Genomic DNA, 115,343 nt, shown 5'->3' on the forward strand with positions numbered 1-115,343 from the left:
TATTGATCCCTTAGACATGACGGGGGAGGAGTACATTCAAACTCTAGGTCATGAATGCTATCAAGGGGATGTTGAAAGAGCAAGTAGGCAATTATTGAATGATTTCCGCAAAGGACTTATGGGGTGTGTTCCTTTAGAATTACCACCGATGAAGTAGTCAATAATATTAACACTTACTTTTGAATACAATGGCTTTTTTAAACAAAAAAGGAACATGAACGGGAGTATCGATTAATGAGTAGTTATAAAATAAACTTCAACTTTTAACTAAGTTACCAACTACATTTTATCTATTAATCATTTAATTTGGAGGTGAGTAAACATGTTAAAAACTTGATCATTTTTGTTTATCTACTACTTGATAAAAACTGAAAGTTAAGAAAATCAGGCTAATCTCCCTAGCTTTAATTATTAGGGTTTTTGATTAGCTTGTTTAAATGAAGAACCACTGGTAAATCATGAATAACTACAAACATAGATAATAAATAGCTAATTCGGAATTAACAGTAAAAGGCAATTGATTATCAGGATAGACTATGGTAAATTTGTCTAAACTAAAATGCAAATTTTCAAAAAGTAATAATTAACCAATTTTTTGTTCATATACTATTGTTTATAGTAATCCAACAATAAACAATAGTATATATAGCTTTATTTCCTATTCCTAATTGGGCGGCTGCAGGATAGGAACCTGGAAAAACGATAATAATGAGTGCAGAAATAATTGCGATCAGATGAAATCTTCTATTTTAATCTTCTGACTAAGATAAATAAAAGACGGTATCTCAATTGGTCGCCTCTAGAATTTTTCGTAATTCGTAATTATTTAAAAATAAATAAGCAAGCCAGATAATTACTGATTGCCAAACCTAGAGTCAGCAACAAAAAGTAAGTTCCTATTTTGTAAGCAAAACTTACTTGACCGACGAGCAATCAGCTATTTTGACTTTTAGCCATAACGAATCAAATAGTTTAAAGGTTGAAATTGTGACTAGCTAGTAAGTAAACTTAAATAGCTTTCTATGCTTAATTCCCTTACAATTGCTTGATTACGGGAGTTGGGCAATAAACTAGCTGATAATAACATACGTTTATCCCCAAAAAACTCATAATTGACCAGTTAATTGAGTTATAAACAAAGGACGTCAAAATAATATCTTCCGTTGTTCCTAGGAAGGATAAAGGCTAAGGCGATCACTCGATAATCATTGAATTACTATGAAATCTTTCATTAGCCTTTAGTTGAACCAGAACAAATTAAAGGTTAATACTGGTGGTTCAAATTTTACCCGTTTACCAATGAAATTTTCACCAAAATAAGCATTAATATAAAAGGATATAAAGTGTTTTCTAATACTTATCAGGAGATATATTCGATGATGAGTGATGAGGTCCCTCTATGGTTTGCAATCTACTGTCTAGGGTTAAATTAAGAAGGCTAACCAATGAGGATCAGTATTTTGCAGCAACGGGATATACTTAAAAAAGTTGGTCAGCTTGAGTTTTATGGTGAACCTATTGCCAATAGCGTGGAAGTGATTCAATGGATAAACTGTAGGGAGAATCATGAGTAACATATCAAAATCTCAAACAGCCACAACTATGATGACTAGAAGGCCCCCATGGGGAACTGTAACTGTTTTAGAAAAGGGGAATGGTTACTGCATCAATCGCATTGTAGTTCAACCTGGAGAGCATATCAGCACTCAAATGCACTATCATCGTAGTGAACATTGGATTGTTGTTTCAGGAACTGCTAGGGTTATTTGTAATGAACAAGAAAAACTTCTCAAACAAAAAGAATCTACCTATGTTCCCATGAATACTCGTCACCGTATTGAAAATCCTGGAGTGATTCCGTTGGTGATGATTGAAGTGCAAAATGGAGAATATTTGGAAGACGATGATATTATTCGTTTTTCAGGTTCTACTGAACTTATGGTGTAGGATTAACCAGTGAAATACAAAGTTCATAAACTTCGGAGCTAGAAATTAACAAAATTTTTAGAGCCATAGGTTATCCTTTGAATCAACTTAACTTAAATTGATTATTAATACTTTTTTCAATCCAATACCCAATTATTTCATAAATTTTTGAGGACAATAGACAAGCTTTTTAACACCAAATTAATTAATTAATTCTAATAATTTTAATGGCCCGTCTTATTTTTTATCAAAAATATTTCGTCAATCTATTTTTATAATTATTTTTTTAAAAAGGCTTTCATGTTTTCTTGTTTCTATAATTTTATGATATCAATCTCGAGAGAGACGGCTTTCTCTACCCAAAACGAATCTCTCATATTTAATTCATTAAATTCATAAAGTTTTCTGATAGCTCAACTATAATAATCACAAGTTGCTGTTTGGTCTTAAGATCTTATTCATTGAATTTAGTTGAGTATTTAATGCTATTGATCTAAGCTAAGTAAAGCTGCCGATTCTAGCATGATTTGATTAAAATATAAAACCTGCTATGATGCTAACCATTAAGCTTAGCGAAAGCTAAGCTTAATGGTTAGCAATAATACTTGGTATTGATATTTTTATATTATAAATTCGAAATTATTATTATTCAGAATAAATAGATAAATCCACTACTATGAGCTAGTACTATTCCCAACCTTCTCTTAAAAAAGTACTCAGCTATGATATAAAATTTTATAGATTATAAAGTTGGTAAATTAATTTTATTTAAATTTAAATCTTTTTAACTAAACCGCAAAGTTAAATTAGAGAAATCAACAATTAACAGTACTCAAAACTATTTCTAGATGATTACTAAATCATACAAAAATTAAACAACAATTCTGATAATAAAGATTGTGTCCTAATTCTATCAGATTTATCTAAATGTTAAACGTTGGTATTATTTTAACGAATATGAATTTATTTTTTCTGAATATCAATTAACTATTCAAAAATAGTTAATTGATATTCAGAAAAAATAGTTGGTGGTACAATAATAACTTATCTTTAGGGATTGCTTTGAATTAACTATTTTTGATTAAAATCAGGGAATCCAGAAATATATTTAGAGTTAAAATAATGTTCCAAGTTTGTAAAAAAGGTTCGATGTTAACTTAAGGTAAAAAACAAATATATTGTTTATATTAAAAACAAACAAACTTTAAATAAGTTAATGTTAAAAAATTTTCAACATCAACTTGATTTGATATCTCAAATACAATATCTTTAGATATAATAATTAATTATCACATGTAATTTCTTAAAAAACCATTTTTTTAAAAAAATCTTTAAAGAACAATGTCTACGGAACTATCAGATTGGATACGCTTAGATAAATCTCTCTCAATTGAAGCAGAAAGCGGTTACACTGACCTTCAAGGAAATCAATATCGTTTTAGTAAATTTTTATGCCTTAATTTTGGTAAAACTCCTCCTCCAGGGACTTCTCTTAGCAATCGTAGTCACTGGCAGAATTTTGCAGTTAAATATGCTCAATATCCTAAATTATCTCTTTCTCAACGTCAGAATTTAATCAGCAAAACTCGACAGTTTTTATATGAACTTAAACTTTCGTTAGAAACTGCTGCTGAACCACCTCCTCCTAAATTACCGCAAATTGTTTCTGTGGCATATAAGCAAGCTTATCCCCACAAAGTTACTTTAGAGCAATCCCTTAGTACTTTAGCGGAAGTAGGACACAAAAAAGGCGAATTACTAAAAAGACTAGGATTGTTTACTGTTAAAGATATACTGTTTTATTATCCTCGTGATCATATTGACTATGCCCGTCAAGTAAGCATTTCTCATCTTAATCCAGGGGAAACAGTAACAGTAGTAGGAAGTGTGAGAGGATGTAATTGTTTTACCAGTCCCAAAAATAAAAAATTGAGTATTTTTGAGTTAATTGTACGAGATAATACCGGAAAAATTAAACTCAATCGCTTTTTTGTAGGAACCAATTTTACTAATCGTAGTTGGCAAGAAAAACAAAAACTACTCTATCCTTTAGGCTCTATCATTGCTGCTTCAGGATTAGTCAAAAAGAATAAATATGGCGTTACTTTAGACAACCCAGAAATTGAAGTTTTAGATAGTTTTGGGGCAAGCATAGAATCGTTAAAAATTGGGCGTATTTTACCATTATATACCTTAAAAGAAGGTATTTCTGCTGACTTAATTAGACGGGTTCTTGTTAGTTGTTTAGGAGCAATCAAACAAATTAGAGATCCCCTTCCCGTAGCCTTAATAAATCAATACGGATTAATTAAATTAAAAGAGGCGATCACTAATATTCATTTTCCTCAAACTACTGATCTTTTGACTCATGCCAGAAGACGGTTAGTTTTTGATGAATTCTTCTACTTACAAGTAGGATTTTTACAACGTCGCCAAGAACAAAAAAAAATGAAAACCAGAATAGTTTTTGTTCCAAAAGGGAAATTAATAGAAGACTTTAATAAAATATTACATTTTACTTTAACCAGCTCACAAAAACGAGTAATTAATGAAATTTTAGATGATTTAAACTTATCAACTCCAATGAACCGCTTAGTACAAGGAGATGTAGGATCAGGAAAAACAATTGTTGCTGTTTTTGCTATATTAGCAGCTATTCAGTCTGGTTATCAAGTTGCTTTGATGGCTCCCACAGAAGTATTAGCAAAACAACATTATCTAAAATTAGTATCTTGGTTTAACCTTTTATATTTACCTGTTGAATTACTAACTGGCTCAACAAGAATAGCTAAAAGAAGAGAAATTTATAGTCAATTGATAACTGGAGAATTACCTTTATTAGTGGGAACTCACGCTCTTATTCAAGACAAAGTAATCTTCAAAAGATTAGGGTTAGTAGTAATTGATGAACAGCATCGATTTGGGGTAAATCAACGGGCTAAATTATTAGCTAAAGGTGAATTTCCTCATGTTTTAACTATGACAGCTACTCCCATTCCTCGGACCTTATCATTGACTTTACATGGAGATTTATATGTTAGTCAAATTGATGAATTACCTCCAGGAAGGCAGCCTGTTCAAACTATGGTATTAATTGGTAAAGAACGCACAAAAGCTTATGATTTAATTCGGCGAGAAGTCGCTCAAGGAAGACAAGCTTATATTATTCTTCCCATGATTGAAGAATCAGAAAACTTAGATATTCGTGCTGCAGTAGAAGAACATAAAAGATTATCAGAAACTATTTTTTCTACGTTCAATATTGGATTACTACATGGCCGTATGAATTCAGTAGAAAAAGATCAAGTTTTAACTAATTTTCGAGATAATAAAAACAAAATTATTATTTCAACGACGGTAATTGAAGTGGGTGTTGATGTACCTAATGCAACGGTAATGTTAATTGAAAATGCGGAACGGTTTGGACTGTCCCAACTACATCAATTAAGAGGAAGAGTAGGACGGGGTTCTCATAAATCCTATTGTTTTTTAATGAGTAATAGCAAAACTACTAATGCACGGCAACGGTTAAGTGTGTTAGAACAGTCCCAAGATGGTTTTTTTATCTCAGAAATGGATTTAAGATTTCGTGGACCAGGAAGTGTTTTGGGAACCCGTCAATCAGGATTACCTGATTTTGCTTTAGCAAGTTTAGTTGAAGATCAAGAGATTTTGGTATTAGCCAGAACTGCTGCGGAAAAGATTGTTATAGCCGATAGTTATTTAGAAGAAATGCCATCTTTGAAAAAGGAATTAGAACAACGCTATAAAAAATTAATGGGAGCAAGTATATTAACATAATGATTGTCGTATTAAAACATTTAATAATTTAATGATACAGTTCTTTAATTTAACCAACTGTTGAGGAGCATGTTCAGCCTTATTAGCAGCTTTGTTGTTATTAACAATTGTTATAGGAGTCAATTTATTGCCAGACATTGGATTGCTAATAACAAGACTATCATGGCTAAGCAGTATTATAAGTATTACGATTGAGTAGAGTATTTATTTTACTACTTTAAAACTTTTTGGGTACCTAGATAAGCTTTACTAATATAAATTTTTGCTTTGCTAATATTTGCATAAAGTAAGAAGGTATTAGAAGTTGTTAAACTCCTATTGGGGAGAGAGAAGTTAGGCGAAAACTATCAAAGTTACTGCTAGATTTAACTCCATTCCTAAAGTTATAATTTCCTTAGTGGATATACCAGAAAAACAAGGGATTATATCATAATATTTTACTGCGATTATATAAGAAGTGATAAAAATCAAACTAACAATCATTTCTGAGATTGTTCCTTATCGCTTAGTTTATTGATTAAATTATCTTAAGAGAATAACTAAGAATAACCCCAATAGATACGGTCAAAAAAATTTTTAAAAATCCTCTGTACATTACTAAAGTAGTGATTTAAGTACCTAATTTAGCGACTTATGGAGTAGATATAATAATATTGCGGTCGATACTAATCTTACTTTTGTTATCGGGAGTTAACTAAATATAATATAACTAAATTAGTCCATTACTATTTTTAGTTTTAAATTCTAATATTTTTTATAATTTGTAGAATATATAAAAAAATAAATAATATTTAAATTTAAAATATTTAATTGCACAAAAATTTTAAATATTTTTTAAAAAGGTAAATTAATTTGGGAAATATAACAATCATAAATAAGTGCAGTAGTTAGTATTAACTACTAGCTTGGTACAGGTAATTAGTTTATTTAAAGTCAACCTAAAAATAGTTTAAAAAATATAATCAAAAGGTAGTAAAATCGAGTAAAAACTATCATATTACTAGAAATATAGTAAAATATAAATATAAATATAAATATAAATATAAATATAAATATAAATATAAATATAAATATAAATATAAATATAAATATAAATATAAATATAAATATAAATATAAATATAAATATAATTTCACTAAGCTAATTTAGATAAAATATTAATAATATTAATATTTTCAATTGATGTTGTCAGTATAATATATTTTTTACTCTCATTTTCTAAATATAAAATGATTGTTTTTTTAGGTTTATTTGGAAAGACTTAATACTCAAAAGTGTTAGTGACTATAGCATCACTATTTAAAGTTATAATTATAAGTTTGATACTTTGTTTGACGTCTTTATGTTGTTTGAAAACTTTAATCAACATTCCATGAAAATATGGATAATGCATAACTATAAACAGTAGATACATCATAAGAAGAATTTAGATCAATTTACTTAACGCATCTAAAATATAAAAGTAGTTTTCATAAAATCCTGAAAAAGTCTAAAAAGATATGACTATACAAAGTTAGCTCAAAAAGTTTTACAAAAATTTATTTCGAGCAAAGAGTTTTTTAGATATTTATTAATTCTAGATAATTATACTTAACCGGAAAAAGTGGATTAAACTCCCTGTCAAAATGACTTAAAATCAAGGTATATAATATTATAGGTTTGCCTAACAATTTTTTAATCAAAAATTAATGAACAAAATTCAATGTGCGATTGCTTTAGGGAGTAATTTAGGCAATTCTCTCAATATTTTAGAAAAAACTATCCAAATTTTTAACCAATTATCAGAAGTACATCTTAAATCCTATTCCCATTGGTATAAAAATATCCCCTTCGGACCTCCTCAACCAAATTATCTAAATGGTTGTGCTATTCTAGAAACCTACCTAGTTCCTGATAAGTTGTTAGAAACTTTACTCAAGATTGAACGACAATGGGGACGAGTACACCAAGAAAGATGGGGACCAAGAACCCTAGACTTAGATTTACTATTGTATGGAGATTTAATTCTAAAAACTGATACGCTCCAAATTCCTCATCCCCGTATGATACAACGGGGATTTGTCCTAATTCCTTTAGCAGAAATTTCTCCTGATTGGGTGCATCCTCTGAGTAAAAAGAAAATCGTCCAGCTTCTTGACGAGGTAGACTGTTCTGGAGTTAGTCTTTACCAACCCAATTAACTGATATATAAATTCATGTTTGTCTTCAATGAATATCCTACCTATCTACGGTAACGTCTATTTTATCATAGGTGCAAATTTAATTTTGATGTTCATTTCTTTCCCTAGGTTTACATAATGGGGTTGAGGGGGATGGGGAATGTATTCGTCATCCAGGAGGAGCGTTGGCTGTTTCTGTTACATTAAAGAGTAAACTGGTCTTGGTTGAGTAGTACCGTTTTGTTGTAGAAGGACAATTATTAGAATTGATCGCTGAAATCTTAGAACTAGATGAAAAAGTATTAGAAACTATTAAACGTAAAATTCAAGGAGAGACGGTGTATCGTACTAATACCTAGTATTTATGAGGTAAATTTCTTTTAACTCCTGGTTATTCTGATGAGTATATTTATATTTTTTAGACACAGGATTTAGAAAAGTTAAAACACCTTCCAGAACAAGATGAAGAGGAATATACTGAAGTGGTGTTAATGACGTTTTCGGAATTTGAAATAGCTATCTTAAAAGGAGAACCTATTGAGGCTCAATCCATTAGCATTTTTTAAAAACCACAACTATTCTTAGATAAGATCAATGGCTAATTTGATTATTTTTTGGCACCGTAAAGACTTACGAATCTCTGACAACATTGGCTTATCCAAAGCCCGTCAGCAAAGCTCTAAAGTGATTGGAGTATTTTGTTTTGATACTGACATCTTAGAACGGGATGACATTGCCCCTGTAAGGATAACTTATATGATAGGTTGTTTAAAAGAATTAGAACAAAAATACCGAAAATTAGGTAGTAAACTACTATTTATTCAAGGCAAACCCAATCAAGTTATTCCGCATTTAGCAGAAAGTATTCAAGCTGAATCAGTATTCTGGAATTGGGATGTTGAACCTTATAGCAGAAAACGAGATAAACAAGTTATTGAAGCTCTAGAAGAAAAAGGGATTAAATCTCAAAGTTATTGGGATCAACTGTTACATCTTCCTGAACAAATAATGACTAAATCAGGATATCCTTATAAAGTTTATACTCCTTTTTGGAACAAATTATCACAACAAGAAAAATATTCTATTCCTGATCCTTTAGATAGCTTGGAAGGATTAACTGAGATAGAAATAGAACAAGCCCAAAAAGTCGGTACGATTGAGTTACCATCGGCGACAGAATTAGGGTTTAACTGGGGTAATTATTTACTACTATCACCAGGAGAAACAGCAGCTAAAGAAAGATTAGAATTTTTTTGCAATTACGCAATTAATTCTTATCAAGAAAATCGAAATTTCCCATTTATTGAAGGAACTTCCCAACTGAGTGCAGCCCTTAAATTTGGCGCAATTGGTATTAGAACTGTTTGGCAAGCAACAGTTAGTGTTTATGAAAATAGTTGTAGTGATGAAGCAAGAAAAAATATTGAAACCTGGCAAAAAGAATTAGCTTGGAGAGAATTTTATCAACACTGTTTATATTTTTTTCCTGACTTATCAGAAAGACCTTATAGAAAAAAATTTGAAGCATTTACTTGGGATAATAATGAAGATGATTTTCAATGTTGGTGTGAAGGAAGAACAGGATATCCTATTGTAGATGCGGCAATGAGACAGTTAAATGAAACAGGATGGATGCATAATCGTTGCAGAATGATTGTTGCTAGTTTTTTAACTAAAGACTTAATTATTAATTGGCAATGGGGAGAAAAATACTTTATGCAAAAATTAATTGATGGTGACTTAGCTGCTAATAATGGTGGATGGCAATGGAGTGCATCGACTGGAATGGATTCTAAACCATTGCGAATTTTTAATCCTGCAAGTCAAGCACAGAAATATGATCCTAATGGAGAATATATTCGTCAATGGTTACCTGAATTAAATTTTCTTGATACAGAATGTTTAGTAACAGGAAAAATTTCTCCCCTGGATTGTTGTAGTTGTGGTTATCCTCAACCAATTAAGAATCATGAACAACAACAAAGAGAATTTAAACAACGATATAATAAAGTTAAATAATTATAACAAAGTATTTCTACAATGAAGAAAAAAGTGGCTAATGAATTGTATTTAGGTGAATTTTATCGATAATCTTAATTTATAATTAAGAACGTAAACGTAAAGCGATCCAACCATTCAAATTTCCTCTTAGTCTATTAATATACCCTTTAAATAGTTTTTGAGAACCATCAAACCCTAAATTTTGTTGTCTCCTAAAATTTTATCAATAGCGAGCTCCGTTGTTTTATCAAGGTTAATAGCTAATATTCTCGTCTGAATAAAATTTTTAAATTAATCAATTATAATATAATAGTTTTATCTTATAATTGAGCTCATTAGTAGTTGATTGATCGCTCTCCTAAATATTTTTAAAAAATGGGCAACATTTATCCACCTGAGAGTTATACATTTACAAATTACATCTATATTGTCTGGGCTAGATAAAGTGATGGCTATATATAAAACAAATTTAAAATTGCTCAATAATGAGAATAAACAAATGTTTTTATAAATAAAAAGACTAAAATTTAGTCTTTTTATTTTCAAATTAAATATCGTAGTCTGAATATTTTAACTCAGCGATTAAATATTAAGTATAGATTTCTAAATCATATTCAGATCTTAGTTTGCTATGATAGTTTTAATACTATTTTTTATTTTGACAATTTTATACATTGCTTGACTTTTAATAGCCTATAAATTAGGAATTTAAAATAATTAATCGTCATATCAAGAAATCTGACCCTTATTTTTTTATATAATTTATACTTAAAACTGGTACTAAAGACAATAGTAGTTTCAGTACTTAAGATAGTAAATAGTTGAGAAACGGCATAAATAGTGACCTTATTTGGTAAATAATAAACTTTTTATTAAAGTTAATTAAATCTGTTAATAAAAGAGCATTTTTTATAGATGTTACATTGTTATCAATTAGTATAAATTTATTATCACAATTTTAAAAAAATTTATAATTAATACACAACTAATATTATAAGTAATTCATCAAACTATCTTTAGAGAGAACTAAATTAAAACTACCAATAATACCTGAACTAAAATTAAACTCTCTAAACACAGTGAGGTAGATCAACTTGAATAAGTCTAGAATAGAAAAGTTGCTAAAAAAGAGCGATTACCGAATACTAGTATTCTTGAAAATTTGGCTACAGTTGACTTACGAGCTAACAATTTCTTTCAGAACGAGAATAAAAGAGAAAATTTTATGTTTAGATTTAATAGGATGAAAAGTTAAATAAATTACAGACTAGGTGAAATTGTTAAAAAATACGATACAAAAAACAACTTTTAGGTGGATTAGTCAAAGAAGAGAATAAGTAAGAAAGGAGAAGATATAAAGTATCTTAAAGAACCTTGATAAAAAGATAAATTAACTGATAACAATACTTTTTTAAATAAAAGGTTTTCTGTATGATTTTTATTATCAAGTTTACAGGAAAAATGGTTCTTTTTCGTACTGAAATTGATGTCTTATTCATTAGTTAAATATATCCATCGCAAAAGTATTAGTAATAGAAACAATAGAAAAAATAGGCTCTATTGTCGTGAAATAAATAGGGAAGTATATTTATTTGATAAACCTAAAGTAGTTAGTTTTACTAGCTATTCAACTAATTTTAAATACTTATTAGGCTCGATATAATACTTTATTCCTAAACGTTTTTTAGATTAATTAATATCAAAATATGTCATTGAAAGATGTAATTTTTTTTTACTTTAACTAGTGCGTTTCCTAAAATGAAAGTACTTCTTAAAGAAGGTAAGCATCCTTAATTTAAATCGTGAGATAATAGAGAGAGATGTAGCTAACTAGATATTGATTAAAGAGATTATTTTAGTTAATTCAATAGGTTGTACGAATTCTAATCATGATTTTAATAGTATTAGCAAAGGGAAAATACTGATTTTTAAATATAAAGCAGAACAATAATTGATTAAATTAGGTATTGATTATACAATTAACGATTTAGAAGTACTATTTGATAAGCTCGATAGAAAAAGAAAATTATTAGTTGGTTGCAATAATTAATTATCAATTTAACTACCTAATAGTATTCCAACTTGTATCTTCGTTCAAACTATAGAGGGATTATAAAATCCTAGCTTATTAGTTATTTTGGTTGAGTTGGGAGTGGCAAAAATTTTCGATCACCTCAATTTCATAAAGAACCCCACTAAACCACTTTTTAAAAATTTTGCTCAAGTTACCATCTGTAATCACAGAATTAACAAATTCTTGCCATTGAGAGTCATTATTGGGCAGTATTAGTCCATATTTTTTACAATTAAAAGGCATTTCAGGAACCAGAATGTACTCTTTTCCTAAGTCTAATTCTTGTAAAATAACTTCACCGATTAACAGAATGCTATCACTAGCAAAAGCATCAATTTTTTCTCCCTGTAAAGCTTGTATTCCTCGAAATCTTCCTGTAATCCCTTGAAATTTTACAATATTAGCTGCTGGATACTTTGCTTCTATTAACTGTTGACTACCTGTATTATCGAGGACTCCAATATTAACTCCTACTAAGCTATCATTGAAATTAATATCATTCTGTTTTTTTTTATTAATTAGAAGTTGAGTGCCTGTTGAGAGAAAAGGGTTAGAAAACATAGCATTTAATCCATAAATTTTACGGATTACATTTGGTCCACATTCTAAATGAATTATACCATCACTAACTAGTTCAAATCGATTCAAAAAAGTTGATTTATATAATCTCACTAAGATAACTTCTTTATTTAATTTTTCTTTTAACTTTTCTCTCAGAATGTAGATCAAATCTAAACAAACTCCAGCGAGATTATTATTTGAATATCTATACCCGAAAGGAACTGCATCTTCCCTTATTCCAATTTTAAGTAACCCTGTACGAACAATTTCGTTGAGAATGGATTTAGATTGTGCCTTTACTGGTGTAGAACAAGATAGAAGTAAGGTTAAAATACTCAGAAATAGCAAGCTTTTTGAATTCATTTTTTTATTTTATGAGAAAAACAACCCCACAATTTATCATACCCAAGAATCTAAAATATCTTTAAATAAAACTTCATCAATCCAGGTTTTGGCAACAACAGTTAGGGGAAGAGCTAATAATAACCCCAATAAGCCAAAAGATTGAGCAAAGAAAATCTGTGCCATTAAAGTAACAGCAGGTAATAGAGAAACTTGTTTAGCCATAATCGTTGGTGTTAGCCAGTAACTCTCAATATTTTGAATGATAAAATACCAGATTAAAATTGCCCAAATTTTCCAAGGATCGTCTAAGAGAGCAACCATGACAGGGAAAATAACGCTAGAAGCTGGTCCAATATTGGGAATAAAATTAAGTAATCCAGCCAACAATGCATGTACTAATACTAGCTTAACCTGTAAAATCAATAAACCAACTCCACTCAGAATACCAATAAATAGACAATTAATAGTAATGCCCATTAGCCAATTCCCCAGAGCAATCTCTGATAGATTTAAAATTTCATCCACTCGACGGCGATAAAAAGATGGAAAAATTTTTAACAAAAAATTTCGATATTCTTGAGGATTAATTGTTATCATAATTGTTAATACTAATACAAAGAATAATTGAAATATGGCTGCTACTGAATTAGAAAAAAAAGCAAAAAAATTACTGAATATTTTGGTGAATAAAGGTTGTAATTGTTCAATAAAATCTCTCATGAAAGAAGGAGGAAGAATCCAACCTGACCGAAACTGTTTTTGTCCTAATAAAATAAAATTTTCTCGAAGTTTTTCCCAAACTATGGGGCTCAATTCCAGAAATTTATCAAATTGTCCAATAAAAGGTGGAACAATTAATAATAAAAATAGACTAGTTAATAAAGAAATGACTAAAAGGATAATCACAACAGCCATATTTCGTTCTATAACCATTCTTTTGATCTTTAATTTTATTAACCATTTAATAAGTCGGTTAAGTGCAGTAGCAAATACAACTGCTGTAAATACCAATAATAAAAGTTGACGTATTTCCCAGAGAATATAACCGGAAATTACTAAGCTAGAGAGTCCAAGCCATTGACCAAGTTTCACGAGTTTATTAGACTAATAAATCTACATTATTGATTATTTTAATCATAAAATTTAACTCAAGTTTTAGCAATACCAAAAATATAGTAATGTAGGCAATCACCATAAATCTTACCTTATATAAAAAATAAAAATAGAGAATTTTTCATTTAATATCAATCTTTTTAGGAGTAATTTATTCCTTAATTTTTTCCAGGATTATTTTACATAGTTCAATACAACTTAACATTTAATTATTTTTCATAAATCCCTAAAAAATAAGTTATGTTTAAAATTAGTCGATCTAAATAGAGGCTAATAACTAGCATAAGGTACAAAAAATACTGAATATATTCTTGGTTTATATCGTTTTATTTTTATGTATATAAAAATATATTAAAGCAATTTTTTAAAAGTCTCCGGCATCTAACCCATGCTAACAATTAACTCAAGGACTATAAAATATAGGGAATTACTCTTATCAGCAAGTCCTTGAGAACTTGCTGATAAGAGTAGTGGACTAAAAGTTGATGTCTAGACAAGCTTTAACCTGGCTAATATCGAGCTAAAAAGCCTGATATTACAGTGTTATTTAATTAAATATTAATAGCAAAAAGCCTATCTATATAAATCAAGAAATTAATGAATATAGACCAGGTAATTATGATAAAGCACTAGGTCAGCATCAAGAATTTATTTAACGATATAAATACAATTGTCTACCTAGTTTTTAATAAAAAACGGATTGGTTTTACTTTAAAATATAGATTTTTTAAAATAGATTATGAGAAGGCTTTAGAAGTAAATTATTTACTATCTAGTACAGAAAAAGCTACTATTTAATAGTGCCTTAGTTCGTGTAAAATTAAATAATCTTTAAAGACATAACTGCTAATCTAACCTAGTCTATCGCCTCAGAAAAAGTTAATGAAATAAGCTATTATAGTAGTGGTTGTTTCTATAAAATGGGAATTCTCAAGTTACTCTGAACTATTTCACTGAAATCAAGAAATAATTGCTTTAACTCCTAGTCAACCCTATACCTAGTCTTAATCGGGGAAAAGTTTACTATGAATGTAAACTCATACAAACTGCTTTCTACAATTTACGGGCTGTCCTTAGCCGTTTGAAAAGGCTACATGGAATGGTGACTTATCGTTAAACTTTAGTTTTAATCCATTAGTTGTAAGAAATCGTTAAACAATTTGGCTGCAATCTGATTTTGCAAACTACTCCTAAACCCAGAACTTTCATACAAATAAAGAGTTTGCTATAGTTTGAACAGCACATAATAACTAAAGAGAAAACTACCGTGAAAAAAACATTACTATTACTTGCTGTATCTTTGGGCGTATTAGGAACACCAGCGAAAACCTTAGCCCATGCAATGCAGACTAATTATGTGTTTTTAGAAGAATTAGAATTTCAGTCATTTTATAGTGATGGAGAACCGGCCAAAAATGCTAAGGTTTTAGTTTATGCCCCGAATAATCCCGATCAACCTTGGATAGTAGGGAAAACTGATAAACAGGGCCGCTTTTCCTTTCTACCTGACAATTCTATTCCTGGCCAGTGGGAAGTGGAATTTGAACAGGAAGGACATGGGGATATTTTAACAGTTCCAGTCAGCGAAAAGGGAGTCGATATTGACAAAATTAGTCAATCTAAAAAAAAGGACATTCATTATATTTCTCTCAATCCTTGGCAATCTCTTTTCATTACTAGTGGGGTTGGAGCTATTTGGTTTCTTGCCTTAAAAAAATTTTAAATCTTGCTAGATTTTTTTCTATTATTGATGTGAAACTAGCCACCCTTAATAATTCTCAAAAGAGATAACCCAGCCATTTACTTATGATAGAAGCATAATCAATCATCACCCTATCCACTAAGTGTAGGTGTTAAATCCCTCTCAGCTGCCATTAACTATGAGTTGGAGTCAACCTTTAAATTAACTTCCACATGATGGGCAGCTTCTGTTTGATAAACAATCGTCTCATGATCATCCTCAAGCTTGATTTCAGGATTTTTTCCGGGTGTAGTGATTAAACGCGCACCCTTGCTATCCGTGAAATAACTCCACGCCCACTGAATCATGACAATTATTTTATTGTCAAATTCGAGTAAGTAGAATACATGGATAAATAGCCATACAAACCAAGCGAGAAACCCAGATAATTTAATCCAACCCATATCAACAACAGCCCGGTGTTTTCCAATCACTGCCAAGTTTCCCCAGTCAGTATATTTGAAAGGAGATAAAGGACGGTTTTGAAGACCATTGCGGATAAAACGCGCTACATATTCTCCTTCTTGCATGGCAACAGGGGCAACACCAGGTAAAATTCCGCCTTTTCCATCAGAATAATGAACCAAATCCCCAATGACAAAGATATTGGGATACTTGGATAAGTTGAAGTTAGGTTCAACCATAACCCGTCCGACTTTATCTAGTTGAGCCCCAGCACAATCAGCTAAGGTCTGGGCCATAGCAGACGCTTTCATCCCTGCTGTCCAAATGACCGTGCGAGTGTGAATGCGGTCGATGGTTTCGCCCTGACTGTAAGTGACTAATTGACCCTGAATATCAATGACTCTTGCACCAGTTTTGACTGTTACCCCTAATTGTTCTAAAGATTTCTGAGCTTGAAGGGAGAGATCAGAAGGATAGGCGGGTAAAATATACTGAGGACTTTGTAATAGTATGATTTTAGCTTGAGAAGTATCAATGTTGCGGAAATCCTCTTTTAGGGTTCCATGGGCTAGTTCGGCTAAAGATCCTGCCAATTCTACTCCAGCCGGACCCCCACCCACTAAAACAAAAGTTAACCAATCTTTTCTTCTTTCAGGGTTAGGTTCTTTTTCAGCTGACTCAAAGGCGATAAATACCCGCTGACGAATTTCTAGGGCGTCTTCAATAGTTTTCAGTCCAGGAGCCTTTTCTTGCCAGTCATTGCCAAAGTATTGATGGGTTACTCCTGTAGCCACAATCAGAGAATCATATTCAATTTTTCCGTAACGGAGTTGCACCGTTTGCCTTTCGGGATCAATACTGGATACCTCTCCCATTAGCACCTCTGTATTTTTGTTCTTACTCAACAAAGCCCGTAAAGGAGAAGAAATATCAGCTGGGGATAATCCTCCCGTAGCTACTTGATACAGTAATGGTTGAAAAACATGAAAATTACGTTTATCAATCAGGGTGACTTTAACGGGAGTTTTGGCAAGTTTTTGAGCAGCATATAGTCCACCAAAACCACCACCAATAATCACAACACGATGAAGGTTAGTTTGATTTCTTTTTTGATTAACCATAGGTTTTCGTCTCTTCTTTTATTAGGTTAGTCTGGAAATATTTTCATTGATATTTAAACAAAACTGGTAAATCTTTAGACAAATTTTGATTTAAGATGTGCTTAGAGATTAAATGGCATATTCAAGTGATTCTTGAGAGTATTAGGTAAGTCTAAGTTTATATATAACTATAACATAATAGGCTAATTAATTTGTAAAAATTTTAAAGTAAATGTTAATATTATTTGATTCTTAGAAAGATGATTGATTACCAAATGTGGTTAAAATCCGAGTTAATCTATGTAATTAGATTAATAATTTTTTTTAAAAAACCGTGTTGCTAGCAATAATAGAAGCGATATCAACGTAGTATTTTTATAGGTTTTATTAAGGTAGAATTGATGAAGATAACAAATGTAATTTGTAAATAATATTGAATCAAAAGATAATTAGATTTTTAGGTTTTAAATTCACTCTATATTTAGAGGATTTAGTACCCTTACTTCTTAAAGTTTAAAGTATTTAGTTATTCTTTGAACAACTTTGAGTTGTTCAAAATAAATATACAGTATTTTTTAGGCAATGCATATGCAACACAATCTGTCAACACAACAGAAAAAATCAAATAATGACAATATAAAATTTTGACTGTGCTTTGTATAAGTCTGAAGAAGATTTAGATTATACTATTTTTGTGTTCATTTGAAAGTAATAAAAGATACAAATATTTTTTGATACATCTCTTATACTCCGTTATTGAACAACTTCAGAAATGTACTGACAGGTGAAGAGCTGCCAAAAGAGTATCTATGTTTAAATATCTTCCACCTTTAAATGACCATAATCTACCCTATCCCGATACTATTCATCCCATCGTTGTACATTTCGTTATTGCAATGGTCTTGTTTGCCTTTTTATGCGACATAATCGGTCACTTTACTCGTAATACTCGTTTATACGAGGTAAGCTGGTGGAATATGTTAATAGCTACCGTTTCTATCTTTGTAGCTATTATTTTCGGTCAATTTGAGGCAGGTTTAGCCCAACCTTACGAAGTAGTACAGCCCGTATTGCATCTTCATACGCTGATTGGTTGGTCATTATCGGCAATTATTGCGGCAATTACAGGATGGCGTTATGTAATTCGCTCAACAACCCCTGACAAGCTTCCGGTTCCATATTTAGGATTGGTATTAGTTTTAGTGGCAATTGTTGGTATTCAAGTATATCTCGGAGACAAATTAGTCTGGGTGTATGGACTCCACACTGTCCCTGTTGTTGAAGCCATTAAGAAGGGAGTTTTACAATAATGAATTCTGAAGTAATTGATAAATTCATAGCTGATTTAGGCGCAAATGGACTACCTTATTCAATCCCTATTCACCCCAATCTAGTTCATCTGACTATAGGATTGTTTATAGTTGCTATTACTTTTGATATCCTAGGGGCAATGTTTCGGCTCCAGAAACCTGTTTTTAAATTCCTTGCCATTTCCACTACTCGTAGCAACTTCTTTGATGTCGGTTGGTATAATCTGTTAGCAGCCTCGATCATCACTATTTTTACTGTTGCAGCCGGATTTTACGAGATGATGTTGGCCAACCCCATCGCTGATGTTAAAAGTGCTTGGGGACTTGGGGCAATGAATACCCTGTTGTGGCACGGTGTAGGGGGAGTATTTCTTCTTGCTTTCATGATTGGAATGACTGTATGGAGAGGATTCCAACGGTTTCTATGGCGTAAAGAAAGAACCATCCAAGTGCAGTGGACTTATTTAGGGGTAGGTATTTTTATGTTATTTCTGCTGTTTCTTCATGGAACCTTAGGGGCGCATATTGGCGCAGAATTTGGGGTACACAATACAGCTGATCAATTGTTACAATCAGGACAAGAATCTCAGTTATTGACCTCAGAATTCAACTTTCTCAAAGATGATAAGTCAAAATTATGACATTTTTGAGTAAAACTCCTATTGATTAAGGATTACTTTTGTTGTTCTGGTATTTATTAATTATGAGAGTTCGCAATATCTTATTTTTGATTGTTTATGCAATTGTCTTAACATTGATTAGTCTTGGCATGGGGAAAGTTTCTTATTCTTGGTTCCCCCCCCAAGCTTCGGCAGAATCTCTATTAATTGATGAATTGTTTGCTTTTCTTGTTACTTTAGGAACTTTTATTTTCTTAGGAATTACCGGAGTAATTATCTACTCCGTTATTTTTCAAAGAGCAGATAAGTATGATTATAGTGATGGTCCTCATATTGAAGGAAACGTTCCCCTAGAAATTGTTTGGACATCTATCCCCATCCTTTTGGTATTTTGGTTAGCGGGATATAGTTATCAGGTTTACGACCAAATGGCTATTCGCGGTTCAATAGAGCTGAACTCCTTACCAATGATTTCTGGACAAACTGCTATTGTTATTCCAGAACCTAGTCAAGCCATTGAAGTGGTTGCACAACAGTGGTCTTGGGTATTTCATTATCCTGAAAGGGATGTGACCAGTACGGAATTGCATCTCCCTGCAAACCAGAGAGTACGTTTGAAATTAAAATCAAAAGATGTACTGCATGGCTTATATATTCCAGCTTTTCGAGTTAAGCAAGATATTGTTCCTAACAAAACCACTGACTTTGAATTTACTCCCATTAAGGAAGGGAAATATCGCTTAAGAGACTCTCAATTTAGTGGAACTTATTTTGCTACAATGCAAACAGATGTGGTGGTAGAATCTCCTGAAGCCTACGAAAATTGGTTATTTGAAGCAGCAAGACGCGAACCGTCTCCCGCAAATAATGTTGCAGCTTCAGAATATATCCAAGAAACAGAAAAAAAATTTCAGAGTGGCTGGCCAACAATTATTCCAGCAGAACCGCCAGTAGTCAACTATCCTACCTAATCTGGGTTAGTGGTTCACAGCCCAAAATATACCCTCGATGATTTTCTCCTCTTATCGAGCATTTGTATTTGTAACCAGCATCCGATGATGATAATTAGCCGAATTTAATGTCAGGAAAAAATGTATGACAGATTGTCAAAATAAAGACACAAACATTATTGTAGAAAGTTGCCCAGACCTATCTGCCAGGAATTGGCGAAGATATTTCAGTTTTAGTACAGATCATAAAGTCATTGGAATTCAATACCTAGTTACTTCTTTTGTTTTCTTTCTCATTGGTGGAATCTTCGCCATGATCATTAGGGGGGAATTAATTACCCCGGAATCAGATTTAGTTGATCGCACTTTTTACAATGGAATGTTCACTATGCATGGCACTATCATGCTGTTTTTGTGGACATTTCCCTCATTGGTCGGGTTAGCTAACTATTTGGTTCCTATTATGATAGGAGCAAAAGACATGGCTTTTCCTCGTCTTAATGCGGCTGCCTTTTGGATGGTTCCCGTGGTGGGAATATTGATGTTAGCCAGCTTTTTTGTCCCCAGTGGATCAGCCCAAGCTGGTTGGTGGTCTTATCCTCCGGTTAGTATTCAAAACCCTACGGGACAGTTGATTACAGGGCAAGTTCTCTGGTTATTGGCAGTGGCTATTTCTGGAATCTCCTCGATTATGGGGGCGGTCAATTTTGTGACTACTGTGGTCAAAATGCGTGCCCCTGGAATGACCTTTTTTCGGATGCCAATTTTTGTTTGGGCAGTTTTTAGCGCACAAATTATTCAATTATTTGGCTTGCCGGCTCTCACCGCAGGGGCAGTGATGTTACTATTTGATGTCACCGCAGGGACCAGCTTTTTTGACTCCTCTCGAGGAGGAAACCCGATCTTATTTCAACACTTTTTCTGGTTTTATTCTCACCCTGCGGTCTATGTAATTATTCTGCCAATTTTTGGTATTTTCTCAGAAATTTTCCCTGTTTATTCCCGTAAACCTTTGTTTGGGTATAAAATTGTTGCAATTTCTTCGTTACTCATTGCTGGGGTTAGTGCCTTAGTTTGGGTACACCATATGTATGCTAGTGAAACCCCAGGTTGGATGCGGATGGTGTTTATGCTGTCTACGATGTTTGTGTCAGTTCCCACCGGAATTAAAGTGTTTGCTTGGGTGGGTACTATGTGGGGAGGAAAATTACGCCTAAGCACCCCTATGTTATTCGCTTTGGGGGCATTAATCATGTTTATTTTTGCTGGCGTAACGGGTATTATGTTGTCAGTAGTCCCCGTGGATATTCATGTAAATAACACCTATTTTGTTGTAGGACATTTCCATTATGTCCTTTATGGAACAGTAACAATGGGAATGTATGCCGCTATTTATCATTGGTTTCCTAAAATGACAGGGCGAACATATCGTGAGAGTTGGGGTCAGCTCCACTTCTGGTTAGCTTTTATTGGTACGAATTTAAACTTTTTACCTATGCACCTTTTGGGGTTACAAGGAATGCTGCGTCGGGTAGCTTCTTATGACCCTGAATACACCTTTTGGAACGTGGTAGCGAGTCTTGGAGGGTTTTTATTAGGAGTGTCTACATTGCCTTTTATCGTTAATATGGTTAGTTCTTGGATACAAGGACCGATCGCCTCAAATAACCCTTGGCGTGCTATTGGGTTAGAGTGGATCATTTCCTCTCCTCCTAGTATAGAAAATTTTGAAGATTTTCCTGTGATTATTTCTGGTCCCTATGGTTATGGTAAACCAGATCAATTAGTTGCTAATGAGGAAGCAATGCTAGGACATAGTAAATAGTGAACAGTTAATAGTTTTTAATTGTTTATATTAGTTTTTTATTCCCTGATTTGAGAATTTGGAGAGTATAATGGACAGTTCAGTTTCTTCAGGACAATTGCATGGGGCAATAGGAGAACATGAACACGATGCGGAGGGCAATAGTCTCTTTGGCTTTGTCGTGTTTCTTCTATCAGAGAGTATTATTTTCCTCAGCTTTTTCGTCGGATATTGTGTTTACAAAACTACTGTGGTTGACTGGCTACCGCCAGGCGTGACAGGACTAGAAATAAGAGAACCTGCTATTAATACAGTGGTTTTGGTGTCTAGTAGTTTCGTTATCTATATTGCTGAAAAGTGTTTAGAAAGCAGTAGATTTTGGGCTTTTCGTTTTTTCCTATTAATGACTATGGTTATGGGAACCTACTTTTTGGTTGGACAAGCGCTTGAATGGAGTAATCTGGAATTCCGCTTTAATTCTGGCGTATTTGGGGGAATGTTTTATCTCCTAACAGGGTTTCATGGGTTGCACGTTCTCACAGGTGTTATTTTACAAACTTTGATGTTAGGTCGTTCCTTTTTACCAAATAATTACCAGGGGGGACATTTTGGCGTGATGGCAACCTCTTTATTCTGGCACTTTGTTGATGTTATTTGGATTATTTTATTTATCTTAATTTATCTATGGCAATAGGTAATAGTTAATAATTAATAGTTAATAGGTAAGTATAGAGGCAATTATGATTATTGATGATCAACATTATGATGTAATTATTGTTGGTACGGGGGCAGGAGGAGGAACTTTAGCTCATAAACTAGCTCCTACAGGTAAAAGAATTTTGATTCTGGAAAGGGGAGACTTTATGCCTCTGGAAGAACAAAATATAGCTAACGTTGATGTTTTTAAGAAAGAACGTTATCGAGCGCCAGAACGCTGGTATAGCAAAGATGGAGAAGCATTTTCTCCTCAAACAAATTATGCTGTTGGTGGAAATACAAAAATCTACGGCGCGGCATTAGTTAGAATGCGGGAAAAAGACTTTGAAAATGTGGAACATCAAGAAGGAATTTCACCCGCTTGGGGGCTAAAATATAGTGATTTTGAACCCTATTATACCGAAGCGGAAAAACTTTACATGGTTCATGGACGAATAGGAGATGATCCTACTGAACCTTTTCGTAGTTCGGATTATCCTTTACCCCCGATGGAGAACGAACCCCAAATTCAAACGATTGTTGATGAGATCACTCAACAGGGGTTACATCCCACGGCACTGCCTCTGAGTTTAACTCGCGCAAAAGATGATCCTACGGGAGACTCGGAAGTCTTTGGTATTGTGCCGGCATTGAAACATTCCAATGTGACACTTAAAACCTCAGCCAAGGTAGTCTGTTTACTTACTAATTCTTCAGGAGAAGCAGTTAGAGCAGTAGAAGCCAAAGTTTGCGGTGAATCTTACCTATTTTTTGGCGATATAATCATATTAGCGTGCGGTGCTATCAATTCATCAGCCTTACTGTTACGTTCTGCTAATCCTAAACATCCTAACGGATTGGGGAATAGTTCTGATCAGGTAGGGCGTAATTTTATGAAACATCATCAAACCGCGATGGTAGAATTGAGTGTCAAGTCAAATTCGGGACAATTTCTCAGAACAGTTAGTATCAATGACTTTTACTGGGGTGACGAAAATTTCCCTTACCCAATGGGTCATATTGAGAATACAGGGGGACTGCTTCAAGATATCATTTTTGCCGAATCCCCTCCTATTTTATCGGTTTTAGCCAAAGGTATGCCTGGGTTTGGACTTGAACAGTTAGCGAAACGATCTATCGGTTGGTGGGTGTATACAGAAACCTTGCCGGATCCCAATAATCGTGTAAGAATCAGCGGGGATAAGCTATATGTTGAATACACCCCGAACAATATTGAGGCACATGATCGCCTCATTTATCGCTGGATAGATGTGTTAAAAAAGGGAGAAAATAAGCTAGGAAATTCTGTTTTTGAAAAGCTAGCAGTTTACCCCCGTGGGGAAGTGCCTATACAGGCGGTTGCTAACCAATGTGGGACTTGTCGCTTTGGGGAAGATCCGGCTAATTCTGTTCTTAACTTCAATTGTCGTACTCATGATCTTGAAAATCTTTATATTGTTGATAGTAGTTTCTTTCCATCAAGTTCAGGGGTTCCCCCAGCATTAACAATTATTGCTAATGCATTGCGAGTGGGCGATCATTTGATAGAGAGGTTTTAGTGAAAACCCGGAAATTCAAAGTCAATATTGCCCATAAAGTGGTTTTAAAGTGGGGATGAAGACAAATCTTCTTTTAATCCCCATCTGGAAAAGCAAAAAATATGACTTCAGCCTTTGTTATTATTTTGATTCATACACAAGTAGCAAAAGACTCTTTCTAAAATAGAAATTACAAACCAGTTAAATATAAACATAAAACATTAGACTTTTAGAGGACTTGGGAAAATTATTATACGGGCTGATGGTATTACTATAAAGAACTTCTACGTTTTTTTTAAGTGACTTTATTTTTTCTGAATCTTCTAAACTTTTTCTGAATATTCTAAACTGAGTATGATTGGTTGACATCTAATAATTTCTAAAACCTTTATTCTGAGTGTATTCTATAACTAGAAAAAATTTAATCTCCATAAAGATCAAGTTTTTTTGATATTAGAAGTATTATGGAGTAATGTTTTCAGCTTTTATTTATTATGATGTTGTAACAGTTAGTATAAAAGAGTCTTAATTATTTTAGCTATCTTAATGTATTTCAAAGTCCAAGCTGCTCTATTACATAAGCTCTTTAACTAAAAACTAAAGAGCTTAAAAACATATAATTCATTATTTATATAAATAAATTAATACTAAATAATAACTTGCCTGTATTTTTACTATATCAATCTTATCAATCACTAATCGGTTTAATTTATGTATATTTTGATCTACAATTCTTGAATTGAATCTTTGATAATTGTTTCTATTTATTGTTCACTCAATTTTTTATACAAGTTAAACTATTTTTATCTTCTATAAAAGCTGATAATGAGTAATGGTAAATTCTTTTAAATTTAAACACAGTTAAATATTAAAATAAGCCTAATCTAATCCACGAACAAAATTTACTAGAATACTGTCTGTATGATAATCATGGCTTTTAATCAGCTTACTTTTGACAATTAAAGTGTATTCATGTCTTTAATTTATACATGGTAGGTTTAGCAGAACTATTCAATTATTTTATTTTCTCCTACTGACCTGTCGGAAGTTTCAACAAATTTATAATCAGAAAATATGGGGCGATCTTGACCACCTTTTTTAATTCTATACGAGCTTCTATTAAATTAGAGTTAATGAGAGCTAAATATTTAAATAATGTTTGCTATCAAATATAGAGAGGATTAGATATTAAGGTTAATAATAACTTTATTTCAAAATATTAAACTAAAATTTAGAAACTTTATCTCTTCAGAGATTTAGCTATTATTGAACAATCTAGAATTAGTCCAATATTATAGTAATTGCTTTATTTATTCTAGATAAAATCTATTTTTTGACAAAATTAATCAATGAGTAACTCTTGATTACGACTTTAACCATAATTATTGATTATCAATTGATTATTGGATAATCAACTTTAATATTGGGTCCGGAAATTTTCCCTTGATTAATCTAGCCAGTTTAAGTAAAGCTATGATTAAGTCAATCAGATTAAGTAAATTTTAGGTCAACAACTATGAACTATATAGTTCAAGCTTTCTATAAATGGTATCGAAATGCCATGAAACGTCCTAAGTATCGCTGGCTTGTGATTCTCGGAACTCTTATTTATCTATTAAGTCCTATTGACATTTCACCAGATTTAATCCCTATTGTAGGATGGATTGACGATGGCTTGTTGATATTTTTATTAGTGAGTGAACTTTCTAGCTTATTTTGGAGATACAGTCCAAAACGTCATAATGATAAAACTGTTGATGACAATTCTTCCTGCGTTACTACCATCGATGTTGAAGTTATTCAGTGAGTTATCTAACTTTATATAAAAATAAGGAGACCATATCAGGTTTTTAGCTTCTTAGTTTAATCCTTCTGTACTATTATCGATGGTGTCTTAAACGTAATTTAATAAGGAAAAAGGGTGAAAGTTTTAGTTGTTGGTGATGGCGGGCGCGAACATGCCTTAGCATGGAAATTGTTACAGTCTCTTCGAGTTCAACGGTGTTGGTGTGTTCCAGGAAATGGGGGCACCGCCTTATTAGAAAGGTGCGAAAATATCCCCTTAGCGGTAGAGGATATCGACGGTATTGCCCAAGTTGCTTTTAAAAATCAAATTGATCTGGTGATAGTTGGACCAGAAGTCCCCCTATCGTTAGGAATTGGCGATCTCCTTCAAAAAAAAGGTATCCCTGTTTTTGGTCCTACCCGACTCGGGGCAAAAATTGAATCAAGTAAGTCCTGGGCGAAAACTCTCATGCTTGAAGCGGGAGTTCCTGTCGCCCAAGGAAAAACTTTTACTAATGCAACCGCGGCTAAAGCTTATATTAATCAACAAGGAACCCCCATTGTCGTTAAAGCTGATGGATTGGCGGCTGGAAAAGGAGTTATTGTCACCCAAACAATCCCAGAAGCCTATGCTGCAGTTGATGACCTCTTTAAAATGGGATTTTTTCGGATTTTGGTAGAGGAATGTTTAATCGGAGAAGAAGTCTCTATATTAGCCATAACTGATGGAATTACAGTTCGTTCCCTGCTACCCGCCCAGGACCACAAGCGCATTGGAGAAGGAGATATAGGACTTAACACAGGAGGAATGGGGGCTTATTGTCCAGCCCCAATCGCCACACCAGACTTATTACAACGGGTCGATGAGGAGATTTTAAAACCCACTGTAGCCGCTTTACGCGACCGTGGAATAGACTATCGAGGTGTCTTGTATGCAGGGTTAATGGTATCGCCTCAAGGAGAACTCAAAGTATTAGAGTACAATTGTCGTTTTGGTGATCCTGAAACCCAGGCGGTGTTACCTTTGTTGGAAACTCCTTTAGACCAAGTGATTTTAGCTTGTGTACAACAGCGTTTAGAAGAGCTACCCCCCCTGCGTTGGCACTTAGGAACGGCGGTATGTGTAGTTGCAGTTTCTGCGGGGTATCCTGGAAAGTATGAGAAAGGGAAACTAATTACAGGTATTCAAGAAGCAGAGGCGATGGGAGTGACAGTGTTTCAAGCAGGAACGGCATTAGAAGGAGATCGCCTAGTCACAGATGGAGGAAGAGTTTTGGGGGTAACAGCAATCAGACAAAATCTTAGTGAGGCTATTATTGAAGTGTATAAAGGGGTTAATTCTATTGACTTTGAAGGAAAATATTATCGTCGAGATATTGGATATCGGGCGCGATCTAGAAAAGGTTAGAATTGATACAACTTTAAAATGGGAATTTTGTACTATGGGGTAAATATAGAAATACAGCTTAAGAGAAGATTAGCTAAAAGTCTTATGGGTTGTGGCTTAGAGTTATCTGGTTACCTATAACCCCAGGTGCACCTTACACAGTAACGGTTTCGGTAGTTTGAACCAGTGTACACTATAAAGATTGCGCTCCAGGAATGTGGAAGGGGCGTAATTTAACATTAGAACCCCTATACTATAGGTCCTCTGAATCTCCGCAATTTCAATCACTATTCATTCCCATTAGGGATTGATAAAGAGTCTGAGTATATAGTATCTCTTTGTCGGTCGATAGGGACGGTGGATAGATTGGATCGTCTTATTTAGCTCCAATTTAACCCAACTGGGTTGATGGTTAAAGATACAGTTTCCTAACATAATTCTTGCCACTGCTGTTAACAATAAATTATCTTTCAATATAGGTTGATCTCTCCTCACTCTTTTTTTCAGAGGTTGAGGGGCTTCTTTTCCAACAAAAGGTAATAAAACAAACTCTGTAATTCTAGCAGGATAACTCTTTTCAATAGCTATTTTTGGAAGGTTTCTTAAATGAATTAAATGTTGTATTTGTTGTTGCGGGGTTTCAATATGACCAGATAACATGGTACTCGTAGTAGGGATTCCTAAACGATGGGCAACGAGATTGCAGTGGGGCAAGAATAAAACAGTTTTGGCATAGGCTTTTATTTCGCCTGTCTATCCATTGATAAATTTATAAACCGAAAATGCTTAAATGTTGAGTTTTGGAAGAAAAGCATTTAACATTTAAGGAATTAATAATGATAGGTGATTGCATAATCAAGTTATCTACAAAAGGACATAAGAAGGCACAATGTATTTTTGAGATATGGCCAACACTCTTTTGATTGTATGAAAATTAAAGAAAAATTCGATCAATATCCTCCTGAGATGCAGCAATGGATGATTCAACAGGAAAAAAATAAATTAACTCGTATTAAACAGGCCTTGGAGAAAGGCACAACAGTTTACACTCAATCAAAACAAGAAAATAAAGGGAAATGGTTAGAAGAAACTATTCAATTATTAGAACAATACTTAAGCCTTCTTCCTCCAAGTGACTATTCTTTAGAAGAAGTTTCCGATAACTATATCTTACAAGTGTGGGAGAGGCTAGAAAATGATTCCAGTTTACACGAATTAATTTCTCAAGTGGAAACACGATATGAAGAATTACTAAAAATAAAACTCTAATCAGGCTTATCCAAACGCAATTTTTTAAGTAAACTGTACACAAGAGGAGAGAGAACAACCCCCATCGCTAAAACAAAAATTAACCCGCTAAACAGTGCATAAAGTGACGCAAAAAACTTGGCACTATTAGTTAATAGTGGACTAACAGGACCCATTCCACTGAGAATCATAGACGCTTCCACCATAGCATCGATCCAACTTAAATGGGCAGTCCAATGATAGCCAATAATACCGACTAAAAGTCCCAATAAGATAAAAAGAGTAGACAAACTCAGATAACTCACAAAATCACGAATAAATGTGTTGTTTGTGTAAATTCTTTTGTCCAAGAGTGATTCTACTTGTTTCCAGTCTTCCATGGATTGTGATGGGGGCTTTTGTTTGGAAAATAGATGGACATTATCCGAGTTTCTCGTCAGTTGTGGTTGGGTTATTGTTATACTCTTGAGTGGTTGTCTCATCTTTACCCTTAATAGTAAACATTCAACCCTAATAATAAACCCCCAAATCGGATTAGCCTAGTGGGGGATAGATAAATGTTACAGATTAAGAACATAAACTTTTTGGTAAAAATTAATACAGTCATTTAACAAAAAAATATCTTCCAAAGCAAAAGCGATCATAAATATTTAATAAAATTTAAAGATATGGCAATATAGAAAGTAAGTATTTAGAGATTTAGGTAGAAATTTAGGTCATCTTAGTATTGGAACAAGCTTTTTTAATGTCTGTACGAGATGATTCACATTTCTCCCTACGCCGCACACTCGAAAAAGATGGATATATGATCACATAAGATTATCTTATCTTAACTATAGAACAAACGCTTTAAAAAAAAGATTTAAGCTAGGGAAGTTGATTTTATAAAAAAAAACAAGTTTTAGCGCTCGCTTTATATCTCCGTACAAATTATATTTAAGTTCATCCATCAATGCTTAAGTCCCACTAATAACAATCAACTTAAATTGACCTAATTTAAGTATTTTAGACATCTCTATTAGCTCCGAATTCAATAATAATTTTGACAACTAAAGGATTGTCATTTTTAATTTTTTCTAATTCTTAGCAAGGAGATTTATGGACAAAGTGTTATTGATAGATACTTCTCTTAGTAAATTCAACTTTCAATTCTTCTTTCAGCATTATATTCACAAGATTTAACTAACTACAACACTCTGATTTTTTAAAAGAGGAAAAGCAACTACATCGCGAATACTGACTGAATCAGTTAATAGCATTACTAAGCGATCTATGCCAATTCCTAATCCACCTGTGGGGGGCATTCCGTATTCTAAAGCAGTCAAGAAATCTTCATCAACTCCTTGCGCTTCTAAGTTTCCTGTGGCCTTTTGGGCGGCTTGTTCTTCTAATCTTTGTCTTTGATCAATGGGATCAGTTAGTTCAGAAAAACTATTAGCTAATTCTCGTCCCACAATATAAAGTTCAAACCGTTCTACTAACCCTTTCTGAGATCGATGAGGCTTAGCCAAAGGAGAAATTTCTACTGGAAAATCCAGAACAAAAGTGGGTTGAGTCAGGGTTTCTTCCACGGTTTGCTCAAAGGCTTCATTGAGTAATTTGCCTAAAGAAAGACAATTATCAGAAACTTCAATTCCAGCTTTTTTAACAGCTTTTTTAGCTTCTTCAAAAGTTGTAAATTGATTAAAATCTAGACCGCTTTTTTCCTTAACAATTTCATGCATTGTTACTCTTCTCCACGGAGTAGATAAGTCGATTTCTTCCCCTTGGTAGCTAATTTTTAAAGTTCCTAAAGTATCTTGTGCTGCGGCGGTAATAAGATTTACAGTTAGTTCCATCATATCGAAGTAGTCAGCATAAGCTTGATACACTTCAATGGAAGTAAATTCAGGATTATGTTTAGTTGAAATCCCTTCATTGCGGAAAATTCTTCCTAATTCAAAAACCTTTTCAAACCCTCCTATAATCAACCTTTTGAGGTGTAATTCAGTAGCAATTCTCAGGTATAAATCCATCTCCAAGGTATTATGATAAGTGACAAAAGGACGAGCTTCCGCCCCCCCTGCTTCTCCTTGTAACACAGGAGTTTCTATTTCAATAAATCCTTTTTTATCTAAATAGCGACGAATCGAAGCGGTAATTTGGGCACGACGGCGAAAAGTCTGTCTTACCTGGGGATTAATAATCAAATCAATATAGCGTTGACGATAGCGTTTTTCTGTATCTGTTAATCCATGCCATTTATCGGGCAAAGGTAACAGGGATTTTGTCAAAATTGTATAAGTACTAACATTAATAGATAGTTCTCCCTTTTCAGTTCTTTTTAAATTTCCTGTTACCCCTAAAATATCACCAGTATCTGTTAACTTTTTGAGGTTATTAAACGCATCAGGAAAATCACCCATAGAGGATTGAATATGCTCCTTATCTAAGTATAATTGAATAGTTCCTGTTTCATCTTGTAACTTAAAAAAAGCTAGTTTTCCAAATACCCGACGGGCAATAATTCTCCCTGCGATAGCCACTTCTAGGTCAATTTCTTCCCCATCTTTAAGATCAATATATTTATCCTGTAAATCAGCCGCAGTATTAGTAGATTTCCATTTATAAGCGTAGGGAACTAAATTTAATCGTTTTAACTGCTCAACTTTCTCAAGACGTGTTGTGCGAATTTCTTCTAAAGTAGAAGTGGATTTGGATGCTTTTGAGGGCTGATTGGGAGACATTGTAATTTATAATTAAAATAGTATAAAACTATAAACGAAAATCTCTGTTTGGGATTACCTCCAAACAGGAACTTAAACGGAACTTCATTATAGCTTGTTACCTTTAAATATCTCGCAATTTAACCAAAATGTTATGCTTAAAAAATTAGGTAATGAAGCATAACTTTGATTTACAGTAGTTATTAAATGTTTAATCTGAAATTTTCTATACCAATAGGCTCTGGTCTCTACTGAAATCCACGTTCACTATACAGACGTCATGGTTTGTAAGTTAGTTCTTAGTAGTTTCGAGTCTAGTCTAATTAATTCGAGCAAACGTGAGATTATAACCGCATATATTACCTAAGCCTTTGCAAGGTTGGCTTCACGTAAATTCGCTTCCGTTAAATTAACATAACTGAAATGGGCTTCCCTAAGATTCACATTTCCTAATATTTACCTAACTTGAATTAGCTTGCCAAAAATCCGCACAAGACAATTAATTGTGCCTCTTCTTAGTGGAGTTAATTCCTGTTGATGTTTCTAAGCCATAGTTAAAGCTTTCACGTTCTTTGGGTCGTTCCATAAATAACACTTTGTCCAAAACTAGCTGCGGTTATCTGTACGTTGATGTACATCCACTTTACTTAATGTTTCGCCTTTATGTTTAGGCTTTGCGCTCAAATAATTGCTTAGCCATTTTGAAAACATTGGGATTGTCTGTATCAGGACACAATTGCTTTACTACATAAATGGAAATTACTGAAACAAATAAATCGGCAGACCCAAAGGCTACCCCAAAAATTTTTTTGTCTCAAATAAATTCCTAAAGGTTAACACCGGTTTTTACATTAAAGTGAAGTCCTATTGACTAATTTTAATACAGTAGTTCATGAAACCTCATCTACATCATGTTTTTGGGCTTTGACTAATTGAATTCAAATAAGGGTCAATACGAATTAATTAGAGTAGTCCAATTTCAATATTCTCTGAAGAACATAATCAAAATTTTCCAAGTTGACCATTTTTTCTTTAGATCATGTATCAGCAAGTCTCTCAATGTAGCCTTGCTGATTCTATAGAAGTTAATCGATGGAAATTGATTGGGGACCACTTCCAATAACGGAAGTGCTATCTGCATGGGTAAAATCTGTCAATCCTTGTTTTTTTAACCAGGTTTTTAAGGGATCTTCGGATAATTCTAGTTTTAGACTTCCAGATATAAACCCCCCAGTAAATGCTAATGGATGCTGTAAAAATTCTTGAAAAATAGGCTGTAATTCGTCGATAAACATCACAAATCTCCTTGTGTTTGATGGAATTAATAACTAGGGTTTTTTAAAAATTATTCTCTTCAATTGTCCCTTTCTTAAAGGTTAAGTCAATCCAAGTAAATGGGACAAACTTATAGAATAATTTGGTTACCTCTACAACCGCTGAATTATCAAGAAGGATAAATCCAGTTCTACTCATAATTGTTGTTCTGTTAGGAGCTTGTTTCTTAGGATCACTGTTTGAGTAGTTGCCTCTGATACTGTAACCATTTTGCCAGAAAACAACCTGATAATTTGGGTGTAAGCGAGCAAAGACTGACGGTTTATCTAAGTAGTCCCAACTGTATCAGTTCTTAAAGTTCTAACTTCGGACATTATCATTGATTCCATCACTCATCAGTGTAGAATATCGTCAGCAATGGCTACTCGTCAAGAGATTATTAAAAATCAAGAACACGCTCAAATTGTCAAAGAAGCTAATAGTTATCTCTATGCTTAATTTACTGGTTGTTAGATGAGGTTCATTGATGATATAGAATTTTTTGTCAATAAACTTAAAGGGGTGATTAATGTGCGATTAGTTTATCCTTCGGGAAGACTTATTTAAGAGTTAATCGTAAACGGATTGAGTAAATTTGACAGGCATTCAATAGTTAATATTTCTAGTATGCTAGACTAGCTTAGTGTACCTAAGTTACCTAATAATCTTAGTGTATTTTTTCTGAAGATTATGCAATTTATTATTGAAGCTATTGAACAATCCCCCCAGCAAAAAATCACTTTTGCTGACTATATGAGTCTAGCCCTTTATTACCCTCAAGGAGGATATTATTCTTCTGGACGAGCAAAAATTGGAACTCAGGGAGATTTTTTTACAGCCTCTTCTTTGGGATCATATTTTGGAGAATTGCTAGCTGAGCAGTTTTTGGAAATGTGGAAATTGTTAGGCTCTCCCAAAGCTTTTAATTTAGTGGAAGTAGGTGCGGGAAGTGGTTGGTGTGCTGCTGATATTTTAAAGTATTTACATGATAATTATCCAGATTTCTATGAAGTAACCCACTATATTATTGTTGAAGAAGCACAAAGATTAATTGAAAAGCAAGAAAGTATTATTAGTATAACTGGCAAGAAAAATAAAGTTATTTGGAAATCGTGGGATGAAATTGAAGACTTGTCTTTAACTGGTTGTATTTTTAGCAATGAATTAATTGATGCTTTTCCAGTTCATATAATAACTACTAAGAATAAAAAAATAACAGAAATATATGTAACGCAGTCGGAAGGAAAAATCAAAGAAGTCATCTCAGAATTGTCAACCACCAAAATTATTAATTATTTTAAATTAATTAATATAAACTTAAATGCCAATCAATATCCTGAAAACTACCGTACAGAAGTTAATTTGAAGGCTTTAGATTGGTTAAAAAAGATATGTAGTAAGTTAAAACGGGGTTATCTGCTAACAATAGATTATGGACATGTAGCTAGTAAATATTATCACCCTCAACGCCATAAAGGAACGTTAAAATGTTATTACAAACACCGTCATCATGATAATCCTTATATTAACATTGGACAGCAAGATATAACATCTCATGTTAACTTTACTGCTCTGGAAAAACAAGGAAAATTATTGAATTTAGAAACTATAAAATTTACTCAACAAGGATTATTTTTAATGGGATTAGGATTGGGCAGTCGCCTGTTGGAATTGTCCACAGGCAAGTATGATTTTCTTGACGTGATTAAACGTCGGGATAGCCTTCACCAACTAATTGATCCCATGGGGTTAGGAGGATTTGGAGTATTGTTACAAAGTAAAGGACTGACAAAAGAAGAAAAAAGGCAACCGCTTAAAGGTTTTTCAGGAGAAATTAAGCATGTATGTTAAGTATTTCAACTACCAATAATTACAATAATATCTCATAATCTATAAAAACTGATTCACCTGTAAACTTTGTATTAAAATTAACACCATATAAATGGTTGAATTGATTGGGATATGCCCAACTAAAAAAGTCTATAATAGAAAAGTAGTTAAAAAATAACAATGATTAAATGCCAGCTTACTTGAAAGTTCAGCTAATAGAATTAACGATTTTGTCATTTTTATTAAAAATCGCCTATTGACGATCACCCCCACCACGTGAAAGCAGCACTTGCGAAAATTGCTGCTTGAGATGTGAATATTTTATCTAGGGATTTAATTAAGATAGACAATAATATCACTTAGATAAGTATAACTATTTAGAGTTAACATCAACATCAACTCCAGCAGATTCAAGTAGTTCGATAAATTCAGTTTCTGAGAGTTGACAAATACCAAATTTTTGAGCTTTTTTTAGTTTATCACCAGGAGTTTCTCCCACGACAATATAATGTGTTTTAAAACTAAGAGAGCTGCTTAAAGTTCCTCCTGCTTGTTGAATATACGACTTAGCCTCATCTCGATTCATTTGGGATAAACTTCCTAATAAAACTATTTTTTTCCCTCAAATAAACTCTCTGGTTTTAAGCTTTTTTTATTTTCTTGTGTATTTCCTATAGCTAATTTTTCCTTGACTTCCTGAGTATCTTCTAATATAAATTGTGGTTGAGATCTAATCTCATAAGGTTGAGAAACACTATCTTTACTGCTCGATTGTTGCGTTTCTAACTCTTTGATTTTTTCTTGTAAATTAGACAGTTGTTCACGTTCTTTCGTTATAGTTTCTTCACAATTTTTTTTCTCTTGAGTTAAACTCTCTATTTTTTGTTGTAGTGTAGCTTCTAAAGCTTCTTTTTCTTTTGCTTGCTCTTGTAAATTAGACAGCTGTTTACGTTCTTTCGTTATAGTTTCTTCACAATTTTTTTTCTCTTGAGTTAAACTCTCTATTTTTTGTTGTAGTGTAGCTTCTAAAGCTTCTTTTTCTTTCGCTGATACCTGAAGTTGTTTTTCTAAAGACACTACTCGTTGATTTCCTTGCTCGAGAATCTCTTCAAATTTTTTCTTTTCTTGAGTTAAACTATCTATTCTTTGTTGTAAAGTAGCAATTTTCTCTAATTCTTTTTGTAATGTATTGACTGTGTGCTCCTTTTCTCGACGTAAACTCCCAAGTTGCTGTTGAAGGGAAGAAACTTGCTCTTGTTGCTTAATTTCTAATTGGCATTTTAATCTTTCTGATTCTTTGATGTCCTTTTCCAAGGATATAAGTTTTTCTTTATTTTTATCTAAATCTTTGGTTAAAGTGGTTATTTCTTGCTGTTTCTTCTCTAAATTATTAGCTAAATTACTCTTATCGAATTCTATTTTATTTACAGTCTCTCTGAGATTAGTAAGTTGATAAGAGACTTCATCAAGTTGATGCTGGATTTGCTCTTGATCATGAGTTAACGTTTTATTAGACACAACAACACGAGTTAGCTCCTCATGTAGAGTTTCTTTCTCTTGGTTGATCTGTTTCTGTTTGTCAACGAATTCTAATTCCCGTTTCCTGCTACTACGACGTAATTGCCAATAGTTAACCCAAGAAGCTCCTAAAACAAGTATCAATGCGGCAATTTCGTAAACCATTTGATTTTTCATATTACTTCTCCTAAATAAAAGCAGCCGCAGGCTAATCGTTAATGTAGAGCGTATTCCTCAGTCAAGCTGATGTGACCTATCTATATCCTTACTATATATATCAGGCTGTCATACTGGAAATAGGGTAAACAGATTAAATCTTACAAATCTTAATAGAAGAAGAGGTGGAGAAGTCGAGGAGTGTGAAAACGGTAAGATATACAAGAGAGTTATATTCAACATAATTTAAGGAATTTGATACCATCTATTAATAATTTAATTTTCTTAAAAAGATTACTAAATTAGCCTTTAACAAAGATTAATTTTACCAGCTTGTACCTTAAGAATTTGGGAGGATTGTAACCATTGAGTATCAAAAGAATGTAAATGAGTAGTCGTAATTAAAGTTTGACATCGTCCTTGAATTGCTTCTAATAGTTGGTTTTGGCGATTGGGATCAAGTTCAGCTAATACATCATCGAGTAATAATAATGGCGGTTCTCCTATCACCTTTTCAATCAATTGGAGCTCTGACAGTTTTAAGGATAATACAAGAGTCCGTTGTTGTCCTTGGGAGCCAGAAGATTTAGCAGGAGTTTTGTTAATTGTAAATTTCACATCATCTCGATGAGGTCCTACTAAGCTTGTCCCTAATTGTTGTTCTGCAATGCGACACTGTTCCATCTTATCAAGAAATGCTTCTTTCACTTGAGTTGGATCATCTGAATCACAGAAAATATTAGGTAGATAGGTAATTTCTAAGATTTCTTGTCCTCCACTAATATTTTTATGCCAAGTTTGAGCTAAAGAGGTTAATCTTTCTACTACTCTAGCCCTTCGCCTTGTTACCCGTGAACCAGTCTCTACTAACTGCCGATCCCAAAGGTGCAATTGAGATATCTGGAACTCTAAATCAGCAGATGTTGCTTGTTCAGCGACTTTTTTTCGTAATTTTTTTAGTAGGGCATTACGTTGACGTAAAACCTGATAGTATTCGTGTAATATGTAAGTATAAACCGGTTCTAGTTGAACTAATAGAGTATCTAGCCAACTTCGACGAGTATCAGGTGAACCCCTAACTAGGTCTAAGTCTAAGGACGAAAACCCTACCGCGTTAAGACTTCCCAAAAATTCCAGATGGCGGCGTATATTTTCCTGGTTCAGAGTTAAAGTTCGTCTTCCTGGGGAACGCAGGATAATGCTGAGGTCTGATTTCCCGTAGGTTCGTTCAACATTACCCAAAATTTTCCCTATCTTCTTTCCTTCAAAAATTAAATCATGATCGCGGTTTGTTCGATGACTTTTGAGAGTAGCTAATAATTCCACTGCTTCAAGGATATTGGACTTTCCTTGGGCATTATTTCCTAACAAAATAGTTTTTTGCCGATCAAATTTAACTGATTGTTCAAAATAATTCCGAAAATTATGTAAACGTAAGGTTTTGAGATACATTTTTTAGGCAGAGGGAAAAGAAGGGGATAGATAGTAGGGGATAAATCGAATGTATTGTAACCCTTCTCTTCTGCTTCCAACGTAAATTCCAATTATAAAGAAAATACAAGTATAAATACTTTAATCGACTCAATTGAAGTATTAGCTTAGACAAAAATATGTAGTATTTCCTTAAAAGTTTAATATTTTTTCAATAAAGCTAAATTTTCTATGAAAATAATAATGGGCTTTTTCTCTTAAATTAATTTAATTTCTCGAAGAACAATATCGTATATGATGAACTGATGTGTTTAAAGTCGGGGTAGAAAAAGATTTTATTTGAGTCAAGGAGATAAACTTAAATAAATTTAAAATAAAAAAGTAATAAAAAGAACGATTACTATATTCCAGCTTACCTAAAGATTCAGCTAGTAGAGTTAGAATAACAAAAACTATCAAAGTTGACTAGCGATCCGAAAATTTACTTCAGAACAAGAACAATAGCAGAAATATTATATTTAAACCCATTAAACCTAAGAGGATCGAAAGTTAAAGAAATTGCAGACTAGGTGAAATTATTATAAAGTGCAATTTCTAGAAAAATTAGTCTAATCAATAATATAAACTATAGGAATATATAGACTAGTTTTACATATCTTCCAAAGAGAACAAATAGCAAGAAATAAAAAATCAAAGAAAATAAATGAGTCGAGAGAATGTTTAAAATAAATATAAGTTGAACTCATAAAACCAAGAAAGTTAACTAACTAAACACTAAATAAAATAGTCTAAACCCTATTCAATAGGTTAAAATTAGTGTTAAATTTACGCCAGCCAATCAATATCTCTATGAATTTTGAGATTTGTTTGAGTTTCTTCTGCTAGGGTATTCTTCGGTTCTATTAGTATGAGTTAACAGTCCACTTAACAGCCGAATAGTTCTTGACAGAGTGTCGTTTATTCTATGTAGGACTACTTTATTGAAGCTTACACAGCTTAATTTAAATAAGTTTTATTGAATCGCTTCTTCAAGAATTAAGATCCGTTACCTGATTTCACAATTTTTTGAGCAGGTATTAGAGATTATTTCTTGGACCTTATTGAGACTTTTAGATTCAGACATAGAATAGACATAATAGTTTATGGTTTATCCTGCAGAGGATAAGCCATCTCTTCAGGACTAACGAAAAAATCAAATTCTTCAGCAGACAGAAAACCCAAACTAACACAGGCTTCCTTTAAAGTTATCTGTTCAACATAAGCTTTCTTTGCGACTTTTGCTGCATTATCATAACCAATATGAGGATTTAGCGAAGTTACTAACATTAGAGAGTTGTTTAAATAATCTTCAATTTTTTCCCTGTTAGGTTCAATACCTAAAACTAAATGGTCTGTAAAAGAGGAACAAGCATCGGCTAATAATCGAATAGAATTTAGAATATTAAAAATCAATATAGGTTTAAAAACATTTAGTTCAAAATTTCCCTGACTTCCTGCTATTCCTATAGCTGAATCATTACCTATTACTTGTACACAAACCATGGTCATTGCTTCACATTGCGTGGGGTTAACTTTCCCTGGCATAATTGAAGACCCCGGTTCATTTTCCGGCAATATTAATTCTCCTAAACCACAACGAGGACCCGATGCTAACCAGCGAATATCATTCGCAATTTTCATCAGGGAACCTGCTAAGGTTTTAATGGTTCCACTAGTCATCACTATAGCATCATGGGCGGCTAAAGCGGCAAATTTATTAGGAGAGGAAACAAAAGGTAAATTGGTTAACTGAGCGATTTCATCCGCTACCCGTTGGGCAAAATCTGGGTGAGTATTCAACCCAGTCCCAACTGCCGTTCCCCCAATTGCTAATTCATAGAGGTCAGGTAAAATTCGTTGAAGGCGATCAATATTTTTATCAAGTTGAGAAATATAGCCTGAAAATTCCTGTCCTAAACTTAAAGGAACCGCATCCATAAGATGGGTTCTACCAATTTTTATAATGTCATGAAATTTTTTTTCTTTTATTGCTAAAGCATCCCGTAATTTCATCACCATTGGCAATAAATTATACTGAATTTTTTCTACCGTAGCAATGTGCATCGCCGTAGGAAAAGTATCATTAGAAGACTGAGACATATTAACATGATCATTGGGATGAATAGGGTCTTTACTCCCTAAAACACCTCCCGCTAATTCAATCCCTCGGTTTGCGATTACTTCATTTGCATTCATGTTGGTTTGCGTGCCACTTCCTGTTTGCCAAATACTCAAAGGAAAGTGAGAACAAAGATCTCCCGCAATGACTTCATCTGCGGCTTGTGTAATTAATACAACTTTCTCAGAGGGCAATTTTCCTAAGTCATAATTAACTTTAGCCGCCGCCTTTTTTAAAATACCAAAAGCCCTAATCATTTCTGGAGGCATGATATCATTACCAATAGCAAAATAATGGAGTGAGCGCTGAGTTTGCGCTCCCCAGTAGCAGTCATCTGGGACATCAATAGCTCCTATACTGTCGGTTTCAGTTCGCATGCCATCTCTTCATAAGGTACTATAACTATATGTCATAATTATACTCCATAGTTTCCCGGACTTCTTGTGGTAAAATCCAAAACTATCCCTCGTAATAGACTTCTAAAATAATTAGACTGAATCCTATTTTTTATTTAAAAATCTATGAGGTTCAGAACTATTTATTAATTAAAGTAACCGGGTATATTTTAGTATCTCTTGGGGAAGATTAACTAGTTTTTATTTTATGGAAGTTTTAGGTTTTGAAAAACCAAGAAGTCTATAGTTCGTAATTTTTTATTATGCTAAACGTAAGTTTTAAAATTAAAAAGATAAAAATTAAAACGATGCGTATAATTGATAACGACTTAATTTTGAACTTAAAAGATATACAACTATTTACCTATAACTCAATCTGAACGTGCCCTAATTATAGGCATCACTGGCTAAGATGGCTCTTATCTAAGTAAATTTTTATTAAAACAGAGATACAAAGTTGACGGGATTATTCGACAAATTTTAACGTTTAATACTAATCTGGTAGCTCATTCCTCCATTATAGAGATTTAACTGCTAGTGTCACCTTCTGTTGAATTTTAGAATAAGTAAAACTTGTTGAGATTTATAATTTAGGAGCATAATCTCACGTTATGGTCAGTTTTAATTCTCCAGAATATACTGTAGACTGAGTGGAAATCGGAACTTTTCGATTTCTAGAAGCCATTTGAGACTACTCACACTGCACAGGAATTGAAGTACGCTTTTATCAAGCAGGATCATCAGAAATGTTTGGGAAGGTTCAAGAGATTACCCAAAAAGAAACTATCCCCTTTTATCCTTGTAGTCCCTACGCATGTACCAAAGTTAACGCTCATTGACAAACGGTAAATTATTGAGAATCTTACAATTTATTTGCTTGTCATGGGATTTTGTTCAACCATGAATCCCCGACTTACAGGTTCTGAAAAATTGTTAACATGTAGCTAATAAATCCGATATTGTTATTATTTATTTGGCTGCCCATGTGGGAGGAATTGGCTTAAATCGAGAATCCCCCGCCGAATTATATGACGATAATTTTATAATGAGAACTCAGTTAATTCACGCTGCTTATGAATCAGGAATAGAAAAGTTTATCTGTATGATAACAATTTATGCTTGCCTGAAGTTCACATATATTACTTTTTAAAAAGATGATTTTTAGAATATATATCCATAATAAACTAACGCTTTTTATAATTTTGTCAAGAAGGCTTTATTAGTTCAACTTAAATTTTATTACTTGCAATATATATTTAATATAATTAATATTTTTAAATTAATTTATATGAATATAAATATTGTTTTAATTACCATATTTTTTATGCCATTTCTATTTTAATTTTAAAAAGATATAAAGCCTGATTACGAGTATATGAAACCCTTTATATTTAGGATAATGGTTCTTTTAGGAGATATTTTTTATACTTAATAAATACAGAAAAATAAATGATAATTAAAATTTAATTGCATAGTTATTTACCCCTTGCTAACTTAGCAATAAATAATGAAATTTTTATTTAAAATCTAGAAAAATAGTCTATAAATTTATATTTTTAATAAAATATTATGCAATAAAAATATAAATTAAATCATAAATATAATCGTTAATCAAGTATAAATCATGTACTAAAAATTGTAATCGTAAAATACAAGCCGAATTAAAATAATAGTTCAATAATACTATCCATTTTTAGAGTAAGGATAGCAATAAAATAACTGCCTTAATCTTGATTATTTTTGAAAAAAATCGGAAATATTTTTAAGGTTTCCGCTAATAAATTTTACTGTTTAAGATTAATTTTGATAGAGCGATAAAAATAATGGACCTTCTATACTGGTTTTTATAAATTGGTAGCTAATAAATTTAAATATTTTTATTATTTAAATATTCTACGAGTCTAAAGCCTTGATTTTTATAAAAATAAGTATTGTTTTATTAAGAACTTAAAAGGGTAATACTTTTAGCTTTGATTTACTAAAATTGTTGTTACAGTAATTTTGGAAGAGCTGAAACAATCATATGTAAATTAAATTAATATGATTTAATAAATGAAAAATAAAAATATAATAAAACTCGATAGATTGAAATGAATTATAATAACTTATCCATTAAGCAAAAAATTATGTATTATTTAGATAGATCACACCCGTTATTAAGATTTGGTGAGGAGTAGGCGTGTTTAATCAGTTAGGGTCAAAGTTTAGGGAGACAATAGATAAAATTCTGCACTCAAAATCAGAAAACTTTGAAGGAAAAAATAAAAATCTAGGTAATAACTCTGATGACATCGAGTCTTGCCAAGATAAAAATCAACCTGAAATCAGTTTCTCAGTAAAAATTTCTAAGACTTTGCCTCAACTGGTTAGCTTATGTAAAGATGTGTCGCAAACCTCTATTAATTCTGTTAAACGAATTATCTCCATAAGCTATAACCCAAAATTTTTTCTGTTGTTTGGAATAAGACTAGGAGCCATTGGTGGTATGATTGCCCTAGGATATGGCATCTATCAACTTGAAAGTAGCATCACGGAACCAGTTGAAGAAGTCCTCACCTATGCTCCTCCTAAAACCTTAATCATTAAATCGTCTGATGGAACTGTTCTTAAAGAAGTAGGGCCAGTTACCCATGAAAAACTAAAAATTTGGCAGATTCCTGACCTCGTTATTCAAGCATTTATTGCTAGTGAAGATCATCGCTTTAAGAACCATCGAGGGGTTGATATACATGGAGTTGTTCGTGCAGCTTTTTCTAACTTATTGGCAGGAGAAGTAGTGGAAGGGGGAAGCACAATCACCCAACAACTAGCACGCATTGTTTTCTTAAACCAGGAAATTAATATAATCCGAAAAATCAAGGAAATGCGCTTGGCTCAGAAAATAGAAATAAAATTGACTAAAGACCAGATCTTAGAACGTTATCTTAATTTAGTTTATCTAGGATCGGGAGCCTATGGGGTTGCCGATGCAGCTTGGGTCTATTTTAGTAAACCTATCGATCAACTAACTGTAGCTGAAGCGGCGACCCTAGCGGGAATTGTACCCGCTCCCAGTGTTTATTCTCCCATCCAGAATAAGGCAGCCACTATCGAACGCCGAAATCTCGTACTACAAAGAATGAAAATTAAAGGCTTTATTAGTGCTTCTCAAGTAAAAGAAGCAATTGCTGACCCTATTGTCCTAAAACCTAGTAAACCCAAACGGCTACAAGGAAAAGCTCCTTATTTTACAGATTATATTCAACTTCAACTGCCGAAATATCTCTCTAAAGAGGTGTTGCAACAGGGGGGAATTGTGGTAGAAACCACCCTCAATAATCAATGGCAAGAAGCTGCCGAAGCCGTTATTGAAAAGGCCGTGATAGAATATGGTCGATGGCAAGGGTTTAAACAAGCAGCATTGACGGCGATTGATCCGCGTAACGGACAAATTAAAGCGATGGTTGGGGGAAAAGACTACAAAAATCATCAATATAATCGGGTGACTCAAGCTCAACGTCAACCAGGGTCTACCTTTAAAACTTTTGTTTATGCTACCGCGATCGCTGCCGGACTTTCGCCTGAACAAACTTTCCAAAACTCTCCCTACGTGGTAGATGGTTATAGACCAGAAAATTATGGTGATCGCTATAGCGGCGTTCCCGTTTCCATCCGCAAAGCCCTCGCCTCTTCATTAAACGTAGTAGCGGTTCAAACATTGGTGAAAGTGGGATGGCACCCCATCATTGAAGTTGCAAAAAAAATGGGTATTGAATCGGAGTTAAAACCGACCTATTCTTTAGCATTGGGAGCATGGGAAGTTAATTTACTTGAATTAACCAGTGCTTATGGAACGTTAGCCAACTTCGGTATTCATCAACGCGCCCACGGCATTGATCGCGTTCTTGATCGCCACGGGCAGATTCTATATCAAGCTACATTTCCTTCTAAAGAAGTGATCGACTTCGATACCACTGCCATTATGACTTCTATGCTACAGGGGGTAGTGACTGGGGGAACCGGAACCTCTGCTCAATTAGGAAAGCGACCGGTAGCAGGAAAAACAGGAACCTCTGATAAAGCCAGGGATTTATGGTTTATTGGCTATATTCCCCAGTTAACAGCGGGGGTATGGTTAGGGAACGATAATAACCGTCCCACCAGGGGATCAAGTACCACGGCTGCGGCTATTTGGAAAGAATTTATGGAGGAAGCTGTCAAGGGTACCCCCATTGAGTCTTTTCCGCTTGTTCCCAATATCAAAGGACGTAAACCAACCATTAAAGCAGAACCCATCAGTCCGCAAAAAAAATCATATGCAGTGGCTACACGGTCTGGATCATCGCGTTCAAGATCTATGTTCAGTACCCGTCAGAAAAAACAAGCCGTAACTCGCCATCGACGCGTCTACACTCGTTCTCAACAAGTAGATCCAACTCAGACAAGAAAACAGTCAGTTACTCCATCAAATCCTCCCCCACAAACAGCAGTTACGTCCCAAACTAAACCTCCTGTTTCTAATCCTCTTGCTGCCCCTAGTTCTACTATAATGTCTAGCCCTATTCCTAAGGCTGAATTTGCACTTCCAGCTCCCCCTGTATCACGTAAAGCTAATTAACTACCTGGGTGAGGAATCAGGATACTTAACCTAAGCAAAACATTAAATAGATAAAGTTAAGCAAAATACAGTTTTTTGGGCAATTTACCTCCTTTTTTTGGGGCTATAACGCACTCAAATAGTTTTTTAGTATATGGCGTTATGTTAATATACCCTACAATTTTATGAGTTCGGAGTTCTACGTTGAATGTACTTTTCGTGTATGCCTTTTAAGTATAAAAATTTATCAAAAGAACAAACCCACCTCGAAAGGTGGGCAAAATGAATCAATCAAATCCGAAGGTAGGTTTAAGTCCTTATTGAGGTCCTAAACCTACCTTCGGCGCATAAAGAGCGCAATCACCTAACTCTTCTTCAATCCGTAACAATCGATTATACTTAGCAACACGTTCACTGCGACACAAAGAACCGGTTTTAATCTGTCCAGCGCGAGTAGCTACAGCTAAGTCAGCAATAGTAGTGTCTGAGGTTTCTCCTGAACGATGACTAATCACTGAACTATACTGTTTGCGAGTTGCTAAAGCAATAGTTTCCATGGTTTCGGTGAGGGTTCCAATTTGATTGAGTTTAATCAAAATAGAATTAGCAACTCCCATATCAATTCCCTTCTGTAAACGAGTTGGGTTAGTGACAAATAAATCATCCCCCACTAATTGAATGCGAGAACCCAAAGACTCAGTATGAAGTTTCCAGTTATCCCAGTCCTCTTCTTGCAAGCCATCTTCAATGGATATAATAGGATATTGATCCACTAATTTAGCTAAATACTTAATGAATTCTTGGGAAGAATGGGCTGAACCATCATAGACATATTGTCCATCTTTGTAGAATTCACTTGAAGCCACATCCATGGCCAAAGCCATTTGTTTTCCAGGTTTATACCCTGCCCGTTCGATGGCTTCAATTAGTAAATCTAAGGCTTCTTGATTAGACTGAAGATTGGGAGCATAGCCCCCTTCATCCCCCACGCCAGACAACAAGTTACGTTCTTTGAGAACTTTACTCAGAGTCGCGAAGACTTCAGCCCCCCAACGCAACCCCTCCTTGAAGGAGTCGGACCCAATGGGCATCACCATAAATTCTTGGAAGTCAACATTATTATCCGCATGGGAGCCCCCGTTAAGGACATTAATCATAGGGATAGGGATAACATTGGCTAAAGGACCTCCTAAATAACGATAAAGAGGGAGCTGTAGTTCAGCCGCTGCTGCTTTAGCCGTCGCTAAAGAAACTGAGAGAATAGCATTAGCTCCCAATTCTTTTTTATTAGAAGACCCATCACAATCAATCATTTTCTGGTCAACAGAAATTTGATCAAAGGCGTTGGTATTCAACAATTGGGGCGCAATTTTTTCTTTAACATTACAGACAGCGTTGAGTACCCCTTTACCACCATAGCGGTTAGGGTCATCATCCCGTAATTCGTGAGCTTCAAAACTACCTGTTGATGCCCCACTAGGAACTTGGGCAATACCAAATGCACCTGTTTCGAGAAACACTTCTGCTTCAATGGTAGGGCGACCACGGGAGTCTAAAATCTCTCTAGCGGTGATGGCTTCAATGAGAACTTCAGGTTTGTTTAGCATGGATTAGGTCTGTCCAATAATAGAGAAATATGATTATTAAGTGAGATGTATACTGACAATACAGCTATTTTCATCAACAATGAAGAAAAATCATTTATTCACTTTCTGGAATTGTGTTTCCACAATCACCACATTTACCTTATCAAGACTCGACTCTGATCGTACTTCACAATCTGTCAAAACAAACAATTTACCTTCTGAATTTGTTGCTAATCGATTTGAAGTATTCTAGGTATAATCTCAGTTTTCAGAGTATAACTAAAGTATTCCCGACAGAAACAAAATCGTTAGCAGCCACTACATTGATAGTAATTTGAGTAAGCTCTTTAATGACTTCAGTATTGGGAAAATCTACTTCGACAAGTTCTCTTTTTCTGTTAAAATTGACAATAAATTTATTAATCTCGCTTTAAAATTCCGTTTTAATCACCACTAAGTCTGTACCGATACTGAAGACCATACGAAAACCTAATTTTTTTTTAACTTGTCTGTTGAGCTCAATTAAATAAATTTTTACTAACTTCTTCAGTTCTCTAAGCAATGAGTTCAATCGACAGAATACAGCTAATCATTTTTTTATCTCGCTTCTTTGTATTTTCTTAACTCAATAGGTTGATTAAATCGACAACTTTCTTTGATTGTGCCATTTATTCTTACGGGGAGTGGAAAGGTTAACTGTTGTACTTTAGCAAGCAACGCTGTAATCATTCTTGACGGATGTTAATGCGACCTTATTCGCATTAGTTTGTTTGAATAGCTATAAAAAATAATTTATCAATGCTTTTCACTCCTCAACAATGAGATGAACATATTTGTTTATTCTAAATTATTTTTGTTTACTTTAATAAAGGAGAAACTCGAATAGTTATATTTATGCTCGATAAATTATCGAAATTAATATATAATTCTCAAATCTAGAGGAGCTATCTCTTAGTTAAAATGAATCTAATATTAGGATATTGAGTCTAGTCAACTTCTCAGATTGGACTATGAATTAGGGTTTATAACATTCATTAGTTAACAATAGCACTCAATTTTTATCATTAAAATACTCATCTCCGAAAAAATGAATTTCATCTTTAAATCCACGTAGAGGTTTTCCTAAAGTAGCTCCAATCTTAGTAATTTTTTTAGGACCAAAAATTAATAAAGCAACGCCGATAATAACCACTACTTCCGTCCATCCTAATCCGAATATATGAACTTCAGATACTACAATGATGAATTCGGTTTAATCAATAAACTACTAGCAATATTCTATGCTAAAAAAATACCGAAGTTTAAAAGATAACACTGAATTAATGTCTTGACATAATGTTAGAATAGCCAAGGCTACAACAATTGAGTTGGATGCTGGTGGAGAATTGCTTGGACAAATCTTTCCTTGTGTAGCAATCATCGCTAATTATTCGAAAATCGTAGCTATTAAGGGGGATATTAGACACTTTCCCCGTTTCTGTTCGCTCCCAACTAAACCCCTTGATGCGACTACTGGCTGATGTTATCCAATATCATTGGGGACAGTATTTTCCCCTAATCTCCTATGAATTACCTGACGGGTTAAGACATGTAGAAGGAAAACTCAGAGGTAAAAAGGTGGCAATTAAAAATCAATGTTATCAAACTCTTCAGTTCCGTAAACTCCATTTAGAATTTGCAAAAGTAGGACAGGAATTGGATATTCTTCATTGTGTGATGTTTCCTCATCCGAGTTATTCCCTACCTATGTTCGGTTGTAATATCGCAGCAAGTACTAAAAAAGTAAGTGCGACGATCGCTGATTTATTTCCCGCTAACCGAGAACTGACTCTTTCTTCAGAAGACTACCAAGCCCTATCCAAATCACCAGTCTTGGAGTTTTCTGAATCCCGCAGATTACCCGAATGGGGCGATATTTTCTCCGACTATTTTTTATTTATTCGCCCAACTGACCCAGAAGAAGAAACTTAATTCTTGTCCCGTGTGGCTGAATTTTTGAAGATTCACTGTCAGACCGCGGTAGATTTTCAAACTGTTTCTGGTAAACAGCAAATGTATAACTTAGCCGGACAGCATTACTTTTGTACAAAGCAACAACAAAATGATAAAACCCGTCAGGTTCTAGAAAAAGCTTTTGGTAAAAAATGGGCTAATAAATATATGACTCAAGTGTTATTTGACTTACCTACCCAAGATAAATAAACTATTAAAAAATAACTCTAAAAAGACAGTGAGAGAAGTTTTTGGTTTAAAAAATATGACTTCCTACCAAAAATTAATTGGAGGAAACATTTGAGAATGAATGAAAAAACAAGACTATTAGAAGCGATCGCTGGAAAAAATCGAGGGTTATTAGCGACGGAAATTGATCGGGTAAGAGTTCTCTCGGCCTTAGAACAACTTGAAGATCATAACCCCAACCCTCAAACTCTAGAAGCAAAAGAATTACTTGATGGAAATTGGCGGTTACTCTACACCACAAGTAAGGGAATTTTAGGACTTGATCGCCTTCCCGTATTGCAATTAGGACAAATTTATCAATGTCTTCGTATGGCTGACGGAAAACTTTACAATATTGCTGAAATTATTGGAGTCCCTTTTTTAGAAGGATTAGTAAGTATTATAGCTAGGTTTGAAGTAGTCTCTGACAGGCGAATTAATGTTAAATTTGAACGTTATATTATTGGTTCACAAAGGTTATTGGGATATCAGTCACCTAATCAGTTAATTAAAGATATTGAAGCAGGAAAAAAGTTTTTTCCTCTAGATTTTAGTATCGAAAGTAAAGAACAACAGGGATGGTTAGAAATTACTTATTTAGATGATGATCTTCGACTAGGAAGAGGGAATGAAGGGAATGTATTTGTTTTATCTAAAGAAAAGGGTATTTAACTAATTTTAAAAATTATTAAGCCAATATCATGTTTTTTTATCGATTATTCATAATTTAAGATTTATTTTGTAAGAAATATCGATTATTCATAATTCTAGTAGAGTAAATTACTAGTTAATAACTTTCAAAACTCTTTTGTCCTGGAGGTGATTCGATTGCTTCTATAATTGCTATCGCCAATTTATATATATTTTCTTTATCTATCGCATTAACTTTAGCTTGTGTTCTGCGGAGAACTTTTTAAGTTTTACTTAACCTAAATTTCTTTTCTAGTCTAACTCTCAAAAAGACTCTTAAACGAAGAGATGACATTAGCTAATATGACTATACCTAACTGATAATAGAGAATTAACTAGCAAGCTAGGGCAGAAAACTTTAGATTTTAAAATTAACGAAATTTATAAATTAATAAGCTCTCGTTTAAATTGACTTAAATTTATTATTGAGATACTCTACTGTTACTTAGTAAAAATAAGCGATAATTTCTTTAAGTCTAACACCAATCCTAGTTGATACATTACTTTTTCACATTAATTAACTAGTTTTAATAATCTTTATATTTCATAAGTATTTTTTAAAAATTGTTATAAGTTTTTCTTCTATCTAATTGGTGCGATTTTGAGAGGACTGGTAAAGTTTTACACATCTTATTTTATTTATTTTTTATTCTTTACTTGAATATTATTATTTTTAAAACAAAAAATATTTGCTCTTAATTTAACCCTGATAAGATTTTTTCTTAAATAACTAGTGCTTTCAAGCCCTACTTATTTAAGCTCACCTACTCACCATCGAACATCTGTGTCCCCAAAACCGTTAACATTTTCATAGATGCAGTGGAAAAAATACTTAACATTGCTTTATAAGGAAAACTATAATGTTAGATACCCAATCAGTTTTAGAAGTCTTACGTCCAATTCAGGACCCTGAACTTCAGAAAAGTTTAGTAGACTTGAATATGATTCGCAATGTAGTCATTGATGGCTCCCGAGTTAGTTTCACCCTAGTTTTGACTACTCCTGCTTGTCCTTTAAGAGAATTTATCGTTGAAGATTGTCAAAAAGCCGTTAAACAATTACCGGGAGTAAAAACTGTTGAAGTAGAAGTAACCGCCGAAATCCCTCAACAAAAAGTGTTACCCAACCAACAATCCGTCGCTGGAACCAAAAATATTATCGCTATTTCGAGTGGTAAAGGAGGTGTAGGGAAAAGCACCGTTGCGGTAAATATAGCTGTTGCTTTAGCTCAAACAGGAGCCAAAGTTGGTTTACTCGATGCTGACATTTACGGTCCCAATGTTCCGATTATGTTAGGATTAGCCAGCAGCGGATTTAAGGCCGAACAGGGGGCCCAAAGAGAAGTCCTAGAGCCTGCCTTTAATTATGGGGTAAAAATAGTGTCCATGGGCTTTTTAATTGAGCCTGATCAACCGGTTATCTGGCGTGGTCCAATGCTAAATAGCATTATTCGTCAATTTCTCTATCAATTCAATTGGGGAGCTTTAGATTATTTGGTGGTAGATATGCCCCCAGGAACTGGAGACGCTCAGTTAACTCTCGCTCAAGCAGTTCCTATAGCAGGTGTTGTCATTGTTACGACTCCTCAAACCGTATCCCTGTTAGATGCTCGTCGTGGGCTAAAAATGTTCCAACAATTAGGGGTTAATGTGTTGGGGCTGGTGGAAAACATGAGCTATTTTATTCCCCCTGACTTACCTGATCGCACTTACGATCTATTTGGTTCAGGTGGGGGTGAAAAGGCTTCTATAGAATTAAATGTTCCCTTACTCGGTTGTATTCCTCTCGAAATTGCCTTACGTGAAGGAGGAGATCAAGGAATTCCAATTGTTATAGGTGCCCCTGAATCGGTTTCGGCTAAAGCATTAACCCTACTCGCCCAAAAAATTGCTGCTAAGGTATCGGTAGCTACTTTAACCTAAGTTAAAAACCTATTTCAAATGAGGAGGTTTCCTGAATGATGCCTAGACTTGCTAAAAGACGACGTTTACCTTTGTGGTTATATAACCTAGGCCAAGTTGATTGGCTATTAATGTTTTTAACTGTGGGTTTAACCGGTTTAGGAGGGTTGATGATCCGCAGTACCGAACTTCTAGAAGGATCGGTAGATTGGTGGCAACATTGGATTTTTGGGATAATAGGGTTAGTGATCACTTTGACGCTAGCTCGCTGGAGATATGAACCTCTTATACAGTTGCATTGGGTGACCTACGCTATCACCAATATTTCTCTCATTGCGGTGATTATCATTGGAGTAGCGGCTAATGGAGCGCAAAGTTGGATTAGCATTGGTAGCTTTAATATTCAACCTTCAGAATTTGCTAAAGTTGGTCTAATTATTAGCTTAGGAGCTCTGTTACATGAAAGACAAGCCACAACAATCCCAGCCGTCTTAAGAATTTTTGTGGTAACAGCAGTTCCTTGGATGCTGATCATGTTACAGCCAGATTTAGGGACAGGGTTAGTTTTTACAGCAATTACCTTAGGAATGTTGTACTGGGCAAACATGCACCCAGGATGGCTCATTTTAATTTTATCTCCCCTGGTTTCTGCGATGTTAGTCAACGTCTTGCCCCTGGGTTGGATTATTTGGACAGTGATCATGGGTTCAATTGCTTGGTTTACTTTACCCATGCGTTTTGTTTTTGCCATGGGGGCGGTCGCTGTTAATATAGTAGCAGGGCAATTAAGTGGTGTGTTATGGAGATTACTCCAAGACTATCAAAAGGATCGCCTAACTCTTTTTTTAGAGCCAGAAAAAAATCCTCTCGGTGGAGGTTATCAGTTAATTCAGTCGCGCATTGCTATTGGTTCGGGAGAATTATGGGGACGAGGACTGCATCAGGGAACTCAAACTCAATTAAATTTTATTCCTGAACAACATACGGATTTTATTTTCGCAGCAGTCGGAGAAGAGTTTGGTTTTATTGGCAGTATTTGTGTTTTATTTGCCTTTTGGTTAATTTGTTTTCGCTTAGTAATTATTGCCTGTAAGGCCAAAGAAAACTTCGGGTCTTTATTAGCTGTTGGAATGTTATCAATGATCGCATTTCAGGTTGTTGTTAATATATGTATGACGGTAGGTTTAGCTCCTATTACGGGAATCCCTTTGCCCTGGTTAAGTTATGGTAGATCAGCATTACTAACTAATTTTATTGCTCTAGGGTTGGTGGAATCTGTTGCTAATTATCGTACCCAGAAAAGACTTTAGTTATTAACTAAAAACTACTAGTTGATATTTGATTAATTTAGTTTAATATCTTTTGTTTAACGAAGGAAAAAAATTTTCCCTTTTAACTACTTCCGATCATAGGTTCCATGAACTTTAGCATAATAGTCTAAAATTCTTTTAATCTGGTGTTTTTCTGGAATATTAAGGGAACTCGGATACTGAATTAATAAAGTTTCCACTTGACTTTGAGTATAATCAAACTGTTCTGACTGTTGAGGAACTAACTCAGTGGTAACTCCCTTGACTTGTTGCAAATGAGCCGCTAATTCTCGATATACTGCTAGAGGTAAATTAGGATAGGTAATTTGTTCCTGTTGTTGTTTAACTGTTGTTTTTTTCATGTTCATTACCTCAATTTTACCTCATCATGAACTTAAAGTCAGTTTACCAGTTCTACATTAATAATCACCTTGTTTACGCGTAATTTAGGAATTACTCTATTAAATTCTGTTTTATGAGCTGATTTTAAAATATAAGAGTTTCTTAAACGAATGGTAAAATTACCTTTATTGCATATCTAAACAAATGATAACTCCTATCTTTTTATCTTCGACTTGCAATAGAAATTTTTGATTTGAATATGCGAATAGTCTACACTACGAAAAAATACAACTGGCTGCATTACCACTTGAAGATTTGTTCTTTTCCAAAATAAATAATGTCACCTATATTTAATTTAGGCTTGATAACACTAATTTTTAGACTACCTAATCAAATTAGGAACTTTAATATCCCTTTCTTTGATGGTTTCTTTAAGGTTTCTTTAACAGGAGGTTCAACCAGACCTTAGGGGATTTCCTAAAAAACACAAAATGTCTAAGCTATCCTGCTTTAGGACAACATAAGGTTTATCCCCATTGATATTATTAACAGCGTAAACCTTTATCTTCCGATTGGGAAAGTTAAAAGTAGCCCTTACCTAGTGAATTAACACCTGAATACATCTTCGTAAGCTCCTTTATAGATGTATTTGTTGTAAATCTAATAAAGGAATATTAGCCCAATTTTATAAAATGCCAGTCGGGGCGAAGGTTACGAGCATCTCGTAAATAAGAATGGTGTATTTCTACTTGAGGCTTTGGGGTGTTGAAGTGAATTAACACCCGAATACATCTTTGTAAGCTTCCTTCAACGTGCATTTGTTGCAAATCTAATAAAGGAACATTATCCCAGTGCGGACGTTGACGGGCGATCGCTGCTGGAAAGATGGCATCAAGATCCTTGGTAGTGGTAAAGGTTGCACTAACTATGTCTTCGGGATCAAGTTGGTTGAGGATTTCGATCGTTTCAAGCAATTCGGTCACAGCATCCTTTATTGCTTCTTTGGTGTTGTCTGATACTGTGGTTGCTCCTCGAATGCCCCGCACTTTGCAATTCACCATCAAATCCCTCCGACAACTTTTGCTTAACATTTAGAGTTTAGGGTCGATATAACCATAATGGTTGGCCATTGGTCACTAACTCAAATTTAACCCAATCTATTGCTACTCCTAACCCAGATTTGCTTTTATTCCGAGATAAAATTCGATTCCATAGAGGTTTAGGTTGTTCGATGGTATAACATTGGGCTTGATCGGGATTAAGTCCTGCCAATTCAGCCGCCCAGCGACGGGCATCTTCTTCAGTTCCTAGTCGATCAACCATTCCTAATTCTAAGGCCTGTTGTCCGGTAAAAATGCGTCCATCAGCAAAACTTTTAACTTTCTCTACATCTAAATTACGACCTTGAGCAACGGTATTGACAAATTGTTGATAACTCACATTAATCATTTCTTGAAGAATAGTCTGTTCTTCTGCAGTTAATTCCCGATCAAAAGAAAGAATGTCTTTATAAGGTCCAGATTTAATTACTTTAAAGGAAACCCCAACTTTATCGAGGAACCGTTCGAGGTTATTTCCTCGCAAAATAACTCCAATGCTCCCAGTAATAGTCCCTGGGTTAGAAACAATATACTCTGCTCCCACCCCGATATAAACGCCTCCAGAGGCAGAAATATTACCAAAACTTGCTACTACTTTAACTTTTTTTCTTAATTTTTTGAGTGCCTCGTAAATCTCTTGGGAATCTGCTACCGTCCCTCCTGGAGAATCAATTCGTAGAAGTAAAGCGGGGAATTTTTTTTCTTTGACGATTTTTAAAGCTTTCAAAACATTTTTACGAGTTTCTGAGAAAATAGCACCATTAATTTCAATACGGGCAATTTGTTTAGTTGGTCTAGGTTTAAACGGCCAAATCATAAGCGTTTTTTAATTGTTCAAAAGAAAAGATAAAAATTGTGGATTTTCTAGACTTAAGTATGATACGGGTCAAAAACTGCAAGTCTTATTCTGAGTAGATTCTTTAACTCCAGACACTTAATTTTTATAAAAATTAAGTGTCTGAGATCTTAAAACCCTTGTAGAATGATACTTGCAGTTTTTGATTTAATTGTAATGTCTTCATAGCTAGTTTAGAAAAGCCAAGATTATTTTGCCCAGTCCTAAATTGTAACATCTTTCATTAATGTTTTCCATTAAGCCAATACTTTTATTTTTTGTAAGTTGGAATCGCTACAGCCAATAACACTAGCTCCTAGAGCTAACACTGTTTGTAAATATTCAAAGGTCTGATCGGTAATTTTTTCCCCTGGCATTAAAATAGGAATTCCTGGAGGATAAGGACAAATTAAATCCCCACTAATTCTGCCAATACTACAGTTTAAATCAACCATTTCTGTTACAGCAAAAAAAGTTTCACGGGGGGAGATGGGAAGATGGGGAGATGAGGGGATGGGGAGATGGGGAAATGGAGGGATGGGGAGATGGGGAGAAAAATAGGAGTTACTTAAGATTTGGAAAGCTGCTATTAGTTTAGTGATATCATCTGTTGTATTACCCATAGAAATAATAAATGCTAAATGACGTAACATGGGTAATTCTGCCGTTATTCCTAATTGTTGATGAAAAATTTCATCCACTTCAAAGCCACTTAATCCCAAGGCTGTAATATTCACCGTTAATCGCGTAGTATCTAAGTAATAAAACCCGTTAATAGGTTTTTTAAAATCTAAAATAGATAAGCCTTTAATTTGACTTAATTGTTGCCTAGCTTTTTCGGAAAATTTAAGAGTTTTATCCAATAATTCTTTTCCATGTAATGCCATTTGTTGTCTTGCTGCATCCAAAGATGCTAACAATAAATAACTTGGACTTGTAGACTCAATCAACTGTAAAGCACGACTAATTTTTTGGGGATCAATGCGTGTACCTTGAAGATGTAACATAGAAGCCTGAGTCATGGCTCCTAATACCTTATGGGTCGATTGTACGGTTAAATCGGCTCCCATTGATAAAGCACAAGGAGGCAAGTCTTGATGAAATGTAAAATGCCCTCCGTGAGCCTCATCGACCAGCAAAGGAATTCCCTGACGATGAGTTATATCTGCGATCAATTTTATATCCCCACAAATACCATGGTAGGTGGGGTAAACTATCATAACCGCCTTAACATCAGAATTTTCTTCTAACACCTGTTTTAAGGAATTTGGAGTAATGCTATAGGAAAGATCCCAAAGAGGATCATAATAAGGATTAAGAAAAATTGGAACCGCCCCCGACAGAATTAACCCCGCAATCACTGATTGATGAATATTACGAGGTAAAACAATTTTATCTCCTGGGTTACAAGTAGCTAAAATTGCTGCAACAATACCACAAGTTGAACCATTCACTAAAAACCAGGTTTTTTCTGCCCCAAATGCCTCGGCTGCTAATTCCTGCGCTTTTTGAATCACTCCTGATGGGGCAAATAAATTATCTAATTCGGGTAACTCTGGTAAGTCAGCAGTAAATACAGTTTTTCCTAGTAACTTTTTTAAGGATTGTGATATTCCTTGCCCTTGTTTATGGGCAGGTGTATGAAAAGCTATATTTTTTTGAGCTATTGATGTTCTTAATGCCCCAACGAGGGGTATTTTATATTGAGAGTTCAAAAATGTGTATTGCGATGAGTTCATAGGTTATGGAACATCCGTTTATAATATTGACGTGTCTGGTAATTGATAGGGAGAATTTGGTCATGTTCAAGGTTAAATTAGGATTTGATATAATGATCTTCTCTTTAGATAATATTTATAATAACTTTGCAGTCCCTAACAATTAACTAACTACTTGGCGTTGTATAAAACATAATAGGGTGATCACTGTTGAAGTAGAAGATATCAAAGGAATTAATTGTAGAGAATAACCAGATAATAGGATTCTTACCTTATTTTTGTAACAAAAACAAGGTAAGAATGGTACATTGAATAAATAAATTGAGAAATTAACATAATATAACTCTTACCTAAAATGAAACTAACCCTTTTTAGCAACAGAGAATTGATCGAGAATTGCAGAGGTCGTTAGAATAGCATAAGTAACTGGACTCACTAATAGAAAAATTGATAAAAAAAGCGATATAATTACTCACGAAGGTAAAGCATTGGTGAAAGTAAAAAATGTTATAATGGTTGACTTTATACTTTTATCGTAGCAGTCTTTATTCTAAAGTTTTATAAATGTATACAAACAGAGAAAATTATGCAGATAATTAATAGACAGCCAGAAACTCACGAAGTAATAGATATAGCCAAGCATGGCTTACCAGTTACTATTATTACAGGGTTTCTCGGTAGTGGAAAAACAACTCTTCTTAACTATATTCTTACTAATCAAGAAGGATTAAAAACTGCAGTTCTTGTCAATGAATTTGGCGAGATTGGCATTGATAATGAACTTATTGTTGCTACTGAAGACAATATAGTAGAACTGAGTAATGGTTGTGTTTGTTGTACTATCAATGAAGATCTAATTCAAGCAGTTTATAAAATTTTAGAACGTCCTGAAAAGATTGATTACTTGATCGTTGAAACTACTGGAGTCGCTGATCCTTTACCAGTTGCTTTAACATTTTTAGGAACAGAATTAAGAGGTATGACCCACTTAGACTCTATTATTACAATGGTAGATTGTTCTAATTTTAGTTTAGATTTATTTAATTCTCAAGCTGCTTATAGTCAAATTGCTTACGGAGATATTATTATTCTTAATAAGACAGATTTGGTGAACAAATCAGATGTAGATGCTATAGAAATTCGAATTCGAGATATTAAAGAAGCGGCCAGAATTTTACGCACTCAACAGTCTGAAGTACCCTTACCTTTGATTTTAAGTGTGGGTTTATTTGATTCTAGTAAATATTTTGCTTCTAAAGAAGCAAAAAAAAATCATGAACACGAAAACAAACATCACCACCATGATCATTCTAACCATTTAGAAAATGATGGATTTATATCGATTTCTTTCGAAAGTGATAAACCTTTTTCAGTTCGTAAATTTCAGTACTTTCTAGATAATCAACTACCTGAGAATATCTTTCGTGCTAAAGGTATTTTGTGGTTTGATGAAAGTCCCAAACGTCATATTTTTCACCTTAGTGGTAAACGGTTTACCTTAGAAGATGATGAATGGAAAAAAGAGCCTAAAAATCAAATCGTATTAATTGGTCAAAATATTGACAGTCAAATATTGTATGAACAGATAGAAACCTGTATTTCTCTTCCTTTTAACAATAAAGCTAAATGATTTGGTAAATAAACAAAAATAAGATTTTGATCAAACTGTAAAGCCCCAGGATCAACTAGTAGTTGATCCTGGGGCTTTACAGTTTGGTCGCTAGAGTAATTGTACGAACATTCTCTTATGTTAAATTTTAGGTGAGTTGACGAGTGATGCATATTCAATCACTCCATTACTAGAGTCTGTATCCTGCTATAAGCAGGATCGATGATTAATTTATTAGTCAAAGGTATCATCAGAGATTGTTGCCAGTTCTGAGAGATCGTTAAGAATAGATATCACTAATATTGGAATCTATATCGGTTACTTAAAAATGGAAGTCCGTCACCTGTCTCAAGAACAAAATCTCCTAATCCATCTGTACCTGAATTATTTTTTAAAACTAGTCCCTAAGTCGTGGAAGGAAAAATCATCGGATAGAGTGATCCTATATTTAAATGTCTTTCTATTTTGTTAATCGAATTAAAAGAAAGAGTCATAGATTTAAAGAAATGTATAACACAATTGGAAACTAGGATAAAAACTTGAAGTTTGTTCCATTCTCCATTGCTGTAATCAGTCGATCAATCAATTCGAAAAAGATTCCTTCATCGTCAACAACCAATTAATTTATAATCCATGTAACTTGCAACATTGCAGCCTGTGAATGAACAGAGGTGGAATATGAGTTAGAAAAGCATGATTATTTACTTCAATATCGATGCATATATTTACATGGTAAAAGGTTTATATATTTGATTTATATTGAGCTGAAGAAGGGGTTATCTTAGTTAGGGAACAATTGTAAGAAAATTAATGGATATTAGTGAAGATTTACGCCTATAAAAAGCGGGTATGGCTTTCCGCATCAAGATTTTTCCTTTAGTTAATGTAATAAAATCTCATCTAAAAAATATACAAATAATTTTATCTTTATAGATTTTATGATAAATTACTCTTATTCGCAGATATCTCAATTAATGCTTTTAATTTAAATTTGTTGTTCTACCTATTTTTATCTTGTTAAAAAAGTATTTGTACTAAAGAAAATAATTTTTTTTAAAAAAATTAAAAATATATAAATTAATGAATATGGTACTAAAAGTAGACTAACTATATTATAGTTGTTAACTAAAATTAATACGTTAACTACGATTTTACAATTACTTAATTTTTATTTTTTCTAACTATTAATCAAGATATCGTTAAACCAAATATATCGCAGTTCATATTTAATTTATCAAGTATAATCTTAACCATATAACTCAGAATTTTCTTTTCTGTCCACTTCATGTTTTGACAATAGAATCATAACCTCTTAATTTACTGTGCTGTAAGTGGATATGAGAAAGAAGATATTTGCCAAATTATTCAAAAATATCATCGAAATATTTGCGAATAAATTATGTGTAAGGATTAGTTTTTATCCTAAGTAAAACCTTAATTTAATTAAAATAAAAGAATAATTACTTCTTATATCTATTTTAAGTTAACTTAATTTTATTATATTGTTTAATGACTAAACTAAGTAAATAAGTAATTCCAGATATTAGAATAATAGTTGCCCCAGAAGTTAAGTTAAAATAATAAGATAAACCCAGTCCAAGGGTTGTAAAAAATCCTCCTAGGACAATCGCAACTATCATTATTTGTTTAAGATCTTGCAGAAATTGCTCTGCAATTGCTGCCGGAATTGTTAATAATGCAATTACCATAATCAATCCAACAATCTGCATTACCATTACCACAGTCAAAGCAATCATGGCAACTAATATAAGATAAAGAGTATCCGCAGGAAGATCACGAGTTAATGCAAAAATACGATCAAAAGAAATAGCTAATAACTCCTTGTAAAATACTGTTACTATCAAGATAATAACAGTATTTAAACCTACTACTATTAGTAAATTTGCTTTGGATACTGTTAGAATACTTCCAAATAAGTAACTCATTAAATCTGCTTTATACCCTGGGGTTAAATCCACTAAAATAATCCCAATCGCCATACCAACTGCCCACATGACACCAATTAAAGTATCCGTCCTTTGTTCAGTTTTTCGGGCTATCCATCCCATTCCTAAAGCTGCCATTAACGCAAAAATAATCGCTCCGACAATAGGATTAAAACCATAAAAATAACCTAACCCAATACCGCCATAGGCCGCGTGGGCAATTCCTCCACTGATAAATACAATACGGTTAACAACTACAAGTGTACCGACGATACCACAAGCAATACTAACTAATACCCCTACTAAAAGAGCATTCCGCATGAATTCAAATTGAAATAACTCAAAAATACTTTCAATCATTACTGTAAAGGGAGCAAGAATGTTAAGTAAGAATCTGATGGGGGACTCTATGGGCAATTAAATCAATAGGACATTGATAAGTCCGTTCAATAATATCACTGGTGAGCTGGTTCTCTCCGTGATAGAGTAGACGGCGATTGAGAGAGCCTATAGTTTTAACGTAGCTTGAAACTTCTCCTATATCATGGGATATCATTAAAATTGTGATGTATTGATTAATCTCTTTCAGTAACTTATAAATACTGCTCTTTATTTGATAATCAACACTTGCCGTAGGTTCATCCAACAACAAAATACGAGGTTCTGAAGCTAAAGCACGGGCAATATAAACCCGTTGACGTTGACCTCCGGATAATTGACCAATGGGACGATTGCGTAATTCGACTATTCCTACTTTTTCTAAACTATGATTGACAATGGCTTCGTCTTTAGCATTGTATCTGCGTAATAGACGACGTTTTCCTAACCGTCCCATCCTGACGACATCAGCAACCCTGACGGGAAACTCTCGATCAAATTCTAAGACTTGAGGAACATAACCTATATATTGTCGTCCAAAACTAACTCGCTTTCCCATAATTCTAACATTCCCCTGGCAAGGAGAAATTAATCCTAATATTAGTTTTAATAAGGTTGTCTTTCCCCCTCCATTTGGACCAATTAACCCAATAAAATCCCCTTCATAAACCGTAAAATCAATATCCTCTAAGACAAAAGTTTTATTATATTTTACCCAGACATGATTCAGACTAATAACTTCAGTAGACATAAAATAAAATTGGTGGTAGTTCTTTATAAATTTAATCTAAAACATTAGAAAAAATTTCAGAAACTTTTAGTAAATTTTCTGACCAATTAGGTTCCAAGGGACTAATTAATAAAACTTCTCCATTGATTTCCTTGGCAATAACTGTAGCAGGATTGGTATTTAATTCCGGCTGAGAAAAAATAACTTTTATTTTTTCTTCTTTAGCTTCTTTAACTAATTTCCCTAACTCAGCAGGACTCGGTCCTTGACCTCCTATTTCTACAGGTATTTGAGTCAAGTTATACTCATTAGCAAAGTAACCCCAAGCCGGATGAAATACGACAAATTTTCTATTTTTTATTTGGCTGAGATTTTCTTTTATTTTACTACCTAACTGCTCAATTTCTTGTATAAATATTTCTAGATTCTCTAAATACTCTACCTGATAATTAGGATCAAGTCTAGTTAATCCTTGATAAATATTTTTAGCCTGTATCTTGGCTAATGTTGGAGATAGCCAAATATGGGGATCTAGGGTTTCTGTCGCGCTTTCTGATTTTGATTTATCATGGTGATGTTCATGGTTTATCATAGGGAGGCGTTCTATTCCCTTAGCTGAGTCGATAATTTGCAATTGAGTATTCGCCCCTGAAATCTTATCTATCCATGCTCTTTCAAACGGGATACCGATAGTAATGTAAGCTTCAGCATGACTCAAAGCTTGTAACTGTTCGGGTTTTGGTTCATAGTTATGGAAGTCTGCCCCAGGTCTTACCATAACATTAATCTTGACGCGATCACCTCCAATTTTTCTAACAAAATATTTCTGAGGTACAATACTTACAGTAATATCTAAAATTTCTTTAGTCTTGCTTTGAGTTCTTGACGGGTTACTACATCCCGTCATTGTAACAACGTTCAACACCAAGGCCATCCAGATAACCGAAACCTGCAAATTCATTTAAGATTATGACCTTTATGTAAGAGTGACAACGATCATAATTATATTTTATATACTTTAATAAGTCTTTAAATATTTCACTATACCCTATATATAAAAAAGATAATGTAGCTGTTAAACTGGAAGAATATTTATTAACTATATCTTTTTTTTGTTCGAACTTATGTTTTCCACTATTATTTTTTTAATGAAATATTAAATAAGTTTTTCTATTAGCTGTTTTTATAATGAAAATAACTTTTATTTAGTAAAGGTATATCTTAAGTTAAGATAAATAAATTAATATTATAATTAGAGATCGATTTTTGATGATAGAATATCAGTCTAGATTGAAGATCAATAATATAATATTACTGATTGCCACTTTTATATTGATTTTAAATAGACGTTATTTGAGTATTTTACCTTATTAATTATACTTGATACATTATTATATGTATTTTTCAATTATTGGCTGAAAGGTGAAGTATTAGTTGATTGTTTAATTTAAAATATTAAGCCATACTCTCTACTCCCAAGTGACAAATAGTAGTTAGTATAAAAGAATCAATTCAAGCCATCTATATCAGATGACTAAACCTTGCTTAAACAAAAACATAACCTTATTGAGCAATTGTATTAATACAAGCTTTGATCTAGATCATCAACAAACTAAAACGTTGTTGTAAACATACATGAATTGTAGTGTTTACTTGTACCGATTATCCTTTAAATTTAATCATTATTATTTAATCTTAAAATACAACAATATTATCCCTAACAATAATAATATTTTAGTTAACCAATCGCCCCATTGGACGTATAAAGTGTGACTGTGACTACGATAAATTTTCCCTTGATGTAATTGATAAGTGTTAATATCAGATATCCATAAAGTTTGACCACGAGGATTAACAATGCCAGAATATCCGGTGTTAGTTACTCTTGCCATCCATTTACCTGTTTCAATGGCTCTAATTATATCTTGAGCATGATGTTGGGCAGGCATTGCTGTACTATAATGGGCATTATTGGACGCTGTAATTATAAATTCTCCACCTATTTTTGCTTGACGACGAAAATGTTCACTAAAGGCTGATTCATAGCAAATTCCTACAATTGCTTGACCAAAGGGAGTCTTAAAAATTTGATTGTTATCCCCTGCTTTTAAATGGTTGTCTAAAGGAGAAAGTCGATCAATAACTTTGCCTAAAATAGATTCAAAAGGAATGTATTCTCCCAAAGGAACCAATTTTACTTTATCAAAACGGCTTAATATTTCCCCTTCTCCTGTCACTAAAAATAAGCTATTGGTATAGCTGTTGTTTCGCCTGCCAAATGCTCCTAATAAAACAGGGACTTTGTGTGTCAAAATCTCTGAATATAAAGGACTATTAATTACAATATGATTCCAGTTAAAGGGTAAAGCAGTTTCTGGTGTTATAATTAAATCAACGCCCTTATCAGCTAATAGTTTATAGCCATTTGTATAACCATAAGTCGCTTTTTGTAAACCCTCAGCATAAAGTTTTATGGTATTAGGAATATTACCTTGGATAATACCTACTTTTATGGCATTTTTTTCTGATTTTAGAACTGGTATTTTATATAAAAATAATCCTGTTAAATGCAACCCAAGTAAAACTATTTTGGATATAACAAAAAGAGTTAAAGAGTTATTATTATACAGATTAAATCTTAGTAAAGAATTTTTTTTTGAAATTAAAAAAATTAATTTAGATTGATTATCATGTAAAATCATTCCTTCTGCAATTAATCCATTGACAGCAACAATAGCAGCAGTTATAGTCGAAAATCCTGAGAATTGACTAAGTTGTAAAATAGCTAAATTATTAGGACTTTGGGTGTAGGAAAGTGAAGTCCACCATAAAGGTCCTTGACTCCAAATTGATTCCAGTAAACACCAAATTGCGACACCAAAAATAACCCTAAAACAAGAATTAATTAAAGTATTTTTAAGATAAATATTTCTATAATTTAGATAATCAAAACCCCTAATAACCAATGACCAAGTAGCAACCAATACAGCTCCCCAAAGGGTAATAAATAGCCAACAAATAATAGCAATTAATAAACTAGTCAACCAAGAAAAATTCATCCAAGTCATGGGATGAATTCCAGTAATCCAAAATAAACTTAATCCATGATAACCTAATCCCCAAAATAAAGCACTCCAGGTTTTTTGGTGAAAAATAAAAGATTTTATAGTTAGTTTTTCTTCGAATTGATTAAGATAATTATGAGTCTTAATAGTAAAGAACCATAGAGGAATTAAAGCTAACCATGCTAAGTAAAAAACTGACATAGGAGCAGTTGATAATCCCATTAATATTCCACTGAAAAAAGTTATAATTATTGGCATGTCAGAAGGTTTAAAAATTTATTGATAATTTATTCAGTTAACTTCAACAGGTAAATATTTATTAATATTATTTTTGTTTTATTTTATAGATATGTTCAAGTGATTCTTTATCTTTAAAAGATTTAACAGTAGTAGTCCCCATTACCTGACTGTTATGAAAAATTTTAGGATTGATTTCGATGTCAACTTCAATAGGATGTATTTTTCCTTCATATTCATCAACAAACTTATTTACAATTAGCTTTATAATATGATATGCAGTTAGAAGAAATATATTTAGCCATAATTAAGCATTCACTTTTATGGAATAATTGTAGCAGGACATATCCTTCAATATAACGAGTCTCGTTATGTTGAAGGATATGCTATGTAAGTAACAGAAGCTGGTCCTTTTTGATATTTGTTTCCTTGAGTTTCGGGGATTATCTCATCTTCTTGAATTAGGTTATATGCTGATAGCCATCGTTGTGTAATTAATGCTGCAATACAATATGTTCCAGCGGCAGTAGCTGCTTGGCGATATGTATGATTTTTTGTACGTCTCCAGTCGCATAAACCCTTTTAATATCGGTTTGCACTGTTTCTGTTTTTGTTAAAACAGAAACAGTATCATTGAGTTATAACCGTTCTTTAAGTAAGTCTGTATTGGAGATATGACAAGTAGCATACAATAACCCTCTAACCTTTTCTTCCGTCTGATTATTACGAATTGTTAGCCCCTCGAATTTAGAATCACTAAGGATGACGCCTACTACTTTTCTATTGCAGAAAATGATAATGTTTAAATGGTTGAAGACTCGATTTTGTAGAGTTTCACCAACCCGCATTTCCTTTCTACGAACTAGGATATAAATCAATGATCCGCACTTAGTTAAATAAAGATCTTTTTCTGCTGCAGTATTTTCATCTCCTATAATAAATTACTAGTTCTTGATTTCTAAACATTGGGGTTGCTCCATTACGGATAGCACAGACAGAAATTCTCCGACCCTAAAACTTCTCTTCATTACTAATTCTTCAGTGTTTAGTGATTTTTCCTGTCGAAACAATTAGACTATAGGTTAATATTTTACGTTCGGCCAAATGCAGCTTGAAAATACGCTGACTTAAATGGAATTTAACTATATATTTAGTATAACGTTGAGGAACTCAATGTTTTGTTTTTGTTCTCATCTATTCCATTCATTCAGAACAGGTAGTACCTTCAAACAACTCTAAAATTTTTTATACTTTTACGGTCAGAAGTCGTAGTAGTCATTAGTCGTCCACCACGAATGCCTGCTACTCTTAAATATTCAAGAATAACATGTTTTATTCAGCCCGTTCAGTGTCAATCAATGTGGTGTAACCGGCTGAACCTGAGCCAACAATGACTAAGTTCTATATCGCTCTATTAACTATTCGTTTCGAATGAATAACTATTGATCAATGCGTTCTAATTTTACTAATAATTATGGTTTATTAGGACAAGTTTTTAAAACACTGTCTTCTACACACTAGAATTTATTATTTTTAAATAAATAAAAAATTACTATAACTAAAATAGAGAAAATTCTAGAAAATAAATATATGAATAAAGTAAAAAAAATTATGATTATTAGACTAATTTTTGTTATTATCTAAATAAGCCAATTGTAGTATTTTTAAGGATATATAGAATAATTGTATAGTAGATGAAAAATAATTAAAGAGATGTTAGCTTAATATTCACTGAAAACTTTAGATTACTCCTATTAACCTTCATTATGAAGCGTCGTCAATTCATTAAATATAGCAGCCTAGGAACGGCTAGTTTAGGAATAACTGCTTGCGTTCAAGGTAATCTAGATTTCCTTCGTTCGTCAGAAACTTCATTAAACCCCAACAATAAATTTGGCTCATTGGAAAAAACTAACCTAATTCTAGGGTTTGTTCCGACTACCGATGCTGCTCCCTTGATTATTGCCCAAGAAAAGGGTTTTTTTCAGCGTTATGGCTTAAAAGTTACATTCAAACGTCGATCTTCCTGGGAAGTAATCGAAAAGGGTTTATTGAGCTGGCAATTAGATGCCGCACAAGCTCCCTTTGCTTTACCTATGTTTGCACAGTTAGGGAAACACAAAGCTCCCCTTATTTCCCTGATGAATCTTAATTTGAATGGTAGTGCCATTACCTTTACTAAGAAAGCTTGGGAAAAAGGTTTACGTCCCTTCCTAAATTATAATAATTTTAGGGATTTTGAAAGAAGTTTTCGCCAATATATTCGAGGCAGTAGCCAGACTCGCTTTGCTATAGACTCCCCAATTTCAATGGATGCCTATTTATTACGTTATTGGCTAGCAGCTATGGGAGTTGATCCTGATCGTGAGGTAGGATTATTAGAATTTCAGGCCAGGCAATTGACATATAAATTACAAGCACGAATGATAGAAGGCTATAGTATTTCGGCGCCATGGACGCGCTCTGCAATTATTGAAAATACAGGATTCATCATCAATATTAGTCGAGACATTTGGCAGGGACATCCTAATAAGATTTTAGCCGCTATGGATGGTTGGGTGAAAAAACATCCTGTTACTGCACGATCTTTAATGGCTGCGTTATTAGAAGCCTGCCAATATTGCGATCACCAGCGTCATCACAGAGAAATGGCTGAAATATTAGCTAAAAGTCAATATTTAAACTTGGATAGGACTTTAATTGAACCAACTTTAAATGGACAGTATACTTATACCAATAACACTCCTAACAATAAATTAGTAGAAATTCCCGACTTTACTATTTTTCACTATCAAGATACTCCTTATCTTAAGATCCCCGATCATGCTAATTATCCTTGGCGTTCTCATGCTGTATGGTTGCTAACCCAAATGATTCGTTGGAATCAACTAGAAACCACTAGTTATCCGAAAGATGCTGATAGAATCTTGGATCGAATTTATCCTATTTCTATCTATAAAGAAGTAGCTAAAGTCCTAAATATTAGAATTCCTAGTGAATTAATGAAATTTGAACCAACTAACGCTTTCATAGATGGGCGACCTTTTGATCCTAGTCAACCTCTAGTTTATCTTAATCAGTTTTCTATTCGGGCAAGTAATTCTCAATTTCCTGTTTGAAAGCTAACAATAATTTTATTAATTTATTATCCTAATCAATAAAGATTAGTTTTTGCATTTACTAAGTTTATTTACAGTAATGAAGGTAATGTTATTTATGCGGACAACATACGGATTTTGAAGCTGGTCTATTTCTCATTTTACTAGATATGGCAATTTTACAGATCTAATCTTGCCTATTGCATTATGGATCTCTTTTGCCCTTATTTCTATTACTGGACTAGTGCAAGCTGTTCTGCAAATTTATTTTTTTATACTATTCCTCATCTTACCCTTTAGGTCAGCTGCCAAGATCGTTGTTTACTTAATTGATTATGAAGATGGCATATTAAAAGAATTCGTGCTGATTTTTCTTTGATTATTAGCAATAATACTAAGTTGTTCAGTGATCGCTGATAACTTAGCGTTATTTTTCTTAGTTGAAATCAAAAATAGCAAGAGAATTAAAACAATTATAACTACGTTTTAAATACTATTTAAACTTTTTTAACTAAAATATAAAAATTATAATTATATTGTTTATTACTAATTTTGCAGAAGTTACTAATATTAATCATATTACTTGTAAGATAGTGATTATGAAATAGAAGTAGAGATTATTGGCGTAACTACCTGTTATCTGACTACAAATTTAAGTGAAGGTATAATTTAAAAACAATATGTCACGAGAATAAGTCATCGTCATACAAACGAAAATAAGAATAAAAGTATTTTGTTTAAATACAAGAGACATGAAAGTTAAATAAATTGCAGACTGGGTTAAACTTTTTACAAAAATAAGAAGAAAAGCAATTTCTAGATAGATTATTCGGGGAAGAGAAGGATTATAGGAATATTCAAAAAGTGAAAAGGAGAAAACTTGGACTAAATAAAATATATTGAATATCCCACATAAAAAATAAAAAAATTATAACAGGTAACAATTATATAAAACTTTTAAAAAAAAGAGGAAAATAAAAAATTATCATCGGCATATTTGGAAAGACAGTTTTATTTAATAAACAATAAAAATATAAATATTTTTTACTTATGAAAGTAAAGTTGATCTTGTTAATTTTAGTCATTTATTAGATGTCTAAAGATTAGAATATAAAATTAATTATAAAAAATAAAAATTTTAAATATAAAAGGAGTATATTAATAGAGAATAATTTGTAATTATTCTCTATTAATATACTCCTTTATAAACTTTAACTTCGTAATTGATAGGTAAATAAGGGAATAAAATAAAAAAATACTTTAGATACAAAGAAATATATTGATTTCTCCTGCTAGATTATAGTCTGGAGAAAAATATAATATTCTTAAGGCAAGTTAGTTTAGCAGGTTTTCTTGTTAATAAGTTGTCTTAAGGTAAAAAGTTGCTCATAAGTGTTAATTTTATGTTCATGTATTTGAACATAAATCTAAATTTTACAAACTCCCAACTTCTAATTTTAAATCCCTAGGTAGAATAAAAATAAAATTTTTTGAGAACAATTACAGTGATTATATAGTCCTAGCTGATAGGTCATGCCCAATGACCTATCAGCTAGGACAAAATTTCTGCTCTGTACACAGTATTGGATGTCATTTAAGTAATAGTTTCACATACCAGAGGATCTGAAGTTGATTTAAGTTAAGTGTAATTAACTCGAAATCCTAGTACTTTAGTCTGCTCCTAACAACGCTTAGAAAACTTAGGTCGGGAATTACCAATGGACAGCAACCTGGCTTGTGAGCCATTATTAGTAGATCAGCTCGTTTTTGAGTTAATTCTTCAACATTAGGATCTAAGATTTACATAGAATAGTAATCGTAACAAAGTTAACCTATATTTTTGGTAACTTACTCAATTTTTTTACTCTAACCCGTAGGAGGGGAAATTGTAATGACAAACAAACCCAATGTTTCCCGAGAAAATGCTATTGAACAGGTAGATGTTGAAATCATTAAAACTGACCAGACAACCTCCAATAACCCCCCCGTCCGACCAATACAAGATGAAACCAAGGCGTTAATTAAAGCTATTAAAACTAAAGCCTTTTCTGAAGTGCAAAAAGTAGGAGAATTTGCCCTTGATAACTATTTGGAAGCAGTTCGTAAGGCCCGCCAGGATATCGAGCGTCGACAACTATTTGAACCAGAACAAATTGAAGATGCTATAAAGCAAATTCAAAAAGAAATTGAAAAAGACTGGGATTCGATTGTCAGTGAAATCACTAGTTTTAGTGATCGTCTTAATGAAGCTGCTAAAGCTGCCTGGGACATTTTAACTGCCTCGAAAGCTCAAGCAGATGAAGATAAGAAAAAGTAGGTGAAAGGATAAGGAAAGGAGAGGGGAAGAGGGAGTGACAAGAAAAAACTCCAACTTTCAACTTCTACTTTCTTTCTCTGTTCCAACTATAGTTGTCAAAAATTAGAGAATTACGTTAAATTTAGCTAAGATGACTTAAAAGTTTACACACATCAATATTAACTATGTCAGAAAACTTGATCAAAGTGGAATATTACACTGGTGACTGACATAATCTTTTTGATTAACCATTTATAGAGAAACACTAACCTATGAAAATTTCTTGGAGAACTCTATTGCTCTGGAGTCTACTACTTTTAGTAGTAGGATTTTTTCTCTGGCAAGGGAAATTTTTTTCCTTCGGGACCAATATAGAAAGCAATAACGCTAATGCTCGTATGACCTACGGAAGATTCTTAGAATATCTAGATTCGGGTCGTATTCTTGAAGTTGACCTTTATGAAGGGGGGAGAACTGCAATTGTTCAAGCGGTTGATCCTGAATTAGAAAATCGAGTACAGCGATCACGGGTGGATTTGCCCATTAATACTCCTGATTTGATAGCCAAATTAAGAAAAGCAGAGGTTGACCTCGAATCCCATCCAGTTCGTAATGAAGGGGCTTTATGGGGATTTTTAGGAAACTTACTATTTCCCATTCTCTTGATTGGAGCATTATTCTTCCTCTTTCGTCGGTCTAATAATTTGCCAGGAGGCCCAGGTCAGGCAATGAGCTTTGGAAAATCCCGTGCTCGTTTTCAAATGGAAGCTAAAACCGACATAATATTCGATGATGTAGCCGGTATCGACGAAGCTAAAGAAGAATTACAAGAGGTTGTTACCTTCCTCAAACAACCTGAACGGTTTACAGCAGTCGGCGCACGAATTCCGAAAGGGGTTCTCCTAATTGGACCTCCTGGAACTGGGAAAACTTTGTTGGCAAAGGCAATTGCAGGTGAAGCAGGGGTTCCTTTCTTCAGTATTTCTGGTTCAGAATTTGTAGAAATGTTCGTAGGAGTAGGTGCTTCTCGCGTCCGTGATTTATTCAAAAAAGCCAAAGAAAATGCCCCTTGTTTAATCTTTATTGATGAAATTGATGCTGTTGGTCGTCAACGGGGCGCAGGTATCGGTGGTGGGAACGATGAACGGGAACAAACTCTAAACCAATTGCTAACAGAAATGGACGGGTTTGAAGGCAATACAGGAATTATTATCATTGCAGCCACCAACCGTCCTGACGTCCTTGACTCTGCCTTGATGCGTCCAGGTCGTTTTGACCGTCAGATCATTGTAGATGCCCCTGACTTCAAAGGCAGAATTGAAATCCTAGAAGTTCACTCCCGCAATAAGAAACTCGATCCCGATGTGTCTATTGAGGCAATTGCCCGTCGTACCCCTGGGTTTAGTGGAGCAGATTTAGCCAACTTACTCAATGAAGCTGCCATTTTAACTGCCCGTCGTCGTAAGGAAACAATTACCTTGTTAGAAATTGACGATGCAGTTGATCGCGTCGTAGCTGGGATGGAGGGAACTCCCCTCGTCGATAGTAAGAATAAACGACTCATTGCCTACCATGAAGTGGGTCATGCGATTGTCGGAACTTTAGTTAAAGACCATGATCCCGTTCAGAAAGTCACTTTAATTCCTCGTGGTCAAGCGCAAGGGTTGACTTGGTTTACCCCTGGTGAAGAACAAGGGTTGACCACCAGAGCACAGCTCATGGCGCGTATTGCTGGAACGCTAGGAGGTCGTGCAGCCGAAGAAGAAGTCTTTGGTTATGATGAAACAACCACTGGTGCTGGTGGCGATTTACAGCAGGTTTCCGAGATGGCACGGCAAATGGTGACTCGTTTTGGAATGAGTGACTTAGGACCTATCTCTTTGGAGAGTTCTTCTGGAGAGGTGTTCCTTGGAGGTGGGTTAATGAACCGTTCAGAATATTCTGAGGAAGTGGCTATGCGAATTGATCATCAAGTTCGGACTCTTGCTAAAGAGGGACATCAATTAGCACGGCAAATCATTAGAGATAACCGCGAAGTGATTGATCGCTTGGTAGAATTGTTAATCGAAAAAGAAACCATTGATGGTAAAGAATTTAGGCAAATTGTAGCTGAATATACTGAAGTTCCTGAAAAGGAAAAGTTTGTCGCTCAACTGTAATCAGTTTTAAGCAACTTTAAAAATAAAATAGGAGACGCGATTACTCGAGTCTCTTTATTCAGTCATTAATAAAAAGTTTAATTGCTATAAAAATTGTCAAAAATTAATTTTAACTATTCTAGTAGAGTTGTAATAAAGTAATAACAAAAGAGCTGAAAGTATTCATTTATAAAACTTATAAAAGTTTAAAATCTCTATTTTTAGTAAAGTCAAGTTCTTTAAATAATAAAATACAGTTGATAATAAAAATCATAGAAATTATTAGCTATATAACTTAATACACTTAGTTTAGAAGCTCCTTATTCTTTTTATTTTTCTCGCGGAAAGAGTTCATCATTACTTATGGATTTTTTATATTAATAATGAACCCTTTATTTTGAACTAAAATAGCCTAATCGATGATGGCATTAAGTAGCACATCAGTTAAGGGCATACATTTCATATCATCCACCGTTACTGTATTGACAATACCAAACTTAGCCCCTGCTGTTTCTAGTTCATTCTCTAACGCTTTAAAGAATGTGGTTACTTTTGTATCACGACCAACTTGAATTAGAGAAATCGCTAATTCTTCCCTACGATCAATTTTTTGGGATGCCTCGACAATGACTCGAATAACCGCTTTGCGATCAGTAGGTTCCCCATCGGTGATAACAAGAAAAGTTTCCCCATTAGGTTGGGTTTTATCTGCAGCTGTACGCTCAAAATAGTTATCAAGTCCATTTTGGAGCACTTTAGCCAAGTTTGTTTGTCCCATCGGTTCGTTTTCTGCATAAATTTTAGTAACCTTATCTGGGGTCACATTCTCGTATCTTCTAAACCGACCGGAGAAAAGATAAACTGTGATCCCAGCAGAATTAATTTCTTCACATTTCTTAGCCAAGGCGTAAGCAGTTCTCTGGGCAATTTCCCAACGATTCTGTCCACTGGTGTCATCAGAGGTAGCCATACTGGCACTTTTGTCGATAATCAAAGTATAGTTCCGATTTTCTCTAATTGAGTCTCCTGACATAAGGAAATAACCTCCTAGTATTTATCATTAGCTTTTGCTTTACAGCCTATTATGACACTTGAGTATTTTCTCTAAAAATCCTGAATTTCATCAGAATTGATCTTGGACAACTATCAAAATTAACTTTTATGTTTAACTTGAAAGCATTAGCAATATAAGTCATGTTCTCTGAACATATAAAATACAAATTGTAAAGGGATATTGCAAGATTTTATAAAAATCTTTAAATAGTAAGCTCAATCTAAATCCTCGCATTAAGGTGGAGTAAAACATCAACAGAAGATTTGCACCGGATTTCAATAATGGATAAAGAAGCTCAAAATTATCGTGTGGTGTGTACCCTTGAGGACATTTACGGTCAGATTATCATTTGGTTAATTGTTATTGTCCTCACCTTAGTTGGTACTTTAGGGCTGTGGAGTGGTACTCGTCAGATTCATGCTTTGTCCATGGTGGGATTTGCTTTAGTATTATCTTTGCCATTTTTGCTGTTTGGATTTTTAACTACTTTGCTCGACCATATTAAGTTTACGCCTATGGAAGCAGCACAAAACACTCGCTCATCTTCAAGCGGAAGCATTAAACCAGCCAATTAAAAGTCTCCAGAAACTAGTAGTCAATCTCCTTAAGGAGATTGACAGAATATGTCAAAACATGGTGGGGTGAGGATACTGGGTATGTAAAATTTCTCTCTGGTTTATCTTTGTATTTATTGCATAGCCCCTAAGAAATCAAAACAGACAGTTTTTGTTTATCTTAATAGATTTACAATTCATTGTCGAGGAGAATGAAAGTGTTCGAAAGACCTTGATAGCAGCCTTCTTGATCTTTTTTATTTTAAAGTTGAGAAAGACAGAGGTTGTTAAACTTAGGAATCTTATCTCGGTGTGGTGTTTAGAAGAAGTATCTTGAGGAGTTAGGCGAGTAAAGTCGCTGAGGAGTTTTTTATGGACATTAGGTAAAAAATATGAATCTTCGTAAGAGTTTAACTCACTCAATAAAAATTTGCATGGGGATATTTATTTTTGGAATAGGTACAATATCAAGTTCTATGTCTACGCTTGCTCAAGAGGAAATTATCACTGACCCTAAACCCCTCGAGATACATACCGGAACTATTCAAGATTTAGACGGAACTGAGTCAAAAACACGCGAGGAATGGTTGGGGGGTGTTGGCGGGAGATATGCAGCCACGGAGGAAACCCGTGGAGAACTGACTCAATATCAATTTGACCGAACCGCTTACGAAGCTAAAATAGAAGCTCTTGATATCACCTTAGAAGAACATGATTTCCATTTAGGAGATGTGGAACGTCCGACACGAAGAATTCCTCTAATTCAATTTTAAAGTTATATTGGTCGTTTTTAAAATCTCGTTCTTTGGGGCGAATAGTTTTTGTAGCGGGGCTAAATTAAATCCCCGTTACAAAAACTATTTCTAGGTTAGTGACTTACTTAGTGTTGTCTTGATAGCTTAAAGATGATCGCTTTTTGTTAAAGTAAAATTTTTAGGCTGGGCTTTGACAGATAGCTAATAATATTTCCCAACAGCTTTGATGGTCAAGATGTTAATGACAGTTCGATTAATTTAAAATTCACTGTACATAAGTATTACTATTAGGACCTAGAAAATAACGATAATGGTAACTAATTAAGTCTAATTGATTAGATTTTTTTCAATAATTTTTGCTAATTGGTTGACTTTAAGAGTTATGTATTGAAAAATTAAGCCAAGTGTGAATTCTCTAGAATGGATAAATCAAACACCACATATAGAGCTACCTCAAAATTATCAAATAATTACCAAATAGATTGAACAATAAGGGGAATAAATTTGATTATACTGAATTTATAATGTGGAATTAACTAGTGAAATGTCAAGTTAATAAACTTCACAGTTAAAAATTAACAAAATTCCTAAATTCATAGGTTCTTCTTTTGACTGACTGTAATTTATTCTGAATATTGTCTATTTTTACCAAGTAAAAATAGACAATAGTTATTACACAGCTTTTTGAGGAAAAAATATAACTTTTTAAATACCAAGTAGCTAATTTTATTAGCCCCGATGATATCTAGTTTTAATTTTGTTCAGAATAATTTATGAATTATTCTTGTATTTAATCGATGGTTTTTAAATAAAAAATTAATTTTTTATACACTTAGTTTAATTTGACTTTGTGTTTTTTCTTTAAATATTCTTGGTTATTTACAAAAATATATTTTTTATTTTTAATTAGTATTTTTAAACTCTTTAAGTTTTTATTTAAGGAGTTTTTACTAGACTCAAACTAATATTTTTCATCTAATAAAAAACTTTTTTTCTTAAATTTTTAGTTGTTTTACTATTTATCTAAATTCACTAGAACTATATAATAACTTTTGAAAGTTACAGTAATTTTATTAATTGCTAATAGTTTTAATATTTGATTTTTTTATCTGTAATTTTTGACTTAAATTTTTTAGTGTTGTTTTTATTTATTGTTTACTCACTTTATTTTTTTTAACTACATTTTTAATATCCCCGTTTAATATTTATTTAATATTTTTTGTCTTAAATCTTTCAGTCTATATTTTTTTATAAGTTAGCTCAACTCTTATGTAGGTTTATTTCTATATTGATTAGATTTCATTTAACGTAGCTTCTAAACTCGATTATTATCAGAATAACTCTTAAATATCTTATCAAATAAATTTGACTATTTTGGTTAATACTGCTCACCTATGTTCTGAGATAAGTATTTCTTGTGTTTTCATTTAAAAATATCTGACCTTAATAGATTCAATTTACCTTGTAAAGAAACTGATGACATTTATTAAATTTGTTGTAAAGAGAGAACAAAAAATTAAGGCATAATAGAAAACATGAAAAATAGTGAATATTTACAATTTATTCTAAAATTAGTGTTAATATAATTACTTTAATATTTGGTATTTCATATCCAGTTTCTGGTAGGTTTATTCATATTTTTACCAATTTGACGCTAATTTTTAAGAGAAAGTATTATATATTTTTACAAATAAATCTAGAATTACTGGAATGGTTTTACGGCAGTTAGAGTTTATTGTTAGTTTTAGAAAAAATCCTAAAAGGCTTACATTTAGAAAGATTATAAACGTTTTATCTGGGGTAGTTTAAGTTAAAACATAAAACTTACTGGCATACTATGTAAGTAAAAATCATAGCTTTTAATCAACTCATTATTTACAATAGAACTTTTTTTATATTGAAATCTTTACTTGTCATGTAAAGATTAAGAGTATTGATTTAAGCTTAACTAAGTAGGTGGATGACTATTTTTGTCAGAAGAATCATGAGTGAACCAAAGTTTTTGTTGACGTATAGGAAGGGGTAGACCTTGGCTATCAAAAGCTACTTTTAAACGACGGCGAAACTCCCGCGAAACATTCCATTGTTTAAGGGGTCTAGTTTTAATCCAAACTCGAATAATTAACCCCCATTCTTCAAAATTATCTACTCCCAAAATCTCAGGATTATCTAAAATATCGGTTTTCCAAAATTTATCTTGAGTCATCTTTTGAGCAACTTCATCAACTACCTTCAATGCTTGATCTATATCAGTTTCATAGGCAATTGGTATCATTAAATCAGCCCTAGACCACTTACTAGAAAGATTAGCAACAATTCTAACTTCACTATTAGGAACAGTAACCAATCTTCCTGCTGGATCACGAAGTTGAGTAATTCTTAAATTAATATTTTCTACCAAACCAGAAAAATCTCCAACCTGAATAACATCTCCTATTGCATATTGATCTTCAATAATAATAAAAAACCCATTAATTGCATCCCTAATTAAGTTTTGAGAGGCCAAGGAAACGCCTACACCAAAAATCCCAACCCCTGCTAATAAAGGAGCAATGTTAATTCCAATCGCTGATAAAGCAACAAGAATTCCTATTACCATTAAGATAATAGTAATAATACTGCGAGAAACAAGAGAAATTGTTGTCAATCGTAAGTGTAATCTCGGATTCGATTCAACGGCTCCGGCTAGTAAATCTTGATTGAATAAAATAGAACTGAATTTATCAATGAGAGCATAACTTATACGAATTATTAAATAGGTTACTAAACTTACTATTCCTATTCTAATTGGGATTCTCAAAAAAGTAATCAGCCAGATTTTTCCAATGCGTGTATAGGGGAATAGTCCGATAATTACTAACACTCCGGCAAACCATATTCCTCCTTGAGTAATCTGTAAAAGTCGGTATTGAACTTCTTTGATATTCCATTGTTCTCGCCGAATTAAAAGAGTAGAAATTGGCTGACCACTTCTAGATTTGGAAACTCTATCTTTAGAAGAACTTAACTGTTTTATTAGTCCAGATAGAAGAAGATTCGTAATCAGCAATGACCCCACAATAGCCACCGATATAAGCCCTTTTTGAACCAAGTAAATGCTTTCTCGCTCTTTCTTACCACGTTTTAATCCCTGTTCCAACTGCTCAATTATAAAGTTAGCCTTCGTTGCTATGTCAACTCCTTCATTCTGCACATCTAAAGTTGTAACAGTCATCAGGCGGATTTCTTGTCCATCAATAGTTACACTAATATTAGGAAGATTGTTTATCGTTTTTCTTTCAATTATAGCTTCGGGATCTTTTTGGGCAAAGTAAAGATAACTAATTTCTTTTAAGCGGTCTTGAATAAGACCAACTCTTTCAGAAACATTCTCTTGTGGTGCAGTGACTTGAAACAGACAAATTCCATCGAGTCTAATACAAACAGATACCTCAGCATTCTTCTCAGACTGAGGCAACCAATTATTGGTGTTGATCAAATCAGGAAAAACAAAAACTTGAGCTTTAACAGGTAATGTAACAAGACAAATAAGAAGAATCCCTAGTAACACATTAACCGACTTTTTTCGTAAAATCTTTTTTGCTAATATTGCAAACTTTTCAATTTTATTTAGATGCATATTAATTATGTAGTTACTAATAAAGTAAGATATTCTTGTGAGTAAAAATAATCAATAGCTACAACAACTAATTTCGTAAGACAATTGAAAAAAAATGTTAAAAGTCAAAAGTACACACAAACCAAGAACGAGTTAGTTCTTCTATACTGTGCATCACAAATCAGCAGCTAATCATTTCTTGGCTTAATTATCCTGACTGTACACTGTCACTTCGAAAACTTGAACTTAACTTTATTCAATTAAATGAAAGTTAAGTCGTTATAATTTTGGAAGATTTTCAATAAGAGACTTTTTGTATTTTATTGTTATCAGTCATCTATCACAGTGATCCTATCACAGCTAATCCAGGAGAGCCAATAAATTTAAAGATAAATATTCGTGGTGAATCGTCATTCCAGAGACCTCGCCTTTGGATGATAAGCTGACAGGTGCACCAAAATTATTAGAGAAGCTACGATGACTCAAGCAACAGAAATACCGTATTTACTCCGTGCAGCGCGGGGCGAGGTTTTGGAACGTCCCCCTGTCTGGATGATGCGGCAAGCAGGACGTTATATGAAAGTTTATCGGGACTTACGGGATAAATATCCTAGTTTTCGTGATAGATCAGAAAATGCTGAGTTAGCAATTGAAATTTCCCTACAACCCTGGCGAGCATTTCGACCTGATGGAATCATCATGTTCTCTGATATTTTAACCCCTCTCCCTGGACTGGGTATTCCCTTCGAGATTCCTGAAAGTAAGGGACCGATGATTGATTCTCCAATTCGGACTCAACAACAAATTGATAACCTCCATCCCTTTGAGCCTGAAACCTCTCTACCTTTTATTAAACCTATTTTGCAAGCCTTACGGCAAGAAGTGGGTAATCAATCAACGGTTTTGGGATTTGTAGGTGGACCTTGGACTTTAGCCGCTTATGCCATTGAAGGAAAAAGTTCTAAAAATTATGCCATTATCAAGGCTATGGCTTTTTCTAAACCGTCTATCCTCCATCAATTTTTGAGTAAAATAGCTAATGCAATCGCCATCTATATTTGTTATCAAATCGACTGTGGAGCGCAGGTAGTGCAATTGTTCGACTCTTGGGCAGGACAATTAACCCCCCAAGATTATGAAGTGTTCGCCCTCCCCTATCAACAACAGATAGTACGTCAAGTAAAACAGACCCATCCTAATACGCCTCTCATTCTTTACGTTAGCGGCAGTGCAGGGGTTCTCGAACGGATGCTAAAGTCAGGGGTAGATGTAGTCAGTATAGATTGGACTTTGGATATGGCTGAAGCCAGACAACGGTTAGGGTTTAATATTAAAGTACAGGGCAATATTGATCCTGGGGTTTTATTTGGATCTAAAGAATTTATCCATAGTCGTATCCTTGATACAATTCGTAAAGCAGGAAAAGTTGGCCATATTTTAAATTTAGGACATGGCGTTTTAGTTGGAACCCCTGAAGATAATGTGCGTTACTTTTTTGAAACCGCTAAACAAGTCGATATCGAGCAGTTATCAGCTGTTCCAATTTAATTGTTAAGTTTGTCTATCCCTTATTAAGTTTCCTGTAAACAAGGCCTACGTATTCTAGTCATAAGACTTAGTTTAACTGTCTTTAGGCAGAGTAAAAACTATGCTACTATCGGGATATAGTAGTGCACTCAAGGTGTTTATTAGTGTTTCTTAAGTAAAAATTTGTCAGATTCTGTGCTTAAAATGGCTGGCAGATTTATTCTGAGACGTTTTCCAAAATAGATAATCCCCTGGGGCTGCTGTGCTTACTTCGATAGATCAACATTAATAGCATGGTTAACGCGTTAAGCCGGGCTGTTAATGTTGCTCTGAAAAGGGTGTACATTGAGTGTGCAGTCTACTGTAGAGCAATCGGTGGATTTTAAACTAAAATGTTTAATATTTGTGGATTGGGTCTAGCGGAGGCATAGTTTGAGAAAATTATGCTTTGTGGGAGTGTCAAAATCAATTGACACTAGTGAGGTAGATTGTAAATTTCTTTTCCCTCAAGGTTAACAGTCGATTACAAGATTATACCGATGAAACGAATTTTTTTGACAGGTGCGAGTGGTTGTATTGGTCATTACATGACAGAAGCTTTAATCGAAGAAACGGCTCATGAGCTTTTTTTGTTAGTCAGAAATCCTCAAAAACTACAAGTTGATTATAAAGCTCGTCCTAATATTCATCTTTTAATAGGAGATTTAGAAAGTGTTGGTCAATTTAAGGAATTACTAAAAACTATTAATATTGCTATTTTAGCTGCAACCAGTTGGGGAGGAATTAAAGAATCTTATGAGATTAATGTTGTTAGGATGTTGGAATTAATTAACTTATTTGATATCGAAATATGTGAACAGATTATTTATTTTTCTACTGCAAGTATTTTAAATAAAAACAATAATCTTCTTGCTGCAGCAGGAAAATTAGGTACTAATTATATTAGCACCAAACACACCTGTTATACTAAACTTCTTTACTTACCTATTGCAAAAAAAATTACTACTATTTTTCCTACATTGGTATTTGGAGGCGAAGAAAATAAACCTTTTTCTCATTTATCTGGTGGATTTTCTGATGTCGTCAAATGGATTGACTTAATTCGTTGGTTTAAAGCGGATGGGAGTTTTCATTATATTCATGCTAAAGACATAGCTCAAGTTATTAAATATTTAGTTGATCATCCTCCTAGTGAGTCTAAGATTAAACAGTTAGTGTTAGGAAACAAGGCAATTACAGTTGATGAAGCAATCACTCAAATTTGTGCTTATCTTAATAAGAAAATCTATTTTCGCATTCCTTTAAATATTGCTCTAATAAATCTCTTTACTGCTATTTTTCAATTGAAGATGGAGGATTGGGATCGCTTCTCAATTAATTATCGCCATTTTGTTTATAAAGCCCCTGTAACTCCGGCAACCTTTGGATTGAAAAATTATTGTACAACTGTAGATGATATTTTAAGGTTAAATGGAATTCCTAAAAAGACGAATACATAGAAATAAATTAATGGATCCTAGGATAGGTAAATATAATAGCTATTTTGTTTAACTATGTATGTCCCAAATTTTTGCTCACCCTACAAGAAAATGGGACACCAGGGGTGATTATTTGGCTAATTGTGCCATTATCATCCTAACTTAACCCCAAATGCTTCGTTTAGCTGATTTTACTGGTGGATTCTTCAGGACAAGTTGTTGATATATCCTGATAATAGAAACAAGAATCCTTTTTAGGTTTAAACAATGGGACTGAATCTAGCAAACTGAGAACTTACCTCAATCGGACATTTAGTTAATCATAATAATGGAATAAGGAAATGGTAAATTCTTGAACCCAACTGTTCTAACCACAATGTCTCAACCTGACTTTGACAATTATTGGAATCCTGATCACTTAGATCAAGCAATTCTGGGTTTTCAAGAGATTCAGGAGGAAATTAACTACAAAAAAGCTCAAAATACAATGAGAGGGCTAGTTAATCATCTCGACTTAACCATATCTGAACAAGTGGGATTAGAAACTGAATTAAATCATCTAACGGCAATGTTAGAAAAATTGGATCAGTCTGTGGTACAAATAGCTGCTTTTGGGATGGTGGGACGGGGAAAGTCTTCGGTTTTAAACTCCCTTTTAGGTCAAACAATTTTTGAAACAGGTCCCTTACATGGGGTGACAAAAACTGTAGATAATGCTTACTGGCAATTAAACTCCGATGAAACCCATGAAGAAGTTCAAAGACTGGAATTATCAGGGTGGGAAAATTCCCAAATACAGTTAATTGATACTCCTGGAATTGATGAAGTGGGTGGTAAAACACGTGAAGCATTAGCCCATGAAATAGCTAGGCAGGCAGATTTAATCTTATTTATTATCGCCGGAGATATGAATAATCTGGAATATGAAACCCTGTGTCAGTTACGGGAAGTGGGAAAACCGATGATTTTAGCCTTTAACAAAATTGATCAGTATCCTGAAGCTGATCGCCTGACAATTTATCAAAAAATTCGGGATGATAGGGTAAAAGAATTGTTATCTCCCGACGAAATTGTGATGGTTGCTGCTTCTCCTCTAGTGAGGGAAATGATAAGGAATCAAGAAGGGACCTTAAAACAACAACGGAGGCGAGGAAAACCACAAGTTGAAGCCCTTAAATTGAAAATTTTTGAAATTTTGCATCGAGAGGGAAAGTCTCTGGTAGCTTTAAACACAATGCTGTACGCCTCAGAAGTCAATGAACAAATTGTGAAACGAAAGCTGGTAATCCGAGAAGAGGCGGCTAATCAATTAATTCAGAAGGCAGTGATAGCTAAAGCTGTAGCGATTGCTCTTAACCCTGTGACGGTGATCGATTTATTGACAGGAGCAGTGGTGGATGTGGCGATGATTTTGTCTTTGTCTAGATTGTATGGAGTAGATATGACTCAACAAGGAGCAATCGCTTTGCTGCAAAAAATTGGGGTAAGTATGGGATGTATTACTGGAAGCGAATTTGTGGCTTCTTTTGGCTTGAGTTTTCTTAAAAGTTTATTAGGACTAGCTACACCAATCACGGGAGGTACTTCTTTGCTACCCTATGTTTCTGTAGCTATTACTCAAGGTGGTGTTGCAGGGGCGTCGTGTTATGCTATTGGACAAGTAACAAAACGTTATTTAGCCAATGGGGCTTCCTGGGGGCCTGAAGGTCCAAAGACAGTGGTCAAAAGCATCCTATCATCTTTAGATCAGTCCTCTATTTTAAATCGCATTAAGTGGGAATTAGGAGCAAAATTGAAACGGAGCTAGTCGTTGCCAGCTTTATTTGTCAGTTGTTGAGAATAACAAAAGTGTTTTTAAATCTCGTCGAACTTACATTGTTAAAACTAAATATGGCGAATCAATTTCATTAGTTAACGTTCACTAAACTTATTAATGGAGTGGTTATCTTTCAAGTTTTTTCTGATTTATTTGTCATAATTACATCCTTTGCTGGGTATAAAGTAGTCGAAGCCTAAAGGGTGATTGCAGCTGCTTTCACAATTTTTATCCATTCTTTCTCGTCTTTTATCGGAGCCATCCTTTTATTGGCTAGCTCAACTGCATTGGAGTTTAAGATATCACGCTTTTGTATAAGGAAATTTTTGTAATAGTAGGACTGATCGCTCCTGCAACAGTTTAACTATTACAAGCTTACTATCAAGACCAACTTTTTCTGAGTCACTACTAACCCGAATCGTAGCTGTAGTAGTATTGGTAACTTTATTGAAACATTAAATTATACTCAGATTTTAGTTCCTTTCGAGGCTATAGTAGGAGTCCCATACAATATTGTTCGCTCTTAATTAGTTCGTGTTTTTCCAAGTTTAAAATCCATCAATTACAGGATAAAAATAAAACGCTAATCCAATCACAATATAAGTTGCTAATAACAAGATTCCTTCTAACCAATTAGACCGACCATCAGCACTAATAGAATTAGTAATTAAAACAGCGACAGCAACAACTACTAATTCAAAAGGATTAAAACTAAGATCCATCGATTTACCTGTAATCCATCCTGAAATAACCAACACTGGAGCAATAAATAGAGCAATTTGCAAGCTTGAACCTACTGCAATAGCCATAGATAAATCCATTTTATCTTTAATCGCAACCGTCACTGCCGTAGTATGTTCTGCAGCGTTACTCACAATGGGAAGTAGTATGATCCCAGTAAATAAAGAGGTTAGTCCTAAAGATTCTGTAGCTTCTTCTAGGGAATTAACTAATAATTCCGATTCAATAGCAACCCCAAGAGTTATTAACAATAAGAGAAACCCCCATTGTCCTATATTAACTTTTTTAAAGTATTCTTCACTAAATTCTGATAAGTCTCTATTTTCCATTTCCAGTATTCCCACATCATAAAGATAGGCATGGGTTTTCATCGAAAAAATTAGAGTTAAAATATAAACAGTAATTAAAACGATAGCTACAGCAACTGAAAAATTTTGTAGAGTTTGTTTTTCAATTCCTGTGGAAGTATATTGAACGGCTGTCGGTAAGAGAATAGCGACTATTGCTAAATTCATTGAGGATGCATTTAATCGGGCAGCCACAGGTTGAAATTCCTGTTCTTTGTAGCGAAGTCCCCCGAATAACATGGAACAGCCTACAACTAACAATAAATTCCCAATAATTGAACCTGTAATGGTGGCTTTGACCACACCAATTAATCCCTCTTTGAGAGCAATTAATGCTAAAATTAGCTCGGTGGCATTTCCAAAAGTAGCATTGAGTAATCCTCCTAAATTTGGACCAACAACTACTGCGATTGCTTCTGTTACTTCCCCCATAAAAGCAGCTAACGGAACAATGGCTAAAGCAGCAGTGATAAAAACTACTTTAGAACCCCACTGGAAATAATTAGCCGCAAAAGATAAGGGAATAAATAGCAATAGTAAAAACAAGAGGTTCTTTTTAGTTATCATGAACAATGAGCTATCTTTAATTAGAGAAAATTTATCTTTAATCTAGCTTTAGTTTAAGTCATTCTTAGAATCATCATGTTCTTTCATATTGGAATTACGATCAAGTGATCAAAGCCTCTGTTTGATTTCATGATGTCTCTTTTAGTTAGGTTTTCTGAACAAGAAATCATCATAATTTCTATCTATGGCACGTAGACCTCGCGATTATCATTCCCGTTCTATACCGCCTCGTTATTCTTCTCCAGAACCTTCTGATTCCAAATTTAATTACGCTAATGTCGCCTTATTAGGGGGAATTTTTATCTTAGGAATTGGCGTTGGTATTGGAGTTAGTTCCACCGCAAGTTTTGACCCCCAAAATGTTGCCTCACGGGAAGTCATTGACAAAAGTGTACCTGACGCTGAACTTTGTGTTCAATTTGGGGCTAGTGCTATTGTCACTGACATGCGGGTTTTTATTACCCTTAACCCTTTCAGTGTCTTTGTCACTCAACCGGCAATGCAACCAGGATGTGTATTACGCCGTGCTAATATGAGTTTCCTTGAACAACAAAAGTTGGTTACAGGGGAACAGGTGAAAGACTGTAAAAATCGGATGAATACTTTTGGATTTACAGGTTCTCTTGAGATTAAACCGGAAATTAATTGTATTTATCCTAATGATGCCGCGGGAAATCTCTTTTTGAACCCCACAGGCTCGGTAAACCCCCCTCGTTCAGAAACCGATAATTTTTAAACACTGATGCCCATCATAATCGAGCCCAAAGGGATACCCGGTTCAATGATAATCTGATCGCGGTATTCCGAAAAGAATTCTTTTAAGCGAAAAGAAGCAAATTTAATTTATAACAATATCTAGATAAATTTTGGCTTAATCTTAGAATTATAGTCATTTTTGTCTTTTTTTATCACTTAAATAGATTTAAGGTGAAACAAGATCTTAGTTCGGTGCGTCCACTAAATTATTAATAATTTAGTAGAGTGATTTCTAGTTTGTGACTGAAAGTAGAAGTTAAGGTGTATCAACCTTTAACAACCACTAAAAATCAATAGTCATAATCAACTTAATCACTGATAATTGATAAGACTAATCAATTTCTAGTTTAAACTTATGTGTGGAATCGTTGGCTATATCGGAACTCAAACAGCAACGGATATTCTAATGAGCGGTTTAGAGAGATTAGAATATCGAGGTTATGATTCAGCAGGAGTAGCTACTCTCCTAGAAGGAAACATCCACTGTGTACGAGCTAAGGGAAAATTGTATAATCTGCGCGAAAAATTAGAACGGGATGTTAACCCTTCTCAAGTTGGCATTGGGCACACCCGTTGGGCGACTCATGGTAAACCTGAAGAATATAATGCCCATCCTCACATGGATGCAAACAAGCAGATAGCTGTGGTGCAAAATGGTATTATTGAAAATTATCGAGATTTGCGTGAAGAATTAATCGGTCAGGGTTATGAATTTCTCTCCGAAACTGACACAGAAGTCATTCCTCATTTAATTGCTCAATTTCTCCCTAAAACTTCGAACTATGATGATTTACTTACTGCTGTTCAAAAAACGATTCATCGTCTTAGAGGATCTTTCGCAATTGCAGTTATTTGTGCAAACTATCCTGATGAATTAATTGTGGCGCGAAATCAAGCTCCACTCATTATTGGCTTTGGTCAAGGAGAATTTTTCTGCGCTTCTGATGTCACTGCCCTAGTTCCTCATACCCATGCAGTTTTGTCGATGGAAAATGGGGAAATTGCCCGTTTAACTCCCCTTGGGGTAGAAGTCTACGATTCTACCTTACAACGCCTGAAAAAGCTTCCTAGAACCCTTGACTGGACAGCAACTACGGTGGAAAAACAAGGGTTTCGTCACTTTATGTTAAAGGAAATTTATGAACAACCTTTGGTGGTTAGAAGTTGTTTAGAAACCTATTTACACAATGATTGGTATGCTCAAAATGGTGATAATTTAAGTCCCATTGATTTAGGATCAGCATCTGAATTGTGCGATAACGTCGATTATATTCAAATTGTTGCTTGTGGAACTAGTTGGAATGCGAGTTTAGTTGGAAAGTATCTACTCGAACAAATTGCAGGAATTCCGACGATGGTACAATATGCCTCAGAATTTCGTTATTCTCCTGCACCGATGATGGCAAATACCTTAACCATTGGTGTTACCCAGTCAGGAGAAACTGCGGATACTTTGGCCGCATTAGAAATGGAAAAGCAACGACGCATTGGGTTAGTTTCTCCCTATGACGCGCGAATTTTAGGGATTACAAACCGCCCCGAAAGTACCCTGTCCCACATGGTAGATCGTATTATAAATACCCAAGCTGGTATTGAAATTGGGGTAGCGGCCACCAAAAGTTTTACGGCTCAATTAATGGGATTTTATTTCTTAGCTATTCACTTAGCTCATCGTAAACATTATTTAACAGTGGACAAGATTAGTACCTTAATTAAGGGCTTACGAGAACTACCATCTCAAATTGAGATTATTTTAGAAAAACAAGAGAAAAAAATTGAAGAATTAGCCCATGAATTTGCTGATACTAAAGACTTTATATTTATAGGACGTAGCATTAATTTTCCTATTGCTTTAGAAGGATCTTTAAAATTAAAAGAAATCAGTTATATTCATGCTGCAGGATATCCCGCAGGAGAGATGAAACATGGACCTATTGCCTTATTAGATTCTAAAGTTCCAGTCGTTGCGATTGCAATGCCTGGGCTGGTTTACGATAAAATATTATCCAATGCACAAGAGGCCAAAGCAAGAGATGCAAGGTTAATTGGGGTAACACCTATTGATAATAATGAAGCGCGCTCAATATTTGATGATTTGCTGTTAGTTCCTCATGTTGATGAATTGTTATCCCCGATAATTACAGTTATTCCCTTACAATTGTTAGCCTATCATATTGCTGCTAGACGGGGGCTAGATGTAGACCAACCTCGTAATTTAGCTAAGAGTGTAACTGTTGAATAATTATCAATTTGAGGCTAAAAAATAATATAAAAAGGAATAAAAAAATTGTTTATTTCGAGTAGGCTGATTTAAATCTATTTAAGAAAAAAATTATTATTATTTATTTGATTAGGTTTATTAAAAAAAACATCGTTTACATTATCATTGATAAACCTAATCGTGCTATAGATTGTCCCCTAAAATCATTAGTAATTCTACTAAGTTATCATTTTTAAAAAAGATAGAAGTTATACATTAATCATAACTAATAGAATTAGATAAAAAATAACTTAGACTCTTTATTAACTTATAAAATATTGAAGATATACTAAAAGATCGTATCAAATGATTTTTAATTATTTTACTACAATAAATGTGTCATTAACTTATACACTGTTTTAATTTTTGTTTCTCTTTGTTCTAAACTAGTTAAAATAGGTCGAGTACTATATACGCTTTTTAAGCGTATCTTTTCAATTTTTTGATTGAATTAAACAAATAACCTTGCTCCTAAATTAATAATACTTAAATTTATTTAATCATTTTAAAAATGTAACCTGTAGTTATTTTATTAGAAATTCAATATAATTGAAGTAAGGACTATCAGTCCCTATTTATAGTTCTAAAAACCTAAGTATGCATTACTACTAATTTTATTAAAAACTTCTATGATAGTAGTTTAGATGAAACTAGTTTCTTTAATTCATACTTTACAGGTGTGTAAAAAATAGTACATTAAATCATTATTCAGGGCATAAGTTCTACAAAGTGTTTGTAGCTTACTAGATTAGGAAATACTTATTTGCAATAGGCACCTATAATGTTTAAAATTTTTTAAACATTATATTACAATCCTCATAACTTCACCTTTTATAAAACAAGAAAAATATATTTTTCTATTAAAAATTATCCATATGGATAATTTTTTTGTCTATAAAACTCTATTTCTAGACAAATCTTCTTCCGGGTTTTTTATGTTTCTAATTTTAGCTTATTTATTTTTTGATACCTATAAGCTTTGTTTCTGGCTATCTAGACTTTTTAGTACGTATATATAACTTATATTCTATTGAGTAATATTATTTACCCATAATTGAGTCATCTTGATTTGAGTTTTAGCACCATTTTGTTGAACACACAACTTTAGCTTTTGTTTATTATTGATAATAATATGTCTTCCTTCTTTATGAGCAATTTCTATAGGATAGACTACTTATTTTGCTGAATTTAAACATAAAAAAATATTTAAATTGAGTTTTAATAAACGATATCCTTCATTTTTTATGTTATTTTTGTCCTTTTCTAACCGTGTTTTGTCGTAAATATTAACTATAAGGCGCTGGCATAACTGATAATACTTACTTAAACATTTGATTATTTCTTTTCTCATTAAAACCTGTATTAATATTTTTGTATAGTGCCATAGCTGCTGCGACAAAACCTTAATAAATAAAAGCTACAAGCCTTGCTTTATAAAAATTACAAGGTTTTAAAAACTTAATCGTATAAAGACTGAGTTATTCTAGTTATAGAATAGACTTACAGTTAAAATTATAGGAGTTATTAGCTACTATTTTAGTAATCTAAGTCTAAAAAAGCTTTTATTTTTATTTTTTACTAGTTACTTTATATTGAGTTTTATGAGGGGCTTTTTCCCACCAGGAATTCAAAGGATAATAGAACACAGGGGCCCATAAACTACTCAAAATTGCTGAGGACAAGACTAATTGTCGATAGTCCCTAGTAATTTCTTCTAAAGGACGTATTTTACCCGCAAAATATTGAATTGCTGTAACGGTTTCCACTAAAAAAACCATAACAAAGACAATCAAAGCAATCGAAATAAAGTCCTCTTGAAGATAGCGTTGTTTTTGTAAACGAGCTGTCAAAAATCCTACTAATACTAGACCAAAAACATGAGAGGGATAAGATCCTGTCAATCCATCTTGAATTAATCCTAACAACAGTCCTGCCATTACCCCTTGAAAAACAGTCCGATTGACACTCCAAATGACCACCCAAATTAACACCCAATTAGTACCAATGCCTAACAACTCTGTCCCAGGAAAACGAGTGGGAGACAGTAATAAACATAGGGTAATAGACCCGCCAATCACCAAAATATTTATAAAATAATAACGAAACCAAAACATCATTTACTGTCAAAGGGATAGACAATTGCCCATTCTAAATCATTAATTGGAGCTGTTAATTTAATTGTTGCTTGAGGAGCCGGACTACTTTCGAGATTTACTGACTCAACCCGCCCAATAGGTAATCCTCCTGGAAAAAGACGACTCACTGGAGAAGTTGTAATAGTGTCACCAGGGTGGACCTTAGGAACTTTCTCAAAAAATCGCATCACTACTATTCGAGAGCCTTTCCCTTCTACCAACCCCATGGTGCGACTACGACTCACCGTGGCTCCCACCCGACTCGTGGGATCGCTGACTAATAAAACTCGGCTTGTATGGAGAGTAACATTCACCACTCGACCGATGATGCCTCCAATACCGGTAACAATAAAACCCACTTCAATCCCATCTCGACTCCCTCGACCTAAAATCACTTGTTTCCACCAATCGTCTGTACTACGCCCAATAATGGGAGCGGTAATTACTGATTGAGATTTTGTCTCAAAGTATCCCAGAAGTTTTTGTAGCTGTTGATTTTGTCGTTCTAGTTCAGCCAAACGCATTTCCAACTCTTGAATTCGTGCGTTAGTGAGTCGCTCTTGTAGTAACACAGGGGGGGCTGGCTCAAAGGGACGACTAAACCAATAATATAGTTCTAGTATAGGTGCACCCTGTGTTTGTCGAAAAAACCAACCGGTTCCTAAGGCTATCACTGCCCACGTCAATTTTGAGCCATATCGAGCATACCAACGTCTCACTGTTAGCATATTATTGCTTGCAATTACCTAAAAATAAAAAGTTGTTTATTAAATTAGACGGGAGCTTTCTCTCAAAACTCGATCTAAAATTTTAGGGTTTTTGAGAACTTCTCCAGTTCCCTTAACAACACAGCGTAGAGGATCTTCAGCTATATGAGTCACAATACCGGTTTCATGGCTTAGAAGAGTATCAAGACCTCTAAGTAAAGCTCCCCCACCAGCTAACATAATTCCTCGATCAATAATGTCCGCGGCCAATTCTGGGGGAGTCCTTTCTAGAGTACGTTTCACTGCATCGACAATAACTGCTAAAGGTTCAGCCATACTTTCTCTAATTTCTTCACCTTTAACCGTTATGGTTCGTGGTAGGCCAGACATCAAATGTAACCCACGAACTTCCATAGTGGGTTCATCTTCATGTCGTAGCGGATAGGCTGATGCTAAACGAATTTTAATGTCTTCGGCAGTACGTTCCCCTATCACGAGATTATGAACTTTTTTCATATAGTTGATGATAGACTCGGTGAGTTCATCTCCTGCCACCCTAACAGATTCACTAAGCACCCGTCCTTGTAAACTTAAAACCGCTACTTCTGTAGTTCCTCCACCAATGTCGACAATCATATTGCCCGTAGCTTCGGTAACAGGTAAACCAGCGCCAAGGGCAGCGGCAATAGGTTCTTCTATTAACCCCACATCTCTAGCTCCAGCCTCTCTAGCGGCATCAATTACTGCGCGACGCTCCACCTCAGTAATGCCACTGGGAATTCCAATCACCATTCTTGGATTTCCTAAGCGATTCCCCTCGTGGGCGCGATTAATAAATTCTTTGAGCATAATCATAGCACTTAAAAAGTCAGCTATCACACCGTCGCGCAGGGGACGCACAGCTATTACATTTCCTGGGGTACGACCTAGCATCTTTTTGGCTTCTTCCCCAACTGCCAAAGGAACTTTTCGATCTTGATCAATAGCAACTACTGATGGCTCTTCAAGCACCACCCCTTTACCAGAAACATAGATAAGGGTATTGGCAGTTCCTAAATCTATACCCATATCTCTTGATAGAGAAAAACGACTAAAAAAACCAATTTTTTGCATTTTGGGTTACACTTCCTATATTATGATGACTGGCTGACTAATTTGAAATGACTCCAGAGTTAAGGATATCAATGAAATCGTAATTACGTTTCTCAATGGTAAGTCTAGCTGAATTAATAAATTTATAGTGATAAACACTCAAATTGTAAGCATAATTTATCGGTCTTGACCCTTGCTTATTAATGACCTTATGAATTCGTTCCCTAATTGTTGATTGTTTATAAATCAGTAAATTTTACTCTCAACTTTTTACAAAATGGTAAATGATCATCAGTTTGAATTTAGATTAATTAAAGTCATAAAGATAATTTTCCTCTACAATGAAAGTATTTTCTCACTAAATTATTGGTTAAAGTTAACAGATAAATGGGATTAAACGTTATTAATTTAGTAGGTCGTGCAGGCGCTGATCCACAAGTCAGGTATTTTGACTCAGGAAAAGTTTTATGTGAGCTTTCTTTAGCAGTTGGTCGTCGCAGTAGTAAGACTGATCCGCCAGACTGGTTTAAACTTAAAATTTGGAACAAAACAGCCGAAATAGCCGCCAACTTCGTAAGAAAAGGAGGATTGATTGGCATTCAAGGAGAGTTAGTCATTGAAACCTGGACTGATCGCAATACTGGAGCGAATCGTTCTAGTCCAGTAATTGTGGTGGATAAGCTAGAATTATTAGGGTCCAAGCGGGATAATGATTCAGGATCAATTAATAGTTATCAAGAAGCTGATGAGTTTTAAGCAATTGAGTTAACAATGCCTTCTCTTTAGAAACAATAGCGATCAACTCAGTCACTTGTGATCGCTCCCCATATTTCTCCGTCTTTTCACTAATAGAACCACCTAAAATTCGTATTATCTCCTCTGAACGCCCCTTACCTTTGTGACCTTACCTAAGAAAAGGGATAACATCTATGAAATATGCCCTAGTTCATGAATGGTTGACCCCCAAAGCAACAGGGGGGTCAGAGTTGGTTGTTGAAGAAATTTTACAGCATATTAAAGCGGATCTGTACGCCCTAATTGATTTTGAATCTACTAACCCACAAAGCTATCTCTACGGACGCTCAATAGAGTCTACTTTTCTACAACATTTTCCCCTAGCGCGTAATGGGGTTCAAAAATATCTACCCTTGTTGCCAATTGCCATAGAACAGTTTGATCTACGGAACTATGATGTTGTTTTGTCATCGTCCCATGCGGTGGCTAAAGGAATTCTAACCAGTCCTAATCAACTTCATATTTGTTACTGTCATACTCCAATGCGCTATGCCTGGGACTTAACCTTTGATTATTTGCAAAATTCTCCTGCCGGAAAAGGAATTGTCGGTCTTATGACCCGCTATCTTTTACATCGTCTGCGTCAATGGGATGTGGCCAGTGCTAATCGAGTTGATTACTTTATTGCTAATTCTCATCACACGGCACGTCGAATCTGGCGTTGTTATCGTCGTCAAGCAAAAGTGATTTATCCTCCTGTAAACCTTGAACGGTTCGATTTTACTCTTCACAAAGAAGATTTTTATCTGAGCGTTTCCCGATTGGTAAGTTATAAAAAGATTTCATTGATAGTGCGGGCATTTAATCAATTGGGTTATCCTTTAGTTATTATTGGTGACGGTCCTGATCTTCCCTTAATTCGCCGATTGGCTAAGTCCAATATTAAGGTATTAGGGAATCAATCTAATCAGATCGTTGAGCAATATATGGCTAAGGCAAAAGCCTTTGTCTATGCTGCTTGTGAAGACTTTGGGATTGCCCTAGTCGAAGCCCAAGCCTGTGGAACCCCAGTTATTGCTTATGGAGGAGGTGGTGCGCTAGAAACAGTGCTCGATATTCGTCAATATCCCCAAAAGGGAACAGGAATCCTTTTTTCTTCCCAGACTTCAGGAAATCTAGTTAAAGCTATTGAAACTTTTGAAAAGTTTCAACATCTGATTAAATCGGAAAGCTGTCGTCGACAGGCAGCTAAATTTACTCCGAAAATCTTTGAAATGTCTTATTTAGCGTTTTTAAAAGATTGTGAGAAGGACTTTATCCAAAAAAGTTCTGAAAAAGTTCCTGATTTTTATGAGCAGAATTGCCATAATTGAGGTCGTCTGGCTTTATGATCGGGAATGTGTGGTGTGATGTGATGTGATGTGAAGGAGTAAGATGACTGCTAACAGCCAATTTATCTCTGTCAAAGCCTTACAAGCTTTGATGAGACGAGGTTTAACTTCCTCGTTGTCCCAAAGAAGATATCAAAGGTCATGGTCACAGACTTTATTAGATGGAGATGTTGCCAAGCGAGTCTTTGATATTAGTTTTTCTCTCTTTGTTCTGATTTTATTTTCTCCGCTCTATTTAATTTTAGGGTTATTGATCGCCGTCAGTTCTCCTGGACCCATTTTTTACATCCAGGAGAGGGCTGGTAAAAATTTTAAGAAGTTCGGTTGTATTAAGTTCCGAACTATGGTTCATAATGCTGATGAGGTTCTAGAGTCGATGATGGCTAACTCCCCTCAGATGCGGGCTGAGTTTCAAGATAACTTTAAACTTAGAGACGATCCGCGAATTACTTGGATTGGGAAATTTTTGCGTTTAACTAGTTTAGATGAATTTCCTCAATTCTGGAATGTTCTCAAAGGGAATATGAGTGTCGTCGGTCCGCGACCTTTAGTTCCTGAAGAACTCTGTAAATATGGGAATCGTATTGATAAGGTTCTCACAATTCGTCCTGGAATTACGGGTTTATGGCAAGTTTCAGGGCGCAACGATATTCCTTATCCTCAACGGGTTCAAATCGATGTCTACTATGTAAACTACCGCAATTGGTTAATGGATCTTTGGGTGATGGTTAAAACCATTGAGGTTGTCGTTTTCCCTAGGAATAACGGAGCTTACTAAATTAATTGGGTTGTTATTTAATAATAATAAAATTTCTCAATTAAATATTTTATTAGATCAGAAACTTCCTTTAACCATAAAAGTTAAGGGGAGTTTTTTTAAAAAAACTAGAAACAAAGTTAGAATTTAATTCAATTTTTAGTCCTCTATTATCTATCTCAATTACCGATTATGTCTGACAAAATTTTTTTGTTTAGTGTAAATTTTTGTTGACTGTTTTGCCAATATATAAAACCATAGACGAGATCGGATTATGAATTCTCTATCTTGGAGACGTAGCGGCGAATATAGCTTGTCCTTTTGATTTTGTTATAAGAACATTAGGAGCAACCTATCTATCTAGCTGAAAGCCTATATAAAGCATTAAGATTAGCTGAAATTAGACCAATTAACAAATTAACAAATTAAGATATTGTTGATATCGACTCGCAACCCGTTTTCTAGCTCAATTTAAGGAGGACAATGTTTCTGATAAAAGACCTATTACAGTAGGCTTATTGATTTCATTCCATTAAAAGTTCAGATAAAGATATTTAATAGCTATGTAGTACAGATAATTTCAAGTTAATTGCTTAACAATTGCCCCAAGTATCAGGAATATCAGTCACAGCAGAGAGCAAAAACTGTAAATATTATTTGAGAGAAGCTCGTAGATGAAGTAGATACTTTTGGAGTGAATGTAAACCAGAGCAGGGGATAATTTTGTTGCTGGGTTGATTCGTCAATTTTGTTCAAAAGGCGATCGCTTATATTAATTCTATCAGCACATTAATCACCACTTAACCTGGAGCGAGCAACAAGTTGCTGAGACAGTTGAGCTTCTAAGGCTTTACAGAGCAGATTATATTTTAATTGTATCTTATCTTAGACTTAAGTATCTTAATCAAGGGAAGTTTTAAGCAGAAAAATCACCTAATTTCTCTTATCAACTAAATCTAGTGATTGCAATTTATCCTGGCAGCTTTGATCCCATTACCCTCGGTCATCTTGACATTATTGAACGGGGGGGAAAGTTGTTTGAGCAAATTATTGTTGCTGTGTTATGCAACCCTAATAAACATTCGTTATTTTCCGTAGAAAAGCGCGTTGGACAAATTCGTGAATGCACCCAACATTTAACTAATGTTAAAGTTGATAGTTTTACTGGACTCACAGTAGACTATGCTAGATTACGTAGCGCTGGGGTTTTGTTAAGAGGGTTAAGAGTTTTATCAGATTTTGAGAAAGAACTCCAAATGGCCCACACCAATAAAACACTTTCTGAAGAAATAGAAACCGTTTTCTTAGCGACAACCACTGAATATAGTTTCTTAAGCAGTAGTAATGTTAAAGAAATTGCACAATTTGGCGGATCTATCTCCCATTTAGTTCCTGAAAATGTAGCTAGAGACATTTATCGACACTATCGTGAAAGTCAATCATAACTTATACTTTTTGAGAGTCTATTAACCTAATTTCTATGCTACGCCGAAATCCATCATCTAGTAATGAAACGGTCAAACATCAAAATAAGGCTATGATCAATCGCCGAGAAGTTGATTTTGATATTCAACGAGAACTTGCTCACCTTCAGGAAATGATTTACCAAAGTTTTCATATTCCTTTAACACGATGGACAATAATTGACGAAGCAAAATTAATTGATCAACTCGATTTCATTGGAGATAAGCTTCCTGAGTCAATTCGCCAAGCTTTAATGGTTCTTGATCAAGAAGAGCAACTCCTAACAGAAGCAGAAGCTTATGCACAACAAGTTATTCAATCAGCTAAGCAACAAGCAGCGCAAATCTTGGATGAGACACGAATCATTCAACAAGCCCAACAAGAAGCTAATCAACTACGGCAACAGGTTCAGCAAGACTGTGAGACAATACAAAAACAAACTGTAGCAGAAATGGAACAGTTACGCCAATTGACAACAGCGGAAATACAAAAATTGCGTCAGCAAAGTTTTGCAGAATCTCAAAAACTTCAAGAGGATGCCGATAATTATACTGATGGGGTGTTGACACAGCTAGAACAAGAACTTAATAGTATACTTAATGTTATTCGTAATGGTCGCCAACAACTACATACAAATTCATCAATACGCTCCTCATCTTATTCACCTAAAAATCCTTCACTGAATAGAAATCCAACTTCTGGAAAGCAAAGATAACACGATGAATTTACTTTTACTTTGTAGAAATCATTGTCTATCTTAATTTGATCAGTTAATTTTGGGGTAGAAGTGTAACGGATTTATCAAAACTTAGTCCAGCACAATCATTACAGAAATTAATTAAAGATCGCCAGTAAAAAATACTAGACAACTTAGTTATTCCTTGTTTATAAGAATTAGGAGAGGCGTTTGAAAAAATAAGCGAGGGCTTAACTCAACTAGAACATTTAGGTATTCAAGTTATTACTACAGAATAAAATTATGCATCCTATTAACTCAAAAACACAGACTTTATTAAGATCTAGAATGATTGAGCGAAACTTTTGTAAAGCATTAATTCAAATTAAAATCGTCGTTAACTCCAAAAAGAAACCTCAAAAAACTGAATTAATGCTTTACATCCTCTAGGAAAAGCTTCTTATCGATGTTACTAAAAAAATATCGGTATCAACCTATCATAATTAACCAAATCATCCGATTTGTCGATTAGATTTAGCTTATTAGCTTATAAAAATAACCTCATTATTTTTAATACTTATATTTCAATGATTGCACGGTAAGAATTAGCTCACATATTATTGAAGTTAAATAGATAGTTATTACCACTAATAGCTAGGGTACCTATGTCTTTAACTAAATTAGTTAGATGTAATTAGTTATATATACGTAAAAAGTCTTAATTCTAAATAAAAATTACTCAAGTAAATACTTCCAATAAAAAAAACAATATCTTAATTTTTATTATCAATATTGCTTATATAAACTTAAATTCAAAGATATCATTGTTAAAATTTTTGAGTCAAAATAATTAAACATACTTGTTACTATCTATAGTTTCTTAGTTAACTTTTTCTAAAATTTATGATTTTAGAGAAAATTCATAAAATAGAATTAAAATATTATAAGTAATTGTTGACTTTGCTTAAAACAGTAATTTTCTATATATAAATAGCACAAGAAAGATAGGTTTTTATATAAATAAGTTACTTTAGAAAATTATTAGATTTTAATTTTTATGTAAATTTTAATAAATAGAACTAAAATTTTATTTTTTATTATTGATATAATGGATAAAAAATATTTATTTATTTTAAAAATAGGGGACTTGTAATCAATGCTTATTTTTAAATACCATTAAAAACATTTTTTTATCTTCTATGATAAATATCTCAAGAAGGCTCTCAGCTAGGTTTAAATTGTTTACTGATCACTGTTTAAGCCGCTTATAAATTTAAGAATCAGACTTTTTTACCATAAACTAGTTGAAGATCTTATCTTAATTAAGATATTTTTTTAGGAGTGTCCATTGTCATTTTCCAGAAACAACCAAGAGACAATTGAATAAACTTAAGTCATCAAAATTTATAATAGACTCTTCGAGATCATGACTAACTACTAAGATAGTTTCTTCGGTTACAATTAATTATCAAAAGATACTAGATAAACTATTCCCTGATTTACCGAAATTAATCCTGATATCGCTTTTTTTAGGTAACTTTTTTCGCTCTATTGGAGCCAATTACTCCTGTTAACTTTTCTTGTTTAACCTTGACCTTGAATGTAATATCTAATAGTTCCTCCCTCCCCTGTGGGGTAATATCCCTCTAAATTGTTAACTGTGATTCCGTAATTTTTTATTGATTTTATCTTTAATTTTTATACAATAAATTGTTTCCTATATAACTAAAAAATGAGACGATCATGATAATCTCTTCTTAAAGAGATTATCGAAATGATAAATCATTGACAAAGGCCATTGACTTAGGGAACTATTTTAAGATCGAAAATTAATGACTATTAGCCGTCTGATTCTCAAGGAACAGTAGATACTACCTTTAAGTTATTATCTATCAGTTCAGTTATCGAAGATTTTGGGGGTTAATCATGAGTAAATTTTTGAACCGGAAGCTGAGCTTCATATTTATAAACTTGTTCCTGTTAATGGCGTAGCCTTAGAAGAAGTAGATTTAATTGTGTATTGTAATTACAATGATGTCCGACTTAGATTAATTAGATTGATTAAAATTGCAAAAATTACAGGAATTAAAGATAGCGAAAACCTGATCTCCATGTGTAGGGAGATAATAAAAATGCGATTAAAACGGTAGAAGTAGTTCGAGATGAATTAGTAGAATCTTCTCCCGAAGATGAAAGAATTTTCCGACAAAAAATCGCAATATTGACGGTAAATCTAATATGGTTGAATATATTGGTGAATTGTAACAGTTTTAGCTTGATAATAAAAGTTAATCACTACCCATTGTGCGTTTTAAGTTTACGCTAAAGCTTATGGGTTAACGGTAACGGAAACGTCGATTAACATGAGCACTGAAGAACAACTGAGGGTATAAACAATAAATAAATAGCTCAATTTATCGAAAATACTTAATTTTAAGACTATTATTGCCCCAAATACAGTCAACCCGTATATTGATACAGTTGCCCAAAAAGCAGAGGTAAGGCAAGTTTATACCCACTTTATAATCATAATTATATTCGGTTTTCTGGGAGCGAAGAAGATAGTCATATTAAAATGTTGTGGGCTAATCCTTGCACCATTTTAAAGAGTTTAACGATTGAGTAACAGAGTAATCAGAAAGAATATTGCCAATCAATCTTCCTTATATTCTCATGCAGTATAAGAACCTATGACTTTATTAGTTAATTCAAGGTGAAGATTTTTAGAGAGTCTCTTTTCTGTATATTTAATGGTGAATAATTGAGCAGAGCAAATAATTTAACTAAAAAATTAAATCTGGATCTTCTAAATTAGGTATGATAAATCAGTAGCTGATAATTTCCAAGACTCTTATTTTGAATATATTCTGTAACTCTAAAAATTTTCTTCTTATAGAAGTATAAGTTAAGTTTTTATAATCTTAGAAAGATTGTAAAGTAAGATTTTCAGCTTGTGTTTATTATGATTTTTTCACGGCTGGTCTGAAAAAGTCATCATTGTTTTAGGTACATTTTATCGCCTCGCCTTGGCTAGATTAGCTCCTTCTACTATTCAAGTTAGCTCTCACTATAATCCATTTAACTAATCAGCATTCGTTTAACAAATATTTCTGTATAACCCAGGAAGCCTTGCAAGGGTAGCTTTATTTTGCTGAACCCCTGTCTTAATCTCCTCGCAATTGTGGTTGTTTTCGGTCGCACCTATTGTGGGAGCGATGTTAGTAGTATAGCTATACAAAAGTTTTTTTTGAACCTAGAGGTAACCTTAATTGAACCCGGAGAAGTTCCTCAAAATAGTGCTTAATCAATTAACAATTGTCTCTAGATTTTTTCTGATGTACATAAATACTGATCAAATTTTAGTTGAACAAAGTTCCTTTGCTACAACTTTCAGGCATAATGAAAAAGCAACTGAGGTTAGCGAGCGACTCAAAATGCCTATGCCTTCTTCCCCCAGTCGTCCATATAAAAGTAAACTTTTCAATTTCGTGAATCGTCAGTCCTTAGAGTTACGTGATAATCTAGTCCGTGTTGTCCGACATCTAAGGGTTATGGCTGAGTGGGGAACGCAAATTTTTGTTTATCCATTGTACTTGTTTGTGCAAGCAAGCCGAACAGTTCGACGGCAATTGGGACAAACTGTTGAAGAAATTTGCTTATCTTCTGAGGAAATTTCTTCTTTTCCCTTGAATAGTGATCGTCCCCTAAATAAAGTTTTACAAAAAATTGAACCTTGGTTGGACTCTTCCGAATTTCTATTGGGGAAAGAAGTTACACAGACAGAAACTGACAGCGGTAATTTGGCTCGAAAGTTCACAATTAAAGGAATTGCTAGTGTTTTAGATAGCAGTTGTCTAGTGTTAGTTAAGTCAAACAATCAAACGGTTGATCTTCTTTCCCCTAGTCAACAAAAAATTCTTCAAAAGCTTATTCAAGTAGAAACTGCTAACTATTGCTACGATCGTCGTTTCAAACTAGCTCAATCTCGCAAAACTCCTGGCTTAATCTCTAACTTTTCTACTAACTCCCAAAATGTATTACCTCCAGTACGCTGGTTTTGGCAAAGAATGCGATGGATGCAAACAAGTCCAATAGCAACAAGACTTAATCTATTTGGGGAATCTTTTTTAAGAGTTAGAATTGAGCATCAGCTAGTCAGCAGTGTAGTGAAACAATCATCTAATTTTAATGTTGAACACCTAAAAAACTTTACTCAAACAGGAACAGACTATTTTCACAGAAAATCTCAATCAAAAAAATTATTCTCTGAAACTAATCAATTAATTAATATCTGTTCAATAGGTAAGTTAAAAAGATCGTCTTCTCTACAAAAGAGACCTGAATTATTTGAATATAATATCATTAGTTCTAGTGTAAAAATAATTAAAAAGATTAGAAAAAAGCTACAGCAATCAATCAAATCATCTTTGATAGAAGAAAAAAACAACCCGTTTCAACTTAAAATATTTATTTTTGCTGCTATTGATTACCTTCTTGGCAAGAAAACTTCTAATCTTCGATTAAAACCAAAGCAATCTATTAAAACTATTAAATCTAATTTTTTATTTCCCAACTTTGGCCCACATAAATATGAATTAATTAATGAAGATCTCGATGATCTCTGGTTATCTTGGGATGATCTTTATGCAGAAGAAAAAACTTCTAACTCATTGAAAAATTTAACTGATCCACCCATGGCTTTATCACGAGCTTATAAAGAAGAAACTAACTTAGATAAATCTTTAAAAGAAGATATAAAAGTACTTCTTAAACACCAGAATAAGCGGAGAGAGAACAAAAAAAATAAGAAGCTTAAACCTGTTGCTATATCTGTCTCTGACGTGAAACCAAAACAGGATTTTATTGGTATAATTCAATCTACTTATCCCGCCGTCATTGAAACCGAAGCTAAGTCTACGGGGTATGTTAAACATCCCTTAGAGAATATATTAGGATGGCTTGACATGATTATTTCTTGGCTAGAAAGATTAGGAAGTAAACTATGGGAAGCATTACGAAAGTTAACTAAATAGTATTAGTGTTTCCTATAATGTTAGGACACTCTAACTTCACCTTCAATGAAGTTAGAGTAAAATTTGACTAGGAGTTGGTTGCAAATATCTTTATTGAAACTCAGCAGTATATTCATGAGCTAATTGTGTTCAGCTTCTTTCTACAAAAAAGGTTACACTCAATATCTTATGAGAAAAAAAGATAAGCTTTAGGGGTAAAAAAACGCTACTATACTCATAGATAATATATGAACGATAGTATCTTCTAGATATGAGTATATCTACATGAGTCAAAGAACCCTATTCGACAAGGTTTGGGATGCCCATACCGTCAAAATTTTACCCTCAGGACAAACCCAACTCTTTATTGGACTCCATCTAATTCACGAAGTCACCAGTCCTCAGGCATTCGCTATGTTGCGTGAAAGAGAACTGGAAGTATTGTATCGTAACCGCACTATCGCCACCGTCGATCACATTGTCCCGACAGAAAATCAATCTCGTCCATTCGCTGACTATCTGGCCGAAGAGATGATTCAAGCGTTAGAAAGCAACTCTAAAGAGAACGGCATCACTTTCTATGGTATTGGCTCAGGAAATCAAGGAATTGTCCATGTTATCGCACCGGAACAAGGGTTAACCCAACCAGGTATGACCATTGCCTGTGGGGACTCTCATACCTCCACCCACGGGGCTTTTGGAGCGATTGCCTTTGGGGTGGGAACCTCTCAAGTTAGGGATATCTTAGCTTCTCAGACTCTAGCTCTGTCTAAGCTAAAAGTCCGCAAAATTGAAGTTAACGGGACTTTAGGCTCTGGAGTATATGCTAAAGATGTGATACTCCATGTTATACGTAAATTGGGAGTCAAAGGAGGGGTGGGTTATGCCTATGAATACGCCGGAACTACCTTTGAGGACATGTCCATGGAAGAAAGAATGACGGTGTGTAATATGTCTATTGAAGGAGGGGCTAGATGCGGCTATGTCAACCCTGACCAAGTGACTTTTGACTACCTTGACGGGAGAGATTTTTCTCCCAGAGGAAACAATTGGAATAGGGCAGTGCAATGGTGGAAAAGTATCCGCTCTGATGAGAATGCAATCTATGATGATATTGTTACATTTGACGCTGCAGAGATTGAGCCGACGATTACTTGGGGAATTACCCCAGGTCAAGGAATTGGAATTAATGAAAAGATTCCTGCCCCTAGAAGTTTGCCCGATAGTGAGCGCGCGATTGCCCAAGAGGCTTATCAGTATATGCAACTGTCCCCAGGAACCTCCATCAAAGGCACTAAGGTGGATGTTTGCTTTATCGGGAGTTGCACTAATGGTCGTATTAGCGACTTAAGAGAAGCAGCTAAATTTGCCCAAGGATACCGGGTTTCTCCAGGGGTCAAAGCTTTTGTAGTTCCAGGTTCAGAACGGGTAAAACTCCAGGCCGAAGCCGAAGGTCTTGACAAAATCTTTGTTGAAGCTGGATTTGAATGGCGCGAAGCTGGATGTTCGATGTGTTTGGCTATGAACCCTGATAAGTTAAAAGGAGATCAAATCAGTGCCTCCTCCTCTAACCGTAATTTCAAAGGCCGTCAGGGCTCATCTACTGGACGAACTTTGTTAATGAGTCCAGCAATGGTAGTAGTCGCAGCTATTAAGGGAAAAGTAGTTGATATCCGGGAATTTTTATCCTAATGCCAGGGCGGGGTGGCAATACCAATATTATGTCAGATAAACAATGAGACCTATGTATGTATCTTAAACTCTAGTAGCCGAAAATTATTTGTATTGGTCTATAAAAATTGTCTTTTTTAGAGTTTACTACAAAATATTATACTTTTTCTTTTCTATAAACGACCATTTGAAAGCATTATCTGAACTTCTTTTGGCCAAGGTGAAACTTCTATTCATACTAAAATTCCCTAAACTAAGTTAGATCAACAAAAGTTCTTTCCATATTCAGGACTGTAGTTTCTGTGCTTAATGAACTAAAAAATATTAATTGTATATCCTTTGCCGATTATATTTAGTCTAGAAACTTGCTTACTTATTGTAATTGCTCTTTAACTCGCGCAAAGTCGCTTTAAAGCTTTCTAAACAAGCCATTTACTTAACATAGAATATGTTAAGTACTACTCCCCCTTAGAGTTTTCAGTTTGTGATCGCTGGAGCAGTTATTTTAGTAACTGTAGGCTACTTACTCAAAAAGCTGAGCCGATTTTATTTATGTTTATAAATTTGAACATAGTTACAACAACTAAAGAAGGAAACAAATTTTCACTGTGATTTAAGTGTAAAATTGCTTAACAATTATTTTGTGTCGTCATAAACGTCACTTAAATGTATTACGCTCTGAGTGGTTTATAGCCAGCCTCCTGCGCTGGCTTTAAGGGAAAAACCGATTTTCCCTTAAATACCATTTGTAAGACCTAAACCCTGTAGACCTAGTATGAAAAAAGACCTAACTCGTTATCGTAATATTGGCATCTTCGCTCACGTCGATGCGGGAAAAACTACCACTACCGAAAGAATTCTCAAACTAACCGGAAAAATTCACAAAATCGGTGAAGTTCATGAAGGCGCGGCTACCACCGACTTCATGGAACAGGAGCAGGAGCGTGGAATCACTATTCAATCTGCCGCTACCAGTTGTTTTTGGAAAGATCACCAACTCAATATCATTGATACTCCAGGTCACGTTGACTTTACTATCGAAGTTTATCGCTCTCTCAAGGTACTTGATGGGGGAATTGGAGTATTCTGTGGCTCAGGTGGAGTAGAACCACAGTCAGAGACCAATTGGCGTTATGCTAACGACTCCAAAGTCGCTCGAATTATTTACGTTAATAAACTTGATCGTACGGGGGCTGATTTTTTTTCAGTTATCAAGCAAGTTGAAGATGTTCTGGCAGCTAAACCCTTAATCATGGTGTTACCCATTGGGATAGAAAGTGAATTCTGTGGAGTTGTTGATTTAATAACTGAAAAAGCTTGGATTTGGGATAATTCAGGGGATCCCCTGAATTATGAAATTAAAGAAGTTCCTACCGATATGGTTGATCAAGTCACTTTCTACCGTGAACAGTTAATCGAAATAGTGGTTGAACAGGATGACGATATCATGGAAAAATATCTTGAGGGGGAAGAATTGACTATAGATGAAATTAAGTCCTGTATCCGTAAAGGAACCCGTGATCTTGTCTTTTTTCCCAGCTACTGTGGTTCCTCCTTCAAAAACAAAGGGGTACAGTTAGTTCTTGATGCTGTAGTCGACTATCTTCCTAACCCAACCGAACTTGACCCTCAACCTGAGGTTGATCTCGAAGGTAACGAAACAGGGAAGTTTGCTATTGTCGACCCAGAGAAACCTCTACGGGCCTTAGCCTTCAAGATCATGGATGATCGTTTTGGCGCACTCACCTTCACTCGTTTATATTCTGGAACCCTTTCCAAAGGAGATATAGTACTCAACACCGCCACGGGAAAAAGCGAAAGGGTTAGCCGTTTGGTGGAAATGCACGCTAATTTTCGTGAAGAAATTGAAACTGCACAGGCCGGAGATATTGTGGCAATTGTAGGGATGAAAAACGTCCAAACAGGTCATACACTCTGTGATCCTCAATTTCCAGCTACTTTGGAACCTATGGTCTTTCCTGACCCTGTAATTTCTGTTTCTGTCTCTCCCAAAAAAAAAGGAGAAAACGAAAAAATGGGTATGGCACTCAGCAAGATGGTTCAAGAAGACCCATCATTCTATGTAGAAACAGATAAAGACAGCGGCGAAGTTATTATGAAAGGGATGGGAGAACTTCACCTCGACATCAAGGTGGACATCCTTAAACGAACCCATGGAGTTGAAGTCGAGGTGGGTAAACCCCAAGTTGCTTACCGCGAGTCTATTACCAAAACCATCAATGATACCTATATCCACAAGAAACAATCTGGGGGTTCTGGTCAATTCGGGAAAATTGACTATATTATTGAACCCGGGGAACCTGGTAGCGGATTTTCTTTCGAGTCTAAAGTGACTGGAGGTAACGTTCCCAGAGAATTTTGGCCGGCAGTTCAGAAAGGATTTGAAAATAGTATTAATAAAGGGGTTTTAGCTGGTTTCCCCTGTGTGGATCTTAAGGTAACGTTAACCGATGGTGGATACCACCCTGTTGACTCCTCTGCGATTGCTTTCGAAATTGCTGCACGGGCCGGTTATCGTCAATCCATTCCTAAAGCAGGTCCTCAACTTCTCGAACCTATTATGAATGTGGATGTGTTTACCCCCGAAGATTATATGGGAGATGTAATTGGTGATCTTAACCGTCGTCGAGGAATGATTAAGTCTCAAAATTCAACTACTATGGGAGCTAGAATCAAGTCCGATGTCCCCTTAAGTGAGATGTTTGGTTATATTGGAGACTTACGTACCATGACTTCGGGCCGGGGACAATTCTCTATGGAGTTTTCTCACTATGCACCTTGTCCTAATAATGTGGCCGAAGAGGTAATCGCTGAAGTCAAAGAACGTCAGGCCACTTCTTAAATTTTTCATTGTTAAAAAATTCCTGATCGCTATTATTTTCGATCAGGAATTTTTTATACTAGAAGCAGATATCCTCGAAAATATTTCTAAGGTACAATCTGATTAGTGCTAGATAAAATTAATTCATAAAGTTAACCAGCAAACGAGTAAAATTATGCCTTATACATTAATAGTAAAATTGCAGGCTTAACGACAGGAACAGTCCTACAACGCCAGGGAATTAAAATTTTTAAAAAAAGCAAGGTAGGGCACAATTACTCACTGTTATGGACCCATAATTTTAACTTTAGGTTAATCAATCAATGGTTACAACACCATGTTATTACGGAATGCTTAGAACAATTAACTGGTACTCAACAACCTTGTTATCGGGGTCGTGAAATTAGTCCTAATATTGCTCTATTAAGCATTTAGCCTGAGACTTAGAAATCTATACCTAAACACGGGGAATTAAAATTGCTTGAGATGCTTACTAACAAAAAATAAGACTAATTTTCACAGAAGTAGTTTAATTTTGACCACTCCTATACTCTAATCCTTAATTCTGCTCGAGAATTCAGCTATCGCTTTTTCTTCCCCTTGAAGTATAGTATGAACCAGATTAGTTACTAACTTACCATAACTTTGTTCGCGTCACTTGACCACAGAAGTTCAATCCATGAAGCAGAAGAATTACATTTCAACGATCCTTCCTTAGCGTGGATAGCTTGCAATCACAAAAAAGTAATTTTTACCAAAAAGTTGGACAATACACTACATACTGTGCTCGAGTTAAGTCAAACTTATTGAGGAACATATAACGCCACAATGGTCAAAAAAATATTTAAAATATCTTCTCTATGATTAAATTAGTCAATCATAGACTATCAAGTTCATCGATGCGATTATAGTCATCCGAACAATATTTATCGAGAACCTTATATACTATTAAGATAGTAAATCTACCAGGTTTGTTTATAATGGGAGGAGATAGATTTTCCATAAATAAAACCCAAGATATATCTCTAAATTTTGGAAAAGTAATCTTCTCAGCCTAAGCAAAAACTAATTACTTTCTGACTTTAAGAGCAGATCACTTTCAGAAAAATTATTAGATTATCTATTTTTTACTAAAAAATTGTACTTATTTAAATTTTACTAGTTATTTAAATTAATTTAAATAACTAGTAAAATTTAAATAATAATTTAGATGAATAAAGTCAACCAATTTGACTAGATAAAAATTATTACTTCTCAAAATCTTCATAAAAAATCTTAATTATTTTTAGAAAAATCCTAGAAACTATTACGATAAATCACGTTAGCTTAAAGAAAAATTCATAAAGTACCTCTTAAAATAGACTAGATTCTGAAATAACAGAAAAATTGTCTATAAAAATTTTGGCTTAAGGTTATTTTTATTTATAGAGAGTCCTCTATTAGGTTAGAACTAAAAGTGATACAAATAACCAACAACTAAATTCCGAGTGAGGTTAAACATAACGGTAAGAAAAATGTGTCAATAGAATAGGTAAATGCTGTTTATTTTTATAATGTAAGTTTAAATGATCACAGACGAGACAAAGCCACAAATATTTTCCTTGACAACTCCTTTGTATTATGTTAACGACGTGCCTCACATGGGGAGCGCCTATACAACTATGGTGGCTGATGTCATAGCACGCTTTAAACGACTTAAAGGAGCCTCAGTTCTGTTTATCACAGGAACTGACGAACATGGGCAGAAAATCCAGCGCACTGCAGTAGAAAAAGATCTTGATCCGCAACAACATTGCGATCAGGTTGTGACAAGTTTTAAAGATCTATGGCAAAAGTTGAATATTCAATATGATCGCTTTAGCCGCACTACCAGTCAACATCATGAAACGATCGTCAAGGAATTTTTCCAACGAGTCTACGACAATAACGACATTTACCTAGCTCAACAACAGGGATGGTATTGTGTTCCTTGCGAGGAATTCAAAGAAAAACGGGAATTACGAGAAGATGCGTGTTGTCCTCTTCATCCCAATAAAAAAGCTGAATGGCGTGACGAAGAAAACTATTTCTTTCGTCTGTCCAAATATCAAGAAGCTCTCGAAACCTTGTATGAAGAACATTATGATTTTATTGAACCAGAAACCCGCCGAAATGAAATCTTGAAGTTTGTTAAGCAAGGGTTACAAGATTTCTCAATTTCCCGTGTTAATGTTAGTTGGGGTTTTCCTGTTCCAGTCGATGTCAATCATACCATTTATGTTTGGTTTGATGCCCTTCTAGGATATATAAGTGCTTTACTTGATTCTAATCAGAAACCGACCCTAGAAAATGCCTTATCTAAATGGTGGCCTATTAATCTTCACTTAATTGGGAAGGATATTTTGCGCTTCCATGCAGTATATTGGCCAGCCATGTTGATGTCAGCTAAATTACCTTTACCTAAAAAAATTTTTAGCCATGGATTTCTGACTAAAAATGGTCAAAAAATGAGTAAAACTTTAGGTAATACACTTAATCCTTTTTATTTAGTAGACCGTTATGGCTCCGATGCTGTGCGTTACTATTTTCTCAAAGAAATTGAATGTGGACGCGATGGAGACTTCAATGAAACCCGTTTTGTTAATGTTCTCAATGCTGATTTAGCTAATGATTTAGGAAATTTGCTCAACCGAACTCTTGGGATGACCAGAAAATACTGTAAAGGGATAATTCCTCGAGTAGTTAATTTTCCTTTAGACTATCCCTTAAAAAATACTGGTCAAGATTTGGGGACGAGAGTAACTCAAGCCTATGAAACAATCAAGTTTGATCAGGTTTGTAAAGAAATTTTCAGTCTAATTCGGGCAAGTAATAAATTCATTGATGAACAAGCTCCCTGGAGTTTATTCAAACAAGGAAAACAAGCGGAAGTCGAAACTATTCTGGCTGCTGTGTTAGAATCAGTCCGCCTGAGTGCTTACTTATTGTCCCCAATAATTCCCAATTTAAGTAATAACATCTACCAACAATTGGGTTTATCTGTTGATTTTAATGACGGCGATTACGTCCATCAAAATGCTCCCTTCACTCAACATAGTCAGTGGGGAAAAATTGAAGTTAGTCAAACTTTAACTAAAACCCAACCTATTTTTGTTAGGCTTAACCTTCCTGAGGAAGAATCTACCTAAACAGGGTGCTAGAAAAACAATGTTTCTATTACACCTTTTCCCAATTTACAAATACTATGAAATATAAGCCAGAAATAACAAACCCATTTCACAAACCATACCTTCTCCATAATCAACCAGGAATAAGACAAATGTTTGAAGAATTTGAAGATGATTCTATATTTACGCCAGAACAGGTATTAGAAAATAGAGGACGTGTTGCGATTTTTATTGATGGCTCTAATTTATTTTATGCTGCTCTTCAATTAGGAATTGAAATTGACTATACAAAGTTGCTGTGTCGACTGACAGGAGGATCTCGGTTATTAAGAGCTTTCTTTTATACTGGAGTTGATCGCACCAACGAAAAACAACAGGGTTTTTTATTGTGGATGCGTCGTAATGGTTATCGAGTAATCGCTAAAGACTTGGTTCAATTACCCGACGGCTCAAAAAAAGCTAACTTAGACGTAGAAATTGCCGTTGATCTCATGGCTTTAGTCGGAGCTTATGATACCTCCGTAATCGTCAGTGGCGATGGAGACTTAGCCTATGCAGCTGATTCCGTTAGCTATCGAGGAGCGCGCATCGAAGTTGTTAGCTTGCGTTCGATGACTAGTGATAGTTTAATCAATGTCGCTGATCGTTATATTGATCTCGACCAAATAAAAGAAGATATTCAAAAAACTCCCAAACCGAACATGTCTTATGGTAGTCTTTCGGGGGTCGGGATGTTAGATAGCAATAAACCAAGATAAGGTAGGTAAGTCAGACTCAAATAACTTCAACCAAATGGATGGCTTAAATTTTATTCAGAAGCGGCATCTCCAACCCAATTGGATTTTAACAGTCGGAGTGCTGTTTCTCCTCTCAGCTATCACTTCCTGCAAAGGAAACAATCAACCTCAGAGCAATCCTGACAACTCACAGCAGGAAGCTGCTAATGCAGAAAGTCAATTAATTCTCAACAACGCAACCTTAGAGCAATCTAATGCAAAAGGAGAAATGCTTTGGAAAATTCAAGTAGATGAGGCCGCCTACAGTCCTGATCGTAAAAAAGCTCAATTAACTGCCGTAAAAGGCAATATTTTTCAAGATGGTAAAATTGTACTTCGTATTAAAGCTGACCAGGGAGAAATTGCTCAAGATGGACAAAAAATTTATCTTAAAGAGAACATTGTTGCTGTCGATCCTCGTAACAACGCGGTAATGCAGAGTGACGAAGTGGAGTGGAGACCCCAAGAATCTGTCCTCATGATACGAAAAAATCTGCGGGGCTCCCATCCTCAACTTACGGCTTCTGCCAAGGAGGGTAAGTATTATGCTACTAAGCAGAAACTTGAATTTATAGGCAATATTATTGCTATTTCAAAAAAGCCTCGGATGCAACTGAAAACAGAACATCTACTATGGAAGATTCCTGAACAAAAGGTAATTGGTGATCGTTTACTTAACATAGTTCATTTCCAAGATAAAATCATCACCGACAAACTAGTTGCTAACTATGCTGAAATTCACCTCAACATCAAACAGGTCATTGTTAAAAACAATATTGAATTCAAATCAATTAAACCTCCGATACAAGTAGCAACCAACGAATTTATTTGGAAATACGAAGCACGCCAACTCACCTCAAGCAAACCTGTCAAATTAATTCACTATCAACAGGGAGTTATCATCACTGGCAACCAAGCTGAGGTCGATCTAACTAATAGTATCGCTTATCTTCGGGGTGGCGTTCAAGGTAATAGTATGGCTAATGCTGCCAAACTATATTCAAACAATCTTACCTGGAATGTTAACACTCAGATTATTGAAGCCTTGGGAAATGTCATTTACGAACAAACCGCTCCCGACTTTAATTTAACTGGGGAAAAAGCCGTAGGCACTATACATGATAACAAAATCGTTGTCAGTGGCAATGCTCGAGATCGAGTCGTAACGGAAATTTTCACTAAATAACTTAAACTAACTTTCTTTTATGAGAATGGTATTACCTATGAGTGTAATTACCTCTACCATTATGAATCCTTGCATTTTACTAGTACAACTTGACAAATACTTTAATCAACGCGCGAAAGCTGATCTGATAGAAATTGGTTACACTCCAGTGATTGTATCTGATGCTCATCAAGCTCTACTCGAAGCCGAAAAGCAACAACCGGCTATGATAGTTATTGATCATCACCGCTCAAAAAAAGCTGGGTTGACTTTGTGCCGTCAGTTGAGAAAGGTTCAAAACCGAGTGTTGATTATTATGGTGCTTGATAAAGAAAGCGTTGAAGAAAGAGTGGCTTGTTTAGAAGTAGGAGCCGATGACTATATATTGAAAACTTATCATACTGAAAACCTATTTAGATTAGTCCATTTTTATTTGAATACTACTGAAACAGTTACTGAAAGACTTCAATTTGATCATTTAATGTTGGATTTGAACAGCCGCCAACTTTTTATAGATGAAACAGCCATTGATTTGACTATGAAGGAATTTGAATTACTTAAATACCTCATGTCTTACCCTAAAGAAATATTAACACGAGATAAAATTTTAGAAAATGTTTGGGGATATGATTTTCAAGGCGAATCTAATGTAATCGAAGTTTATATTCGTTATTTACGCTTAAAAATAGAGAGTAAAAATCAAAAACGATTAATCCACACTGTTCGTGGTATTGGCTATGTTCTACGAGAAGGATAGTCAAAAAAAAGCGAAAAAAGGGGAAAAATTCGACTTTGGACTTTTTTGTTATCTTTAACTGTAATTTTTTCTAAACACTCATGTAAGATGGGACTTGCAATGAAATTATCGATTTTCTTAACCTCAACTGTTATGATTGCTATTTTATCTTTTGAATATTCTTTTCCAGAGCAGACTGAATCCCAGTTTAGTAAGGTTGAGAGTAAACTAAAAATAATTGCCCAAACCCAAGGTTAAAGCATCCCCCTGGAAGCCAAGGCAATGTTCAATGAACAAGTGAATGTTGCTGTCTTTCTACTTTCGTCGAGATATCTCCATAGTCATCACTACTGACTAGCTATGGGCTCTAAATGTGTAGGTTTTTAAACATCAGAAAAACCTTTTTTCTATTTCGAATTCCTCAGCATTGTTGATTGCCCAACATAGTATGTGGACACGTATACCCACCAGCTAGAGTAATAAGGTTCACCCTTTAATTTCTTGGCGTATCCTCAAGTGTCTATTAAACTAATTCTAGTCTAGCTTAGTCGTTAAGTACTGAGCAGCTTTAATTCTGAGACGGCAATGTTACGATTATTCCCCTTCGGTTCGATACATCCCGCTTGTTTATAGCGCGGGGCTTACCGCACGGAAGCTAAATAGAAAAGTCCCAATCTTGTTCAACAAAGTTAAAAATTAGTGTTAAATTTATGCTAATTAGTGTCTCTGTTAGTTTTGAGCTTCTCATTCTAGAAAATTTTCTAAGTCTTTCAGTATTAGTTGATAGTTAAACCACTACCTAAATAACTCCTAATATAATGTTGTTCATTTATGTCTTACGACTAATTTCTTCTACATCGAAGAATAAATCTTTAAGTTGACGATTCTTAGATGTAAAGTATCTTTAAATAAAGGACAAAGTTAACTGAAATACTAGTCTACCTTAAGTGAAATTCTGTCCAATCTCGTAATGGAAAGTTCAGTGGATAGATAGTGTGAGAATAATACGAAGAAACTTAGAGAAGCCTTGAGGATTTGTCTCCATTGAGATTTGATGAACAAGGAATAAGTAAACGTAGTCACGTATACATTTTTCAATAGTATTTAGTTATCTTCATTAGCTTCCTAACATAGTAGATAGACGGTTGGTTAACTTGTTTAATTTAAAATCAAGAGAGCGCGCAAGGAATAAAACCAAAAGTGGATAGGCTCAGAAAACTAGGATAAAATGCTCTAATAACTTCTGGCTTAAACTATGTTTAAAACTCAAGAATTACGGATTGGTTGGCTCTATCCTACCTTAATGAGTACCTATGGTGATCGCGGTAACGTCATCTGTCTTCAACGTCGTTGTCAATGGCGTGGACTCAATGTTACTATTGTTCCTGTCACTCAGCAAACAGAAGCCTCGATATTCAAAGAAATCGATGTCATTGTCGGGGGTGGCGCGCAAGATCGTCAACAAGAAATTGTGATGCGAGATTTACGAGGGGCTAAAGCTGAGGCTTTTAAGGAGAAAGTTGAAGAAGGAACCCCTGGAGTGTTTACCTGCGGTTCTCCTCAGCTTTTGGGTCATTACTATGAACCTGCTTTAGGACGACGCATTGAAGGCTTAGGATTACTGGATTTAGTTAGTAAACATCCCGGGGCGAATGTATCTCGTTGTATTGGTGATGTTGTCTTTGAAATCACTTCTAGTCCCCTAGCAGAAACTTTAAGAAAACAATTAGGGAAACCTCCGATTATTATCGGATTTGAGAATCATGGAGGGCGAACTTATTTAGGAAAAGTTGAACCTTTAGGAAAAATGATTAAAGGGTATGGGAATAACGGTGAAGATGGTTATGAAGGAGCTTTTTATCGTCATGTGATCGCTACTTATTGCCACGGACCTTTGTTACCTAAAAATCCTTTTATTGCTGACTGGTTAATTCAAACAGCTTTACAAGAAAAATATCAAGCCGAAATTTCCTTAGACCCTCTTGATGATTCTCTCGTAGAACAAGCTAGGAAAGCAATGTTAAAACGCCTTGAAGTTAATTGTTAACTCAGTCCTATAATTTATTTTTTAAAAATATATTTTCCCGCTTAAACTGATATTAATTATTAAAATTTTTTAGTTTATTTACTTTTATATACCTAAATAAAACTACTATGATATCAAGAACAAATATGGGTGAATCGACGATTGAAATATATTTAAGATTTGACAAAATAGGTAATTCATATTATATTAGTTAACCTATTTTAATACCACTAAATATTATGATAAACTATTTATAACTATAGCATAACAAAATTTTAAGTTTATAATATTTCGCCCAAGCAGCTTATTGAGTTAAGTCAGAAATACTTGCTTAAGTAGAAATGTTTATGCATACCTAATGACGTTCATTTCAAACGCTAAAACAGTTTAGATAACTGTTTGACTTCTAAGGATTTAAATGGATTTAACTTTATATTTTGTTACAAGTCTGTATATAGAGAATTAGTAAAAATATAGTAGGAACTAAAACAAATAGAATAGTAACCATAACGCCAAGATTATTAACTTACATGGATTCTCTTCTTTTGTTTCTTTGAAATAAAAAATAACTACTTTTGGCAAATCATTTTCTTCTGTTATGGAGACTGATATAGTCTCACAATCTCGTTTAGCAGTGGAAAAATTTTAATAGTTCATAGAACTATCGTCAAAGACGATACACTTTATTCGTTAGTCTCACCCGAACTGAATGACCTACAACATCTCCTATACCCTATAACAACAAACATCGCTCAAAGATACACCTAAAGGAGATGAGCAGGGTTTAGTTTTGATCTTAACTGGTTCATTAACCAATGTTTGACAGGATAAGCGATAATTATTGGGCTTTTTCTTAAGTGTACGCTGTTCAGGATCTGTTCTTGGCGATAAATTTTCTATCCCTTCAACAATTTCTCCGATACAAGTCCTACATTGACCATGACCCCCACTATTAATGAGTTTTCTCTTTAAGGTATAGAGATAAATCTGATTTTACAGAGCTTTTTCTCTTAGGTTAGCTCCTTGAGCTGCTACAACATCTTTATTTTCCTTAAACAAAAAAATAGTCGTCTACTCTTATTATCCAAATTGAAGTCTTTAATATTCTTTCATATTTTTAATAAGTTTTAACACTCTGCTAATCTTAACTAACAATTTTGTTTGAGTTAAGTAGTATCTATATGTCTCTAACGGGAACTTGGCGATCACGTAAGTATCCTTTTACTTCACCGATGGTCAACTTACCGCAATGGAGCAAAGAAGCTAATAAAGCAGCTTGAGCACGACCTTTAGAGAAGGATTCATAGATATGTTGACAATTTCCCGCTCCTCCAGAAGCAATTACTGGAATTTCTACACGTTCAGCGATAGTGTGAGTTAATTCTAGATCATATCCAGTCTGAGTTCCATCCGCATCCATACTGGTTACCAACAACTCCCCTGCACCCCGTTTTTCTACGTCTTGTGCCCACTCGATAGCATCTATCCCCGTACTTTCCCGTCCTCCCCGCACATAGACCTCCCAGCCGTCATTATATTTACGCCGTCTAGCATCAATAGCCACTACGATACACTGTTGACCAAAACGATCACTAGCACGGTTGATAAAATCGGGCTTACGAACAGCAGCGGAATTGATGCTAATTTTGTCAGCTCCGGCCCTTAACAGGTTTTTGATATTTTCTAGGGTTTGAATGCCACCCCCAACGGTTA

General features: G+C 34.2%; 76 protein-coding genes and 7 pseudogenes (2 of these 83 running past the window's edge). 51 read left to right on the forward strand and 32 right to left on the reverse strand.

Features of this window, described 5'->3' with window-relative positions:
• The 6 genes and pseudogenes from ylqF to ETSB_RS05330 all read left to right on the forward strand — a co-directional run.
• A protein-coding gene (ylqF, locus tag ETSB_RS05310; RefSeq protein WP_044106750.1) for a ribosome biogenesis GTPase YlqF crosses the window boundary here: on the forward strand, positions 1 to 157 show its 3' portion. It extends 683 nt beyond the left edge of the window; only the last 157 of its 840 coding nucleotides appear in the window; the start codon falls outside the window, past its left edge; it ends in the stop codon at positions 155 to 157.
• A 1,409-nt stretch (positions 158 to 1,566) separates the two neighbouring features.
• Positions 1,567 to 1,947, forward strand: coding sequence for a phosphomannose isomerase type II C-terminal cupin domain (locus tag ETSB_RS05315; protein WP_044106752.1), 381 nt, complete (start codon positions 1,567 to 1,569; stop codon positions 1,945 to 1,947).
• A gap of 1,320 nt (positions 1,948 to 3,267) precedes the next feature.
• Positions 3,268 to 5,727 (forward strand): ATP-dependent DNA helicase RecG, encoded by a 2,460-nt coding sequence (gene recG, locus ETSB_RS05320; RefSeq protein ID WP_044106753.1) that lies wholly within the window; start codon positions 3,268 to 3,270, stop codon positions 5,725 to 5,727.
• A gap of 1,688 nt (positions 5,728 to 7,415) precedes the next feature.
• Positions 7,416 to 7,907, forward strand: a complete 492-nt coding sequence (gene folK, locus ETSB_RS05325; protein WP_044106755.1) for a 2-amino-4-hydroxy-6-hydroxymethyldihydropteridine diphosphokinase — start codon at positions 7,416 to 7,418, stop codon at positions 7,905 to 7,907.
• Positions 7,908 to 7,922: 15 nt separating this feature from the next.
• Positions 7,923 to 8,452, forward strand: a pseudogene (locus tag ETSB_RS09300) (NUDIX hydrolase).
• 28 nt (positions 8,453 to 8,480) lie between these two features.
• Positions 8,481 to 9,905, forward strand: coding sequence for a cryptochrome/photolyase family protein (locus ETSB_RS05330; protein WP_044106756.1), 1,425 nt, complete (start codon positions 8,481 to 8,483; stop codon positions 9,903 to 9,905).
• A 2,110-nt stretch (positions 9,906 to 12,015) separates the two neighbouring features.
• Here the strand turns inward: ETSB_RS05330 and ETSB_RS05335 are convergent.
• Both ETSB_RS05335 and ETSB_RS05340 read right to left on the reverse strand, forming a co-directional pair.
• Positions 12,016 to 12,885 carry an amino acid ABC transporter substrate-binding protein gene (locus ETSB_RS05335; protein WP_044106758.1) on the reverse strand — a complete coding sequence of 290 codons (870 nt, stop codon included), beginning with the start codon at positions 12,883 to 12,885 and terminating at the stop codon, positions 12,016 to 12,018.
• Between the two features lie 36 nt (positions 12,886 to 12,921).
• On the reverse strand, positions 12,922 to 13,959 hold the full coding sequence (locus ETSB_RS05340; protein ID WP_044106759.1) for an AI-2E family transporter: 1,038 nt from the start codon (positions 13,957 to 13,959) through the stop codon (positions 12,922 to 12,924).
• 1,288 nt (positions 13,960 to 15,247) lie between these two features.
• Between ETSB_RS05340 and ETSB_RS05345 the strand changes: the two genes are divergently transcribed.
• Positions 15,248 to 15,703, forward strand: coding sequence for a hypothetical protein (locus tag ETSB_RS05345; protein WP_044106760.1), 456 nt, complete (start codon positions 15,248 to 15,250; stop codon positions 15,701 to 15,703).
• Positions 15,704 to 15,858: 155 nt separating this feature from the next.
• Here the strand turns inward: ETSB_RS05345 and ETSB_RS05350 are convergent, their stop codons facing one another.
• Positions 15,859 to 17,247 (reverse strand): NAD(P)/FAD-dependent oxidoreductase, encoded by a 1,389-nt coding sequence (locus tag ETSB_RS05350; protein WP_044106761.1) that lies wholly within the window; start codon positions 17,245 to 17,247, stop codon positions 15,859 to 15,861.
• Between the two features lie 788 nt (positions 17,248 to 18,035).
• On the opposite strand from ETSB_RS05350, the gene ETSB_RS05355 reads away from it, so the two are divergent.
• The 8 genes from ETSB_RS05355 (at position 18,036) to purD (ending at position 27,337) form a co-directional block, all read left to right on the forward strand.
• The gene (locus ETSB_RS05355; protein ID WP_044106762.1) at positions 18,036 to 18,536 is read left to right on the forward strand and encodes a DUF2231 domain-containing protein; all 501 of its coding nucleotides are present in this window, start codon (positions 18,036 to 18,038) and stop codon (positions 18,534 to 18,536) included.
• Positions 18,536 to 19,177: a DUF2231 domain-containing protein gene (locus ETSB_RS05360; protein ID WP_044106763.1), complete on the forward strand. Its 642-nt coding sequence runs from the start codon at positions 18,536 to 18,538 to the stop codon at positions 19,175 to 19,177. Before ETSB_RS05355 ends, ETSB_RS05360 begins: the two co-directional genes overlap by 1 nt.
• Positions 19,178 to 19,239: 62 nt before the next feature.
• The gene (locus ETSB_RS05365; RefSeq protein WP_044106764.1) at positions 19,240 to 20,127 is read left to right on the forward strand and encodes a cytochrome c oxidase subunit II; all 888 of its coding nucleotides are present in this window, start codon (positions 19,240 to 19,242) and stop codon (positions 20,125 to 20,127) included.
• A gap of 124 nt (positions 20,128 to 20,251) precedes the next feature.
• The gene (locus tag ETSB_RS05370; protein ID WP_084220199.1) at positions 20,252 to 21,931 is read left to right on the forward strand and encodes a cytochrome c oxidase subunit I; all 1,680 of its coding nucleotides are present in this window, start codon (positions 20,252 to 20,254) and stop codon (positions 21,929 to 21,931) included.
• A 70-nt stretch (positions 21,932 to 22,001) separates the two neighbouring features.
• Positions 22,002 to 22,604, forward strand: a complete 603-nt coding sequence (locus tag ETSB_RS05375) for a cytochrome c oxidase subunit 3 (protein WP_044106765.1) — start codon at positions 22,002 to 22,004, stop codon at positions 22,602 to 22,604.
• 46 nt (positions 22,605 to 22,650) lie between these two features.
• The gene (locus tag ETSB_RS05380; protein WP_044106767.1) at positions 22,651 to 24,165 is read left to right on the forward strand and encodes a GMC oxidoreductase; all 1,515 of its coding nucleotides are present in this window, start codon (positions 22,651 to 22,653) and stop codon (positions 24,163 to 24,165) included.
• Positions 24,166 to 25,660: 1,495 nt separating this feature from the next.
• Complete coding sequence (locus tag ETSB_RS05385; protein WP_044106768.1) at positions 25,661 to 25,951, forward strand: YkvA family protein; 291 nt, start codon at positions 25,661 to 25,663, stop codon at positions 25,949 to 25,951.
• 114 nt (positions 25,952 to 26,065) lie between these two features.
• Positions 26,066 to 27,337 carry a phosphoribosylamine--glycine ligase gene (gene purD, locus ETSB_RS05390; RefSeq protein WP_044106769.1) on the forward strand — a complete coding sequence of 424 codons (1,272 nt, stop codon included), beginning with the start codon at positions 26,066 to 26,068 and terminating at the stop codon, positions 27,335 to 27,337.
• Positions 27,338 to 27,676: 339 nt separating this feature from the next.
• Here purD and ETSB_RS05395 read toward each other — a convergent pair.
• A pseudogene (locus ETSB_RS05395) lies at positions 27,677 to 28,012 on the reverse strand (7,8-didemethyl-8-hydroxy-5-deazariboflavin synthase subunit CofH); the annotation flags it as partial.
• Between the two features lie 231 nt (positions 28,013 to 28,243).
• Here ETSB_RS05395 and ETSB_RS05400 point away from each other — a divergent pair.
• Positions 28,244 to 28,585, forward strand: a complete 342-nt coding sequence (locus tag ETSB_RS05400) for a hypothetical protein (RefSeq protein ID WP_044106773.1) — start codon at positions 28,244 to 28,246, stop codon at positions 28,583 to 28,585.
• On the opposite strand, the gene ETSB_RS05405 is transcribed toward ETSB_RS05400, so the two are convergent.
• The 4 genes and pseudogenes from ETSB_RS05405 to ETSB_RS05415 form a co-directional block, all read right to left on the reverse strand.
• Positions 28,582 to 29,046 carry a two pore domain potassium channel family protein gene (locus ETSB_RS05405; protein ID WP_232509867.1) on the reverse strand — a complete coding sequence of 155 codons (465 nt, stop codon included), beginning with the start codon at positions 29,044 to 29,046 and terminating at the stop codon, positions 28,582 to 28,584. The genes ETSB_RS05400 and ETSB_RS05405 overlap by 4 nt on opposite strands.
• A 634-nt stretch (positions 29,047 to 29,680) precedes the next feature.
• Positions 29,681 to 31,290: pseudogene (lysS, locus tag ETSB_RS05410) on the reverse strand (lysine--tRNA ligase); the annotation flags it as partial.
• Between the two features lie 342 nt (positions 31,291 to 31,632).
• On the reverse strand, positions 31,633 to 31,713 hold the full coding sequence (locus tag ETSB_RS10910; protein WP_408643890.1) for a pentapeptide repeat-containing protein: 81 nt from the start codon (positions 31,711 to 31,713) through the stop codon (positions 31,633 to 31,635).
• A 641-nt stretch (positions 31,714 to 32,354) separates the two neighbouring features.
• Positions 32,355 to 32,564 carry a hypothetical protein gene (locus ETSB_RS05415; RefSeq protein WP_044106778.1) on the reverse strand — a complete coding sequence of 70 codons (210 nt, stop codon included), beginning with the start codon at positions 32,562 to 32,564 and terminating at the stop codon, positions 32,355 to 32,357.
• Positions 32,565 to 33,273: 709 nt separating this feature from the next.
• On the opposite strand from ETSB_RS05415, the gene ETSB_RS05420 reads away from it, so the two are divergent.
• On the forward strand, positions 33,274 to 34,434 hold the full coding sequence (locus ETSB_RS05420; RefSeq protein ID WP_044106780.1) for a class I SAM-dependent methyltransferase: 1,161 nt from the start codon (positions 33,274 to 33,276) through the stop codon (positions 34,432 to 34,434).
• A gap of 352 nt (positions 34,435 to 34,786) precedes the next feature.
• On the opposite strand, the gene ETSB_RS05425 is transcribed toward ETSB_RS05420, so the two are convergent.
• The 4 genes from ETSB_RS05425 to fumC all read right to left on the reverse strand — a co-directional run bounded on the left by ETSB_RS05425 (position 34,787) and on the right by fumC (position 40,053).
• Complete coding sequence (locus ETSB_RS05425; protein WP_269763997.1) at positions 34,787 to 35,026, reverse strand: BRCT domain-containing protein; 240 nt, start codon at positions 35,024 to 35,026, stop codon at positions 34,787 to 34,789.
• The gene (locus ETSB_RS05430) at positions 35,023 to 36,108 is read right to left on the reverse strand and encodes a coiled-coil domain-containing protein (RefSeq protein WP_044106784.1); all 1,086 of its coding nucleotides are present in this window, start codon (positions 36,106 to 36,108) and stop codon (positions 35,023 to 35,025) included. Before ETSB_RS05430 ends, ETSB_RS05425 begins: the two co-directional genes overlap by 4 nt.
• A 288-nt stretch (positions 36,109 to 36,396) precedes the next feature.
• Positions 36,397 to 37,539 carry a DNA replication/repair protein RecF gene (gene recF, locus ETSB_RS05435; RefSeq protein ID WP_044106786.1) on the reverse strand — a complete coding sequence of 381 codons (1,143 nt, stop codon included), beginning with the start codon at positions 37,537 to 37,539 and terminating at the stop codon, positions 36,397 to 36,399.
• A 1,119-nt stretch (positions 37,540 to 38,658) separates the two neighbouring features.
• Positions 38,659 to 40,053, reverse strand: coding sequence for a class II fumarate hydratase (gene fumC, locus ETSB_RS05440; protein ID WP_044106788.1), 1,395 nt, complete (start codon positions 40,051 to 40,053; stop codon positions 38,659 to 38,661).
• Between the two features lie 384 nt (positions 40,054 to 40,437).
• Here fumC and ETSB_RS09310 point away from each other — a divergent pair.
• The 3 genes and pseudogenes from ETSB_RS09310 to ETSB_RS05450 form a co-directional block, all read left to right on the forward strand.
• Positions 40,438 to 40,925 (forward strand): annotated as a pseudogene (locus ETSB_RS09310) (GDP-mannose 4,6-dehydratase); the annotation flags it as partial.
• 119 nt (positions 40,926 to 41,044) lie between these two features.
• Positions 41,045 to 41,221: an NAD-dependent epimerase/dehydratase family protein gene (locus ETSB_RS10645; RefSeq protein WP_408643714.1), complete on the forward strand. Its 177-nt coding sequence runs from the start codon at positions 41,045 to 41,047 to the stop codon at positions 41,219 to 41,221.
• 1,029 nt (positions 41,222 to 42,250) lie between these two features.
• Positions 42,251 to 44,668: a penicillin-binding protein 1A gene (locus ETSB_RS05450; protein ID WP_044106790.1), complete on the forward strand. Its 2,418-nt coding sequence runs from the start codon at positions 42,251 to 42,253 to the stop codon at positions 44,666 to 44,668.
• 296 nt (positions 44,669 to 44,964) lie between these two features.
• Here the strand turns inward: ETSB_RS05450 and eno are convergent, their stop codons facing one another.
• Both eno and ETSB_RS05460 read right to left on the reverse strand, forming a co-directional pair.
• Entirely contained in the window at positions 44,965 to 46,254 is a 1,290-nt protein-coding gene (eno, locus tag ETSB_RS05455; protein WP_044106793.1) for a phosphopyruvate hydratase, read from the reverse strand.
• Positions 46,255 to 47,284: 1,030 nt separating this feature from the next.
• Positions 47,285 to 47,452 (reverse strand): twin-arginine translocase TatA/TatE family subunit, encoded by a 168-nt coding sequence (locus ETSB_RS05460; protein WP_044106795.1) that lies wholly within the window; start codon positions 47,450 to 47,452, stop codon positions 47,285 to 47,287.
• Between the two features lie 148 nt (positions 47,453 to 47,600).
• Between ETSB_RS05460 and ETSB_RS09965 the strand changes: the two genes are divergently transcribed.
• From ETSB_RS09965 to rodA, 5 genes and pseudogenes are all read left to right on the forward strand, one after another.
• Positions 47,601 to 47,753 carry a hypothetical protein gene (locus tag ETSB_RS09965; protein ID WP_171816415.1) on the forward strand — a complete coding sequence of 51 codons (153 nt, stop codon included), beginning with the start codon at positions 47,601 to 47,603 and terminating at the stop codon, positions 47,751 to 47,753.
• Positions 47,689 to 48,435 (forward strand): annotated as a pseudogene (locus ETSB_RS05465) (phycocyanobilin:ferredoxin oxidoreductase). The gene ETSB_RS09965 and the pseudogene ETSB_RS05465 overlap by 65 nt, the downstream one beginning before the upstream one ends.
• Positions 48,436 to 48,531: 96 nt before the next feature.
• A complete protein-coding gene (locus tag ETSB_RS05470; protein WP_044106796.1) occupies positions 48,532 to 49,125 on the forward strand; it encodes a PAP/fibrillin family protein in 594 nt (197 codons plus the stop codon).
• Positions 49,126 to 50,003: 878 nt separating this feature from the next.
• Complete coding sequence (locus ETSB_RS05475; protein ID WP_044106798.1) at positions 50,004 to 51,065, forward strand: Mrp/NBP35 family ATP-binding protein; 1,062 nt, start codon at positions 50,004 to 50,006, stop codon at positions 51,063 to 51,065.
• 35 nt (positions 51,066 to 51,100) lie between these two features.
• Entirely contained in the window at positions 51,101 to 52,354 is a 1,254-nt protein-coding gene (rodA, locus tag ETSB_RS05480; RefSeq protein WP_044106799.1) for a rod shape-determining protein RodA, read from the forward strand.
• Positions 52,355 to 52,440: 86 nt separating this feature from the next.
• Here rodA and ETSB_RS05485 read toward each other — a convergent pair whose 3' ends face one another.
• The 4 genes from ETSB_RS05485 to ETSB_RS05500 form a co-directional block, all read right to left on the reverse strand.
• Positions 52,441 to 52,716, reverse strand: a complete 276-nt coding sequence (locus ETSB_RS05485; protein WP_044106800.1) for a hypothetical protein — start codon at positions 52,714 to 52,716, stop codon at positions 52,441 to 52,443.
• Between the two features lie 654 nt (positions 52,717 to 53,370).
• A complete protein-coding gene (aroH, locus tag ETSB_RS05490) occupies positions 53,371 to 53,757 on the reverse strand; it encodes a chorismate mutase (protein ID WP_044106801.1) in 387 nt (128 codons plus the stop codon).
• 37 nt (positions 53,758 to 53,794) lie between these two features.
• Entirely contained in the window at positions 53,795 to 54,613 is an 819-nt protein-coding gene (gene sppA / locus ETSB_RS05495; protein ID WP_044106802.1) for a signal peptide peptidase SppA, read from the reverse strand.
• A 275-nt stretch (positions 54,614 to 54,888) separates the two neighbouring features.
• The gene (locus ETSB_RS05500; RefSeq protein ID WP_044106803.1) at positions 54,889 to 56,370 is read right to left on the reverse strand and encodes an aminotransferase class I/II-fold pyridoxal phosphate-dependent enzyme; all 1,482 of its coding nucleotides are present in this window, start codon (positions 56,368 to 56,370) and stop codon (positions 54,889 to 54,891) included.
• A 565-nt stretch (positions 56,371 to 56,935) separates the two neighbouring features.
• Between ETSB_RS05500 and ETSB_RS05505 the strand changes: the two genes are divergently transcribed.
• A complete protein-coding gene (locus ETSB_RS05505) occupies positions 56,936 to 57,979 on the forward strand; it encodes a CobW family GTP-binding protein (RefSeq protein WP_044106804.1) in 1,044 nt (347 codons plus the stop codon).
• 1,457 nt (positions 57,980 to 59,436) lie between these two features.
• Here the strand turns inward: ETSB_RS05505 and ETSB_RS05510 are convergent.
• The 5 genes from ETSB_RS05510 to ETSB_RS09670 form a co-directional block, all read right to left on the reverse strand.
• Complete coding sequence (locus ETSB_RS05510; RefSeq protein WP_044106805.1) at positions 59,437 to 60,264, reverse strand: metal ABC transporter permease; 828 nt, start codon at positions 60,262 to 60,264, stop codon at positions 59,437 to 59,439.
• 22 nt (positions 60,265 to 60,286) lie between these two features.
• Entirely contained in the window at positions 60,287 to 61,033 is a 747-nt protein-coding gene (locus ETSB_RS05515) for a metal ABC transporter ATP-binding protein (protein ID WP_044106806.1), read from the reverse strand.
• Between the two features lie 31 nt (positions 61,034 to 61,064).
• Complete coding sequence (locus ETSB_RS05520; RefSeq protein WP_044106807.1) at positions 61,065 to 61,973, reverse strand: metal ABC transporter solute-binding protein, Zn/Mn family; 909 nt, start codon at positions 61,971 to 61,973, stop codon at positions 61,065 to 61,067.
• A 724-nt stretch (positions 61,974 to 62,697) separates the two neighbouring features.
• Complete coding sequence (lnt, locus tag ETSB_RS05525; RefSeq protein WP_044106809.1) at positions 62,698 to 64,299, reverse strand: apolipoprotein N-acyltransferase; 1,602 nt, start codon at positions 64,297 to 64,299, stop codon at positions 62,698 to 62,700.
• A 653-nt stretch (positions 64,300 to 64,952) separates the two neighbouring features.
• Positions 64,953 to 65,192: a hypothetical protein gene (locus ETSB_RS09670; RefSeq protein ID WP_145972241.1), complete on the reverse strand. Its 240-nt coding sequence runs from the start codon at positions 65,190 to 65,192 to the stop codon at positions 64,953 to 64,955.
• Between the two features lie 888 nt (positions 65,193 to 66,080).
• Here ETSB_RS09670 and ETSB_RS05530 point away from each other — a divergent pair.
• The 3 genes from ETSB_RS05530 (at position 66,081) to ftsH2 (ending at position 71,867) form a co-directional block, all read left to right on the forward strand.
• Entirely contained in the window at positions 66,081 to 67,433 is a 1,353-nt protein-coding gene (locus ETSB_RS05530; protein WP_044106810.1) for a CmpA/NrtA family ABC transporter substrate-binding protein, read from the forward strand.
• 1,870 nt (positions 67,434 to 69,303) lie between these two features.
• A complete protein-coding gene (locus tag ETSB_RS05535) occupies positions 69,304 to 69,729 on the forward strand; it encodes a hypothetical protein (protein WP_044106811.1) in 426 nt (141 codons plus the stop codon).
• A 251-nt stretch (positions 69,730 to 69,980) separates the two neighbouring features.
• Entirely contained in the window at positions 69,981 to 71,867 is a 1,887-nt protein-coding gene (ftsH2, locus tag ETSB_RS05540; protein WP_044106813.1) for an ATP-dependent zinc metalloprotease FtsH2, read from the forward strand.
• 391 nt (positions 71,868 to 72,258) lie between these two features.
• On the opposite strand, the gene ETSB_RS05545 is transcribed toward ftsH2, so the two are convergent.
• A complete protein-coding gene (locus tag ETSB_RS05545; protein WP_044106814.1) occupies positions 72,259 to 72,879 on the reverse strand; it encodes a VWA domain-containing protein in 621 nt (206 codons plus the stop codon).
• Positions 72,880 to 73,181: 302 nt separating this feature from the next.
• Between ETSB_RS05545 and ETSB_RS05550 the strand changes: the two genes are divergently transcribed.
• Positions 73,182 to 73,475: a hypothetical protein gene (locus tag ETSB_RS05550; RefSeq protein ID WP_044106815.1), complete on the forward strand. Its 294-nt coding sequence runs from the start codon at positions 73,182 to 73,184 to the stop codon at positions 73,473 to 73,475.
• A gap of 455 nt (positions 73,476 to 73,930) precedes the next feature.
• The gene (locus tag ETSB_RS05555; RefSeq protein ID WP_232509869.1) at positions 73,931 to 74,227 is read left to right on the forward strand and encodes a hypothetical protein; all 297 of its coding nucleotides are present in this window, start codon (positions 73,931 to 73,933) and stop codon (positions 74,225 to 74,227) included.
• Positions 74,228 to 76,157: 1,930 nt separating this feature from the next.
• On the opposite strand, the gene ETSB_RS05560 is transcribed toward ETSB_RS05555, so the two are convergent.
• On the reverse strand, positions 76,158 to 77,828 hold the full coding sequence (locus tag ETSB_RS05560; protein WP_052470635.1) for a mechanosensitive ion channel family protein: 1,671 nt from the start codon (positions 77,826 to 77,828) through the stop codon (positions 76,158 to 76,160).
• A gap of 456 nt (positions 77,829 to 78,284) precedes the next feature.
• On the opposite strand from ETSB_RS05560, the gene hemE reads away from it, so the two are divergent.
• The 3 genes from hemE (at position 78,285) to ETSB_RS05575 (ending at position 82,619) form a co-directional block, all read left to right on the forward strand.
• A complete protein-coding gene (gene hemE, locus ETSB_RS05565; RefSeq protein WP_044106817.1) occupies positions 78,285 to 79,355 on the forward strand; it encodes a uroporphyrinogen decarboxylase in 1,071 nt (356 codons plus the stop codon).
• A gap of 518 nt (positions 79,356 to 79,873) precedes the next feature.
• Positions 79,874 to 80,833 (forward strand): NAD-dependent epimerase/dehydratase family protein, encoded by a 960-nt coding sequence (locus ETSB_RS05570; protein WP_044106818.1) that lies wholly within the window; start codon positions 79,874 to 79,876, stop codon positions 80,831 to 80,833.
• 355 nt (positions 80,834 to 81,188) lie between these two features.
• On the forward strand, positions 81,189 to 82,619 hold the full coding sequence (locus tag ETSB_RS05575) for a GTP-binding protein (RefSeq protein WP_044106819.1): 1,431 nt from the start codon (positions 81,189 to 81,191) through the stop codon (positions 82,617 to 82,619).
• Positions 82,620 to 83,176: 557 nt separating this feature from the next.
• Here ETSB_RS05575 and cax read toward each other — a convergent pair.
• Positions 83,177 to 84,283, reverse strand: coding sequence for a calcium/proton exchanger (gene cax / locus ETSB_RS05580; RefSeq protein ID WP_044106820.1), 1,107 nt, complete (start codon positions 84,281 to 84,283; stop codon positions 83,177 to 83,179).
• Positions 84,284 to 84,467: 184 nt separating this feature from the next.
• Between cax and ETSB_RS05585 the strand changes: the two genes are divergently transcribed.
• Positions 84,468 to 85,019 (forward strand): DUF3172 domain-containing protein, encoded by a 552-nt coding sequence (locus ETSB_RS05585; protein ID WP_044106821.1) that lies wholly within the window; start codon positions 84,468 to 84,470, stop codon positions 85,017 to 85,019.
• A gap of 375 nt (positions 85,020 to 85,394) precedes the next feature.
• Complete coding sequence (glmS, locus tag ETSB_RS05590) at positions 85,395 to 87,281, forward strand: glutamine--fructose-6-phosphate transaminase (isomerizing) (protein WP_044106822.1); 1,887 nt, start codon at positions 85,395 to 85,397, stop codon at positions 87,279 to 87,281.
• A 1,586-nt stretch (positions 87,282 to 88,867) separates the two neighbouring features.
• On the opposite strand, the gene mreD is transcribed toward glmS, so the two are convergent.
• Genes mreD through ETSB_RS05605 form a run of 3 tightly spaced genes read right to left on the reverse strand, consistent with a single transcriptional unit; the run spans position 88,868 to position 91,245 of the window.
• On the reverse strand, positions 88,868 to 89,416 hold the full coding sequence (gene mreD, locus ETSB_RS05595; RefSeq protein WP_044106823.1) for a rod shape-determining protein MreD: 549 nt from the start codon (positions 89,414 to 89,416) through the stop codon (positions 88,868 to 88,870).
• Complete coding sequence (mreC, locus tag ETSB_RS05600; protein ID WP_044106824.1) at positions 89,413 to 90,162, reverse strand: rod shape-determining protein MreC; 750 nt, start codon at positions 90,160 to 90,162, stop codon at positions 89,413 to 89,415. Before mreC ends, mreD begins: the two co-directional genes overlap by 4 nt.
• Before the next feature lie 39 nt (positions 90,163 to 90,201).
• Positions 90,202 to 91,245 (reverse strand): rod shape-determining protein, encoded by a 1,044-nt coding sequence (locus ETSB_RS05605; protein WP_044107647.1) that lies wholly within the window; start codon positions 91,243 to 91,245, stop codon positions 90,202 to 90,204.
• Between the two features lie 375 nt (positions 91,246 to 91,620).
• Here ETSB_RS05605 and ETSB_RS05610 point away from each other — a divergent pair, with 375 nt between their 5' ends.
• The 15 genes from ETSB_RS05610 to ETSB_RS05670 all read left to right on the forward strand — a co-directional run bounded on the left by ETSB_RS05610 (position 91,621) and on the right by ETSB_RS05670 (position 113,651).
• On the forward strand, positions 91,621 to 91,989 hold the full coding sequence (locus ETSB_RS05610) for a single-stranded DNA-binding protein (protein WP_044106825.1): 369 nt from the start codon (positions 91,621 to 91,623) through the stop codon (positions 91,987 to 91,989).
• A gap of 173 nt (positions 91,990 to 92,162) precedes the next feature.
• Positions 92,163 to 93,341, forward strand: a complete 1,179-nt coding sequence (locus ETSB_RS05615) for a glycosyltransferase (protein WP_044106826.1) — start codon at positions 92,163 to 92,165, stop codon at positions 93,339 to 93,341.
• Positions 93,342 to 93,402: 61 nt separating this feature from the next.
• Positions 93,403 to 94,137 carry a sugar transferase gene (locus tag ETSB_RS05620; protein WP_044106827.1) on the forward strand — a complete coding sequence of 245 codons (735 nt, stop codon included), beginning with the start codon at positions 93,403 to 93,405 and terminating at the stop codon, positions 94,135 to 94,137.
• Between the two features lie 938 nt (positions 94,138 to 95,075).
• Positions 95,076 to 95,561, forward strand: coding sequence for a pantetheine-phosphate adenylyltransferase (coaD, locus tag ETSB_RS05625; RefSeq protein WP_044106828.1), 486 nt, complete (start codon positions 95,076 to 95,078; stop codon positions 95,559 to 95,561).
• 35 nt (positions 95,562 to 95,596) lie between these two features.
• On the forward strand, positions 95,597 to 96,295 hold the full coding sequence (locus ETSB_RS05630) for a hypothetical protein (protein ID WP_044106829.1): 699 nt from the start codon (positions 95,597 to 95,599) through the stop codon (positions 96,293 to 96,295).
• 3,109 nt (positions 96,296 to 99,404) lie between these two features.
• Complete coding sequence (locus tag ETSB_RS09970) at positions 99,405 to 99,560, forward strand: hypothetical protein (RefSeq protein WP_171816417.1); 156 nt, start codon at positions 99,405 to 99,407, stop codon at positions 99,558 to 99,560.
• A gap of 31 nt (positions 99,561 to 99,591) precedes the next feature.
• Positions 99,592 to 101,289: a hypothetical protein gene (locus ETSB_RS05635; RefSeq protein ID WP_145972242.1), complete on the forward strand. Its 1,698-nt coding sequence runs from the start codon at positions 99,592 to 99,594 to the stop codon at positions 101,287 to 101,289.
• Positions 101,290 to 101,553: 264 nt separating this feature from the next.
• The gene (leuC, locus tag ETSB_RS05640; RefSeq protein WP_044106830.1) at positions 101,554 to 102,960 is read left to right on the forward strand and encodes a 3-isopropylmalate dehydratase large subunit; all 1,407 of its coding nucleotides are present in this window, start codon (positions 101,554 to 101,556) and stop codon (positions 102,958 to 102,960) included.
• 754 nt (positions 102,961 to 103,714) lie between these two features.
• Positions 103,715 to 105,802, forward strand: a complete 2,088-nt coding sequence (fusA, locus tag ETSB_RS05645) for an elongation factor G (protein ID WP_044106831.1) — start codon at positions 103,715 to 103,717, stop codon at positions 105,800 to 105,802.
• A gap of 1,544 nt (positions 105,803 to 107,346) precedes the next feature.
• The gene (gene metG / locus ETSB_RS05650; RefSeq protein ID WP_044106832.1) at positions 107,347 to 108,948 is read left to right on the forward strand and encodes a methionine--tRNA ligase; all 1,602 of its coding nucleotides are present in this window, start codon (positions 107,347 to 107,349) and stop codon (positions 108,946 to 108,948) included.
• Between the two features lie 131 nt (positions 108,949 to 109,079).
• Complete coding sequence (locus ETSB_RS05655; protein WP_044106834.1) at positions 109,080 to 109,685, forward strand: LabA-like NYN domain-containing protein; 606 nt, start codon at positions 109,080 to 109,082, stop codon at positions 109,683 to 109,685.
• 34 nt (positions 109,686 to 109,719) lie between these two features.
• Positions 109,720 to 110,889, forward strand: a complete 1,170-nt coding sequence (gene lptC, locus ETSB_RS05660; RefSeq protein WP_044106835.1) for an LPS export ABC transporter periplasmic protein LptC — start codon at positions 109,720 to 109,722, stop codon at positions 110,887 to 110,889.
• 37 nt (positions 110,890 to 110,926) lie between these two features.
• The gene (gene nblR, locus ETSB_RS05665) at positions 110,927 to 111,625 is read left to right on the forward strand and encodes a response regulator transcription factor NblR (protein ID WP_044107649.1); all 699 of its coding nucleotides are present in this window, start codon (positions 110,927 to 110,929) and stop codon (positions 111,623 to 111,625) included.
• A gap of 99 nt (positions 111,626 to 111,724) precedes the next feature.
• The gene (locus ETSB_RS09975; RefSeq protein WP_171816418.1) at positions 111,725 to 111,862 is read left to right on the forward strand and encodes a hypothetical protein; all 138 of its coding nucleotides are present in this window, start codon (positions 111,725 to 111,727) and stop codon (positions 111,860 to 111,862) included.
• A gap of 997 nt (positions 111,863 to 112,859) precedes the next feature.
• Entirely contained in the window at positions 112,860 to 113,651 is a 792-nt protein-coding gene (locus ETSB_RS05670) for a type 1 glutamine amidotransferase (protein ID WP_044106836.1), read from the forward strand.
• Positions 113,652 to 114,060: 409 nt separating this feature from the next.
• On the opposite strand, the pseudogene psbM reads toward ETSB_RS05670, so the two are convergent.
• The 3 genes and pseudogenes from psbM to hisF form a co-directional block, all read right to left on the reverse strand.
• Positions 114,061 to 114,156: pseudogene (gene psbM / locus ETSB_RS09320) on the reverse strand (photosystem II reaction center protein PsbM); the annotation flags it as partial.
• A gap of 200 nt (positions 114,157 to 114,356) precedes the next feature.
• Positions 114,357 to 114,695, reverse strand: a pseudogene (locus ETSB_RS09325) (2Fe-2S iron-sulfur cluster-binding protein).
• A 112-nt stretch (positions 114,696 to 114,807) separates the two neighbouring features.
• Positions 114,808 to 115,343 carry the 3' portion of an imidazole glycerol phosphate synthase subunit HisF gene (gene hisF / locus ETSB_RS05675; protein ID WP_044106837.1) on the reverse strand. It continues 229 nt past the right edge of the window, so only the last 536 of its 765 coding nucleotides appear in the window; its start codon lies beyond the right edge, outside the window; the stop codon is at positions 114,808 to 114,810.

It is taken from the genome of cyanobacterium endosymbiont of Epithemia turgida isolate EtSB Lake Yunoko, from assembly GCF_000829235.1.
Classification (GTDB): domain Bacteria; phylum Cyanobacteriota; class Cyanobacteriia; order Cyanobacteriales; family Microcystaceae; genus Rippkaea.

Excerpts from the sequence above, each read along its gene's own strand:
- ETSB_RS05315 (WP_044106752.1), top strand. The coding sequence starts at position 1,567 with ATGAGTAACATATCAAAATCTCAAACAGCCACAACTATGATGACTAGA.
- recG (WP_044106753.1), top strand. The coding sequence starts at position 3,268 with ATGTCTACGGAACTATCAGATTGGATACGCTTAGATAAATCTCTCTCA.
- folK (WP_044106755.1), top strand. The coding sequence starts at position 7,416 with ATGAACAAAATTCAATGTGCGATTGCTTTAGGGAGTAATTTAGGCAAT.
- ETSB_RS05330 (WP_044106756.1), top strand. The coding sequence starts at position 8,481 with ATGGCTAATTTGATTATTTTTTGGCACCGTAAAGACTTACGAATCTCT.
- ETSB_RS05335 (WP_044106758.1), bottom strand. The coding sequence starts at position 12,885 with ATGAATTCAAAAAGCTTGCTATTTCTGAGTATTTTAACCTTACTTCTA.
- ETSB_RS05350 (WP_044106761.1), bottom strand. The coding sequence starts at position 17,247 with ATGGTTAATCAAAAAAGAAATCAAACTAACCTTCATCGTGTTGTGATT.
- ETSB_RS05355 (WP_044106762.1), top strand. The coding sequence starts at position 18,036 with ATGTTTAAATATCTTCCACCTTTAAATGACCATAATCTACCCTATCCC.
- ETSB_RS05360 (WP_044106763.1), top strand. The coding sequence starts at position 18,536 with ATGAATTCTGAAGTAATTGATAAATTCATAGCTGATTTAGGCGCAAAT.
- ETSB_RS05365 (WP_044106764.1), top strand. The coding sequence starts at position 19,240 with ATGAGAGTTCGCAATATCTTATTTTTGATTGTTTATGCAATTGTCTTA.
- ETSB_RS05370 (WP_084220199.1), top strand. The coding sequence starts at position 20,252 with ATGACAGATTGTCAAAATAAAGACACAAACATTATTGTAGAAAGTTGC.
- ETSB_RS05375 (WP_044106765.1), top strand. The coding sequence starts at position 22,002 with ATGGACAGTTCAGTTTCTTCAGGACAATTGCATGGGGCAATAGGAGAA.
- ETSB_RS05380 (WP_044106767.1), top strand. The coding sequence starts at position 22,651 with ATGATTATTGATGATCAACATTATGATGTAATTATTGTTGGTACGGGG.
- ETSB_RS05385 (WP_044106768.1), top strand. The coding sequence starts at position 25,661 with ATGAACTATATAGTTCAAGCTTTCTATAAATGGTATCGAAATGCCATG.
- ETSB_RS05400 (WP_044106773.1), top strand. The coding sequence starts at position 28,244 with ATGAAAATTAAAGAAAAATTCGATCAATATCCTCCTGAGATGCAGCAA.
- ETSB_RS05405 (WP_232509867.1), bottom strand. The coding sequence starts at position 29,046 with ATGAGACAACCACTCAAGAGTATAACAATAACCCAACCACAACTGACG.
- ETSB_RS05415 (WP_044106778.1), bottom strand. The coding sequence starts at position 32,564 with ATGTTTATCGACGAATTACAGCCTATTTTTCAAGAATTTTTACAGCAT.
- ETSB_RS05420 (WP_044106780.1), top strand. The coding sequence starts at position 33,274 with ATGCAATTTATTATTGAAGCTATTGAACAATCCCCCCAGCAAAAAATC.
- ETSB_RS05430 (WP_044106784.1), bottom strand. The coding sequence starts at position 36,108 with ATGAAAAATCAAATGGTTTACGAAATTGCCGCATTGATACTTGTTTTA.
- recF (WP_044106786.1), bottom strand. The coding sequence starts at position 37,539 with ATGTATCTCAAAACCTTACGTTTACATAATTTTCGGAATTATTTTGAA.
- fumC (WP_044106788.1), bottom strand. The coding sequence starts at position 40,053 with ATGCGAACTGAAACCGACAGTATAGGAGCTATTGATGTCCCAGATGAC.
- eno (WP_044106793.1), bottom strand. The coding sequence starts at position 46,254 with ATGCTAAACAAACCTGAAGTTCTCATTGAAGCCATCACCGCTAGAGAG.
- ETSB_RS05470 (WP_044106796.1), top strand. The coding sequence starts at position 48,532 with ATGAATGAAAAAACAAGACTATTAGAAGCGATCGCTGGAAAAAATCGA.
- ETSB_RS05475 (WP_044106798.1), top strand. The coding sequence starts at position 50,004 with ATGTTAGATACCCAATCAGTTTTAGAAGTCTTACGTCCAATTCAGGAC.
- rodA (WP_044106799.1), top strand. The coding sequence starts at position 51,101 with ATGATGCCTAGACTTGCTAAAAGACGACGTTTACCTTTGTGGTTATAT.
- ETSB_RS05485 (WP_044106800.1), bottom strand. The coding sequence starts at position 52,716 with ATGAAAAAAACAACAGTTAAACAACAACAGGAACAAATTACCTATCCT.
- aroH (WP_044106801.1), bottom strand. The coding sequence starts at position 53,757 with ATGGTGAATTGCAAAGTGCGGGGCATTCGAGGAGCAACCACAGTATCA.
- sppA (WP_044106802.1), bottom strand. The coding sequence starts at position 54,613 with ATGATTTGGCCGTTTAAACCTAGACCAACTAAACAAATTGCCCGTATT.
- ETSB_RS05500 (WP_044106803.1), bottom strand. The coding sequence starts at position 56,370 with ATGAACTCATCGCAATACACATTTTTGAACTCTCAATATAAAATACCC.
- ETSB_RS05505 (WP_044106804.1), top strand. The coding sequence starts at position 56,936 with ATGCAGATAATTAATAGACAGCCAGAAACTCACGAAGTAATAGATATA.
- ETSB_RS05510 (WP_044106805.1), bottom strand. The coding sequence starts at position 60,264 with ATGATTGAAAGTATTTTTGAGTTATTTCAATTTGAATTCATGCGGAAT.
- ETSB_RS05515 (WP_044106806.1), bottom strand. The coding sequence starts at position 61,033 with ATGTCTACTGAAGTTATTAGTCTGAATCATGTCTGGGTAAAATATAAT.
- ETSB_RS05520 (WP_044106807.1), bottom strand. The coding sequence starts at position 61,973 with ATGAATTTGCAGGTTTCGGTTATCTGGATGGCCTTGGTGTTGAACGTT.
- lnt (WP_044106809.1), bottom strand. The coding sequence starts at position 64,299 with ATGGGATTATCAACTGCTCCTATGTCAGTTTTTTACTTAGCATGGTTA.
- ETSB_RS05530 (WP_044106810.1), top strand. The coding sequence starts at position 66,081 with ATGAAGCGTCGTCAATTCATTAAATATAGCAGCCTAGGAACGGCTAGT.
- ETSB_RS05535 (WP_044106811.1), top strand. The coding sequence starts at position 69,304 with ATGACAAACAAACCCAATGTTTCCCGAGAAAATGCTATTGAACAGGTA.
- ftsH2 (WP_044106813.1), top strand. The coding sequence starts at position 69,981 with ATGAAAATTTCTTGGAGAACTCTATTGCTCTGGAGTCTACTACTTTTA.
- ETSB_RS05545 (WP_044106814.1), bottom strand. The coding sequence starts at position 72,879 with ATGTCAGGAGACTCAATTAGAGAAAATCGGAACTATACTTTGATTATC.
- ETSB_RS05550 (WP_044106815.1), top strand. The coding sequence starts at position 73,182 with ATGGATAAAGAAGCTCAAAATTATCGTGTGGTGTGTACCCTTGAGGAC.
- ETSB_RS05555 (WP_232509869.1), top strand. The coding sequence starts at position 73,931 with ATGTCTACGCTTGCTCAAGAGGAAATTATCACTGACCCTAAACCCCTC.
- ETSB_RS05560 (WP_052470635.1), bottom strand. The coding sequence starts at position 77,828 with ATGCATCTAAATAAAATTGAAAAGTTTGCAATATTAGCAAAAAAGATT.
- hemE (WP_044106817.1), top strand. The coding sequence starts at position 78,285 with ATGACTCAAGCAACAGAAATACCGTATTTACTCCGTGCAGCGCGGGGC.
- ETSB_RS05570 (WP_044106818.1), top strand. The coding sequence starts at position 79,874 with ATGAAACGAATTTTTTTGACAGGTGCGAGTGGTTGTATTGGTCATTAC.
- ETSB_RS05575 (WP_044106819.1), top strand. The coding sequence starts at position 81,189 with ATGTCTCAACCTGACTTTGACAATTATTGGAATCCTGATCACTTAGAT.
- cax (WP_044106820.1), bottom strand. The coding sequence starts at position 84,283 with ATGATAACTAAAAAGAACCTCTTGTTTTTACTATTGCTATTTATTCCC.
- ETSB_RS05585 (WP_044106821.1), top strand. The coding sequence starts at position 84,468 with ATGGCACGTAGACCTCGCGATTATCATTCCCGTTCTATACCGCCTCGT.
- glmS (WP_044106822.1), top strand. The coding sequence starts at position 85,395 with ATGTGTGGAATCGTTGGCTATATCGGAACTCAAACAGCAACGGATATT.
- mreD (WP_044106823.1), bottom strand. The coding sequence starts at position 89,416 with ATGATGTTTTGGTTTCGTTATTATTTTATAAATATTTTGGTGATTGGC.
- mreC (WP_044106824.1), bottom strand. The coding sequence starts at position 90,162 with ATGCTAACAGTGAGACGTTGGTATGCTCGATATGGCTCAAAATTGACG.
- ETSB_RS05610 (WP_044106825.1), top strand. The coding sequence starts at position 91,621 with ATGGGATTAAACGTTATTAATTTAGTAGGTCGTGCAGGCGCTGATCCA.
- ETSB_RS05615 (WP_044106826.1), top strand. The coding sequence starts at position 92,163 with ATGAAATATGCCCTAGTTCATGAATGGTTGACCCCCAAAGCAACAGGG.
- ETSB_RS05620 (WP_044106827.1), top strand. The coding sequence starts at position 93,403 with ATGACTGCTAACAGCCAATTTATCTCTGTCAAAGCCTTACAAGCTTTG.
- ETSB_RS05630 (WP_044106829.1), top strand. The coding sequence starts at position 95,597 with ATGCTACGCCGAAATCCATCATCTAGTAATGAAACGGTCAAACATCAA.
- ETSB_RS05635 (WP_145972242.1), top strand. The coding sequence starts at position 99,592 with ATGTACATAAATACTGATCAAATTTTAGTTGAACAAAGTTCCTTTGCT.
- leuC (WP_044106830.1), top strand. The coding sequence starts at position 101,554 with ATGAGTCAAAGAACCCTATTCGACAAGGTTTGGGATGCCCATACCGTC.
- fusA (WP_044106831.1), top strand. The coding sequence starts at position 103,715 with ATGAAAAAAGACCTAACTCGTTATCGTAATATTGGCATCTTCGCTCAC.
- metG (WP_044106832.1), top strand. The coding sequence starts at position 107,347 with ATGATCACAGACGAGACAAAGCCACAAATATTTTCCTTGACAACTCCT.
- ETSB_RS05655 (WP_044106834.1), top strand. The coding sequence starts at position 109,080 with ATGTTTGAAGAATTTGAAGATGATTCTATATTTACGCCAGAACAGGTA.
- lptC (WP_044106835.1), top strand. The coding sequence starts at position 109,720 with ATGGATGGCTTAAATTTTATTCAGAAGCGGCATCTCCAACCCAATTGG.
- nblR (WP_044107649.1), top strand. The coding sequence starts at position 110,927 with ATGAGTGTAATTACCTCTACCATTATGAATCCTTGCATTTTACTAGTA.
- ETSB_RS09975 (WP_171816418.1), top strand. The coding sequence starts at position 111,725 with ATGAAATTATCGATTTTCTTAACCTCAACTGTTATGATTGCTATTTTA.
- ETSB_RS05670 (WP_044106836.1), top strand. The coding sequence starts at position 112,860 with ATGTTTAAAACTCAAGAATTACGGATTGGTTGGCTCTATCCTACCTTA.